The 115,343-nt window shown below is 46.8% G+C and carries 86 protein-coding genes (1 of these 86 running past the window's edge); 55 read left to right on the top strand and 31 right to left on the bottom strand.

Annotated features, from left to right (window positions below; genetic code table 11):
- Positions 1-136: 136 nt before the first annotated feature.
- Both SSED_RS14940 and dusC read right to left on the bottom strand, forming a co-directional pair.
- Complete coding sequence (locus tag SSED_RS14940) at positions 137-493, bottom strand: TraR/DksA family transcriptional regulator (RefSeq protein ID WP_012143197.1); 357 nt, start codon at positions 491-493, stop codon at positions 137-139.
- A 217-nt stretch (positions 494-710) separates the two neighbouring features.
- Positions 711-1,637 (bottom strand): tRNA dihydrouridine(16) synthase DusC, encoded by a 927-nt coding sequence (dusC, locus tag SSED_RS14935; RefSeq protein ID WP_012143196.1) that lies wholly within the window; start codon positions 1,635-1,637, stop codon positions 711-713.
- Positions 1,638-2,208: 571 nt separating this feature from the next.
- Here dusC and SSED_RS14930 point away from each other — a divergent pair.
- The 13 genes from SSED_RS14930 to SSED_RS14870 all read left to right on the top strand — a co-directional run bounded on the left by SSED_RS14930 (position 2,209) and on the right by SSED_RS14870 (position 17,126).
- A complete protein-coding gene (locus SSED_RS14930) occupies positions 2,209-2,754 on the top strand; it encodes an HvfA family oxazolone/thioamide-modified RiPP metallophore (protein ID WP_012143195.1) in 546 nt (181 codons plus the stop codon).
- Between the two features lie 173 nt (positions 2,755-2,927).
- Positions 2,928-3,764 (top strand): HvfB family MNIO-type RiPP peptide maturase, encoded by an 837-nt coding sequence (locus SSED_RS14925; RefSeq protein ID WP_012143194.1) that lies wholly within the window; start codon positions 2,928-2,930, stop codon positions 3,762-3,764.
- Positions 3,764-4,507: an HvfC family RiPP maturation protein gene (locus SSED_RS14920; RefSeq protein ID WP_012143193.1), complete on the top strand. Its 744-nt coding sequence runs from the start codon at positions 3,764-3,766 to the stop codon at positions 4,505-4,507. Before SSED_RS14925 ends, SSED_RS14920 begins: the two co-directional genes overlap by 1 nt.
- A gap of 885 nt (positions 4,508-5,392) precedes the next feature.
- Positions 5,393-5,761: a YbaN family protein gene (locus tag SSED_RS14915; protein ID WP_041421720.1), complete on the top strand. Its 369-nt coding sequence runs from the start codon at positions 5,393-5,395 to the stop codon at positions 5,759-5,761.
- 218 nt (positions 5,762-5,979) lie between these two features.
- On the top strand, positions 5,980-6,531 hold the full coding sequence (gene apt, locus SSED_RS14910; protein WP_086022469.1) for an adenine phosphoribosyltransferase: 552 nt from the start codon (positions 5,980-5,982) through the stop codon (positions 6,529-6,531).
- 109 nt (positions 6,532-6,640) lie between these two features.
- On the top strand, positions 6,641-9,508 hold the full coding sequence (gene dnaX, locus SSED_RS14905) for a DNA polymerase III subunit gamma/tau (protein WP_012143189.1): 2,868 nt from the start codon (positions 6,641-6,643) through the stop codon (positions 9,506-9,508).
- Between the two features lie 84 nt (positions 9,509-9,592).
- Complete coding sequence (locus SSED_RS14900) at positions 9,593-9,922, top strand: YbaB/EbfC family nucleoid-associated protein (RefSeq protein ID WP_012143188.1); 330 nt, start codon at positions 9,593-9,595, stop codon at positions 9,920-9,922.
- 12 nt (positions 9,923-9,934) lie between these two features.
- Positions 9,935-10,534, top strand: a complete 600-nt coding sequence (gene recR / locus SSED_RS14895; protein ID WP_012143187.1) for a recombination mediator RecR — start codon at positions 9,935-9,937, stop codon at positions 10,532-10,534.
- A 196-nt stretch (positions 10,535-10,730) separates the two neighbouring features.
- Positions 10,731-12,647: a molecular chaperone HtpG gene (gene htpG, locus SSED_RS14890; protein ID WP_012143186.1), complete on the top strand. Its 1,917-nt coding sequence runs from the start codon at positions 10,731-10,733 to the stop codon at positions 12,645-12,647.
- 123 nt (positions 12,648-12,770) lie between these two features.
- Complete coding sequence (locus tag SSED_RS14885; protein ID WP_012143185.1) at positions 12,771-13,616, top strand: co-chaperone YbbN; 846 nt, start codon at positions 12,771-12,773, stop codon at positions 13,614-13,616.
- Positions 13,617-13,814: 198 nt separating this feature from the next.
- A complete protein-coding gene (gene adk, locus SSED_RS14880) occupies positions 13,815-14,459 on the top strand; it encodes an adenylate kinase (protein ID WP_012143184.1) in 645 nt (214 codons plus the stop codon).
- Positions 14,460-14,649: 190 nt separating this feature from the next.
- Complete coding sequence (gene hemH / locus SSED_RS14875; RefSeq protein ID WP_150104432.1) at positions 14,650-15,645, top strand: ferrochelatase; 996 nt, start codon at positions 14,650-14,652, stop codon at positions 15,643-15,645.
- 176 nt (positions 15,646-15,821) lie between these two features.
- Complete coding sequence (locus tag SSED_RS14870) at positions 15,822-17,126, top strand: inosine/guanosine kinase (RefSeq protein WP_012143182.1); 1,305 nt, start codon at positions 15,822-15,824, stop codon at positions 17,124-17,126.
- A gap of 148 nt (positions 17,127-17,274) precedes the next feature.
- Here SSED_RS14870 and SSED_RS14865 read toward each other — a convergent pair whose 3' ends face one another.
- Complete coding sequence (locus SSED_RS14865) at positions 17,275-18,585, bottom strand: dicarboxylate/amino acid:cation symporter (protein WP_012143181.1); 1,311 nt, start codon at positions 18,583-18,585, stop codon at positions 17,275-17,277.
- Positions 18,586-18,801: 216 nt separating this feature from the next.
- On the opposite strand from SSED_RS14865, the gene SSED_RS14860 reads away from it, so the two are divergent.
- Positions 18,802-21,318 (top strand): hypothetical protein, encoded by a 2,517-nt coding sequence (locus SSED_RS14860; RefSeq protein WP_012143180.1) that lies wholly within the window; start codon positions 18,802-18,804, stop codon positions 21,316-21,318.
- A gap of 78 nt (positions 21,319-21,396) precedes the next feature.
- Here the strand turns inward: SSED_RS14860 and astB are convergent, their stop codons facing one another.
- Complete coding sequence (gene astB / locus SSED_RS14855; RefSeq protein ID WP_012143179.1) at positions 21,397-22,734, bottom strand: N-succinylarginine dihydrolase; 1,338 nt, start codon at positions 22,732-22,734, stop codon at positions 21,397-21,399.
- Positions 22,735-23,263: 529 nt separating this feature from the next.
- Between astB and topA the strand changes: the two genes are divergently transcribed.
- On the top strand, positions 23,264-25,933 hold the full coding sequence (gene topA / locus SSED_RS14845; RefSeq protein WP_012143178.1) for a type I DNA topoisomerase: 2,670 nt from the start codon (positions 23,264-23,266) through the stop codon (positions 25,931-25,933).
- A gap of 297 nt (positions 25,934-26,230) precedes the next feature.
- Here the strand turns inward: topA and SSED_RS14840 are convergent, their stop codons facing one another.
- Positions 26,231-27,004 carry a hypothetical protein gene (locus SSED_RS14840; protein WP_012143177.1) on the bottom strand — a complete coding sequence of 258 codons (774 nt, stop codon included), beginning with the start codon at positions 27,002-27,004 and terminating at the stop codon, positions 26,231-26,233.
- A gap of 223 nt (positions 27,005-27,227) precedes the next feature.
- Here SSED_RS14840 and cysB point away from each other — a divergent pair, with 223 nt between their 5' ends.
- Complete coding sequence (gene cysB, locus SSED_RS14835; protein ID WP_012143176.1) at positions 27,228-28,202, top strand: HTH-type transcriptional regulator CysB; 975 nt, start codon at positions 27,228-27,230, stop codon at positions 28,200-28,202.
- Positions 28,203-28,322: 120 nt separating this feature from the next.
- On the opposite strand, the gene SSED_RS14830 is transcribed toward cysB, so the two are convergent.
- Positions 28,323-29,699, bottom strand: coding sequence for an L-serine ammonia-lyase (locus SSED_RS14830; RefSeq protein ID WP_012143175.1), 1,377 nt, complete (start codon positions 29,697-29,699; stop codon positions 28,323-28,325).
- A gap of 320 nt (positions 29,700-30,019) precedes the next feature.
- Here SSED_RS14830 and nagZ point away from each other — a divergent pair, with 320 nt between their 5' ends.
- From nagZ to SSED_RS14815, 3 genes are all read left to right on the top strand, one after another.
- The gene (gene nagZ / locus SSED_RS14825; protein WP_041421718.1) at positions 30,020-31,033 is read left to right on the top strand and encodes a beta-N-acetylhexosaminidase; all 1,014 of its coding nucleotides are present in this window, start codon (positions 30,020-30,022) and stop codon (positions 31,031-31,033) included.
- Between the two features lie 92 nt (positions 31,034-31,125).
- A complete protein-coding gene (gene ycfP / locus SSED_RS14820) occupies positions 31,126-31,665 on the top strand; it encodes an alpha/beta hydrolase YcfP (RefSeq protein WP_012143173.1) in 540 nt (179 codons plus the stop codon).
- 518 nt (positions 31,666-32,183) lie between these two features.
- Positions 32,184-32,459 (top strand): acylphosphatase, encoded by a 276-nt coding sequence (locus tag SSED_RS14815; RefSeq protein ID WP_012143172.1) that lies wholly within the window; start codon positions 32,184-32,186, stop codon positions 32,457-32,459.
- A 130-nt stretch (positions 32,460-32,589) separates the two neighbouring features.
- On the opposite strand, the gene SSED_RS14810 is transcribed toward SSED_RS14815, so the two are convergent.
- The 3 genes from SSED_RS14810 to SSED_RS14800 form a co-directional block, all read right to left on the bottom strand.
- Positions 32,590-33,537: a peptidoglycan binding protein CsiV gene (locus tag SSED_RS14810; RefSeq protein WP_012143171.1), complete on the bottom strand. Its 948-nt coding sequence runs from the start codon at positions 33,535-33,537 to the stop codon at positions 32,590-32,592.
- 1 nt (position 33,538) lies between these two features.
- Positions 33,539-37,012 (bottom strand): transcription-repair coupling factor, encoded by a 3,474-nt coding sequence (mfd, locus tag SSED_RS14805; protein WP_012143170.1) that lies wholly within the window; start codon positions 37,010-37,012, stop codon positions 33,539-33,541.
- 136 nt (positions 37,013-37,148) lie between these two features.
- Positions 37,149-37,754: a hypothetical protein gene (locus SSED_RS14800; protein ID WP_012143169.1), complete on the bottom strand. Its 606-nt coding sequence runs from the start codon at positions 37,752-37,754 to the stop codon at positions 37,149-37,151.
- A gap of 97 nt (positions 37,755-37,851) precedes the next feature.
- On the opposite strand from SSED_RS14800, the gene SSED_RS14795 reads away from it, so the two are divergent.
- From SSED_RS14795 to lolE, 3 genes are all read left to right on the top strand, one after another.
- The gene (locus SSED_RS14795; RefSeq protein ID WP_041422204.1) at positions 37,852-39,084 is read left to right on the top strand and encodes a lipoprotein-releasing ABC transporter permease subunit; all 1,233 of its coding nucleotides are present in this window, start codon (positions 37,852-37,854) and stop codon (positions 39,082-39,084) included.
- 125 nt (positions 39,085-39,209) lie between these two features.
- On the top strand, positions 39,210-39,905 hold the full coding sequence (gene lolD, locus SSED_RS14790; RefSeq protein ID WP_012143167.1) for a lipoprotein-releasing ABC transporter ATP-binding protein LolD: 696 nt from the start codon (positions 39,210-39,212) through the stop codon (positions 39,903-39,905).
- The gene (gene lolE, locus SSED_RS14785; RefSeq protein WP_012143166.1) at positions 39,902-41,161 is read left to right on the top strand and encodes a lipoprotein-releasing ABC transporter permease subunit LolE; all 1,260 of its coding nucleotides are present in this window, start codon (positions 39,902-39,904) and stop codon (positions 41,159-41,161) included. Before lolD ends, lolE begins: the two co-directional genes overlap by 4 nt.
- A 164-nt stretch (positions 41,162-41,325) precedes the next feature.
- On the opposite strand, the gene SSED_RS14780 is transcribed toward lolE, so the two are convergent.
- On the bottom strand, positions 41,326-41,832 hold the full coding sequence (locus SSED_RS14780; protein ID WP_041421717.1) for a DUF2062 domain-containing protein: 507 nt from the start codon (positions 41,830-41,832) through the stop codon (positions 41,326-41,328).
- 31 nt (positions 41,833-41,863) lie between these two features.
- On the opposite strand from SSED_RS14780, the gene SSED_RS14775 reads away from it, so the two are divergent.
- The 4 genes from SSED_RS14775 to SSED_RS14760 are packed head-to-tail and all read left to right on the top strand — an operon-like array spanning position 41,864 to position 47,243.
- Positions 41,864-44,167, top strand: a complete 2,304-nt coding sequence (locus tag SSED_RS14775) for a DNA internalization-related competence protein ComEC/Rec2 (protein ID WP_012143164.1) — start codon at positions 41,864-41,866, stop codon at positions 44,165-44,167.
- 32 nt (positions 44,168-44,199) lie between these two features.
- Positions 44,200-46,014, top strand: a complete 1,815-nt coding sequence (msbA, locus tag SSED_RS14770) for a lipid A export permease/ATP-binding protein MsbA (protein WP_012143163.1) — start codon at positions 44,200-44,202, stop codon at positions 46,012-46,014.
- Entirely contained in the window at positions 46,015-47,028 is a 1,014-nt protein-coding gene (gene lpxK, locus SSED_RS14765; RefSeq protein WP_012143162.1) for a tetraacyldisaccharide 4'-kinase, read from the top strand. It begins immediately after the preceding gene.
- A gap of 32 nt (positions 47,029-47,060) precedes the next feature.
- Positions 47,061-47,243: a Trm112 family protein gene (locus SSED_RS14760; protein ID WP_012143161.1), complete on the top strand. Its 183-nt coding sequence runs from the start codon at positions 47,061-47,063 to the stop codon at positions 47,241-47,243.
- Positions 47,244-47,351: 108 nt separating this feature from the next.
- Here SSED_RS14760 and SSED_RS14755 read toward each other — a convergent pair whose 3' ends face one another.
- The 5 genes from SSED_RS14755 to SSED_RS14735 form a co-directional block, all read right to left on the bottom strand.
- A complete protein-coding gene (locus SSED_RS14755) occupies positions 47,352-48,215 on the bottom strand; it encodes an MBL fold metallo-hydrolase (protein ID WP_012143160.1) in 864 nt (287 codons plus the stop codon).
- Between the two features lie 138 nt (positions 48,216-48,353).
- Complete coding sequence (locus SSED_RS14750) at positions 48,354-51,437, bottom strand: efflux RND transporter permease subunit (protein ID WP_012143159.1); 3,084 nt, start codon at positions 51,435-51,437, stop codon at positions 48,354-48,356.
- A complete protein-coding gene (locus SSED_RS14745) occupies positions 51,434-54,697 on the bottom strand; it encodes an efflux RND transporter permease subunit (protein ID WP_012143158.1) in 3,264 nt (1,087 codons plus the stop codon). Before SSED_RS14745 ends, SSED_RS14750 begins: the two co-directional genes overlap by 4 nt.
- 13 nt (positions 54,698-54,710) lie before the next feature.
- The gene (locus SSED_RS14740) at positions 54,711-55,802 is read right to left on the bottom strand and encodes an efflux RND transporter periplasmic adaptor subunit (protein WP_012143157.1); all 1,092 of its coding nucleotides are present in this window, start codon (positions 55,800-55,802) and stop codon (positions 54,711-54,713) included.
- 565 nt (positions 55,803-56,367) lie between these two features.
- Positions 56,368-57,654: a citrate synthase gene (locus tag SSED_RS14735; RefSeq protein WP_012143156.1), complete on the bottom strand. Its 1,287-nt coding sequence runs from the start codon at positions 57,652-57,654 to the stop codon at positions 56,368-56,370.
- 408 nt (positions 57,655-58,062) lie between these two features.
- Between SSED_RS14735 and sdhC the strand changes: the two genes are divergently transcribed.
- The 8 genes from sdhC (at position 58,063) to sucD (ending at position 67,655) form a co-directional block, all read left to right on the top strand.
- Positions 58,063-58,458, top strand: coding sequence for a succinate dehydrogenase cytochrome b556 subunit (gene sdhC, locus SSED_RS14730; protein WP_086022450.1), 396 nt, complete (start codon positions 58,063-58,065; stop codon positions 58,456-58,458).
- Positions 58,452-58,799 carry a succinate dehydrogenase, hydrophobic membrane anchor protein gene (gene sdhD / locus SSED_RS14725; RefSeq protein WP_012143154.1) on the top strand — a complete coding sequence of 116 codons (348 nt, stop codon included), beginning with the start codon at positions 58,452-58,454 and terminating at the stop codon, positions 58,797-58,799. The genes sdhC and sdhD overlap by 7 nt, the downstream gene beginning before the upstream one ends.
- On the top strand, positions 58,800-60,566 hold the full coding sequence (gene sdhA, locus SSED_RS14720; RefSeq protein ID WP_012143153.1) for a succinate dehydrogenase flavoprotein subunit: 1,767 nt from the start codon (positions 58,800-58,802) through the stop codon (positions 60,564-60,566).
- Between the two features lie 10 nt (positions 60,567-60,576).
- Positions 60,577-61,284, top strand: coding sequence for a succinate dehydrogenase iron-sulfur subunit (locus tag SSED_RS14715; protein ID WP_012143152.1), 708 nt, complete (start codon positions 60,577-60,579; stop codon positions 61,282-61,284).
- 179 nt (positions 61,285-61,463) lie between these two features.
- On the top strand, positions 61,464-64,286 hold the full coding sequence (gene sucA / locus SSED_RS14710; protein WP_012143151.1) for a 2-oxoglutarate dehydrogenase E1 component: 2,823 nt from the start codon (positions 61,464-61,466) through the stop codon (positions 64,284-64,286).
- A 29-nt stretch (positions 64,287-64,315) separates the two neighbouring features.
- The gene (gene odhB, locus SSED_RS14705; RefSeq protein ID WP_012143150.1) at positions 64,316-65,503 is read left to right on the top strand and encodes a 2-oxoglutarate dehydrogenase complex dihydrolipoyllysine-residue succinyltransferase; all 1,188 of its coding nucleotides are present in this window, start codon (positions 64,316-64,318) and stop codon (positions 65,501-65,503) included.
- A gap of 113 nt (positions 65,504-65,616) precedes the next feature.
- On the top strand, positions 65,617-66,783 hold the full coding sequence (gene sucC, locus SSED_RS14700) for an ADP-forming succinate--CoA ligase subunit beta (RefSeq protein ID WP_012143149.1): 1,167 nt from the start codon (positions 65,617-65,619) through the stop codon (positions 66,781-66,783).
- Positions 66,783-67,655 carry a succinate--CoA ligase subunit alpha gene (gene sucD, locus SSED_RS14695; protein WP_012143148.1) on the top strand — a complete coding sequence of 291 codons (873 nt, stop codon included), beginning with the start codon at positions 66,783-66,785 and terminating at the stop codon, positions 67,653-67,655. The genes sucC and sucD overlap by 1 nt, the downstream gene beginning before the upstream one ends.
- Positions 67,656-67,809: 154 nt before the next feature.
- Here the strand turns inward: sucD and fur are convergent, their stop codons facing one another.
- Positions 67,810-68,241, bottom strand: coding sequence for a ferric iron uptake transcriptional regulator (gene fur / locus SSED_RS14690; RefSeq protein WP_012143147.1), 432 nt, complete (start codon positions 68,239-68,241; stop codon positions 67,810-67,812).
- A gap of 584 nt (positions 68,242-68,825) precedes the next feature.
- On the opposite strand from fur, the gene cobB reads away from it, so the two are divergent.
- Both cobB and SSED_RS14680 read left to right on the top strand, forming a co-directional pair.
- Entirely contained in the window at positions 68,826-69,602 is a 777-nt protein-coding gene (cobB, locus tag SSED_RS14685) for a Sir2 family NAD+-dependent deacetylase (RefSeq protein ID WP_012143146.1), read from the top strand.
- Complete coding sequence (locus SSED_RS14680; protein ID WP_012143145.1) at positions 69,602-70,093, top strand: ATP-binding protein; 492 nt, start codon at positions 69,602-69,604, stop codon at positions 70,091-70,093. The genes cobB and SSED_RS14680 overlap by 1 nt, the downstream gene beginning before the upstream one ends.
- Before the next feature lie 68 nt (positions 70,094-70,161).
- Here SSED_RS14680 and SSED_RS14675 read toward each other — a convergent pair whose 3' ends face one another.
- Both SSED_RS14675 and SSED_RS14670 read right to left on the bottom strand, forming a co-directional pair.
- Positions 70,162-70,404 carry a hypothetical protein gene (locus SSED_RS14675; RefSeq protein ID WP_041421716.1) on the bottom strand — a complete coding sequence of 81 codons (243 nt, stop codon included), beginning with the start codon at positions 70,402-70,404 and terminating at the stop codon, positions 70,162-70,164.
- A 90-nt stretch (positions 70,405-70,494) separates the two neighbouring features.
- The gene (locus SSED_RS14670; protein ID WP_012143143.1) at positions 70,495-70,986 is read right to left on the bottom strand and encodes a GNAT family N-acetyltransferase; all 492 of its coding nucleotides are present in this window, start codon (positions 70,984-70,986) and stop codon (positions 70,495-70,497) included.
- 382 nt (positions 70,987-71,368) lie between these two features.
- Between SSED_RS14670 and nrdG the strand changes: the two genes are divergently transcribed.
- The gene (gene nrdG, locus SSED_RS14665; RefSeq protein ID WP_012143142.1) at positions 71,369-71,821 is read left to right on the top strand and encodes an anaerobic ribonucleoside-triphosphate reductase activating protein; all 453 of its coding nucleotides are present in this window, start codon (positions 71,369-71,371) and stop codon (positions 71,819-71,821) included.
- Between the two features lie 12 nt (positions 71,822-71,833).
- Positions 71,834-73,654 carry an anaerobic ribonucleoside-triphosphate reductase gene (nrdD, locus tag SSED_RS14660; RefSeq protein ID WP_012143141.1) on the top strand — a complete coding sequence of 607 codons (1,821 nt, stop codon included), beginning with the start codon at positions 71,834-71,836 and terminating at the stop codon, positions 73,652-73,654.
- A 95-nt stretch (positions 73,655-73,749) separates the two neighbouring features.
- Here nrdD and SSED_RS14655 read toward each other — a convergent pair whose 3' ends face one another.
- The 4 genes from SSED_RS14655 to eco all read right to left on the bottom strand — a co-directional run bounded on the left by SSED_RS14655 (position 73,750) and on the right by eco (position 78,123).
- Complete coding sequence (locus SSED_RS14655) at positions 73,750-75,045, bottom strand: cytosine deaminase (protein WP_012143140.1); 1,296 nt, start codon at positions 75,043-75,045, stop codon at positions 73,750-73,752.
- A 10-nt stretch (positions 75,046-75,055) separates the two neighbouring features.
- Positions 75,056-76,321: a cytosine permease gene (gene codB, locus SSED_RS14650; protein ID WP_012143139.1), complete on the bottom strand. Its 1,266-nt coding sequence runs from the start codon at positions 76,319-76,321 to the stop codon at positions 75,056-75,058.
- 532 nt (positions 76,322-76,853) lie between these two features.
- Positions 76,854-77,276 carry a lipoprotein gene (locus SSED_RS14645; RefSeq protein ID WP_012143138.1) on the bottom strand — a complete coding sequence of 141 codons (423 nt, stop codon included), beginning with the start codon at positions 77,274-77,276 and terminating at the stop codon, positions 76,854-76,856.
- Between the two features lie 259 nt (positions 77,277-77,535).
- Positions 77,536-78,123, bottom strand: a complete 588-nt coding sequence (eco, locus tag SSED_RS14640) for a serine protease inhibitor ecotin (RefSeq protein ID WP_012143137.1) — start codon at positions 78,121-78,123, stop codon at positions 77,536-77,538.
- A 279-nt stretch (positions 78,124-78,402) separates the two neighbouring features.
- Between eco and SSED_RS14635 the strand changes: the two genes are divergently transcribed.
- The 3 genes from SSED_RS14635 (at position 78,403) to SSED_RS14625 (ending at position 83,309) form a co-directional block, all read left to right on the top strand.
- Complete coding sequence (locus SSED_RS14635) at positions 78,403-80,607, top strand: molybdopterin oxidoreductase family protein (RefSeq protein WP_012143136.1); 2,205 nt, start codon at positions 78,403-78,405, stop codon at positions 80,605-80,607.
- A gap of 35 nt (positions 80,608-80,642) precedes the next feature.
- Positions 80,643-82,703 carry a DmsC/YnfH family molybdoenzyme membrane anchor subunit gene (locus tag SSED_RS14630; protein ID WP_012143135.1) on the top strand — a complete coding sequence of 687 codons (2,061 nt, stop codon included), beginning with the start codon at positions 80,643-80,645 and terminating at the stop codon, positions 82,701-82,703.
- A 228-nt stretch (positions 82,704-82,931) separates the two neighbouring features.
- The gene (locus tag SSED_RS14625) at positions 82,932-83,309 is read left to right on the top strand and encodes a hypothetical protein (RefSeq protein ID WP_012143134.1); all 378 of its coding nucleotides are present in this window, start codon (positions 82,932-82,934) and stop codon (positions 83,307-83,309) included.
- Between the two features lie 229 nt (positions 83,310-83,538).
- On the opposite strand, the gene SSED_RS24135 is transcribed toward SSED_RS14625, so the two are convergent.
- Positions 83,539-83,859, bottom strand: a complete 321-nt coding sequence (locus tag SSED_RS24135; RefSeq protein WP_317623647.1) for a tyrosine-type recombinase/integrase — start codon at positions 83,857-83,859, stop codon at positions 83,539-83,541.
- 239 nt (positions 83,860-84,098) lie between these two features.
- Between SSED_RS24135 and SSED_RS14620 the strand changes: the two genes are divergently transcribed.
- On the top strand, positions 84,099-90,584 hold the full coding sequence (locus SSED_RS14620) for an Ig-like domain-containing protein (protein ID WP_190273159.1): 6,486 nt from the start codon (positions 84,099-84,101) through the stop codon (positions 90,582-90,584).
- Positions 90,585-91,039: 455 nt separating this feature from the next.
- Positions 91,040-91,576 carry a GNAT family N-acetyltransferase gene (locus tag SSED_RS14615; protein ID WP_012143132.1) on the top strand — a complete coding sequence of 179 codons (537 nt, stop codon included), beginning with the start codon at positions 91,040-91,042 and terminating at the stop codon, positions 91,574-91,576.
- 150 nt (positions 91,577-91,726) lie between these two features.
- Here the strand turns inward: SSED_RS14615 and SSED_RS14610 are convergent, their stop codons facing one another.
- The gene (locus tag SSED_RS14610) at positions 91,727-92,239 is read right to left on the bottom strand and encodes a MerR family transcriptional regulator (RefSeq protein ID WP_041422198.1); all 513 of its coding nucleotides are present in this window, start codon (positions 92,237-92,239) and stop codon (positions 91,727-91,729) included.
- 181 nt (positions 92,240-92,420) lie between these two features.
- Between SSED_RS14610 and catB the strand changes: the two genes are divergently transcribed.
- Positions 92,421-93,053 (top strand): type B chloramphenicol O-acetyltransferase, encoded by a 633-nt coding sequence (gene catB / locus SSED_RS14605; RefSeq protein WP_012143130.1) that lies wholly within the window; start codon positions 92,421-92,423, stop codon positions 93,051-93,053.
- 57 nt (positions 93,054-93,110) lie between these two features.
- Positions 93,111-93,662 carry a GNAT family N-acetyltransferase gene (locus SSED_RS14600; protein ID WP_041421714.1) on the top strand — a complete coding sequence of 184 codons (552 nt, stop codon included), beginning with the start codon at positions 93,111-93,113 and terminating at the stop codon, positions 93,660-93,662.
- Between the two features lie 2 nt (positions 93,663-93,664).
- Here SSED_RS14600 and SSED_RS14595 read toward each other — a convergent pair whose 3' ends face one another.
- Both SSED_RS14595 and SSED_RS14590 read right to left on the bottom strand, forming a co-directional pair.
- Positions 93,665-96,085 carry a spermidine synthase family protein gene (locus SSED_RS14595; RefSeq protein WP_012143128.1) on the bottom strand — a complete coding sequence of 807 codons (2,421 nt, stop codon included), beginning with the start codon at positions 96,083-96,085 and terminating at the stop codon, positions 93,665-93,667.
- Positions 96,085-96,819 (bottom strand): protein-L-isoaspartate(D-aspartate) O-methyltransferase, encoded by a 735-nt coding sequence (locus SSED_RS14590; RefSeq protein ID WP_012143127.1) that lies wholly within the window; start codon positions 96,817-96,819, stop codon positions 96,085-96,087. The genes SSED_RS14595 and SSED_RS14590 overlap by 1 nt, the downstream gene beginning before the upstream one ends.
- A 244-nt stretch (positions 96,820-97,063) precedes the next feature.
- Here SSED_RS14590 and SSED_RS14585 point away from each other — a divergent pair, with 244 nt between their 5' ends.
- The 6 genes from SSED_RS14585 (at position 97,064) to SSED_RS14560 (ending at position 102,607) form a co-directional block, all read left to right on the top strand.
- Positions 97,064-97,729, top strand: coding sequence for a DUF4386 family protein (locus SSED_RS14585; protein WP_012143126.1), 666 nt, complete (start codon positions 97,064-97,066; stop codon positions 97,727-97,729).
- A gap of 128 nt (positions 97,730-97,857) precedes the next feature.
- Positions 97,858-99,327 (top strand): DUF885 domain-containing protein, encoded by a 1,470-nt coding sequence (locus SSED_RS14580; protein ID WP_012143125.1) that lies wholly within the window; start codon positions 97,858-97,860, stop codon positions 99,325-99,327.
- A gap of 123 nt (positions 99,328-99,450) precedes the next feature.
- On the top strand, positions 99,451-99,834 hold the full coding sequence (locus tag SSED_RS14575; protein ID WP_012143124.1) for a VOC family protein: 384 nt from the start codon (positions 99,451-99,453) through the stop codon (positions 99,832-99,834).
- 58 nt (positions 99,835-99,892) lie between these two features.
- A complete protein-coding gene (locus tag SSED_RS14570; RefSeq protein ID WP_012143123.1) occupies positions 99,893-100,333 on the top strand; it encodes a GyrI-like domain-containing protein in 441 nt (146 codons plus the stop codon).
- A 153-nt stretch (positions 100,334-100,486) separates the two neighbouring features.
- Complete coding sequence (locus tag SSED_RS14565; RefSeq protein WP_012143122.1) at positions 100,487-101,176, top strand: helix-turn-helix transcriptional regulator; 690 nt, start codon at positions 100,487-100,489, stop codon at positions 101,174-101,176.
- A 120-nt stretch (positions 101,177-101,296) separates the two neighbouring features.
- Positions 101,297-102,607 (top strand): WD40 repeat domain-containing protein, encoded by a 1,311-nt coding sequence (locus SSED_RS14560; protein WP_012143121.1) that lies wholly within the window; start codon positions 101,297-101,299, stop codon positions 102,605-102,607.
- Positions 102,608-102,735: 128 nt separating this feature from the next.
- On the opposite strand, the gene SSED_RS14555 is transcribed toward SSED_RS14560, so the two are convergent.
- Entirely contained in the window at positions 102,736-104,808 is a 2,073-nt protein-coding gene (locus SSED_RS14555; RefSeq protein WP_012143120.1) for a methyl-accepting chemotaxis protein, read from the bottom strand.
- A 542-nt stretch (positions 104,809-105,350) separates the two neighbouring features.
- On the opposite strand from SSED_RS14555, the gene SSED_RS23680 reads away from it, so the two are divergent.
- Positions 105,351-105,725: an EF-hand domain-containing protein gene (locus tag SSED_RS23680; RefSeq protein ID WP_012143118.1), complete on the top strand. Its 375-nt coding sequence runs from the start codon at positions 105,351-105,353 to the stop codon at positions 105,723-105,725.
- A 149-nt stretch (positions 105,726-105,874) separates the two neighbouring features.
- Here the strand turns inward: SSED_RS23680 and panP are convergent, their stop codons facing one another.
- From panP to bioA, 4 genes are all read right to left on the bottom strand, one after another.
- On the bottom strand, positions 105,875-107,527 hold the full coding sequence (gene panP / locus SSED_RS14545) for a pyridoxal-dependent aspartate 1-decarboxylase PanP (protein ID WP_012143117.1): 1,653 nt from the start codon (positions 107,525-107,527) through the stop codon (positions 105,875-105,877).
- Between the two features lie 196 nt (positions 107,528-107,723).
- Positions 107,724-108,908, bottom strand: coding sequence for a glycerate kinase (locus SSED_RS14540; RefSeq protein WP_012143116.1), 1,185 nt, complete (start codon positions 108,906-108,908; stop codon positions 107,724-107,726).
- 117 nt (positions 108,909-109,025) lie between these two features.
- The gene (locus SSED_RS14535; RefSeq protein ID WP_012143115.1) at positions 109,026-110,384 is read right to left on the bottom strand and encodes a GntP family permease; all 1,359 of its coding nucleotides are present in this window, start codon (positions 110,382-110,384) and stop codon (positions 109,026-109,028) included.
- Between the two features lie 352 nt (positions 110,385-110,736).
- Positions 110,737-112,104 (bottom strand): adenosylmethionine--8-amino-7-oxononanoate transaminase, encoded by a 1,368-nt coding sequence (gene bioA / locus SSED_RS14530; RefSeq protein ID WP_012143114.1) that lies wholly within the window; start codon positions 112,102-112,104, stop codon positions 110,737-110,739.
- 110 nt (positions 112,105-112,214) lie between these two features.
- Here bioA and bioB point away from each other — a divergent pair, with 110 nt between their 5' ends.
- The 3 genes in view from bioB to SSED_RS14515 are tightly spaced (at most 60 nt apart) and all read left to right on the top strand, a layout consistent with a single transcriptional unit that may run on beyond the window.
- Positions 112,215-113,279, top strand: a complete 1,065-nt coding sequence (bioB, locus tag SSED_RS14525; RefSeq protein WP_012143113.1) for a biotin synthase BioB — start codon at positions 112,215-112,217, stop codon at positions 113,277-113,279.
- A 28-nt stretch (positions 113,280-113,307) separates the two neighbouring features.
- Positions 113,308-114,498 (top strand): 8-amino-7-oxononanoate synthase, encoded by a 1,191-nt coding sequence (locus tag SSED_RS14520; protein WP_012143112.1) that lies wholly within the window; start codon positions 113,308-113,310, stop codon positions 114,496-114,498.
- Positions 114,499-114,558: 60 nt separating this feature from the next.
- Positions 114,559-115,343 carry the 5' portion of a methyltransferase domain-containing protein gene (locus SSED_RS14515; protein WP_012143111.1) on the top strand. 16 nt of this gene lie beyond the right edge of the window, so 785 of the gene's 801 nt are visible here — the first part of the coding sequence; the start codon lies at positions 114,559-114,561; its stop codon lies beyond the right edge, outside the window.

Below are 115,343 nucleotides of genomic sequence, written 5' to 3'. Positions count from 1 at the left end.
ATAAAAAGTCGGCTTAAACGCCGACTTTTTTGTGCAGCAATTATAAAGGAAGGTAACTTGCTATAACGATTAATTGTTTGCACACGTAAGGGCAACGATAGTTCAAAGGCAAAAAGAAAGTTCTTACTCGATGTGATTAATGTGTCAGCCTAAGCTCTTGTCTATGCTCGTGCTCATATTGTTCGGCGCAATTAGCACACCTTTGCTCTATTGGATCCAGAGTTAAACGTTCAGACTCGATCTCACTTTCGCAATCAGAGCATAAACCATATACACCAATATCGAGTTGGCAGATGGCTGCATCCAGTTTCGTCAATTTTGAAAATAGCGGATGATCACATAGGCCGGCTTTGGTCAGTACCTCAATAATTTCGCAAAGAGAGGATGTTTCAGCTTCCAGAGATACTTGATTGATTTCTGCAAGCGCACCGATCTCTTTCCTGAGATGTGTTTCGAGCTGCGACAATTCATGTCTGATATGGGATATGCTCACGAAAATATGCCTAGTTATTGACTTACGGACATTAAGTCTAAACAGGTGAGGCTGTTTGACTATGACTAAGATCAAGACTCAGTCATATTTTCTCCATGAAAATCCCATATCAGCACAGATCTGACCTCTCAGGTTGGGATAATTTGTCCTATATCAAAGAATAAGCGAACAAAATTCCCACACCAGCTGACAAGATAGAATCGAATGATTTCTATACTTAGGCTTTTAATGCCACTAAAATGTCGGCCGTTTGTTTCATGACTCTAACCTGTCTGAACAGGAGGTCGGCTTCTTCATACTGGAGGACAATAAACCTAAGCCACTGTTTGATTCGTGCCGGGTAGTATTTCTCTTTAGCACTGACGATCTCATATTCAGAATATTGAAGCAGCAGTTGCTTAACTTCATCCCATGGCATGGCATCTTGTGTTCCTTTTAAGACATGAGCAAGGTTGGGAACGGCTAATGCTCCGCGACCCACCATGACATCATTGCAGCCACTGACAACTTGACACCTTTGGTAATCCTCTCGGTTCCAGACTTCGCCGTTGGCAATAACAGGGATAGAGATAGCCTCTTTGATCTGATTTATATATTCCCAGTGAGCGGGGGGTCTATAGCCTTCCTCTTTAGTGCGGGCATGTACCGTCAGTTCAGTGGCTCCGGCGGCTTCAATTGCCTGTGCAATTTCGACACATCGACTCTTATCATCCCAGCCTAATCTTATTTTGGCTGATACGGGGTGATTACTGGGGACAGCCTCTCTCACTGAATGAGTTACACGGTAGATAGTATCAGGCTCTTTTAGCAGCGCTGCACCACCATTACTGCGATTGACCATTGGGGCCGGGCAGCCAAAATTTAGATCGACACCACGAGAGCCCAGCTCTACTGCCCTAAGGGCATTTTCGGCCATCCAGCTGGGGTGTTGCCCTAATAGTTGCAGTCGTACAGGGGTTCCCGCTTGGGTTTGACTGTTATTGGCTAGTTCGGCGCATAATCGATAAAAAACCTTTTCAGGCAGTAGCTGATCTACGACGCGAATAAATTCACTGATGACCATATCGTATCCACCAACACTAGTGAGTAGCGAACGCATCGGTGCATCGGCAACCCCTTCCATCGGAGCAAGTATTACGCGCATTGTATGACTCTTTCTATGATTAACAACTTTATAAAGGGGGCCGATTCTCTTACGGATAGTACACAACAGGTTGCAGTCGACAGCTTCTGTAGACCTTTTCCTACTGACACCTGGAGTCTGAGTGCCTTCCGGCTATTCGAAAGCCGGCTATTTAAGCTCAGAAACATAACGCCCCAACAAACGGGCGAGCATTCTACCCTAAGCGTGCTGGCGATACAAAACTCACCTTCAGGAGTATTTTACCTTCCTACTTCTGCGTTGACTGACTTTCAAAGGGGTCAGCACTCCTCATCAATTCACCTTGAATTAGTTTGCCCAAAAAATACTGAGCAACTCACTTTCTTATATCGATTTGTATTAAGAGATAAATCTCAGGGGATGTTTTCGTAAAACGATGCTTTGTTAGGCAAAGCCCAAAAGTTGCGCTTATGCTAATAATGCGTCATAAATGTGATCCCGGTAAAACTTTTGAAATAAATTTGCGGTGTGTCGGGTCTATTAATGCGAGCCAGCTAACAACATTTTGGTTGGTAACCCAAATCTAATATTTTTAATTTGAAAGGAAGACATTATGAATTTAGTTAAAAAGACCGCTGTTGCTGCTGCCTTAGGCACTGTTGTTATCGGTTCAGCTTTTGCTGCTGAGGTCCAGGCTAACCCATTCGGTTATAGTCAAATGGAAGCGGGTTACCAGCTTGTAGATGGCGAAGGCAAGTGTGGTGGCGATATGAAGAAAGGGAAAGAGGGTAAGTGCGGTGAAGGCAAATGCGGCGAAGGCATGAAGAAAGGTAAGGAAGGTAAGTGTGGCGAAGGTATGGCCAAGGGAAAAGAGGGCAAGTGTGGTGAAGGTAAATGCGGCGAAGGCATGAAGAAAGGCAAGGAAGGTAAGTGCGGCGAAGGCATGGCCAAGGGAAAAGAGGGCAAGTGTGGTGAAGGTAAATGCGGCGAAGGGATGAAGAAAGGTAAGGAAGGCAAGTGCGGTGAAGGCATGGCCAAGGGGAAAGAGGGCAAGTGTGGTGAAGGTAAATGTGGCGAAGGGATGAAGAAAGGAAAAGAGGGTAAGTGCGGCGAAGGGATGAAGAAAGGTAAAGAGGGCAAGTGCGGCGGAGATATGTAGCCTTATCTGAATATCATTTATTAAGCACTCTCGTGTCATATTCGATTGATGGTGAGTTCTGTTGAGATAATTAAGGCTGGTTTTAACCGGCCTTAATTATCTTTAAACGGGTATATGTGTTTATCTTTTTTAATTTGAGTCATGAGTTAAATGTTCATAAATTGGGAGAAGCTATGAGTGAGCAAGCCAAAGTCGGCCTTGGTCTTAGACGTGAAATGTTAGATGAGTTTTGCGACTCGACTCCTGATGCTATCGATTTTTTTGAGGTGGCTCCCGAAAACTGGATGACTCTGGGTGGAAAATTTGGACGCCAATTTAAGCAACTGACCGAGAGAAAGCCTTTTTTTTGTCATGGCTTATCATTGTCTATCGGAGGACCGTCCCCTCTCGATATCCAGTTTGTTAAAGATATAAAAGCTTTTATGGATCTGCATAATATCTCAACTTATTCAGAGCACTTAAGTTATTGTTCTGGCACTGGCCATATGTATGATCTCATGCCCATCCCCTTCACGCAGGAGGCGGTCATGCATGTTGTAAAGAGGGTCAAGCAGGTTGAAGATATTCTTGAACGGCCATTGATTCTCGAAAATGTCTCTTTTTATGCGGCTCCGGGAGCCGAGATGACAGAGTTTGAATTTGTTAACGCTGTGCTAAGTGAAGCAGATTGTAGGCTCTTACTCGATGTGAACAATATCTATGTTAATTCGGTTAACCATCATTATGATGCCAGTCAGTTTTTAGGATCTATGCCGACCGAGCGTATTGCTTATCTGCATATTGCCGGCCATTACGAAGAAGCTGAAGATCTTATCGTCGATACCCACGGAGCCGATATCATCTCGCCCGTGTGGCAATTACTCCGGGAGTGCTATGAAATCCATGGGGTGCATCCGACCCTCTTGGAGAGAGACTTCAATATCCCCCCAACCTCTGAATTACTAAATGAAATCGATCAGATCCATGAATATCAGCATGCCGTTCCGAGCCTGCTCTCGAGGAGCGCATAATGAGTTTTACCAAGGTTCAGCAATCATTTATCGATTATATCAAAGAGCCTTCACGCCAGCTTCCCATTGGCACTGAATCAAGAAGGATGAAGATATATAGAGATCTGTTTTTCAATAATATCGATAGTTTTATTTCCAGTGGTTTTCCCGTACTGAAGAGCTTATATTCTCAGGATGCCTGGCAGGCTTTGGTACAGGATTTCTTTGTTACTCATGATTGCCAATCACCCATCTTCATCGATATTGCTAAAGAATTCGTTATTTTTCTTCAGTCGGAATATGAGTTAAAAGCACATGATCCCGGTTTTTTGCTCGAACTCGCCCATTATGAATACATGGAGTTGGTTATCTCTGTTGCTAAAGATAATCCATCCCAAGGGCAAATTACGGGAAATGTCGCTGCTGAGTGTCTTTGTCTGTCCGACACCGCTAAAGTTCTGCAGTACTCCTATGATGTTGAACATATATCTGAGCACTACCAACCCCAATCGCCGACTCCGACACCACAGTATTTCTGTTTATATCGTGACAGTGAAGATGAGGTCGTATTTTTAAGACTTAACCCGCTGGCAGCTCAGGTATTAGGGTACTTATCTCAATCTGAAAATGTCACCTTCGATACGCTGGTGGCTTGGTTATTTTCAACATACCCGGATATGGAAGAAAATATACTCATTAAGGGATGCCGGGAGATGATAGAGGGCTTGGCGCATAAGGGGGCGATTAAAGAGGATAAGCGATAACTCTTGGCATAGGAAACATTAGCACTGGTAATAATAGTATTGGCAATAATAGCTGGGGAAATAGTTGAAATAGCCTTTCTATCCGACTGACATCACTCTATAATGGCGCGAAAAATTGATCTAGATCAATAAAGTCGTCCCTGAATTTGAGTGAGGAAGTATGAGCCAGCCTTTTAAAGATCCATTTAACATCGTTTATTTTATTGGTTTTATTCTAGTTTTATTATTACCGACCTTGCCTGCGACCCTATCCTGGTTAAAGTTGACCGACATACTCTAATCTTGTGTTATATCCGGTTTATCCGAATCGCAGTGTCAAGGATGACAAAGCGTTCTTGTCTTGTACCTCTGAACTTAGATTTATCTTGTGGTGACTTGTGTGGTGACTTGCCTTAGTTAGAAAAATTGACACGATTTAAGCTGTTACTCCCATCAATCATATCAAGCCTATAATACCAGTTGCATTAAATAATTAACCAATTCAGAGCCCCTCAGGATTTTCAATTCAAGGCGCATTGATGAGGAAATGGTTATTCCCTTTTAAGTCAATGTAAAGCAGAAGTGGGAAGCCTGAGAGACTCACGTAGTGCGAGCTTCAAAGCCCTTTATGCTGCACTGGATGCTTTCGATATAGAATAACTATTAGCTTCAATCATCCTACTTGCCTACAGAGCTTTGAAATCTCGCTGAATGGTCAGGTACTTAATGCAATTGGTATAAATTATCTACTCGTCATCTATTCCCTTATACTATGTTGGAATGCTATGAAGGTAAGAAATGCTTATCTCAGCCGTAGACAGTAATTTTTAGATCGCCTTTTTCGGGTATTCACCCATGAAGCATTCGGGTATTATGGCTGTTCATTATCGTTTTCAGAGGAATAAAATGGCGTTAAAGCGTGGGGTATATTTAATCTGTGGATTGTGCAGTTTAGCCTTGGGTCTACTTGGGATCCCTCTGCCTATCTTGCCAACCGTCCCCTTTATTCTCCTGGCCGCTTTCTGCTTCGCTCGTTCGAGTGATAGCTTATATCAATGGTTAATGGAGCATCCCTGGTTTTCTGATGCACTCAAACATTGGGAAAGTGAACGTGCGATCCGCAAAGGTCTTAAAAGAAAAGCTTACATTGTCAGTGGGCTCAGTTTTGCGTTGAGCATTGCAATTGTCCCTCTTGTTTGGGTTAAATTTATGCTGGTTTTCTTTGCCATTGCTCTTGGGGTATATCTTAGAAATATCCCGGAGTTAGAGGATTAACACTGTGTCTAAAACCGTCTATATGCGCTTTTTGTTAGCCTAATTATCTCCATGGAACTTGCCGAAATTTACCTATAAAAATTGTCAAAGTGTGACTTTATCCCTCCATTCTTGTTGGTATTAGCTACAGAGTTTGTTGCAACTCATGGTAAAGCGGCTTAAGCTTTACCCCGATTTTTTTACAAGTCAGCTCATAGAGCGGGCGAAACCAAAAGATGATATCGATGAATAACGACACCTTAGCAGTGATAAAACAGAGCATAAAAACCATTCCAGATTATCCAAAACCTGGGATCCTTTTTCGAGATGTGACAAGTTTGCTGGAAGATCATACCGCTTATAAGGCGACAATGGATATCTTGGTTGAGAAGTATAAGGACCAAGGTTTCACTAAGGTTGTCGGTACTGAAGCGCGTGGTTTTCTATTTGGTGCGCCTTTAGCCCTCGAACTCGGTCTGGGTTTTGTTCCTGTTCGTAAACCAGGTAAATTGCCTCGCGAAACGATTTCAGAAAGCTATGAGCTTGAATATGGGCACGATGTATTAGAGATCCATGTCGATGCTATCAATGAAAATGATAAAGTGCTTGTTATCGATGATCTGCTTGCGACAGGTGGTACAATCGAAGCCACTGTTAAATTGATCAGAAACTTAGGTGGTAAGGTAAACCACGCCGCATTCGTTATCTCTTTGCCCGATCTCGGCGGTGAGAAACGCCTTCAAGCGATGGATCTTGAGCTCGTTAAACTGTGTGAGTTTGACGGCGAATAATCATCCGTAAAAATGTTCCTCGGTAGCGAGTTTTTGCATGGCATGTTATTGTGCCGTTATCCGAGGAGCATGCTCCCGAAATTGATAAAGTGACACTTTGGGGAGTTCCATGTCATATCAGGTGTTGGCCAGAAAATGGCGCCCTGCTACATTCGAGCAAATGGTTGGCCAGTCGCATGTTTTGCATGCTTTAACCAATGCTCTTTCTCAGCAAAGATTACATCATGCCTATCTCTTCTCCGGTACCCGTGGTGTAGGCAAAACAAGTTTAGCCCGTCTGTTTGCGAAAGGACTGAATTGTGAGAAGGGAGTTACCGCTTCTCCATGTGGTCAATGTTCCAGTTGTATCGAGATCTCTGAGGGGCGTTTTGTCGACCTCATTGAGGTTGATGCGGCCTCGAGAACCAAAGTCGATGATACACGTGAACTATTAGATAACGTTCAGTACCGACCCAGTCGAGGACGTTACAAGGTTTATCTTATCGATGAAGTTCACATGCTCTCCAGAAGCAGTTTTAATGCCCTGTTAAAGACGCTTGAAGAACCTCCCGAGCATGTTAAGTTCCTGCTGGCTACCACTGATCCACAACGACTTCCGGTCACCGTGTTGTCTCGCTGTCTGCAATTTAACTTAAAGAGCTTAACGCTGGAAGAGATAGAACAGCAGTTAACTCATGTGCTTTCTCAAGAGCAATTGAGCTTTGAACCACAAGCACTGAAATTATTAGCAAAATCTGCCAATGGCAGTATGCGTGATGCACTTAGCCTGACCGATCAGGCGATTGCCTTTGGTGCGGGCCAAGTCATGCTTACTCAAGTACAAACCATGTTGGGTAGCATCGATGAGCATCACGTTATTACCTTGCTTAATGCTTTGATTCAAGGTGATATTGAAAATCTGATGCAGGTAACTGCTAAGGTTCTCTCCTTTGGGGCTGATCCACAGGAAGTGCTTCGAAGTTTACTTGAGCTGTTACACCAAATTACGCTAAGCCAGTTTGCGCCGGCCGCGGCTCAACTGTCAATTTACAGTGAACAGATCACCGCATTTGCCGAGCAGATAAGTCCCGAGCAGATCCAACTCTATTATCAACTGTTACTGACCGGGCGCAAAGATCTTCCCCATGCGCCAGATCCAAAATCCGGACTCGAGATGGCCTTGCTAAGAGCCGTGACCTTTGTACCGGAAGTGCCGGTCAAGCGATGGTCGGTAGCAGAACCGGCGACCATCACTGTACCTGAAGTGAAGTCTGTATCTCAGCTGGAACGGGATAATGTTAATTCGAACGCTCACCCTCCAAAAGAGCAGTCTTCAGTAGCTGGCTCTTCAGCAGATCAGTCTTTGGTAGATAGCTCATCAAACAGTGGCTCTTCAGAAGATAGTCCGGCAGCATCGCAGGAGTCTAGCGATGATGATTCAGACTTACTCAACAGCTTAAACAGTGAGCAAGCCCTGATATTGAGCCAGGCTTCTAGTCAGGGAATGGAGCAGGGCGCAGCGGTAGAGTCACCGGTCGAAGCCGTTGCAGTGCAAGGTGTAGCGTCAGAAGTGCCTAAGATTGTTGAAACACAATTTGTTAAGGCTGAGCCTGTTGAGACAGAAGCTGCTGTAAACGATGCTCCTGCGGTCGAGACTCTTGTGGTTGATCCTGGCGCAAATATAGAGCGCAAAGACGAAGAGCCGCAGTCTCAGCAGCTTAAGCCCTCAGTTACAGACAAGCAATCAGATGATACCAGGCAAACAGAGGCTCAGGTGACACCGGAAAGTGTGACAGAGCAAAGCATACCAGAGTTAAGTGTATCGTCGCCGAACTCTATGCCCGACGAATATTACGCCGCGCAAGATGCTCAATTTGATGCACAAACTGACGCCTATGATGATCATCCACAGCAGATGGATGAATATCTTCCTTTCGACTCTTTAGCACAGGGAAACCCCGGAGCAAGCGACAGTGAGCTAAATCAGGGGAATAGCGCTGCCGTTACATCACCCGCACCGGACGTTGCTGAAGATGATATTTTAGATGCCGTCCTGGCCGCCCGGGACTCATTGTTAACAGAATTGGTTGAGAGTGAACCTAAGGAGAGTGGTGGAAAAAAGCCTGAAGCGGAACGCCAGAGCTTTGTGCCACCGTCTCGAAAACCAGCTCTTAGTGAGTCCGAGTCCAATGCTGTCGATGAGGGCGTACATGAACTGGGTGACCAAGTGGAAACTCAGGAGCATGAGGGAGCCGATAGTCAGATTGAAGACAGGCCTCCATGGGAGGAGCAAGAATCGTCAGTTTCATTGAGTGGTGAGTCATCAAAGGCTGCCGAGGAGATGCTTGATACATCGGTTCATGATGCCGTTAAGGGTGAGGAGAGTCACGTAGAGCAAGTCGCGGGGGCTCACAGCCAAACTCAAGCTCAGGCTCAAAGTCATGCATCGACGGCGGTCTTAAATCACAGTGAGTCATCAGTTAGTGCCGAGCAGATCCCCGCTAAAGTGGTTGTATCAGGTAGTGGTGAAATCACCGGCCACGATATCGACCTTAAATGGTATCGTTTGATGTCGGCACTGGATGTGGGCGGAAGGGTCAGGCAACTCGCGGTCAATTCCGTTTGCCATGAGTTTATTGCTCCCATGTCATTGCTATTGAAGCCCAATCAAAAGCATTTAGCTGCTGATGTCGCCATAGTTCAGTTAGAAGAAGCCTTAAGCCGTGCACTCGGAAACGAAACCAAGGTGGCGATTGAAGTGGGTGTCGATGATGTGCGTGAGACACCATTAGAGATACGTCAGCGTTTTCACAGAGAGCTGCTTGCCGAGGCCCAACAAGGCTTGATGAGTGATAGCAATATCCAATGGCTGATGAGTCAGATGGAGGCTGAATTTGAAAATGATAGTTTAAGTTACAACCCCGAATTGTTGAGTTTAAAAGGAAATACCATTGAGCTTATCGATAAGTCGAACTTTAAGACGCTAACTCAGTCATAACTTTGTACGACTTTAATTGATTCTCAGTATTATTTTAGTAAGATGAGCCAACTTTAATCGACCCTTAATTGAAGAGAAATAGATATGTTTGGAAAAGGCGGTATGGGTAACCTGATGAAACAGGCCCAGCAGATGCAAGATAAAATGGCCAAGGTGCAGGAAGAGATCGCACGTATGGAAGTTACCGGTGAAGCCGGTGCTGGTCTTGTTAAAGTGACAATGACAGGTTCTCACAGTGTACGTAAAGTGGATATCGATCCAAGCCTGTTAGAAGACGATAAAGAGATGTTAGAAGATTTGATCGCAGCAGCTTGTAATGACGCTGCTCGTCGTGTCGAGGAGAATCAGAAAGAGAGAATGGCTGAAGTGACTGGAGGCATGCAGTTGCCACCAGGCATGAAGATGCCGTTTTAATCCGGATAAAAAATGAAATTTAGCCCCCTTGTCGATGAACTGATCCAGTCATTGAAATGTCTTCCCGGAGTGGGTCCCAAGTCAGCACAGCGCATGGCGTTTCAGTTATTGGAACGTGATCGTAAGGCCGGACAGACTCTGGCACAGGCTTTAGCTTCAGCGATGAGCGATGTAGGGCATTGTCGCTCTTGTCGTACTTTTACCGAAGAGAGCCATTGCCCGATTTGTGCCAGTAATAAACGGGGACAGTCTGAGCAGATCTGTGTCGTGGAGACGCCTGCAGACGTGTTAGCAATCGAAGCGGGCGGTCATTTCAGTGGTCGATATTTTGTCCTGTTGGGCCATCTGTCGCCACTCGATGGTGTCGGGCCTGAAGAGTTAGGGTTATCCCTGCTCGAAGAGCACCTTTGTTCCGGTGGGGTTTCAGAGCTTATCTTAGCGACGAATCCAACGGTTGAGGGGGATGCCACGGCTCACTTTATCGCAGATATGGCTAAAGTTCACAATGTCTCTGTGAGCCGAATCGCACATGGTGTGCCCGTTGGGGGCGAGCTTGAGTACGTGGATAGTACGACACTGGCACTCTCTTTTAATGGACGTCTGCCAATTTAACGTGCAACGCATGCCAGTGCCTGACGGCGCTGAAACCGAATCGAATACCAGTGTTTGTTATGCAGACGCTGGTTTTTTTGTTTTGTCGGTGGAGATTATTGAAATTCCCGATAGATTTCCCTTGAAAAGCAAAATTCCAGCCCCATCTCTACTTGCATAAAGAAAAACGCTTTGTGAAATACAGAAGGAATAATCCATGTCACAACAAGAAACTCACGGCTTTCAAACTGAAGTCAAGCAACTCCTGAACTTGATGATCCACTCTTTGTACTCAAATAAAGAGATTTTCTTGCGTGAATTGGTATCTAACGCAGCCGATGCGTCAGACAAGCTGCGTTATGAGGCACTGACTAACGATGCTCTCTATGAAGGTGATGGTGAGCTGCGCGTTCGCATCAGTACCAATAAAGAGAAAGGCACAGTAACGATTGAAGATAATGGTATCGGTATGACCCGCGATACTGTTATTGAGCACTTAGGTACCATTGCAAAGTCAGGCACGGCAGATTTCTTTAAAAACTTATCAGGCGATGAGTCAAAAGATTCACAACTTATCGGTCAATTTGGTGTTGGTTTCTACTCTTCATTTATTGTGGCCGATAAGGTTACGGTTCGTACCCGTGCCGCCGGACATGGCAGTGATGAAGGGGTGCAGTGGGAATCGGCTGGTGAAGGCGACTTTACCGTCGACACCATAGTTAAAGAGACTCGTGGTACAGAGATCGTACTGCACCTTCGTGAAGAAGAGAAAGAGTTTGCCGACGATTATCGTCTTCGTTCAATCATTACTAAGTATTCAGATCATATCTCTGTTCCCGTTGAAATGTGGGAAGAGGGCACACCTGCCATTGAGGCGACTGAAGAGCAAGAAGCGGTTGCAGCGACGGATGGCCAATGGCAATCGATGAACAAGGCAACTGCACTTTGGACACGTAACAAGAGTGATGTGTCTAAAGAGGAGTATGAAGAGTTCTATAAACATATCTCACATGACTTTACCGATCCGCTACTGTGGAGCCACAACCGTGTAGAAGGTAAGCAAGAGTACACCAGCTTGCTTTATATCCCTTCGAAGGCTCCGTGGGATATGTGGAACCGTGATCGTAAGCATGGTTTGAAGTTATTTGTTCAGCGCGTGTTTGTAATGGATGATGCCGAGCAGTTTATGCCTAGCTATCTTCGATTCGTTCAGGGTCTTATCGACTCTAACGATCTGCCGTTAAACGTATCGCGTGAGATTTTACAGGACAACAAGGTCACGACGGCACTTCGCACGGCAGTGACTAAGCGTGTGCTTGGCATGTTAGAGAAACTGGCAAAGAATGATGCTGAGAAATATCAGACGTTCTGGGCTGAATTTGGTCAGGTACTAAAAGAGGGACCTGCCGAAGATATGGTGAACAAGGAGCGTATTGCTGGCTTGTTGCGTTTCGCATCGACCCACACTGAAGATGCTGCTCCTACGGTATCGCTTGCCGATTACGTGAGCCGTATGCAGGAAGGTCAGAGCAAGATCTATTATATCGTTGCCGACAGTCATGAGGCTGCTGCAAACAGCCCGCACTTAGAACTTCTTCGCAAGAAAGGCATCGAAGTTGTATTGATGTCAGAGCGTATCGATGAGTGGTTGATCAATCACCTGACAGATTTTGATGGTAAACAGCTTCACTCTGTGACACGTGGCGATCTTGAGCTTGGCGATCTCGAGGACGCTGGCGAGAAAGAGGCGCAAGAGAAGCTTGAAACTGAATCTGAAGGTTTAGTTAAGCGAATTAAAGATTCTCTGGGTGAGAAAGTGTCGGCTGTTAAAGTGACCACTCGTCTGACCGATACGCCTGCCTGTGTCGTTGCCGGTGAAGGTGAGATGTCTACTCAGATGATTAAGTTGATGGAGGCTGCGGGTCAAGCTGTTCCTGAAAGCAAACCAACATTTGAAATTAATCCAGAGCATCCACTGGTTGCTCGTCTTAACGACGAGCAAGATGAAGCGTTATTTGCTCAGTGGAGTGATTTGCTACTTCAGCAAGCACAGCTCTCTGAAAAAGGCAGCTTAGCTGACCCTTCGGCCTTCATTAAGCTGATGAATGAGATGCTGTTAGCTAAACTTAAATAGTACAAATTAGCAGCAATGTGAGGCAGGACGTCTGATACCTGAGTGTACATGGACAAGGTTCTGCCTCTTTTTTATACCTGAAGTGAACATCGTGGTTTATTAAGGCTCATCTCAAGGATCGTTATGGAAACCGTTTTGGAACTGACTAAAGAGAATATTCAGCAGATAGTAGATGTTTCAATGAAGCAGCTGGTTGTCTTATCTTTTTGGTCTCAACAGAGCCCTGAAAGTGTCGCCCTGTGTCAGACATTGACATCGATGGCACAGAAGCAATCCGGGCGTTTTGTTTTGGCGAAGGTCGATTGCGATAAAGAGATGGAGATCGCTAACTATTTTCAAATTCAAAATGTCCCAACCACGCTTGTTCTGAGCGAAGGAAAGCCTATCGATGGATTTGCAGGAAGCCAGGATGAGGGGCAAATATCGGCTATGCTCGACAAGCACCTGCCTGCCCAGTGGGAGTTGCAACTAAATCAGGCGAAGAACCATCTTGCTTTGCACGAGTTTGAACCTGCGCTGGTATTGTTAAAACAGGCGTTTGCTGAGTCACCCAATGCTGAAGTGGCTCTGGTTTATGCCGATGCGCAACTGATGGCCGGAGATCTTGTTACAGCGACCCAGCTCTTGGATAGTGTCGGGCTTGCCGATCAGGACAGTTATTATCAAAGTTTAAAAGCTAAACTTGCGCTTGCATTGGATGCGGCCGATACACCAGAGATAAGACAGTTACAGCAAGCTTTCGACAGCGAACCATCAAATATCGCAGTCTTGATGGAGCTGGTAAAAGCACTGCATCAGGCCAAACGAAACGAAGAAGCGTTGGGGCTGTTATTTACGCCGTTATCGAAAGATATCACAATTGAAAATGGTGATGCCAAAAAGCTGTTTTTGGAGATATTGACTGCGTTAGGCCAGGGGAATGCACTAGCCAACCAATATAGACGAAAATTGTACAGTTTACTTTATTAGGTCATGTTTGCTGTTTTAGTACAAAAGATCGACATAATTGCCGGTTAGTCATTTTATCGGTAAAAAATTCTTGTCTATCAGGCTAAAGTCTAACTAAATCCAGCCTAAAACTCATTCAAAACCCTTCAAAAGGGCGGCCAATTGTGCGAAGATCGCCGCCCAATGATAAAAACTATGTGAAATAAGAGGACTCTCGAGATGCGCATCATGTTATTAGGTGCCCCAGGTGCCGGTAAAGGTACCCAGGCCCAGTTCATCATGGAAAAGTACGGTATCCCGCAAATTTCAACAGGTGATATGTTACGTGCAGCGGTTAAAGCTGGCACACCTCTTGGTTTAGAAGCTAAGAAAGTGATGGATGCAGGCCAGTTGGTCTCAGATGAGCTGATCATTGGGTTAGTAAAAGAGCGTGTAGCTCAAGATGATTGTGCGAAAGGTTTCCTGCTTGACGGTTTTCCGCGTACGATCCCACAGGCCGATGCGATGGCTTCGAGTGGGATCAGTATCGACCATGTCGTTGAGATCGACGTACCCGATGAAGAGATCGTTAAACGCATGGGTGGCCGCCGTGTTCACCCAGGTTCTGGTCGTGTTTATCATATCGTTTTCAATCAACCAAAAGTTGAAGGAAAGGATGATGTGACAGGCGAAGAGTTGGCTATTCGTCCTGATGACGAAGAGAGCACAGTTCGTAAGCGTCTGGCTATTTACCACGAGCAGACTAAGCCACTCGTTGAATATTATGGCAAGGTTGCGGCAGCGGGTCACTCTACATACAGCAAGTTTGACGGCACTCAGAGTGTTGCTGCTGTGAGTGAGCAGATTGTTACAGCGTTAAGCTAACTTCAATCCAATCGCTTGAGTCAAAGCCATGACTAAATGAGCTAGTTCTCATATTTTAAAAAGCTCACTTAAGTGGGCTTTTTTTATGGGGTTTTGGATGCTAGCCTAGATTTTTTCGCTGCTACTGGTCGTTCCAGCCGGTAGAAGAATTAACTATTAAGTACAATTGGTATTTTAAATGAATTCAATGATGAGCGAGACACCCCCGGCATTTGGTGTACTTTTGGTGAATTTGGGGACCCCCGATTCTCCAAGTGCGAGTGACGTTAAGCGTTTTCTTAAGCAGTTTCTAAGCGATCCCCGTGTTGTTGATCTGAATCCATTGATTTGGAAACCGATCTTAAATGGCATCATTTTAAATACTCGTCCCGCTAAAGTCGCAAAATTATATCAAGCTATCTGGTCCGATGAAGGCTCTCCGTTAATGGTGGTCAGCCAACGACAACGAGAGAAGGTCGCCAGCTTATTGCAAGAGCAGCTTGGGCAAGCGATCCCTGTGGAGCTGGGGATGAGTTATGGTAATCCATCTTTGGCTTCCGGTTTAGAAAAACTGAAGCAACAAGGTGTCAAACGGATTGTCGTACTGCCACTTTATCCGCAATATTCATGTTCGACCGTCGCACCGGTTTTTGACGCCATTGCGGCCGAGTTCAAAGGTTGGAGGGATATTCCCGAGACCCGGTTTAATAAAGAGTACTATCAAGATCCCACTTATATTGAGGCGTTGGCTTCCTCTGTGAAGTCTCACTGGAATGAACATGGTCAGGCCGATGTTCTATTGATGTCCTTTCATGGCGTGCCGGTAAGATATGTTAATGAAGGGGACCCTTATCAAGCGCAGTGCCAGGCTACGGCGCTCTTGCTTGCTCAGGCCTTAGGATTGAAGGATGAACAGTGGAAGCTCTGTTTTCAGTCACAGTTTGGAAAGGAGGAGTGGTTAACGCCCTATACTGATAAGTTATTGGAGTCACTCCCTGAGAAAGGCGTGAAATCAGTCGATATTATGTGTCCTGCATTCGCAGCCGATTGTTTAGAAACCCTCGAAGAGATCTCCATCGGTGGTAAAGAGAGCTTTATCGAATCGGGTGGTGAAAGCTATCGTTTTATTCCCTGCCTTAATGACAATGAGCCTCACATTGAATTGTTGGCTAAGCTGGTCACTGAGCAAGCAGCTCAATGGGTTTGAGCTTAATTTAAAAAACTTGACCTGCTTACTGGTGAAATTCACTGTGTATGTTAGGATCTGCCGCCATTTATATTGGCCTTCAGCACGCCGAGGGTCAATATAGTGGTTGTGTTGCCTTTTAGGCCTAGGCTCACATTAAGCCAATATCCCTTGTTGCCAAATAGCGAGATCATAAAATGAAGTTTCCAGGTCAGCGAAAGTCCAAGCACTATTTCCCCGTAAAAAATCGTGACCCATTATTGGCGCAAATGACGCAGCAGCCTCAACGCTTTCCAACATACATAACCGGTATCGATCAGACTTTGGTGGATATCGAAGCTAAAGTCGGTGATGAACTTCTTGAGCGGTATGCGTTGCCTAAAGGTAACTCTACACTTATCGATGATGAAAAAGCCCATGCACTCTATTCAGAGCTGAAAACCAATAAACTGGTCAGCGATGAGTTTGCCGGCGGTACCATAGGCAATACGGTCCATAATTACTCGATTCTTGCCGATGACAGATCTGTGCTATTTGGTGTTATGAGCAATAATATTGAGGTAGGCAGTTATGCCTACCGCTATCTGTGTAATACCTCTTCAAAAGTCGATCTTAACTATCTCCAGCCTGTTAATGGGCCTATAGGACGTTGTTTCACCCTTATCTCAGAATGTGGTGAGCGTACCTTTGCTATCAGTAAAGGGTCTATGGATAAGCTGACACCTGAATATATCGATAAAGATATCGTTCAGGGGGCATCGGCCTTGATATTAACGGCATACTTAATGAGAGCCAGTGATGGCGATCAGATAACTGATGCGGCGCTTAAGGCCATCGAATATGCAAAAGAGGCGGGTGTACCGGTTGTATTAACCTTAGGGACACGATTCCTGATCGAAGAAGACCCTAGCTGGTGGAAGTCGTTTATCAAAGATAATGTCACCATCTTAGCGATGAATGAAGATGAAGGGGAAGCCTTGACCGGTTTCAAAGATCCGTTACAGGCCAGTGAAGCGGCGCTTGAGTTGTGTGATCTGGTGTTAACTACGGCTGGCCCTCTCGGACTTTATATGGCGGGCTATACGGAGGACTCGGAGAAGAGAGAGACCAGTCATACACTTTTGCCGGGTATGATCCCTGAGTTTAACCGTTACGAGTTCTCTCGTCCCAAGTTAAAATCTGCCTGTGATACACCGATTAAAGTCTATGCTCATATCTCTCCTTACATGGGAGGGCCTGAGAAGATCCGTAATACCAATGGTGCCGGTGATGGCGCACTCGCGGCTTTACTGCATGACTTGGCGTCTAATACGTTCCATAAAGCCAATGTCCCGGGTTCAAGCAAGCATATGCGTGATGGCCTGTGTTACTCCTCGTTTTCTCAAGTTTGTAAATATGCTAACCGTGTGGCGTACGAAGTGCTGGCTCAACATAGCCCTCGTCTGTCCCGCGGCCTGCCCGAGCGTGAAGATAGCTTAGAAGAAGCTTACTGGGAGAGATAAGGCCGGAGTCACTGACTCAACTTAAATATATTTTGCAGTAAAATTCGTATGTAGTAAAAAACAAAAAAATGGCGTCCAATTGGACGCCATTTTTTATGCCTAGCTGATGCTATCTCGTATCAGCTATCGAATTTTTTGATCATACCCATTATTTAGCATTAAGCTGATCGTTGAAGCTGCTGGCGGCCTTACCCGCTTGAGTGTCATTGAACGTCACCTCATTGAACTCCTTTTCAGATTTGGCAATAACCACGGTAGCCACGGTATCGCCGGTGACATTGACGGCCGTTCGCACCATATCCAGTAATCTATCGACACCGATGATCAATGCAATGCCTTCGACGGGTAACCCAACCTGATTCAGTACCATGGCTAACATGATAAGGCCTACACCCGGAACCCCCGCCGTGCCGATTGATGCCAGAGTCGCTGTAACAACCACCATGGTGTAATCGGTGATAGTAAGGTCTATGCCATAGACCTGTGCGATAAAGACAGTAGCAACGCCCTGCATAATCGCCGTGCCGTCCATGTTGATGGTTGCGCCCAACGGCAGAGTGAATGAAGCCACCTTGTTATCGACGCCTAACCTGTGCTCGGCAGTTTCAATCGTGACGGGTAGTGTCGCGTTAGAACTCGCGGTACTGAAGGCGAACAGCTGAACATCTCTCATCTTTCGGATAAAGGTGAATGGGTTGAGTCCGGCAATGATCTTCAAAAGGGATGGATAGACTACGAAGGCATGCAGCAATAACACGCCTAATACCACGAAGAAGTATTGAACCACACTACCAAACGTCTCTAAGCCTAATGTCAGGGCGAGTTTTGCCATCAATGCAAAGACACCATAAGGGGCGAGTTGCATAATAAGGGTCACTACGCGCATGATCACTTCGTTAAGGTCATTGAACAGCGCTGCAACACGTTTTCCCCGTTCGCCGATATGAGAGATAGCAAAACCGAAGATCACCGCAAAGAGGATGATCTGCAGCATATTGCCTTCACTCATGGCTTGCAGAGGGTTGGTCGGAACTATGTTGATCAGAACCTGAGACAGGCTGGGGGCTTCTTTTGCGTTAAACACTAAGCCATCGCTGACCAGAGAAGCGTTGCCCGGATGAACAAGAATGGCAACTGAGATAGCCATAGAGAGGGCGATTGCCGTGGTGAAAAGATAGAAGGCGATAGTCTTACCACCTAAGCGTCCCAACTTGGACGGATCGCTCAATGAGCAGGTTCCGCAGACAAGGGAGATAAATACCAAAGGCACGACGATCATCTTCAGGCCTGAAACGAAAATCGTCCCGATAACGTTTAAGAAACCCTCGGTGACATAGTTTTCGATGAATGTGCTTTCAGGAAATAGGTTTCTAAGAAGTAGTCCGAAAAGTATACCGGCTCCCATACCGATAAGGATTTTGCTCGTCAATCCGAGCTTTCTTGCTTGAGTTAAAGCCATAGTGCTTCCTGTATAATTATTATGCTTTTCAATTTGCACAGTAAGCCTAACAAGAAAGGTCTGGCGATGAAATGGCCAAATAGTTAAAGTTTTTCGCTATTTTAACGAAATAAAATAAGATAGTTATGGAAAAGTAGCGGGAAAATTATGTAATGTTGAGCTATAAGTAATAAGCGCTTTGCTTAAAATTACATTCTGAGTAACAGGGAGTCTGGCATGAAGTCAGCTTATCAAGTTTTGGTCGCATTTATCTGTTCGTTTTTTATCGTTGCTTGTAGTGGAGGAGGAGACATCGTAGATGATGGTGGTGGAGGGACTACTCCCCCCGCAACCATTACAGTTGAGTTAGCAGTTAATAACACTCAAGTGTCGGTTGCAGAACCCGCAACGATTACGGCAACGGTGAAAAGTTCGACTGGAGCTGCAGTTAGCACGTTAGTTTCTTTCACTCTAAACAATGACACTTATGGAACATTTGCCCCCGGTACCGGAGAAGTAGCTACCAATGCCGATGGCGTTGCAACTATTCAATTGAATACCGCTGAGATCAACACCGGAGCGACAATAACGGCAACCATTTCATCCGGTGAGTCAGCCTCTTTGAATGTCACTATGGTAGGTGATGGTGGTGAAGCTGGTGGCGGTGCTCAAGTATCTTTGGTGCTAACAGATACTTCCGGTAATCCAATACAAACAATTAGCACTCTATCGCCAGGTAGGTTAACGGCGACAGTGACAGGAATTAATAAATCTGTAATTGTAACTTTCGATAGCCCTATCGGTGATCTACCGATTAAAAGTGCTGTAACCGATGCCGATGGTAAGGCTACCGTCGATATCTATGCCGGTAGCTCTTTGGGCGCTGGCGAGGTAACGGCAAGTTTGTCGACTAATGAGGTCGGTAAAACGATTGTTGTCGTTGGCGCAACGAATGTTGTGATGGGAAGTGGTACCCCCTTCGAAGAAGGCGTCGCGGAAGTAAGTACAGTTAATTTGTCTGCTGGTGGTACTGCAACTATTTCTGTACTCATTCAAGACGACCAGGGAACCGCGTTTACCCAGCCTGTTGATGTGAATTTCTCGTCAACTTGCGCGACAAAAAATCCAGCACAGGCTCAAATAAGCTCTCCTGTATCATCGAGTAATGGTGTTGCGACGTCGACCTATTTAGCCCAAGGCTGTGTGGGAGAAGATCAAATTCATGTTACCGCTGACGCTGGCGGCATCAGCCTATCTGCTGTTGGTATCATAAACGTGCTTCAAGCCGATGTGGGGAGTATTATTTTTGTCTCGGCCGAACCGGAAAATATCGGTATTTTAGGTACGGGAGGAACCGAGTCCTCAACGGTTAAGTTTCAGGTTCTCGATAAAAACAGTAATCCTGTTAGCAATCAGAATGTGATTTTTGAACTGAATACAAACGTAGGTGGAGTCGATATCAGTCCTGCTGTTGCAACCACAAACAATGAAGGTATCGTTCAAACTGTTGTGACCACAGGTACTGTGGCGACTTCGGTCAGGGTGACCGCGACAGTGGATGATAACTCTAATCCGGTTATCTCCAGTCAGTCTAAACAACTTATTATCTCAACAGGTATCCCGGATCAGGATAGCTTCTCGCTATCTGCCGAAGTGCTAAATGCCGAGGGGTGGGATCGTGATGGTACAGAAGTGAAAGTCACCGCACGTATGGCCGATGCCTTCAACAACCCGGTTCCCGATGGAACAACGGTCTCATTTACAACGGAAGGTGGTGCGATTGAAGATGCTTGTCAGACAGTAAATGGTGCTTGTTCGGTTACATGGACGAGTCAACTGGCTAGGCCCGAAGGGCAATCACTGTTCGATGAGAAAGGCGACCAAATTCGTAATCCTAAAGCAGAATTAGCGTGTTATGTGCTTAAAGTTAATGAAGGTGACTCATCTATCTGTGATATTGCTAATGATGCTCAGACTCGCGTCTATGGTAACATCTATGGCCAGCAATATGGTGGTCGGGCAACGATAACGGCGACGGCAATCGGCGAGGAGACCTTCCCGGATCTCAATGGTAATGGCCGTTTTGATGCCAGTGAAATGAGTGAATTTTTAACCGGCAAGGATGTCACCGGCGAGGGATTCGATCTCAACGATGCATTTAACGATTACAACGAAGACACAATCTTTAACCCTCAACCCAGTGGTCAATTAATAGGTCACGCAGGTGGCGCTTTAGAAGAGTTAGTCGACTTTAACTCAAATGGCGTATTTGATTTAAAAGACGGCTTATACAATGGTGTGCTCTGTTCTTTACCGGCTCACGTTGGCTGTGCCGACGGCATTGCCGATTCTAAATCTTTATATGTACGCCGAAGCTTAACTATGGTGATGTCGGGTAGCAGTGCTGTGGCGACTAAACATGCAGATATTATTATCGAAGATAAGGATGGTGTGCATAATCCAGGAAGGATTACCATTGTAGGGAAAGGCTCCGCTTCAGTATACTTCACTATCTCAGATCTTCATAACCAGCAGATGCCAGCGGGAAGTAAGGTGATTTTCACCGCTACGGCAGGATCTGTGGTGAGTGGTAGTGAATATATATGGCCAAGCAGTAACCATAATGGTGGTCGAGACGTTAAAGTAACAGTCAAGGGGGAGGATGAACCTAACTCGGGAGTATTATTGGTTCAAGTTGAGACTCCTAATGGGGTGGTGACAGAAGTTGTCGCGGTCGGTATTACCATTGAGTAAGAGTTAGTTGCAATAAAAAACCCAAGGTAGCACCTTGGGTTTTTTATTGGCCGTGTAAAAATTTGTTGTAGTTAATTCTTACTTCTGGAACTGGTATACGCTACCCAGTTTCATTATCTGCGTCAGCTCATCCAGCGCGGTGCGTGACTCGATGAGTACCTGAGGGTCCGCTAAGTCATCGACGCTGAGACGGTCACGGTAATGCTTATCTACCCAGGCGTTAAGACGTGTAAATAGGGCATCATTCATCAAGGTGTGCTGATTAACCGCGGCCAGCTCCATGTCGTTCATCGCCACACGCAATCTCAGACATGCCGGGCCGCCACCATTTTGCATGCTCTGCTTCACATCAAAATAGTTAACCTGCTTAATCGGCGACCCTAAGGTGACCACCTCGTTAAGGTAGGCGTGAACGGCTTCATTCTCCTGGCAGTTAGTTGGCGCTATGATGGCCATCTCACCCGATGGCAGTGTGATGATCTGAGTATTGAACAGATAACTCTTCACCGCATCTTGTATGGCAACTCTACTGGTCGGGACTTCGATAAAGTGAAGTTCGCTATCGCCGAATTTACGTTTTATCTCATCGAGTTTGCGTTTGGTATCGAGAAAGGCCTGCTCGTGGTAGAAGAGGACATTCTGGTTACCGACGGCAATGACGTCATTGTGGAAAACGCCCTGATCGATGACATCCGGGTTTTGAGAGATAAACACCGTGTTCTCATCATCGAGCTGATGAAGGCGTGCTATGGCCTGTGAGGCTTCCAGGGTTTGTCTGGCAGGAAATTTTGATGGCTTAGGGGCGGCTGGGTTCGTCGCTTCCTGGCCATAGACAAATAGTTCAACACCGGCATTGCCATAATCTTTGCAAAGGCGGGTGTGGTTGGCAGCCCCTTCGTCACCGAAGCTGCTGTGTTCCGGCAGATGTTGGTGATGGGCAAAGTGACGCGAATTATTGAATGTCGCGGCGAGGATATTGCCGGTGGTCTCTGGCTCTATGCTACGGTGCAACTTATCAACCAGGTTTGCAGGCGTGAAGTGTAGCTTGCCATCATGGGTATCGGCGCTTGGCGATACGGTGGCCGCGTTGGCTGTCCACATGCTTGATGCGCTACAACATGCTCTTAGCAACGCAGGAGCCTCTTTAGCGGCTTTATTTAAAATTTCTGCATCAGTGCCTGAAAAACCAATTCTACGCAGTGTGTGAAGATCTGGGCGCTCCTGAGGGGCTAACATGCCTTGGACCATACCCATATCTGCAAGTGCTTTGGCTTTTTTCAAGCCTTGTTTAGCCGCCGCTCTTGGGTTTGAGGTGGCCGCCGCATTATTGAGGGAGGCGACATTGCCAAAAGAGAGCCCTGCGTAGTTGTGAGTCGGTCCAACCAGTCCATCAAAATTCGCTTCAAAGTGCTTCATTATTCTTCCTTTTAGGGTCGCGATACTTTTTATCCATTGAAATAAAGGTGGGCACATTATTTTCATTTTTTTTATCGACAAGGGTGAGTGTAAATTGCCGATTGAGTCCCATATTTACCCAATATATTATTTTTCTTTGCTCAAAATGTATTAAAGCAGGCTCAGCACAGGTGCAGAGCAAGGCATAAGTGGCTATCATTGCGTAAATTCGATCGAATTATTACATGTTTTTACGCTATTTCGCGCTCAGTATACTTGAGGTATTTGGGTTAACAAGGTAGGTGAAAACAGCAATTTTGTGATTTTTGCATCGAAATGCACAACAATTACTTGCTAGATGACTAATAATGAAATATTAGTTTTTAATTACGCATTTATTTTTTCACACTTATTTTAGAAATAGTCCAAAACGGTTAATTATTGGCTCAACGATACAAATAAAAGAGGGATTTGCTTGAAAGTATCGAGACAACCCTCTATATATGGAGCCAATTGACAAATTTTGAGACTTTTTGGCGCAGATCATTCTATGGGTAAATCGCTAGTTATTGTCGAATCACCGGCCAAAGCCAAGACTATTAATAAATATCTCGGCAAAGATTACATCGTGAAATCGAGTGTGGGTCATATTCGTGACCTGCCAACATCATCCAGTACTGAAGCTAAAGTGGCGACGAAAACGCCGGCTGAAGTGCGAAAAATGGCTCCTGAAGAGAAAGCCATCTACAAGAGTATAAAAGCCAAGCAAGCACTCGTTTCTCGTATGGGAATCGATCCTGATAAAGGCTGGAAAGCTAATTATCAAACACTTCCCGGCAAAGAGAAAGTCGTTAAAGAGCTGCAAAAATTAGCCGAGTCCGCTGACCAAATCTTTCTCGCAACCGATTTGGATAGAGAGGGGGAGGCAATTGCATGGCATCTTCAAGAGGTCATTGGTGGTGATGCGTCACGTTATCAACGCGTCGTCTTTAATGAGATCACTAAATCTGCGATTCAGGATGCGTTTAGTAAGCCTTCGACCTTAGACACGAATATGGTTAACGCTCAACAGGCGCGTCGTTTCCTCGACCGCGTTGTTGGTTTTATGGTCTCTCCGTTACTTTGGAAAAAAGTGGCGCGGGGACTCTCTGCCGGACGCGTACAATCGGTAGCGACCAGACTCGTTGTCGAAAAAGAGAGCGAAATTAAAGCCTTCGTCCCTGAAGAGTTCTGGGATATTCATGCTCAACTGGAAACCCTCAACAATGCCGCATTAAAGATGCAGGTTGTTAAGTTTCAGGATAAGGCATTTAATCCGGTTACAGAGTCACAGGCCCAAACGGCAACCTCGGCCCTGTCTCAGTCAAGTTTTGTTGTCGCGGCTCGTGATGACAGAGCGACATCGAGTAAACCTTCGGCGCCCTATATCACTTCTACTTTGCAGCAAGCTGCGAGTACGCGTTTAGGTTTTGGTGTTAAGAAAACCATGATGATGGCGCAACGTCTCTACGAGGCGGGTCATATCACTTATATGCGTACCGATTCGACCAACTTGAGCCAAGAGGCTCTCGATGGTGTGCGGGAGATGATTGCTAAAGAGTTTGGGGATAAATATCTGCCTGAAGCGCCAATTCGCTATGGTAGTAAAGGTGGTGCTCAAGAAGCTCACGAGGCGATACGTCCCTCTGATGTAAGCGTACAGGCAGCATCCATGAAAGACATGGAGAGAGATGCTCAGCGCTTGTATGAGTTGATCTGGCGCCAGTTTGTCTCTTGTCAGATGACACCAGCTAAATATGATGCGACACGATTGACCGTTAAAGCGGGTGAGTACGAGCTAAAGGCGACGGGGCGTACATTACGCTTCGACGGTTGGACTCGTGTTCAGACAGTTGTGAAGAAGAAAAACGAAGAAGATAACACGCTTCCTGTTGTTGCACAGGGCGACAAGCTTAATTTGCAAGAGCTGATGCCTAAGCAACACTTTACCAAGCCGCCTGCGAGATACGGTGAAGCGTCACTGGTTAAAGAGCTTGAAAAACGTGGTATTGGCCGTCCTTCGACCTATGCAACCATTATCTCGACTATTCAAGACCGTGGCTATGTGAAAGTTGAAAACCGCCGTTTCTATGCCGAGAAGATGGGTGAGATCGTCAGCGAAAGCCTGGTTGGTAGTTTTAAAGAGTTAATGAGTTATGACTTCACCGCCAGCATGGAGCAAACCCTCGATGATGTGGCGCAAGGCGAACTTAAGTGGAAAAAGGTCTTAGATGGTTTCTACAAAGATCTGACGAAACAGATTGAGCAAGCCGAGTTGGCACCAGAAGAAGGCGGTATGCGTCCTAACGAGATGGTGTTAACGGACAACATTAAGTGTCCAACTTGTGATAGACCTATGGGTATTCGAACGGGAACAACGGGTGTATTCCTGGGCTGTTCCGGTTATGCCTTACCCCCCAAAGAGCGTTGTAAGACCACGATGAACCTCACTCCCGGCGAAGAAGCTGTGAGCGAAAACAGTGAAGATGCAGAGACTGACGCATTGAGAGCTAAACATCGTTGTGACGTGTGTGGGACTGCGATGGATAGTTACCTCATCGATGAGAAGCGTAAGCTTCATGTCTGTGGTAACAACCCTATTTGTGGCGGCTACGAAGTCGAGCAGGGGCAGTTTAAAATTAAGGGCTATGAAGGTCCTATTATCGAATGCGACCGTTGTGGCAACGATATGGAGCTCAAAAATGGCCGCTTCGGTAAGTACTTTGGTTGTACTAACGATGACTGTAAGAATACTCGTAAGTTACTTAAGAGCGGAGAAGCTGCGCCGCCAAAAGAAGATCCTATTCACCTTCCTGAGCTGAAATGTACTAAGTCAGATGGCTACTTTGTGCTTAGAGATGGTGCCGCGGGGATCTTTATGGCTGCCAGTACTTTTCCTAAGTCACGTGAGACTCGCGCGCCGTTAGTGGAAGAGCTGGTTAAATATCGTGAGCTTCTGTGGCCTAAGTACGCTTATCTGGCCGACGCTCCCGTTACCGATGATGATGGCAATAAGGCAACGGTTCGATTTAGTCGTAAGACGAAAGAGCAATATGTTGCTACCGATGTCGATGGTAAAGCGTCTGGATGGGCATCTAAATTCATTGACGGTAAATGGGTTTCTGAGTCTAAGAAGAAAGCTAAGCCGAAGGCAAAAGCTAAGCCAAAAGAGAAAAAGTAATCAGCTAATAGATTAGCGTTTACTCTTGATCACATGAAAGCCTCGATCTGTATCGGGGCTTTTTTTATGTAGGAGCGGCTTCAGTCGTGAAGCTGTTGAGACGCAATTATGTATTGAAGTAGGTTTCACCCTATGTAGGAGCGGCTTTAGCCGCGAAGCTGTTGAGACGCAATTATGTATTGAAGTAGGATTTAACCCAATGTAGGAGTGGCTTTAGCCGCGAAGCTGCTGAGGTTCAATTATTTCAGACACAAAAAAACCAGCATAAATGCTGGTTTTAAATGAAGGGGGAGAGTGCTACCACTTCTTCTTCGGTTGAAACAGGACATCAATATCCTCTTCATCCTTCTCCTGCTTGATTACCGGGCTCGCTTCTTTCTGGGCACCCATAATTTCATCTAACATGGCTTTCGCTTCATCGACCTTACGGGCAATGAAAGGATCGTTTGGTGTTTGAGCCTTGATTGCATGTAGCGTCGAAAGCGCTTTGGTTACCATCTGTTTTGCTGAGCCGTACTGCTTCATAAAGCAAGCTGCTCTGCTTCTGGATAGCATAGAGTCGACATTGATCCTTAATTGCAGGCTATCGATGCGCCCCTCCTCTTCAGAAAAAACTGCGGGTTCAACTTTTCCCTTATTATGCTCGGCTCTCAGTATCGCTTTTAGCTTTTTGAGTACCTGTACCAGAGTCAGGATCTGCTTATCGTTATCGGGTAGGCGAAAACCTTCGATAGCCGGTGACGTTTTGGGGCTGGATTGAAGGGTATCAATTTGGGTTTTGATATCGACGCCCCGACGTTGGTAATCTCCGGCCTGACTGGCGGCATTTTGAACCGCTAAAGCTAATGCATCCTGGACACGCTTATATAACACCAGAACAATTTGAGAAGAGCAGGGGAACATGCCGGTGTGAGACAATACCTCTTCCGTTTCGTCAATTATTGCTCGCTGCCGTGCCAGCTCGGTTCTACGCTCAGCTTCAGCACGTTCTTTCTGCTGCTGTATGACATTAATTCCGATAACGAGTAATAATAGCGCACCGATAAGGATCAGAACCAAAGTAAATATCATAGGTCTACCGTTAATTTTGCAATTCTGTTAATGCTACTATAAATCAACACACTAGCATAGCTATCTTAGTCTATGAATTGACTAATGTCGTGTGATTGACTTTAACAGTATGTTATATTCCATATTGATTTAATTTTTACGTTGTACTATAACTATTTATTATACTTAATCCCCATTCCAGACCCGAGAAAGTGTCGTCAGAGGTCGAATCGAAGGAACAAAGATGAAGCTGCAGCAACTCAGATATATTGCAGAGGTGGTTAATCATAACCTTAACGTGTCAGCAACCGCGGAAAACCTTTACACCTCTCAACCTGGGATCAGTAAACAGGTACGTATGCTGGAAGATGAGTTAGGTATTCAAATCTTCGGTCGTAGTGGTAAACACTTAACCCATGTTACTCCTGCCGGTGAGCAGGTAATAAGTATAGCAAATAATATTTTAGGCAAAGTTGAAAGCATTAAAAAAGTTGCCGAAGAGTACACTAAGCCGGATCAAGGCGAGTTAAATATTGCGACTACCGATACGCAGGCCAGGTATGCCTTGCCTAATATCATTCGTGGCTTTATCGACCGGTACCCGAAAGTAAACCTGCATATGCATCAGGGTACGCCATCTCAGATCAGTGAACTGGCGGCAAGAGGCGATGCCGATTTTGCTATTGCAACCGAGGGAATGCACCTCTATTCAGATCTGATTATGTTGCCTTGTTATCATTGGAATCGCTCTATCGTCGTTACCCGCGATCACCCTTTAGCGTCTCGCAGTAATATCAGTATCGAAGATCTGGGCCGTTTCCCGTTGGTGACATATGTATTCGGTTTCGATCGCGAATCGGAAATTGAAAAATCATTTAATCGGGCCGGACTGGAACCCAGAGTCGTTTTCAGTGCCACGAGTGCGGATGTATTGAAAACCTATGTCAGGCTGGGACTCGGTGTCGGTGTCATTGCCTCTATGGCCATCGATCCTAATATGGACAGAGATCTGGTGGCTATCGATGCCAGTCATCTGTTTGCTCACAGTACGACTAAGATAGGCTTTAGGAAAGGTAACTTCTTAAGGACTTATATGTATGAATTCATCGAACACTTTGCCCCTCATCTAACAAAAGAGGTGGTTGAGAAAGCGGTGGGTCTCAGAGATCCCCAATCGATAGAAAATATGTTTGCCGATATCGAATTGCCGGTTAGATAGACAGGTTTGAATCTGTATTTGTAAAAACAGAAAACTCGCCAATTGGCGAGTTTTTTTGTTTTTAGCTGTGACTATTCACTTTAACGGTAGCGGTGAATTTACTTAGCTAAAGTTGTCGAATTAACATTCAACGATATTTACTGCTAACCCACCCTTTGCCGTTTCCTTGTACTTGCTTCTCATGTCTTTACCTGTGTCCATCATAGTTTTTATGACTTTATCCAGTGAGACTTTATGATTTCCGTCACCGCGTAGCGCCATTCTGGAGGCATTGATGGCCTTCACCGCGCCCATGGCATTTCGTTCTATACAAGGGACTTGCACCAAGCCACCGACGGGATCACAAGTTAAGCCTAAGTTATGCTCCATACCTATCTCTGCGGCATTTTCGACATGCTCGATAGTGCCGCCCATGATCTCGGTCAGAGCACCGGCGGCCATCGAGCAGGCTACGCCAACTTCGCCCTGACAGCCAACTTCGGCACCGGAAATTGAGGCGTTTTTCTTATAGAGAATACCGATTGCAGCAGCAGTTAACAGGTAGCGACTGCAGACGTCAATATCGACCTCCTCGACAAAGGTATCGTAATAACACAGTACCGCAGGAATAATACCGGCCGCGCCGTTTGTTGGAGCCGTTACGACTCGATCGCCCGCCGCATTTTGCTCATTTACCGATAGCGCGAATAGATCCACCCAATCCAAAGCAGTTAAGGGATCGATATTATTCTTACCTTCAGCCTTTAACCTGCGGTACATTGCGGGAGCACGGCGTCTTAATTTCAAGCCTCCGGGTAAAATTCCCTCTTTCTGGTAACCACGCTCGACACAATTTTTCATTGTCTGCCAAATGTGCCAAAGCTGTTCTCTTATCTGATTCTCGGGGGCGACACTGAGCTCATTCGCCATCATGAGTGAAGAGATACTCAAACCATTGTCTGTGCATGCCGCCAGAAGCTCACTGGCGCTGTTAAAATCAAAGGGAGCAGATTGAATTGGCGCGGCAGGAGAGGCGTCTTGGGCTTTGATTTCATCTTCGTCCAGAATAAAGCCACCACCTACCGAATAATAGGTTCTCTCATAGATGCACTTACCCTTTGAGAAAGCATATAGCGTCATGGCATTGGCGTGGGCGGGTAAGCTTTTACGTCTATGGTAGATGACTCCGGCGTCACGGCTGAAAATGACGTTTGTTCCATTTGCCATCTGTAACTGTTCTGATTCGCTGACCTCTTTGAGTACCTTGTCTATGATATCGGTATCGACTGTATCCGGTGCTTCACCCATGAGACCAAGGATCACCGCTTTGCCGGTGCCATGGCCTTTTCCTGTTTGCCCTAAGGAGCCAAACAGTTCAGATCTTAACTCATCGGTAGATTCAAGAAGTCCTTTTCTATCAAGATCATTAATAAAGATATTGCCAGCCTTCATCGGACCCACAGTATGAGAACTCGAAGGCCCTATGCCAATCTTGAACATGTCGAAAACACTTATCATGATGAAACCCTGTTTGTTATTGTTCTACCCACACACTTCATATTAGATTAAATTTCCCTTTGGTATTAAAAATAGGTTTAAAATTCAGGGGAAATGGCTGCGGTATGATAATCTAATCTGCCTTGTGGCTGTTATATCTGAAAGTATCCCATACTTTTCTTCATGGCTTAGCATGAGATTTTTTAATTAGCGCTTTCAGATTAGTTAAGCTAGGGCTAGGGGGCGGGCTATACAAAAAGATTTAGCCACCCTTTGTTTTTTCTGCAAAAAAAATCATCAATTTTGGTTGATTCTGTTTTATCTATTTTTAGGGAGTCTGTGTGAGTTATTTAATGCTTGATCTATTATCGACCCAAGCGTCAGAGGAGGAACTGTCACAGCTTCAGCACCCTATGGTCGGTGGCGTGATTTTATTTAGTCGAAACTACTCCAATCGAACCCAGCTTATCGCCTTAATTAAGCAAGTGCGATCCGTACGGCCTGATATTCTCATCGCCGTCGATCATGAAGGTGGCAGGGTACAGAGATTCAGAGACGGTTTTACCGCTATTCCAGCGATGGGGGATATATTGCCCATCGCCGGAAAAGACATGGTGTTGGCAAAATCCTGGGCAGTAGAGCTTGGCTATTTGATGGCTATTGAACTCCTTGCCTGTGATATCGACTTAAGTTTTGCGCCAGTATTAGATTTGAATGGCATCAGCAAGGTCATTGGGAAAAGAGCATTTGGTAGTGAGCCGGATGTGGTTATCGAGTTGGCCGGTAGTTTTATCGACGGCATGGAGCAGGCCGGCATGGCGGCAGTCGGTAAACATTTTCCTGGCCACGGCAGCGTTGAAGCTGACTCTCATTTCGACCAAGCGGTGGATAACCGAACCAGGCAGCAGATTGTCGAATCAGATATGCGGCCTTTTAAACAACTCATCGACCAGGAAAAATTGCATGGAGTGATGCCTGCTCACGTTATCTATCCTAATATAGATCCTAATCCTGCAGGTTTTTCCGGATATTGGTTGAAGCAGGTGTTGAGAAATGAGCTTGCATTTAAAGGCGTCATCTTTTCTGATGATCTTGGTATGGAAGGGGCTGGTGTCGTAGGGGGCTATAAAGCGCGTGCTCAGGCGGCGCTTGATGCAGGCTGTAATATGATTTTACTCTGTAATGATGCAGCCGGTGCGACTGAGGTGTTAAACGAGTTAGTGTGGCCTGAAACGCTTCCTGAGCGGCCTGCCAGTTTATTAAAACCCAGGTTAGATGTCGTTACCAAGGCGTTAGAGGATGATGCTAGATGGACAAGAGCAAAAGAGATTGCCGGAAAGTTTCCAATTAATTAAAATTTACAAGCAATAAAATATTGATGTTGCTCAACATTCAACTTCAATAAATTAGATAACTTAATGTTCTGATATTTTTTATAGGTGGCCAAATGATTCTCTATTTACATGGTTTTGATGCAACGAGTCCCGGTAACCATGAAAAAATGCGTCAATTGCAGTTTATTGACAAAGATGTACGTTTAGTCAGTTACAGTACCTTACATCCTAAACACGACATGCAACACCTGCTTAATGAAGTGAGCAGGCAGTTACAGCAGTCTGATGATTCAGACCCTATCATCATAGGTGTTGGTCTGGGGGCTTATTGGGCTGAACGTATCGGTTTTTTAAATGGTATACGTTCGGTGCTCATTAATCCGAATTTGAACCCTCAAGAAAATATGGTCGGCAGAATCGACAGACCAGAAGAGTACGCCGATATTGCCGGGAAATGTGTCTCTGAATTCAGGGGGAAAAATCAAGGGAAAGCTCTGGTGATCCTTTCTCGTAAGGATCAAGTTAATGACAACCAAAGTGTGAGCGAACAGCTCGGCGGGTTTTACCAAATTTGTTGGGATGAAGAGCAGCCTCATAAATTCCCGGTATTAGCGAGCCATCTTCCGCAGATAAACTTATTTAAACAAGCCTGATCACCTTCTTCAAGCAAGTTTAATTACCCCCGGTACTACACTGCAATGACATCGGTGTAGTACGGTTAAGGCTGTATCGTATCGGGCTATGCCGATTTTATCCGATCTTAAAACCCCACTTTTTATGATAAGTCCCCATAATTCTCTATCTTTACTTTATTCTCTTCCTGCGAGTAATCTCAACTCTCACTAATCGCTTCATGATACCTAACTGGTACTACAGTGTAAGATACTGTTTTTATCTGTAAATTTGCCATTAAAAAGATAAATATTGTTAGTTTTCAGCTTAAATAACTGTTCGCTGCTTGCATCTTGATATTGGCAGTGTAAAGTGGCTTTCAAAGTTTTGAGCGATACAAGTTGATACATTGTGAGTTTGTTTTCTCTCAGACCTAACCAGTTCGCGTATGTCGCCCGATGCAGCTAACAAACTCTTAGTTAGCTGTTTTTTTTGCGTATTTTTTGCCCATTGCTCAGCTTTGCGTTATCTTCAAAAGAGTGGATATGAGGATACCAAGATGAAAAGAGTACTGATCAATGTAAATGGCAAGGTACAAGGGGTATGTTTCAGACGGTTTGCGTTATCTAAAGCTCAAGAGTTGGGTTTGACTGGCTATGTATCTAATATCGAGGACGGTTCGGTTAATATCCTCGCTCAAGGGGCATTTCCGTCCGTAGACTCTCTAATCGATTGGTGTCACATCGGCTCTCCACAAGCTCAGGTCACCAGAGTGCTTGTCGAAGAGGATGAGGCCGATGAGATCTACCTCGACTTTTCGATTGTACAATCTTAACTTTTAATTCCGGTAAGTTTACTATTTTTACTAGACCTACCCGCCTTTAGCGTTTGCTAAAGGCGAGAATATTGACGATTTTATCGGGTATATAGCTAATCGAATCGCCTTTCTCTATGTGAAGACCCGTTTAATTAACGTCTACTGATACGGCTTCGGTGACTCTATCTATAGGCTGTTCCATTTTTCTTATCTGCAAGATCATCCCCATGTCAGGGTGATCAAAATAATGTATCTCATCACTTCTCACTCTACGATTTTGTGTCATAGGAATCGCAAAAAGAAATGGAGTGGTGACTGACTCAAGGGTTTCATTGAGATGAGTATTATCCATCATTATTCCCACAGTCTTAATGCCCTCTTTTCTTAGATTAAGTGCCGTCTCCACGTACAGATAATGGTTCAGGTAGATATTTAACGTACCATCAAGTTCCCATACGGGTTTAGGCGTATCATCGGACAGTGTTTCACCAAAAAAATCAAATTGCGGAATGACGGATTCTGTTTGATGCGTCTGGACCGTTTGACCACTGAGCTCGTATCGTGATGCGTAATCCTGCCCTGAAAATAACCGGACGGCCTTAGCTTTATGTCTTGGCAGCATAGATTGTTGCCATGTCATATGAAGTAGGCTTCTGTTGCCGCGCTCTCTGGAGAGTTTATTGATAATTTCCTGAAATTGATTCTGGCTGTCAGAGAGTAATACCGCAGGCCCACCGGGAACACCATATTGGGGTTCGACCGCAAAGATATTGCTTGGAATTTGCGAAAGGTGATTCACCTGTGTCGATTTAAGTTGTTGATTACATTCGTCTGCATTTGTTGCCCAATCGCGTGACGAGCATCCTTCAAGACCAATACTTGCTCCTGTAATATTGGTGCTGAACAGGGGAGAGATCAGATCGATAGCCTTGTTGGTTTTAGTCAACTGAACCTGTTGCGGCGCTTGCTCTTGTGGATCTGCATTGCTTCGTTCAAACAGGTAAACCTCTACCTCAAACCAACGCTCATCTTGGGCATAGGCTAGCTCAGTGAAAGAAAGAAAGCCCAATAGGATTAAAAGAGTTTGTCTTAACACATTATTCTCCAAGACGGTGTTGTGATAATTGCCCTAGTAACAACTTGACCAGGGCTAGCCTGTCAGAGTATGACTCTGCAGGGATGATGAATTTTAACTTACTCGGGCCATCCATTCGATAGTTTTGTGGTTGGCTCTGGAGTAATCCGATGATAAAACCAGGATCGACCTTATGATCATCGTTGAACTCCAGACTTCCGCCCTTAGCATGCATCTCGAGCTTTTTAATGCCTAAAGCCGTAGCTTGATGTTTATAAAGGGTTAATTCCATCAAATTCTTAGTGGCATCCGGGAGTAAACCAAAGCGGTCGATCAATTCCACCCTGAGTTCATCCAGCGCCTGCTCTGTTTCACAGTTTGCTATCCTCTTGTAGAGCGATAGCCTGATGTTGACATCGTGAACAAAATCATCGGGAAGCAGGGCGGGAATACGAAGTTCGATTTCACATTGGTGCCTTAGCATCTGATCGAGTGAGGGCTCTTTTCCCTCTTTGAGTGACTTCACTGCGTCCTCGAGCATCTCCATATAGAGAGTGAAGCCAATTTTAGATATATGACCGCTTTGTTCATCACCCAGCAGTTCGCCTGCACCTCGGATCTCCAGATCTTGAGTGGCCAATAAAAATCCGGCGCCCAGATCTTCTAAGGCGCCAATCGCCTCAAGCCGCTTGACGGAATCTTTTGTCATGCGCTTAGGATGGGGGGTCATCAGGTAGGCATACGCCTGGTGATGTGAGCGACCAACACGGCCTCTGAGTTGATGCAGTTGTGCCAGACCAAACTTATCGGCACGCTCGATGATAATGGTGTTAGCAGAGGGGACATCGATGCCCGTTTCGATAATGGTAGTACAGACTAAAACATTAAATTTTTGATGGTAGAAGTCGGACATCACTTTTTCAAGTTCACGCTCACGCATCTGACCATGAGCCGTGACAACACGCGCCTCAGGAAGCAACTCACTTAACTCACTGGCACGCTTTTCGATTGACTCGACATTGTTATGCAAGAAGTAAACTTGTCCACCACGTAAGATCTCACGTTGCAGAGCCTCTATCACGGTCGTATCGTCATACTCCCTTATAAAGGTTTTTACCGATAATCGCTTCGCCGGAGGGGTTGCGATAATTGACAGATCCCGCATCCCGGACATCGCCATATTGAGTGTTCTTGGGATCGGAGTCGCTGTCAGGGTTAAGATATCAACATTGGCTCTTAAGGCTTTGATCTTTTCCTTCTGTCTTACGCCGAATCGATGTTCCTCATCGATCACCAACAATCCCAGGTTTTCGAATTTAGCATCGGATTGAAGTAACTTATGGGTGCCAATAACAATGTCGACTTTCCCATTGGCTAACTCCTCCATGACATGCTTTTGCTCTTTAGCCGTTTTGAAACGCGACATGACCTCTATCTTCACCGGCCAATCGGCAAATCTGTCTTTGAAATTTTCGTAGTGTTGTTGAGCCAGCAGCGTCGTCGGCACTAATATAGCGACCTGTTTGCCGTCATTGACCGCGACAAAAGCCGCGCGCATTGCCACCTCGGTCTTACCGAAACCCACATCACCACATACGAGTCTATCCATGGCTATCGGGGAGCACATATCGGTCATGACAGCGTTAATTGACGTTTCCTGATCGACGGTTTCCTCGAAGGGGAAACTATTGGCAAATTGCGCATACTCCTCCTCGATCACCTTGCATGCATCTCCGGGTCTTGCCTGTCGTCTGGCATAGACATCGAGTAACTCTGCGGCGACATCACGGATCTTCTCGACCGCTTTTCTCTTCGCCTTTGCCCAGGTCTCGTTGCCGAGTTTATTGAGGTTCGCCTCTTCATCGGGCCCTACGCTATAGCGGCTGATAAGGTGAAGAGATGAGACCGGGACATAGAGCTTATCACCACCGGAATACTCTAACATCAGGTATTCGGCGATCAAGCCACCGGTATCTAAGGTTTCGAGTCCCATATATCTGGCGACACCGTGATCCAGATGAACGATGGGTTGACCCACTTTTAATTCGGCCAGGTTTTTGACCAGCGCGTCACTACTGATCTGCCTTTGCTTGTCTCGGCGTCGCTTTTGCGAAATCTTGTGCCCGAAGAGCTCAGTTTCACAGATGATACTGAATTTCGCCCCACGTGATTTTTCGACAATACATCCCTTAGAGAGAGGAGATACGATCAAGCCAAGCTTAGCGTTTGAAAGGACAAAGTCATCGAAATGGGCGAATAGTTTGGGCTTAATGTCGATTTTACTCAGCAGCTCAAACAAGGCTTCACGTCTGCCCTCTGATTCGGCGCTGAAGAGTATATTGCCAGCACCTTCGCTAAACTCTTGCAGTAAACTCAGTGGCTGCTTGAGTTTGTGGTTAGCAGTCACATCAGGTAAAACCTCAAGCTTTGCCTGATGACCAGACTCCTGAGCATCACCGACTTTAAGCAGTGTTCTGGGGTGTTGCTTAAATTCCGAGAAAATCTGTTCAGTGAGTAGATAGAGTTCTTTTGGAGATAATAATGGCCGCAGTGGATCGACTCGCCTATTCTCATAGCGGATCTCGATCTCCGCCAAATGCGTTTTTACAGCCTGCTCCAGATCGCCAATGTTCACCAGTTGAGCATCATCGGGAAGGTAATCAAATAAGCTGGCTGTATCGTCGAAGAAAAGGGGCAGGTAGTTTTCTATTCCTGCGGGGAGCAGTTTTCTACTGACCATCTGGTAGACAGATTCAGGCTCTTTAACCAGAACCTCAAATCGACGGCGGTATCTTTGTCTGAACCCCTCTATCGCTGCATCGTTGGTAGGAAACTCCTTGGCAGGTAGCAAGCGTACGGAATCTATGGTTCCGCTGGAGCGTTGAGTTTCCGGGTCAAAATAGCGAATTGACTCTACCTCGTCGTCAAACAGCTCTATGCGGTAGGGCTGAGTCGATCCCATAGGGAAGAGGTCGATGATAGACCCCCTGACGGCAAACTCGCCATGCTCATAGACTTGCTCCACCATATGGTAACCGGTATCGACCAGTTGCTGTTTTACATCCTGCAGGCAGTAGTTATCGCCTTTAGTTAACAGCAGCACATTACCGGCCAGAAATGATTTTGGTGGCAAACGCATCATCAAGGTTGTAATGGGGACGATGACCAGACTCTGTTTTGCATTGGGGATCCGTGACAGGGTCTCCAGTCGCTGTGACACCAGGTCTTGATGCGGCGAGAAGTTGTCATAGGGCAAGGTTTCCCGATCTGGAAATATCCACACCGGAATATCTTTTTCCTTCAACAAATAGGTTAATTCAGTTTCCAGTAAAAGAGCCGTGGGAGTGTCGTTAGTCACAGCCAAGGTCAAGCCATCATGCTTTTGGACTATATTGGCTAACGTGATGGCTTGAGACGCGCCACCTAAGGTAAATAGTGTTTGCGCTCTGGTTGCGCTTTTTACTGCTGGCGGAGTCAATACTGAAAAAGGTTTCATTAATAACAGGCAAAAATTAACGACAAAGATGCCTGTTATTGTAGAGGCTTACACTCATCAGTGCTAGGGGCTGTTGACCTTTCATACTTGTTTTTGCTGCTGTCTTATCCTGAAATTTACAGACCCTGTATGAAACTTAAGGCGCTTTCTGTGCTAATTTTCGATATTTCAGGTGCTTCTGCTGTACGCTGAGGCTAGCTTTGACCAGCTGTTCGACATCAGAATCGAGTATCTGAGTAAACTCTAATTCTGTTATATACCGGGCACTTTCAGCTGCATTACTCGCATCATCACTGGCGTCGACAACTTGATTTGAGCTGACTTTTACAAAACACAGTAGTGCGATCAACTCCTCTTTGATATGCAAGGTGATCTTGTACTGGTTTCCGACTTCGAGCTCTGCATTACCAATAATTTTGATGCCGCTTCCACCAAATGATACCCCATGATGTTGTTCTCCCTCGTGCTGTTCCTGCTCGATGACATGTTGCAGAACAAGGTCAATCTTTCTCGATTGAAGCTTAAGGTAGTCGACAATTGATTTAGCTTCATCGTCGAAGTGTCTGAGTTGTATTAAACAGTCGGCTTCAAGTGCTTTAACATCACTAATCAGCAGCAGGCCTGTCGGCAACATAAACTTCAGCTCACTCTCAGATGGCAGCGGGGAGTCCTCTGGCCATAGGGTCAGATAGACAGTAAAGTCATGCATAACACTAAAATAGGGCGTTGAATCAGTGAACAAGGGATTTCCTCTTGTTTTTTTGTAGCTATTACCCCTATTATCATGCGCATCTTAATGATTTAGCAAGGCTCTATAGTTAATGAGTCTGTGGGCAACTATGAATTTTGCGTTATCTGCACATATTGGGTTCCGTTATTGGCGAGCCAGAAAGGCCAATACGTTTGCCTCCTTCATCACATTTTTTGCCGTTTCGGGGATTTTACTCGGCGTGGCCGCACTCATTATTGTCAGCTCTGTGATGAATGGACTCGAGGGGCAATTGAAGCAAAGAATATTGGGTGCCGTTCCTCAGTTAACTGTGCATGCAAGTCAACCTCTAACCGATTGGGAAAAGCAGGTTCAAGGATTAAAAAACTTACCCGGAGTGTTGGGGGCGACCCCGAGTATTTCGACCCAGGCCATGGTTCAGTCGCAAACGAATATCAGTGCCGTTCAGGTATACGGTATCTATCCTGCTTATGAGCAAGAATTATTAAGAACAATGAAACGAAGTTTCAATGGCAGCTTCGATAAGTTAGAACCCAGACAATATCGCGTCATCCTTGGCGCAGAATTAGCCAGACGATTAGATGTTGTAGCCGGCGATACGGTGAGGCTCCTTAGCGGTGAAGGTGTGGTGTATTCGCCGTTAGGCCCCGTGCCGAGTCAGAGAAAGTTCATTGTAGCCGGCGTATTTGAGATGGGCTCACAAGTCGACGCCAATCTTGCCTATGTTCATTATGAAGATGCGCAGCGGCTGATGCGACAAAAATCCGGTGAGATAAAACATCTCAGGCTCTATCTTGTCGATCCCTTCAATGCCGTCAGTTTAACCTCTAAAGTTGTCGAGCAGTTCGAAAATCAAGGTATTGAGGTTACAACATCCGATTGGCGAGAGTCCTACGGCCACCTATTCAGTGCAGTTAAGATGGAAAAAAATATGATGTCACTGATGCTGAGCCTTATTATTGCCGTTGCGGCTTTCAATATCGTCTCGGCGTTAGTCATGATGGTTGTCGATAAAACAACCGATGTGGCCGTATTAAAAACCCAGGGGTTGTCGACATTGACCGTGATGGGGATATTTATGATCCAAGGGTCATTGAATGCCATTCTGGGACTGATATCCGGTTTGTTGGTTGGTATCGGTTTATCGCTTAATCTCAATAGCATACTGAACACGCTTGGGATCTCAGTATTAGGTGCGGGCCAGTCATTGCCAGTGCAGATTGAGTGGACACAATTGGGCTGGATTGTTGTCGGAACCTTGATCATTACCTTTTTAGCCACCGTTTACCCGGCGCTGAGAGCCGCTGGGGTACAACCTGCCAGCGCATTAAGATACGAATAGGTAATGCTTTTCAGGTAAATAGTTTTTAAGTAAATAGTTTTAATCAAGAGTTAACAATCACATTCAGTGCTGGCAATAAAACCATATTGGCAGTGCGTTAGATACGATTAGATGAGTAATAAAATATGCAAGAGCTACTGTTAGAAGTCAAAGGGGTGAGTAAAAGGTATCACGAAGGGAGTGTCGATACTCAAGTGCTCAACTCTGTAGACCTGCAAGTGTTCAAGGGAGAACAGCTCGCTATCGTAGGCACGTCAGGTTCGGGTAAGAGTACTTTACTGCATATCATGGGGACGTTAGACAGCCCAACGAGTGGCAGCGTGAACATGTTAGGCGAGGATCTATATGCTCTTACGGCTCGCCGTCAGTCAGCTATCCGTAATCAGGATTTAGGCTTTATCTATCAGTTTCATCACCTGCTCCCTGAATTTACCGCCCTGGAAAATGTCTCTATGCCAGCCCTGATACAGGGAAGAAACAAGAAAGAGGTCGAGTCTGAAGCTAAGGCCTTGCTTGAGAGGGTGGGGCTGGGGCATCGATTAGCACATACCCCATCAGAGATGTCCGGTGGTGAGCGGCAGCGTACGGCTATTGCCAGAGCATTGATTAACAAGCCTAAGTTGGTACTCGCTGACGAGCCGACCGGTAATCTGGATGCCAGTAGCGGCGAAGCCGTTTATGAACTGATTCAAGAGCTCGCCACCCAATTAGGTACGGCTTTTGTGGTGGTGACTCATGATACCAAGCTTGCAGCGCGGATGGACAGGCAGGTCCAGATGAAGGATGGTGTTTTGCTCAACGGTGAAGGAATATCTTCATGAGTCAGCTGCTCTCTTTCTGGGTTGGCTGGCGCTTTTATCTGGCTCGCCAGTCTAATCGATTCATCAGTTTTATCTCCTTTGCTTCGACAGCGGGTATCGCCTTAGGCGTTGCGGTGTTGATTATCGTGCTCTCTGCGATGAACGGTTTTGAGAGTGAACTCGAAACAAGGTTACTCGGTGTAGTTGCACACGCCGAGTTGAGCGGCGTCAATGAGCCGATACATAGTTGGCAAGCTATCGCTGATGATGCTAATAAGATCCCCGGCATTGTGGCGGCGGCCCCCTTTATACGACTTCAAGGCTTGGTTCAGAAGCCGGGAGGGTTTCAAGGATTAAGCATTCTGGGAATCGATACCATCGAAGAGGCGAAGGTATCAAAAATTTCTGAATTTATGTCGACATCGACATGGTCCAAATTGGCTCAACATGATGCGAATAATATTGTATTAGGCAAGAGTCTGGCCGAATCTTTAGGGTTAGATGTCGGCGACGCCCTAAGTTTATATATGCCTGATATCAGTGGTAAAAACAGAAGCGGCTCTCGAATTGGTGCAGCAAAAAGTTATCGATTTACCGTTGCAGGCGTGTTTGAACTCGGTGGGTCATTGGATCTCACCACCGCCTATATTCCTATGCAATATGCCGCTTCAATACTGAAAATGGGCGACGATGTATCAGGTGTCAGAATCAAAACACAGCAGGTATTCGATGCGCCAAGATTGATCAGAGAACTGGGTTACAGCCAGGAGCAATACCTCTACCTCAATGATTGGACCCGTACTCAGGGAAATCTGTATCAGGATATTCAGCTGGTGCGCGGCGTTATGTATCTGGTACTGGCGCTCGTAATCGCGGTTGCCTGTTTTAATATCGTATCGACCTTAGTGATGGCCGTGCGTGATAAGCAGTCTGAAATTGCCATCTTGCTCACTATGGGGATGAAGCGTATTTCAATCATGAATATCTTTATCGTGCAGGGAGCGCTGAATGGTCTTTTAGGCTGTGTTATCGGTGGAGGGCTTGGTGCCATTATTGCTGAAAATCTCAGCGTTATCGCCAAGGCAATCGAAGATGTTTTGGGCATTCAGTTGCTATCTGCAGATGTCTATTTTATCGATTTTCTGCCTTCACAGCTGCATCTGTCAGATGTGACTTTAGTGATATTACTGGCCTTCATCATGAGTCTCATCGCGACACTCTATCCTGCCTGGAAAGCCAGTCAAACCGCTCCAGCACGCGCATTAGCGGGCAGATAGATCACGGCATAGAAGATTGATAATTCGGGGCGTCACATCTGTGTGATGCTCCCGCATTCCTCTCCCCCGCAATATCCTTTCTTGCTTCTTGCATCTTTATCGAGGTTAAGGCTGAAAGAGTCTGAATCAAACTGTCAATTAGTCTTGGCGTGGCTCTGTTGAGCTTAATTTTTGCGCTTGATCCATTTAAACAATATGGAATATTTCCACAGCGTTTTTATTAAGAAGAAGCCTACGATAGCGAAAATCGTCCCCAGAACCAGACAGCCTAAAAGAAATGGAGGGCCGATAGTCGAGATTGACGCTTCTACCCATTGCCAGTTGGCTTCGAAAGCAAAATCTTGCGTGGGGTGGTTAAGAAGCTTGGCACCTAGTAGGTAAGCGGCGTAGAACATAAATGGCATAGTGAACGGATTAGTGATCCAAACCAAGGCTACGGCAATAGGAATATTGCAGTTAAAGATGATCGCTAATGCTGCAGCGAGCACCATCTGAAATGGCATAGGTATCCATGCTACAAACAAACCTACCGCAAATGCCGCCGGCGCAGAACGTCTGTTTAGCGCCCATAAGTTAGGCTTGTGGAGCCACTTTCCAAACATCTGCAAATGCTTGTGATTCTGCAGAGTTTCGGGTTTTGGCATAAACTTTTTGATGATTTTTTTTGGCATAAATTGTTATTGCTGTCTTAACTTATTCAGTATGAACCGATTTATGTTTGGCTTCAGTGCCATAATTCTCAGTGCGATGCTATGGCCGTCACTGCCACCTCTACTCTTGCTTCCCGCATTTGTGTTGAGCGGAACTATCTTGCTTAGGCGTCTGCCTATTATTGCAGGAGCGTTGCTGGCTGTCGCTTGGATATCAATCTATGCCCAGCAATTACTGACATGGGAACCGCTAAATACAGAGCAGAATCTCGTCGTGAGGGGCGAAATCATATCACTAGTTAGTCAAAACAGCGACTGGCTTAGTATGGATATTCGGTTGTTGAGATCAAGTTCGAGTGAATTATTGTCAAAAAACTTACGAATAAGTTGGAAGAAAGCACCCAAAATACAACTCGGAGAGATCTGGGAGTTTGAGATTAAAGCCAAGCCTATTACCAGTGTACTGAACCAAGGGGGATATAATCAGCAAAAAGCGCTTCTTAGTCGCCATATAGTGGGGAAGGGGAGTGTGCAAGGCGGGAGACGGTTGAGTGTCAGTCACTCGGTCAGAGCTAAAATCATCACAGAGCTTATGCCGCATCTTAGATTATTAGAGAGTGGCGATCTGATTTTAGCCCTATTACTCGGTGATAAGAGTCTTATCGCGAGTGACCGCTGGCATTCTCTGAGGGTTACGGGCTCCGGTCATTTAGTTGCTATCTCGGGCCTGCACCTTTCCGTTGTTGCCGCATGGGCTTTTATGGGGACATTTTCCCTGCTCAGTTATTGCTCGCCTCAGTTCGGTCGGCGTAACTTACTGCTTGCGGCTATGTTATCTGCAATCATTTGTACTATGTATGCCTACCTTGCCGGTTTTGCCTTGCCAACCCAGCGAGCGCTGGTGATGCTGCTGTTGTTACTGATACTAAGCACGATAAAACGATTTTCCTCGCCCTGGGAGCGGCTGTTAGCAGCGATGTTTCTGCTGTTACTCTTCGACCCTTTCTGCTGTTTGAGTGCCGGTTTTTGGCTCTCATTTTTAGCCTTATCGATTATTTTACTCACGATAAGTCGCACACAAGTATCAATTTCAAATATTAATACCGAGCACTCAAGGTGGCAGGGCTTTAGGCAAAAATTCACTCTTTTCTGGTCAATTCAATGGCGACTAAGCTTAGGTTTAGGGCTGTTACAAGCCCTGTTCTTTGGGGGCATGTCGCCTTATGGTTTATTGTTTAATTTTCTGTTTGTTCCCTGGTTCAGCATAGTGGTGATCCCTCTATCTATCCTGAGCCTTGTTATGTGGGGCGCAGCTATGGCTATAGGATTTGAGCTAAGTGGTATCTTCGCTATTGTCGATATCAGCCTGGCTCCAATGCTTTATGCTTTCACCATCTTCAAGCAGTTACCGTCGGCCTGGTTTCCTATCTCTGACAAGATGATTATGGCGTTTGCATTGGGCCTTATGGGCTTGTGGCTAATCACACATTCGATAAAAGTAAAGTGGAAGCTCGTCTCTTCAGTTTTTCTCTTGCCCGCGTTGTTAACCCTATGGAGTCGACTCGTACCTATGACTCATCATGAATGGCGAGTTCATCTGCTCGATGTCGGTCAGGGGCTCTGTGTTGTGATAGAAAAAACGGGTCGGGCATGGGTATACGATACCGGGGCGGCCTATGGTGACAATTTTAGCTATGCTGAACGGGTCATTCTTCCCTTCCTCTATTCCAGAGGGATAAGCGATGTAGATTATCTTGTGCTTAGCCACGGTGATAATGACCATGCCGGTGGTGCCAATAAACTCATTGAAGCATATCCAAGTGTCAAAGTGATCACCGATCTTGTTGAGTTTTCGGATATAAATTGTCGTCCAAAAGGGTTCAGCTGGTATGGACTAGAGATTAAAGTTTTAGGTCCGAAACAGGCCCAGGGAGGCAACGATGGTTCATGTGTATTGAGTGTGAGCGATGGCTATCACCGGTTGCTTCTGCCCGGAGATATTGAGGTGCGAGGCGAGTGGGCGATGCTAAATGAAGGTTTGTCATTACAAAGTGAAGTGCTTATCGCACCTCACCATGGAAGCAGAACCTCCTCTACTCAAGCATTTATCAAGAGTGTCTCTCCTGAGCTGGTATTATTCCCATCAGGGTTTAATAATCGCTATGGTTTTCCCAAGCAGGATGTCGTTAATCGATATAAACTGAGTGGAAGTGAGATGCTGATCTCGGGAAGAGAGGGACAAATCAGTGTGCTTTTTAACCACGAACCGCGGCAAATTAAATCATATCGAACAGATCTTGCGCCATTTTGGTACAACGGATTGTTTAGGTTTGGCGAGTTGGCCGATCCAGAGTAGAATGCTCGTTTTCCACTTCTATAGAAGCATCAATGACAGAATCAACTAAAAGTGAAGTTTGGACCGTTTTTAGACGGCTACTCGGTTACCTTAAGCCATTAAAGGCTGTTTTTGTTTTTGCCGTGCTTGGACTGGCAACATACGCACTTGTTGATGCGACATTCATTGCGGTCATAAAACCTTTTATCGATGAGGGCTTCGGTGGCCAGGCGGGTCAAGCAACTTCAAACATCAATACTTTAGATCTAGGTACGAGTGGCGGCTTTAATGCCGACAATGAAGTTCTCTTTTATGCCCCTTTTGTCGTGATAGGGCTCTTTACTCTGCGCGGTTTAGCTAACTTTGTCTCGACCTACAGTATCTCGTATATGAGTGCCAGACTCATTATGGACATGCGTCAGCAGGTATTCGAACATTATCTTACGTTACCGGTAAGCTATATGGACAGTGAGAATACAGGTAACCTCATCTCAAGAGTGACCTACGATACAGAGCAGATAGCCCGCGCGACAGGCAGTGCGATGATCACCATTATTCGTGACAGTATCACAGTGATTGGAATGTTGGGGATCATGTTTTATTACTCCTGGAAACTCTCGCTTTGTATCTTAGTCATTGGACCGATAATCGGTTATGTGATCGCTACGGTCAGCAAACGCTTCAGAAAAGTGTCTAAGAATATTCAGGCGGCAATGGGAAATGTCACCGCCGCCACAGAACAGATGCTCAAAGGGCATAAAAATGTGCTTTCATTCGGTGGGCAAGAAACCGAAGCTGCGCGTTTTTTGAAGGTCAACGATCAAAATCGTTATCAGACAATGAAGTTAGCGATGGCACAATCTGTAAGCCAGCCATTGGTGATGATCATTGGGTCATTTGCTTTAGCATTTGTCCTGTACGCAGCCAGCATAGATAGCCTCAAAGCTGAGCTAACCGCCGGAACATTCGCGACCATTCTCGGCGCCATGTTAGCCATGCTTCAACCGATTAAAAACTTAACGCGAGTCAATGCCGAATTCCAGCGCGGTATTGCGGCATGTACGACGGTTTTTGAGTTATTGGATACCTCTCCTGAGGTCGATAACGGGACCTACCAAGTTGAGAGAGTCCAAGGCGATCTCAGCTTTAATCAGGTTAACTTCAGCTATCCGGGGCAAGAAAAGGCTGCGTTGAAGGATATTAACTTTACCGTCGAACAGGGCAAAACTATTGCTCTGGTTGGGCGCTCCGGTTCCGGTAAATCGACCATCGCAAACTTAGTCACCCGTTTTTACACCGGGCTGAGTGAAGGCAAGATCACATTGGATGGCGTTAATATCGATGATTACACGCTCACCTGTTTGCGGGACCAGGTGGCATTGGTATCCCAGCAGGTGACGCTGTTTAACGACTCCATTGCGAATAACATTGCCTACGCTTATTCCGGCGAAGCGACGAAAGAGCAGATCATTGAGGCGGCGACATTAGCGCATGCGATGGAGTTTATCGAACAGTTGCCTGAAGGATTAGATACCCAAATTGGTGAAGACGGTGTGATGCTGTCCGGGGGACAGAGGCAACGTATCGCTATCGCGAGAGCCATCTTACGTAATTCACCGGTACTCATTTTAGATGAGGCAACATCGGCCCTCGATACCGAATCTGAGAAAGCGATTCAATTGGGACTGGATAATTTAAGACATAATCGCACCTCGATTGTGATTGCTCATCGCCTCTCTACCATTGAAAGTGCCGATCAAATCCTGGTTGTGGATCAGGGGCAGATTATTGAGCGTGGAGACCACCAATCACTGCTCGAGCAAGACGGCATGTACGCTAAGCTTTATCAGATGCAGTTCGGCAGCTAAATGCAGGCATTTGTAAATCGTTTATGGTATCCGAAAGGCTTTTTAGACACTCAGTCTAAAGGCCTTTTTTTGCTGTTAAAAATAATTCAGCTGCTGCTTTTGCCACTCTCTCTCCTGTTTGCAGCGATAACCGCTCTGCGTCGTAGCTTATTTAAGATAGGAATAAAAAAACAATCCAGATTACCTGTGCCTGTCATCGTTGTCGGCAATATTACGGTGGGGGGAAGTGGTAAGACCCCCACGGTTATCTATTTGGTTGAGCTATTAAGGCGACATGGGTACCAACCTGGGGTTATTAGTCGCGGATATGGGGTTAACTTTGAAGGGGTAAGAAGCGTATTACCTTCGATGGCGGCTCGGGATGTGGGTGATGAACCCGCCATGATCGTTGGCCGAACCGGAGTACCTATGGTGATAGGTCGCAATCGAATCGATGCGGGAGAGCACTTACTTACCCATTTCAATGTCGACGTCATCATCAGTGATGATGGGCTTCAACATTACGCTTTAGGGCGAGATATCGAGTTATTGATTTTAGATGGAGATCGACGCTTCGGAAACGGCTCACTATTGCCCGCAGGACCCCTTAGAGAGGGGCTGTGGCGCGTTAAAAAAGTGGATGCAGTCGTGGTCAATGGCGGTCAGAGTATTGAGGGGGAGCACGCTATGAGTCTGGTACCGAGTGCGTTAAAGCCTGTCACCCACTCTAATGAACAGCCTCCGGCTCTCAATGATGCTGTGGTTGCCATTGCCGGTATCGGTAATCCACAACGTTTTTTTACCTCACTGATTAACGCGGGTTTTAATTTAAATGGTGTTAAGGCATTTGAAGATCATCAAGCCTATTGCGAAGAGGAACTCACAGAACTCTGCGGTGATCTCCCCATCATAATGACTGAGAAAGATGCGGTTAAATGTCGCGATTTTGCAAAACAAAACTGGTGGTATCTTCCCGTTGATGCGAAGCTATCCTCAAATTTCGATCGGCTGATATTAGATAAACTAAAACGTTAGCAGTCGTCATATTTATACCAAAAGGAATAACAATGTCGTTTGATAAAAAACTGTTAGAGATCGTGGCTTGTCCTGTGTGTAAAGGTAAGCTTGATTATGAGAAGTCATCACAGCGACTGATTTGTAAGGCAGATCATCTGGCTTATCCGATCAATGATGGGATCCCAGTCTTACTGGAAAATAAAGCCGAACGCTGGCAAGAAGCCGAAGCTTAATTTATTTTATCGCGGCTTCGACATTTAGGTTATAAGAAAATAGGTCATAAGAAAAACGCCACTTTGATGGCGTTTTTGTATTTATAAGCTTAGTCGGTGCTCTCACCGTTAGCGCTTCAGTCCTTCGTACAAGGTGGCTATCCATTTATCTTCTGAAATAAACGACCAGCCCCAGTGTTTCCATTGCTCTGGTAGCCCCTTCTCTTGTACCTGCCGGAGTGTTGCTCCATCAGATAACTGACTCTCCATCCAATTAATCGATCCATCGATCATCTGCTTGAAGCGAATAAGATCGTCTTTAGTCGCAAGTCCACCATGTCCCGGGATCACCTTAGTCTGTGAGCCAATTTTGTCGATAACGATAGCCACATTGTCCCGGTATCCCATTACCGAGCCACCCGCTTTAAGGTCAATATAGGGGTACTTGTCTTTAAAGAACAGATCGCCCATATGGACCACACTGTTATCCGCCCAGAGCACAATACTATCGCCGTCGGTATGACCCGGCCCCATATGAAGCAGTTGTAAGCTGTCCCCATTGAAATGGATTGTGGTGCCCTCATGGTAAGTGATGCTGGGTAGGGCACTTGGCTGGTAGCTTGTGTTTGATGATAGGCGTTTAAGGACATTGTGATGAGCAAGAATTATCCCGCTTATACCGAAGAGGTTGTTACCTCCGGTATGGTCTCCATGATAGTGAGTATTAACCACGTACTTAGGTGTTCCGGGTTGTATACTCGACAGGGCAGCGGTGATCTTATCTGCCAGCGGGGCAAATTGATTATCAATAATGAGGATGCCGTCTTTACCGGCCGAGACGCCAATATTGCCACCTGAGCCGGTAAACATGTAACTCGTTTGCGTGAGCTTTTGTGGTGTGATGACAACATCCTTGAATCTGTCGTCATCGGCAAGGGTCGGGGAGGAGAGTAAACAGCTTATCGATAGCAATGTTAGTATTTTTGTTTTCATTGTCTCTGCCTTGAGCGATCTCTTTTCAGTCAGCTTACCATCAAATTAGGTTGTGCATACATTAAGTTAACAAATGTACGGCAATAAAAAAGGCTACTCTCGCAGCCTTTTATCCTCTTCATGGCATTCTTTTCAAGCCTATTGTGTCCATGGCAGCAGACGTCTGGATACGCGATCTGCCTGGCCCAGTTTAATCGCCGCACGGAATCGCATTCTGTATAGCGCCTGATAGCAAAGTGGAACCAGATATAAGCTGGTCACGGTTGAGAACGTCAATCCACCTATGATAGCAATGGCCATAGGTGAATATGATGGACCACCGCCACCGAGTTGAGTGTCTCCCATAGCCAGAGGTACGAGTCCGAGCACTGTCGTACCAACGGTCATTAATACAGGCCGCAGCCGCGAGTGACACACTTCACTGATGGTATCAGATAGCTTGTCTAAATCGGGTGAGAGCTGATTGATTTGGTCAACTAAAACGATGCCGTTGTTCACGACAATACCCATCAAGATTAAGATACCGATCATGGCCATAATAGACATAGGGGTTCCGGTAAACAGCAGTGCCCAAAAGACACCGGTTATTGAAAACAGAATAGAGGTGATAATTGCAGTTGGTAGCAGTAAAGATTCAAACAGGGCCGCCATAACGATGTAGATCATGGCAATCGCAAGCAGCATATTCGTCGCCATTACCGCCTCATCTTCATCTTGTTTCTGAAAACCGCCCCTGAGGGAGTAGCCGTATCCAGCCGGAAAGTTTATCGTCTCCAACGCCTGAGTTATCTTCTCCTGGGCTTCCTCTGTGGTTAGGTCATCCAGGTTGGCTCCGATCGATAGCGCCGTTTGTCTGTCGTAGTGTCTGATGGTGTCAAATCGAGGCAATATCTCAATTTTAGCCAAACTGTCCAGAGTGTAGACACGGTTATCAATTCTGATCACCGGCAGTTGTTTGAGCTTCTCAAGCGACAGGCGCCATTGTTGCTCGAACGACATCTCGATACGCAGTTCTCCATTGGGATCGTGACGGAAAGAGCGTAGCTGCGTCCCACGAAGCGCCATAGAGATACTCGAGGCGACTTCATTGAGCTTAAGGTCTAGCCTGGCAGCCATCTCACGATCGACACGGATAACCACCTCCTGCTGTGCACCGCTGAGCTCAGATCTAACATCGGTTAACCCCTCTATCGAAGAAAGTAACGGGATCACCTGTTCACTTAACTTAATCAGATCGCTGGTGGAGCGGCCCGTTAGCGATACCCTGAGTCCATTGTTGTCACTGCCCCAGCCAAATTGAGGTTTGGCAATCGAAAACTTCGGAAAGCCTTCTCGTATGCTTTTCTTCAGGGCTTTCATGTCGATCTCAACATCTTCATTGAGGATCAGGGTAGATTGGCCACGGTCGGCCGAGAAGTAGCTGTAAACAGAATCTATCTGAAATTTATCTTGATTGGCATAAAGGTAATCTTCCATCTTGGTGATCATGGCTTCGGTGACATCCAGACTATGACGCCCTTCGACCTGATAATTGATGTAGAGTTTGTTGTTTCCCTCACCGTCAGATTGATCTTGCTTAACCATGTTGAGTGGCAATGCCGTCGATGCGAGCATGCACAGGGCTATGACGCCTGATATGCGCGGGTGGGATAAAATCCATTTCAGGCTGCGATGATAATAGCTTCGCAACTTACTCTCTCTCTTCTGAGTATCTATTTCGAAATGCATACGACTCAGCATGAGTGGCAGCAGGGTTTTAGCCACTAACAGAGAGGCGGCGAGAGAGATACAGATAGCGATTGCCACATGCTCGAGAAAGATAGTCAGTTCGACCTTCACACCGAAGATATTGGGCAGGAACACGATAGCGGTCGTGAGTGTACCGGCGAGCACCGCAAGGGCGACTTTATCGACCCCGGTGAGCACTGCATCATCGTCTTGCTCGTCACAAGAGTCGGTACTTTGTCCCAGAGATTGTCCCTTGGCTTGTGCCTGTTTCTCCTGCAATACACTCTCAGTCACCACCACGGCGTTATCGATAAGCATGCCCACGGCCAGGAGCAAACCCATCATAGAGAGAATATTCAGGCTGTAGCCAAGCAGATACATGGCCGCAAGTGTCATACATATAGAGATTGGCACAGAGGTCACGACAACCAAGGTCATTTTCAGATTGCGTAGAAACAGATAGAGCACGGCAAATGACAACAGGGCACCGATTAGGCCAGCTGTGAGCAGGTCTTCCAGTGAAGAGGTGACGCCATAGGCCTGATCTTCCATTACATACAGTTTGATGCCTTGAAACTGTTGATCTTTCTTCGCATTCTCGATGACTTTCATCACGCGTTTTGAGACTTCGACCAGGTTGGCACCGGACTCCTTAAACACATCGAGACCGACGGCGTAGTTTTGATCTAAGTGACGACCATCCAGTCGCTCCGGCAGGGAGAAGCTGACCGTGGCGATATCGCCTAAGGTCACGCCCGGAGTAAGGACTAAGTTGCTAATCTCATCGAGGTTTCTGAACTCTCCTTTAGGCGAGACCTGATAGACGCGGGAATCGGTTCTCAATATTCCGGCGCTGATGACAAAGTTTTCCTGTTGCAGCCTGCGTGTCAGGGCTTGGATCGAGATGTTACTCGCAGATAATTTATCGGCATTAACTCGTATCTCTATCTGCTTCTGCTCGACGCCATAGAGCGTTACTTGAGACACGCCCTCGACACGCTCAAGCGGACGCTTGAGCTGCTTGTCGAGGAGATCGAATGCCCCGGAAAGCTCGCGGTCACTGGATATTCTTAAGTTAAGCACCGGCATATCGGCGGTAGAGAACTGTCTGATAAAGACGCGTTCAACGTCTTTAGGTAGCAGATGTCTTACTGCATCGATTTTCTCTCTCGCTTCCAGGCTTTTAGTGGCGACGTTCTGACCCCACTTCATTCTTAGCTCAATCTCTGCGCCATTTTGTGAAGAGCTGGATCTCAGCTCTTCGATCCCACCCATGGTCGCTAAAGACTCCTCCAGCACGCTGGTAATGTCTCGTTCAACTTCGGCAGGGGTCGACCCCTTGTAAGGCACCTCAATATTCACCTGAGGCATGTCGATACCGGGAAACATCTCGAGTGGTAATAACCGGCTGGAAGCGAGACCGAACAGTAAGATGGCCACGAAAAACATGCTGGTGGTCACGGGCCTCTTAATGGCTAAACGGGTTAAGTTCATGCCTGACCTCCCACAGTTGCAACCTCTGGGTTAGTGTCGCTCTTCTTCACCTTGAACTCTTTGCGGTCGAAAAGCGCATACAGTACAGGGATAACCACTAAGGTGAGCAGGGTTGACAGCGTCAGGCCAAAGATCACGGTAATGGCCATTGGTGCGCGAACCTCAGACCCATCTCCAAGACCGAGAGCCATAGGCGATAAACCCAGTGCCGTCGTTAATGTCGTCATGATAATCGGGCGAAGGCGTGATTTTGCCGCTTCTGAAATGGCATTCATCTTATCGCGCCCCTCCTGCCTGAGTTGGTTAATCCTGTCGACCAGAACGATGGCATTATTCACCACAATACCCGCGAGCATGATAAGACCGATAAACACTACGACACTTAAGTGAGTCTGAGTGATATAGAGTCCGAACACACTACCTCCAACCGCCATAGGTACCGCAATAAGAATAAGCAGTGGGTGCAATAATGATTCAAACTGACTCGCCATGACGAGATAAACTAAGAACACGGCCAACACGAGTGCGATTTGCAGCGATTGGAAAGAGTGCTCCATCTCCTCGTTCTGGCCACCGAAGCGGGCCTGAATCGAAGTCGGTAATGTCTGCTGAGCCAGAATATCTCTGGCTTCCAAAACGGCTTCGTTAAGATCGCCATAGGCCAGGTTAGCGGAGACTATCGCCACTCTTTGCTGGCTGATACGGTTGATCGCCGATGGACCTAACTTCAATGAGACATCGGCCACGGCGCTCAGAGCAATAGGATGACTGCTATCAGGGTTAACAATCATTGAGTCGATGTCGCTTATCTGATCGCGCTCTTCGATTGCACTTCTGACCAAGATGTCGATCTTACGATCTCTCACCGTATATTGGCTGGCGATGGTGCCACCGATGCGTTGTGCGATTCGGTTTGCAACCGTGGGTGCATCCATTCCCAGCGCGGCTAACCGTTCATGGTCAAAACGAATGCTAAGCTCAGGTTGACCGTCACGCAGACTGGTATTGATATCGGCAAATCGGTCAGAGTCGGAGAGGGCATCGACCAGATTATCGGCGGTATTTTTAAGCTGAGCCAGATCATAGCCGATCAACTCTATCTCTAACGGCGTCTTAAAGCTAAATAGCTCAGGATGTTGAATTTGAGCCTCCAGCTCCGGGATACGCATCGCGGTTGTACGCAATACCGTAGCCACGGCATCAAAGGCGCTATGATCGGCGAGTACGACCTGTAGGCGTCCCCAATTTTCACCACCACGAGAAGTGTCTGACGTCATTAAGCCGCCGCTACCCGCTTGGCTATAAGCGTGTTTAACATCTTCCCTGTCTTTAATCGATAGGGCTAGTTTGCGCAATACCCTGTCTGTTTCAGAGACTTCAGTTCCTGGCGGTAATAAAACTTCGACATAGAATTCACCCTGATTCATCGGTGGGATCAGTTCCATTCCCAATTTAGGCAGCAGTGAGGCTGCACCGAGGGTGACCAGAATTGCGATACTCATTGTCAGCACTTTAAATTTAAGCGCCTGAGCAAGAAGAACATGATAGACAGACTCTAATTTATGGTAGAGCCAGTTGAAACCGAAGCTAAGCGGGCGCATAACCAGACCAGTTACCCAGGAGACGAAGCGACCGATAAGCAGGGCCAATGTCAGTAATAGACTTGGCAGATAGCTAAACAGCAGAACAAACGGGAAAGAGAACACGGTTGCACTGTAGTGCTTGATCTTGGCGACCCGGGTTTCCGGCTTAGGTTTGACTGTTTTTTCGACCAATGGTGGCAGTGCCTTAAATCCTTCGCGGGATGCCAGCATAGGAATGGTGGTTAATGCCACGAGCAGAGAGGCTAACAGTGCGAAGGTGACGGTCAATGCCTGATCCGAAAACAGTGCCCCGGCCACGCCGTCGACGAAGACCAGTGGAACAAACACGGCCAATGTTGTCAGCGTCGAAGCGAAGATGGCCCCGGCGACCTCTTTGGTTCCTGTTACTGCCGCATCGAGTTTATTCATGCCAAGGGAGCGGCATCTATCGATATTCTCGAGGACCACAATGGCATTGTCGACCAATAAACCAACCGCAAGCGCTATGCCTCCCAGGGACATGATATTTAAACTGATGTCAGCGAAATACATCATGTTGAAGGTAGCAATAACCGAAAAGGGTATCGAGATTGAAATGATCAATGTTGGAATGATATCTCTCAAAAATAGATAGATAATTAACATCGATAGCAAGCTACCGATCAAGGCCGCAGAGGTGACTTCACTGACGGCACTTTCGATAAATTCTGATTGATCGTAAATAACCTTGAGTTCAGACTTGCTGCCCTCTTCATTTAACTTTTCAAGTGCAGCGGTGACTTTACGGGCAACGGCCACGGTGTTTGAGTCACCCTCTTTGTAGATAGCGAGTTCAATCGATTCCTGATCACCGATGCGGGTAATGTCGTTACGCTCTTTGTGTGCGTCGACAATTTCGGCGACTTCGAACAGTCGAACTAATGTCTGCGCGTCACGATACACGACGATTTGGCCTAACTCTTCGAGGGAGTTGAACTGATTTAGCGTTCTGACCAGATATTCTTTATCCCCCTGGATCACTTTACCTGCCGAGAGGTTAATATTTTCTTCGGCGATACGGTTGCGGATAAGTGCCGCATTTAAATTAAGTTGAGTCAGTTTTTCCTGATTAAGTTGAATGTGAACTTCTTGCTGTAACCCACCGGATAACCTGACAGCAGCCACACCAGTTAATGACTCTAACTGACGTTTAAGCTCCTCTTCAGCGTAGGTACGCATCTGTTTAAGCTCGGTATCGCTTGCATCGGGTACCGAAAGGGCCAGACGAACGATAGGATCCAGATTTGGGTTAAAGCGTAGTAGTAGCGGCTTCTTAACGTCCAGAGGTAACTCAATCGTATCGATTTTTTCCCTCACATCCAGACTGGCCATATCCATGTCGGTGCCCCACTCGAACTCGAGTACGACATCTGACATGCCGGAGCGGGAGATGGAACTGATCTTACGCAGCCCCTTTACGATACCGGCCGACTCTTCGATAGGTTTTGAAACCAGCTGTTCGACTTCAACAGGAGCCGCGCCGATATACTGGGTTCGGATTGTAATGGTGGGGTAGCTCAGATCCGGCAGCAGCTTTACCGCCAAGCGAGAGAAACCAACCATACCGAACAAGATAACGGCAAACATGAACATCCATACGGTGACAGGTCGGTTTACTGATGTTTTTATAATAGACATAGACCTTGCTCCGTTATTTAGTTGCAGATGCTAAGTCTAATGAACCAATCACTTCGACAAGGGATTGATCTTTCAGGTTCTGGTGGCCTCGAATGACGATCTGCTCACCGGGTTCGATACCTGCGACTATCTCTACGGTATCGGCCTCACGATAACCTAACGACACTGCGCGACGATTCGCGTTATCACCATCAATCACATACAGGGCAAACTCATTATCCTGATTGACCACGGCGTTATATGGCACGGTGATCACATTATTGTGTGTGTCATACCTAAGCTCAACACGTGTGAACATGCCGGCTTTTAGGGTGGCATTTTGGTTTGGTACCGACAGGGTCACTTTGAACGTGCCACTTTGAGCATCGACGACCGGACTGATACGAAGCACTTTGGCATGCACCGTTTTAGCTGTGTGCTCGTTGGCAAAACTATTTGCAAAGAGTTGGGCGTCTTGTCCTAAGCGAAGACTCTGTAGTTGTTGCTCGGGTAGGTGAACGATGCCATAGAGTTCATCCTGATTCACAACATAAAACAGTTCATCAAACTCTTTGGCCATATTGCCGGCTTTTACAAATCGCGTCGCTATCACACCATCGATAGGGGAGCGAACCATACTTTCCTGAACCTGAAGTGCGGCTAAATCTCGTTTGGCGATAGCGGCTTGCAGGTTGTACTCGAGCTTGGCCATAGAGTCCGCGCTGAAAAATTCCTTGTTGCTCATCTTTTTAAGCCGGTTTAGCTCTTGCTCGATAATTTCAACTTCGGCTTGTGAACGGGCAAGTTCAAATCTCTGTCTCTTAGCATCGATAACAGCAAGGAGCTGCCCCTTGGTGACCCGGTCGCCCTCTTCAACGTTAATACTCTCGATTAAACCGGAAATACGTGTGACAACGTTAGCTTCTTGTGGTGCTTCTAAGGTCGCAGTCGTACTGTAAAATGAGGAGACATCACCCTGGATGACGGTTGTCGTTTCAACCGGTACCGCATATTTTTCCTCTTCCTTAACTTCCTCTTCTGCACCACAGGCACTTAATACGGCAGCTAATAGCAGTGGAAGGGCGATTTTGAAACAGTTATTAGCGCGTTTGTTTAGAGAGTCCATGTAAGTTTACCTATGTTTTTTGATCCAATTAACATCAATATTGCACAAGTTGTGCCAAGGTTTATAATCTTTATTATTCAGTAGGTTAAGTTCTGAGGTTGAGCGTGGGTTAACTCGATTACAAACTTTGTAGCGAAAATGTTTAAAAAATGATGTTTTTGACTATAGAGAGATCTACGCGTAAATGGATGACTGAAATAATTCTAATTGCAACAAAATGTAGCTGAGTAGGATGGGTGGGCAGAAAACGAGAGAGAAAGGGGAGATGGATCCGTTTCATTGAGAGGCATTAATTACCAACGAGCATGGCTTCACGGTCACTCATCCGGAGATGAAGGGGGTTGGTGGTTAAGGCATTACTGAGTTCAGCTGGAAAGGTTCGCTATTTAAGATGCTGTCATATGGGATGTCGAATTGGATGCTAAGGCGTAATATGATTTTGACCGCAAAGGAATCGAGCGCTTAGGTGACAATGTCGCTCGCATCGAGCATACACCAGATACAAAAAAGGCACTCGATGAGTGCCTTTTTTCAGTTTCTAGGTTCTAGCTCCTAGAAACTTCCATTAACGATTCTCTTTTGAAATAAAATCACGCTCTGCTGCACCGGTGTAAAGCTGACGAGGTCGGCTGATCTTATGACCAGGCTGATCCAGCATCTCTTTCCAGTGAGCAATCCAACCGACAGTACGCGCAAGTGCGAATAGTACGGTGAACATGCTGGTTGGAATACCGATAGCCTTCATGATGATGCCTGAATAGAAATCAACATTTGGATACAGCTTCTTAGAGACGAAATATTCATCTTCAAGGGCAATACGCTCGAGTTCCATAGCTACATCAAGTAGTGGATCGTTAACTTTCAACTCACCTAAGACTTCATGACAGGTCTCACGCATCACTTTAGCTCGCGGATCGAAGTTCTTGTAAACGCGATGTCCGAAGCCCATCAGACGGAAAGGATCTTCTTTATCCTTGGCTCGTGCAATAAACTCAGGAATACGGTCAACACTGCCGATCTCTTCCAACATCTTCAGACATGCTTCGTTTGCGCCGCCGTGAGCGGGTCCCCATAGTGATGCGATACCCGCTGCAATACATGCAAATGGGTTGGCACCTGAAGAACCGGCCAGACGAACGGTAGAGGTCGATGCATTTTGCTCGTGATCGGCATGCAGAATAAAGATGCGATCCATAGCGCGTTCGACGATTGGATTAACTTTGTACTCTTCGCAAGGTACAGCAAACATCATGCTGAGGAAATTACCTGCGTAGCTCAAATCATTACGTGGATAAACGAATGGTTGGCCGATTGAGTACTTGTAGCACATGGCTGCGATTGTCGGCATTTTTGAGACAAGACGGAATGCAGCGATTTCGCGGTGACGCTCATCGTTGACATCCAAAGAGTCTTGATAAAATGCAGATAACGCTCCGGTGACACCACAAAGCATTGCCATGGGGTGAGCATCACGTCTGAAGCCTCGGAAGAAGGCTGCAAGCTGTTCGTTCACCATAGTATGGTTTTTTACAGTATGACAAAACTTTTCATACTGAGTTTTAGATGGTAACTCTCCGTAGAGAAGCAAATAACACAGATCTAAATAATCTGAATCAACGGCTAGTTCACCGATAGGGTAACCGCGATGAAGCAGTATCCCCTGGTCGCCATCGATGTAGGTAATTGCTGATTCACAGGAAGCTGTTGCGAGAAATCCTGGATCAAAGGTAAAGTGACCTTTACTACCTAGCTTACTGATGTCAATAACATCAAATCCCGCCGTGCCCTTTTTGACTGGCAGATCGATTGATTCATTCCCTGGTAGTTCCAATTTGGCTATATTATCAGCCATACCCGTTCTCCTTACTTCATTCTTATGTGAGTGCGGCTTATCAACGACAATACTTTACAGTGAATCTAGATCACATTTCAATTTAAATAAGTGTTTAAATTCGTTAGACCATGGTCTTATTTTGCTCAAACCCCATGCTAGAACAGCAGCTTGGCAGATTTTTTTACCAAAAAAACAAAATTTGCATAATGTGATGTTTGTATTTGACATTTGCCCCTTGTATACTTGCTTCGGCTCTACAGAGCTGCATTCATTACTATTTAGTTAATACTTTTTTACATGCTTAATTAGTGAGATCTAAATTGTTAATCGTTTGTTTAAACTTTTCTTTTGCGCAGACCTCGATCGTGACCTGTGTCACAGTTGAAAATTGAACGAAAGCGTTTCGTATAACAAAAATATAGCTCAATAGAGCAGAGTGAGCAGAACGTGAAAAAGCAAAGACCTGTCCATTTAGATCTGCAGACCATTCGCTTCCCTGCAACAGCGATTGCGTCCATTCTTCACCGTGTATCCGGTGTCATCATGCTGTTTGCTGTCGGTATTCTAATCTGGTTGTTAAATGAATCTTTAGCATCCCCAGAGAGTTTCGCAGCGACACAATCTCTTTTTGATAATTTGTTGGTTAAGTTTGTCATATGGGGAATTCTTACCGCTCTTGGTTATCACCTTATCGTTGGCGTTCGCCATCTGATAATGGATACCGGACGCTGGGAAGAGTTGGCCTCTGGCATCGCTTCAGCAAAAGCCGCGTTTGCACTGTCAATCGTGTTTTCAATCATAGTGGGGATTTGGGTATGGTAACTAACGCAGCAAGTCTTGGTCGCAGCGGTGTCCATGACTTTATTCTTATACGTGCAAGTGCAATTATCCTAACCTGTTACACCATCTTCCTGGTTGGATTCGTTGCGTGTAGCTCTCCACTGACTTACGACGCATGGCATGGTTTATTCAGCACATTGTCGATGAAAGTCTTTACCTTGCTAGCCCTGGTCTCAGTGTTAATTCACTCGTGGATTGGCATCTGGCAGGTACTGACCGACTATGTCAAGCCACTGGCTCTACGTGGTGTACTTCAGTTTGTTTTTGTCGTAGCGGCCTTCTCTTATTTGGCGGCAGGCATTTTGATAGTGTGGGGTGTTTAAGTGAGTATTCCAGTTCGCGAATTTGATGCAATTGTTATCGGCGCCGGTGGCGCGGGTATGCGAGCCGCATTACAGATTTCTAAAGAAGGTAAGAGCTGTGCGCTGTTATCTAAAGTATTCCCGACACGTTCTCATACGGTATCTGCGCAGGGCGGTATCACCGTTGCGTTAGGTAACGCCCATGAAGATCATTGGGAACAACATATGTACGATACGGTTAAAGGTTCCGATTTTATCGGTGATCAAGAAGCCATTGAGTTTATGTGTAAAACCGGCCCGGAAGCGGTTATCGAACTCGAACAGATGGGGCTACCTTTCTCTCGATTCGAAAATGGTAAAATTTACCAACGACCTTTCGGCGGTCAATCTAAAAACTTTGGTGGTGAACAGGCTGCACGTACCGCAGCAGCGGCTGACCGTACGGGTCATGCGCTTCTACACTGTCTTTACCAGCAAAATGTTAAGCACAAAACTGAAGTCTATTCAGAGTGGTACGCACTGGACTTAGTGAAAAACGAAGATGGCGCAATCGTCGGTTGTACTGCAATCGATATCGAAAGCGGTGAAATTGTTTACTTTAAAGCTAAGGCGACGGTACTTGCTACCGGTGGTGCAGGGCGTATCTTCGCGTCTACTACCAATGCTCATATTAATACCGGTGATGGTGTTGGCATGGCGATGCGCGCTGGCGTGCAGATGCAAGACATGGAGATGTGGCAGTTCCACCCAACCGGTATTGCCGGCTCGGGTGTACTTGTGACTGAAGGTTGTCGTGGTGAAGGCGGATACCTGCTGAACAAAGACGGCGAGCGTTTCATGGAGCGTTATGCACCTAATGCGAAAGATTTAGCATCTCGTGACGTGGTTGCACGTTCGATGATGACTGAGATCCGCGAAGGTCGTGGTCTCGATGGCCCATTAGGCCCACACTGTCTGCTTAAACTCGATCATCTGGGTAAAGAAACGCTCGAAGCGCGTCTTCCGGGTGTGTGTGAACTTTCTCGTACCTTCGCCCATATCGATCCTGCCGATGGTCCAATTCCAGTACTTCCGACTTGTCACTATATGATGGGTGGCCTACCGGCTAAAGTTAGCGGTCAGGTGATACGTAAGAATACAGATGGCAGCGAGAGTGACGTTACTGGTCTATTCGCCGTCGGTGAGATTGCCTGTGTATCTGTACACGGCGCTAACCGATTAGGTGGTAACTCACTGCTTGATTTAGTGGTCTTTGGACGCGCTGCGGGTCAACACTTAGGTAAAGCCCTGGATGAGACTGCAACACCGATTGATGCGACAGAGGCTGATATTGCTAAATCCCTTGAGCGTCTCAATCGTTGGGAAGGCAATAAAGACGGCGAAGATCCTGTTCAAATCCGTAAAGACCTGCAGCTTTGTATGCAGCTTAACTTCTCAGTATTCCGTCGGGGCGACGCGATGGCTGAAGGCTTGAAAGAGCTTAAAGCAATCCGTAAGCGTTTGGACAATGCGAAGCTGTCTGATAACTCAACCGAGTTCAATACTCAGCGTATTGAGTGTTTAGAGTTAGACAACCTGATGTCAACGGCGATAGCGACGGCCTATGCGGCAAACTATCGTACCGAGAGTCGTGGTGCGCACTCACGTGAAGATTATCTGGACCGTGATGATGAGAACTGGTTGTGTCATAGCCTGTTTGACCCTGCAACCGAAGAGATGGATCGACGACCTGTAAACATGGAGCCTAAGCTTCGTGATGCATTCCCGCCGATTAAGCGTACTTACTAAGGAAATTGAGATGAATTTGAATATCGCAGTTTATCGCTATAATCCTGATGTAGACGCTAAGCCTTACATGAAGGATTACACATTAGAAGTGGCTGAAGGTACCGATATGATGGTCCTCGATGCCTTGATTCTTCTAAAAGAGCAAGATCCAACGTTAGCTTTTCGCCGTTCATGCCGTGAAGGTGTGTGTGGGTCAGATGGCTTGAACATGAATGGTAAAAATGGTCTGGCGTGTATCACGCCAATCTCTACTTTTAAAGGTAAAAAACTAGAGATCAGACCACTACCGGGAATGCCCGTTGTTCGTGATGTTATTGTAGACTTATCACAGTTCTACAAGCAGTATGAGAAGATCAAGCCATACTTGATTAACGATGAAAAAACGCCGGCGCGTGAACATCTGCAATCTCCTGAACAGCGTGAACATTTAGATGGTTTATATGAATGTATCATGTGTGCTTGTTGTTCGACCGCTTGCCCATCTTTCTGGTGGAATCCTGATAAATTTATCGGTCCAAGCGGCTTATTGCACGCCTATCGCTTCCTGATCGATAGTCGTGATACAGCAACTGAAGAGCGTTTATCTGAACTCGATGATGCATACAGCGTATTCCGTTGTCACGGCATCATGAATTGTATTGATGTCTGCCCTAAAGGCCTTAATCCAACGAAAGCAATCGGACATATCAAGTCTATGTTGCTGAAGAGAGCGGTGTAAATGCAGGACATAGAGCTAACAGCAATAATAATATAGCTCGGATTGAGTCACTTCTCATTTGGGAAGTGGCTCTTTTATGTAAAGGAATTACCGTATGATTGTGTACCTCTTTGATTAAGTCAAAGAGTGCACATTTAAGACTTTGGCTAAACAGTGTATAAAGTTTGAAAGGAATAGAAATGCACCAAGGCATCATGAAAGCCTGGCTCGAATCATCACACCTAAGTGGTGCTAATTCGACCTATGTAGAAGAGATGTATGAAGCCTATCAAGAAGACCCTCAGTCTGTTTCCCAAGACTGGCAAGTGGTGTTTGATAACCTCCCTTACGCGAATGGCACGTCGAAAGATGTGCCCGAAGCAGCTCACTCTAAAGTACGTGATTATTTTCGTAGTTTAGCGCTCGAAGGTCGTCAGACGGGCTCTGCCCGAGTGACAGATCCGGAAGTTGATGCTAAGCAAGTTAAAGTCCTACAGATGATCAACGCTCATCGATTCCGTGGTCACCAGAATGCTAATTTAGATCCTCTGGAGCTTTGGAAGCGTGATCAGGTATCTGAACTGGATCCAGCCTTCCATGGTTTAACTGGCGAAGATATGCTGCGTGAATTCAATACGGGTTCATTTGCTCATGGTGGTGATACCATGCAGCTTGGCGAACTTGTTAAAGCCCTTAAAGCGACATATTGTGGCTCTATCGGTGCTGAATACATGCACATTACCGATACCGATGAGAAACGCTGGATACAGCAAAGGTTAGAACCTTCTTTAGGTAGAGCTCATTACGACAAATCCATCAAAACACGTATCTTAGCCGGCTTAAATGCCGCCGAAGGTATGGAGAAATATCTGGGGGCTAAGTTCCCCGGTGCAAAACGTTTTTCACTGGAAGGTGGCGATGCGTTAGTACCTATGATGCGTGAGATTATCTATCGCGCAGGTGAAGCCGGAACTAAAGAAGTGGTTGTGGGTATGGCTCACCGAGGCCGACTGAACCTACTTATCAACGTGTTAGGTAAAAAGCCTTCAGAATTGTTTGATGAATTCGCGGGAAAACACAGTGATGAACTTAATGGTTCAGGCGATGTTAAATACCACCAAGGTTTCTCATCAGACTTTGAAACGCCGGGCGGAAACGTTCACCTTGCATTGGCGTTTAACCCGTCGCATCTGGAGATCGTCAACCCGGTTGTTATGGGCTCAGTTCGCGCTCGACTCGATCGCCACGGCTGTGAAGAAGGCCTTAAAGTATTACCAATCACTATTCATGGTGATTCTGCCATTACCGGTCAAGGCATAGTACAAGAGACATTTAACATGTCTCAAACTCGTGGCTTCAAAGTGGGCGGAAGCATTCGAATCGTAATTAATAACCAAGTTGGTTTTACGACTAACCTAACCGAAGATGTGCGTTCGACAGAATACTGTACCGATATCGCTAAGATGGTGCAGGCACCTATCTTCCACGTTAATGCCGACGATCCCGAAGCGGTTGCCTTCATCTCTCAGCTTGCCGTCGATTATCGAAACGAATTTAAGCGTGATGTGGTTATCGATCTGGTTTGTTACCGCCGCCATGGTCATAACGAAGCGGATGAGCCCAGTGCGACTCAACCATTGATGTACGCTAAAATTAAGAAGCATCCTACGCCTCGTAAAATTTATGCCGATCGATTGATTGCCGAGCAGACCTTAGGTGCCGATGACGTCACCTCTATGGTCAACGATTACCGAGATGCGCTGGATCACGGTGATTGTGTCGTGTCTGAATGGCGTCCGATGACATTGCATTCGGTTGACTGGTCTCCTTATATCAACAGAGAGTGGGATGAAGATTATCCGGCTCAGATGTCGATGGAGAGAATCAAGAATTTAGCCGAGAAGATCAGCTATGTTCCTGAAGGTCATAAGCTTCAGTCCCGTGTAGCCAAGATCTACAAAGATCGAGCCTTGATGGCTAGTGGTGAAAAACTCCTCGATTGGGGTTTTGCCGAGACTCTGGCTTACGCGTCGATTGTTGAAGATAAGAAACGTATTCGTATTACCGGTCAGGATTCCGGTCGTGGTACCTTCTTCCATCGTCATGCGGTTCTGCATAATCAAAATGATGCGACGGCATATTTGCCACTTCGCAACATTGCCGATGAGCAGGGTCCCATCGATATTACTGACTCAGTCCTGTCTGAAGCCTCTGTATTGGCGTTCGAATATGGTTACGCTACCGCAGAGCCAGGTGGATTAACACTTTGGGAAGCGCAATTTGGTGACTTTGCCAACTGTGCTCAAGTGGTTATCGATCAGTTCCTGTCATCGGGTGAGCAGAAGTGGGGCCGTTTATGTGGTCTGACTATGTTACTGCCTCATGGCTACGAAGGTCAGGGACCGGAGCACTCGAGTGCCCGACTGGAGCGATTCCTACAGCTTTGTGCTAATCACAACATGCAAGTCTGTGTGCCTTCTACTCCGGCGCAGGTTTACCATATGTTGCGTCGTCAGGTTGTCAGGCCTATGCGACGTCCGCTCGTTGTGATGTCTCCTAAGTCACTGCTACGTCATCCATTGGCGGTATCTAGCATGGAAGAGCTTGCCGAAGGCAGCTTCCAGAACATCATCCCTGAGATGGAAAGCTTAGATAATACAAACGTTGACCGTGTGGTTTTCTGTAGTGGTAAAGTTTACTTCGAACTATTAGAAAAGCGTCGCAAAGAGAATGTGACTAATGTCGCCCTTGTTCGTGTGGAGCAGTTATATCCGTTCCCTCATGAAGATATGGAGACGATTTTAGCCGATTATCAGCACGTCAAAGATTTTGTCTGGTGCCAGGAAGAGCCTCAAAACCAAGGCGCCTGGTACTGCAGTCAGCATCATTTCTGGAGCTCAATTCCAGCAGGTGCCCAGCTAACTTATGCCGGACGTGAAGCATCTGCTGCACCGGCCTGTGGTTACCCGGCATTGCATGCTCAGCAACAAGAGTCTTTGATTAATAGCGCATTAAAACTGTAGTAATAGATAATTTAAAAGGATAGCTCCCCATGAGTATCGAAATTAAGGTACCCGTATTGCCAGAATCAGTTGCCGATGCAACTATTGCTACTTGGCACGTTCAAGCTGGTGAACAAGTTTCTCGTGATCAAAACTTGGTTGATATCGAAACCGATAAAGTTGTACTCGAAGTTGTGGCCCCTGAAGATGGTCAAATAGCGGAATTCTTAGCCGAAGAGGGGGATACCGTCCTCGGTGAAGCCGTTATCGCTAAATTTGTTGCCGGCGCCGTAGCGGGGCAGGAAGTGACTAAAGCCGAAGCCGAAGCCGCGACTCCGGAGGTTTCTGAAGACTCTAATGACGCACTAAGCCCATCTGTTCGTCGCCTGATTGCCGAGCATAATCTTGATGCCGGTAAGCTAAAAGGTACGGGTGTTGGTGGTCGTATCACCAAAGAAGATGTCGAAGCTTTCGTTAAAAACGCAAAAGCAACGCCAGCTCCAGCCAGCGCACCAGCGGCTATTGCACCTTTAGCAGAGCGTAGCGAGAAGCGTGTTCCGATGACGCGTCTTCGTAAGACGATTGCTAACCGTCTTCTTGAAGCTAAAAACTCAACGGCTATGCTGACGACGTTTAACGAAGTTAACATGAAGCCAATCATGGATATCCGTAAGCAGTATCAGGAGATCTTTGAGAAGCGTCATGGTATTCGTTTAGGCTTTATGTCTTTCTACGTAAAAGCTGTGACAGAAGCACTAAAACGTTTCCCTGAAGTTAACGCCTCTATCGATGGCGATGACTTGGTGTATCACAACTACTTCGACGTTAGCATCGCGGTATCTACGCCACGTGGCCTTGTAACCCCGGTGCTTCGTGATACAGATACGATGAGCCTGGCCGATATCGAACGTAATGTTCGTGAATTAGCCATCAAAGGCCGTGACGGTAAGCTAACTGTAGCCGACATGACCGGCGGCAACTTCACCATCACTAACGGTGGTGTATTTGGCTCACTCATGTCGACACCTATTTTGAACCTGCCACAAAGCGCAATCTTAGGCATGCATGCCATTAAAGATCGCCCAATGGCAGTCAATGGGCAGGTTGAAATACTGCCTATGATGTACCTGGCACTATCTTATGACCACCGTATTGTCGATGGTCGTGAGTCTGTTGGATTCTTGGTTGCCATTAAGGACTTCCTCGAAGACCCAACTCGTTTACTGCTTGATTTATAATAATAGCGCAGTGACACCCTACTCATTATCTCAATGAGATAATGAGTAATACCCTCGTTACTGGCCCCAAAAGAGCCAGTTGGATTTGATAAGAAGTATACGGATAGATCATCATGAATTTGCATGAGTATCAGGCAAAAGCCCTATTTGCCGAATATGGTTTACCAGTGTCAGAAGGTTTTGCTTGTGACACACCTCAAGAAGCTGTTGAAGCGGCAGGCCGTATTGGCGGAGATATGTGGGTTGTTAAGTGTCAAGTACACGCAGGCGGCCGTGGTAAAGCAGGTGGCGTTAAAGTTACAGGCTCTAAAGATGAGATCAGAGCATTTGCTGAACATTGGTTAGGTAAGAACTTAGTTACTTACCAGACTGATGAGAAAGGCCAGCCAGTCGCTAAGATTTTAGTCGAAAGCTGTACTGACATTGCGAATGAATTGTACCTGGGTGCAGTTGTAGACCGTTCAACACGTCGCGTCGTGTTTATGGCGTCTACCGAAGGTGGTGTTGAAATTGAGACTGTGGCTGAAGAAACGCCAGAGCTTATTCACAAAGCCATCATCGATCCACTAACCGGTCCTCAGCCTTACCAGGCGCGCGATCTTGGATTCAAGCTAGGTCTAAACCCGACTCAAATGAAGCAATTCACTAAAGTCTTTATGGGTTTAGCGAAAATGTTTGAAGATCATGATTTTGCACTGCTTGAAATCAACCCATTAGTTATTACCGACGAAGGCAATATTCACTGTCTAGATGGTAAGATCGGTATCGATGGTAATGCATTGTTCCGTCAAGAGAAGATTCGTGACATGCACGATCCATCGCAAGATGATGCTCGTGAAGCGCATGCGGCTAAGTTTGAACTTAACTATGTTGCACTAGACGGAAACGTGGGTTGCATGGTTAACGGCGCAGGCCTGGCTATGGGTACGATGGATATCGTAAACTTGCATGGTGGCAAGCCTGCTAATTTCTTAGATGTAGGTGGCGGGGCGACTAAAGAGCGTGTAGCTGAAGCATTTAAGATCATTCTGTCAGATGACAATGTTAAAGCCGTACTGGTTAACATTTTCGGTGGAATCGTTCGTTGTGACATGATCGCTGAAGGTATTATTGGCGCAGTGAAAGAGGTTGGTGTAACTGTACCTGTTGTCGTTCGTCTTGAAGGTACTAACGCCGATCTTGGTCGTGATGTACTGGCAAGTTCTGATCTCGATATCATCGCAGCTACAAGTCTAACTGACGCAGCTGAGCAAGTTGTTAAAGCTGCGGAGGGCAAATAATGTCTATCTTAATCAATAAAGATACTAAAGTTATCTGTCAGGGTTTCACTGGCGGTCAAGGTACTTTCCACTCTGAGCAAGCTATCGATTATGGTACGCAGATGGTCGGTGGTGTATCACCAGGGAAAGGCGGTCAGGTTCACTTAGGTCTTCCGGTATTTAATACTGTTAAAGATGCCGTAGCTGAAACAGGTGCAACAGCAACTGTTATCTATGTACCTGCACCATTTTGTAAAGATGCGATTCTTGAAGCGATTGACGGTGGCATTGAGCTAATCGTTTGTATCACTGAAGGGATCCCAACGTTAGATATGCTTCAGGTTAAAGTTAAGCTTGAAGAGACTGGCGTTCGCATGATCGGTCCTAACTGTCCGGGTGTTATCACACCGGGTGAGTGTAAGATTGGTATCATGCCTGGTCACATCCATAAGCCTGGTAAAGTCGGTATTGTTTCTCGCTCAGGTACGCTTACGTATGAAGCGGTTAAGCAGACTACTGATGAAGGTTTCGGTCAGTCTACTTGTGTAGGTATCGGTGGTGACCCAATTCCCGGTACTAACTTCATCGACGTTTTGGAGATGTTCCAAAATGATCCGCTAACCGAAGCTATCGTAATGATTGGTGAAATTGGTGGTACTGCTGAAGAAGAAGCAGCTGAATATATCCAGGCTAACGTGACTAAGCCTGTTGTTTCATACATTGCCGGTGTTACAGCACCTGAAGGTAAGCGTATGGGCCACGCTGGCGCGATTATCGCCGGCGGTAAGGGTACGGCTGAAGACAAGTTTGCCGCTCTTGAAGCCGCAGGTGTGACTACGGTTCGTTCACTTGCTGAAATCGGTAAAGCGTTACGTACTAAGACGGGTTGGTAATTTTAATTACTCGTTTAAAGAAGGCGCCTTTGGCGCCTTTTTTGTTAGCTATCAGACACAAAAAAACCAGCAATAAGCTGGTTTTTAACTTTCAAGTATCTGTCGAGGCCTGGTTCATTTGTTCAATGCTTCAGGCCCAAACTTAGACCTAGTATCAGGCGTCGCCGTGATCGCACTCATCATTAGTGCAAACACCATAGAGATATAAGCTATGGTTGGTCAGCTTAATGTTGTGTTTCATGGCAATTTCGTCTTGGCGAGATTCGATGACATCATCTGAAAACTCGATAACTTTACCACAAGACAGACAAACCAAATGATCATGGTGATGCTGCGTAGCCAGTTCAAATACGGCCTTACCACTCTCGAAATGGTGACGTGTCACGATACCTGCATCATCAAACTGGTTCAGCACGCGGTATACGGTTGCAAGACCGATCTCTTCACCTATATCGAGTAAGGTCTTATACAGATCTTCTGCGCTGATGTGCTGATTTTCCGGTCCTTGCATCAGTTCTAGGATCTTGACTCGTGGTAAGGTAACTTTCAAACCCGCCTTCTTTAGCGCTAGATTTCCATCTGTCATTACTAATCTCTTGATTGCAGAACCATTAGCCAAGCCAATATCGGTTCATTTGTGAATACTGGAATCTATTATATGTGTACAAATTGAAAACATAAACCTTTGATCTTGCTTTCTGGCTGCTTAAATAAATAAATTGTATAAAACTCCCTCATAATGTCGATAAAACCTGTTTTTTAAGCTTACATTTTGTATTGTTATTCTTAGTGTTATACCCAAACCACTTCAAAATGCAGAATTCAGCATGTCGAGAAGTGACAGAGTTCAAGACATGAAATAGTAGGACTAGTTATTCTAATTCAATATTTCATAACGTAGAAAAATGTTGCTTCTCGCCTTGCCCTGCGGGAGCTCTGAAACGAGCATCTTGAGGTAGCTTGGGTATATACTAATGACCAATATCCAGGAGAGAGAATTTTAGGCAAAATTGTTCCTATCTACTCAAGCTATTTCGTCATATCGGGTTAAGAGTTCTGTGGGATTGTTCAACAATTGCGCTTAACGGGTCTAATCTGTTTTTGACCTGAGTGTTGGTAGGCTTAATGAGAGTGAGCCGTTTGACGTGACAATAATTAGAAGGACTGAAGATGTATCGGCAGATAGTGGTATTAACCGGGGCTGGAATTTCAGCTGAATCGGGCTTGAGAACATTCAGGGATCAAGATGGGCTATGGGAAGAGCATAAAATTGAAGATGTCGCTACGCCGGAAGGCTATGCCGCAGATCCTGAGTTGGTCGAAGGTTTTTACAATAATCGCTGGAAGCAACTCCACGGGGGTGATGTTGAGCCCAATAAAGCTCACACAGCGCTTGCCCGTCTCGAGCAAGAATTTGATGGCGACCTGTTAGTTGTAACCCAGAATATCGATGATCTCCATGAGCGGGCTGGTTCCCGCCGCTTGCTGCATATGCATGGTGAACTCTCTAAGGGCCGTTGTCCGCGCTCCAGACAGACATTTCTGCTGCGAGACCCTTTCGGCCCGGAGCATACCTGTACCTGTTGTATTCCGGCCCAGAGGCTGCGTCCACATGTCGTGTGGTTTGGAGAGATGCCGATAGGGTTAGATAGAATCCAGCATGCTTTAGACACCTGCGATCTCTTTATCGCTATCGGTACCTCTGGTTCGGTCTATCCGGCGGCAGGTTTTGTAGACACGGCCAACCATCATGGCGCACAAACCGTTGAGGTAAACTTAGTGGAAGCGGATCGTCATAGTCAGTTTCAATATCACCTTCAGGGTAAGGCCAGCGCCATTTTGCCTGAATTAGTCGAAAAAATATTGTCGGGTAACATTATTAGTAACAAGGAAATGAGTAACCAGGAAGATAAGCCTACTCCTGCTTTCTTAAGTAATGCCAACTAATGGAACCCTCTTTCAGTCATGTACAAGCAATAGAGCCGAGTGAGCCATTAAAGCTCGCCATCATCATGCGCGGGCTTCCCGGAAGCGGTAAGTCCCACTGGGTTGATAAGTTTATCTCCGGCCAAACACTCGAGGTCGCCGACAAGGTTCGGCGCTCGGGGCTTTTTTCAACCGATAGCCAGTTTTACCGGGATGGAAAGTACCGGTTTGACAGCAAGCGGCTCTCTGAGTATCACCAGCGTAATCTGACCGGGTTTATTCAAGCGCTATCGGCCTGCGTGCCGATAGTTATCTGTGACAATACCAACTTAACCCGCTGGGAGTCGATGGCGTATGAAGCGGCGGCGAAGGCGCTGGGCTATCGGGTTCGCTATATGTTAATTGGTGATCCTCAAGATGAGGCGCACCAGGCCGTGTGTGCTGAGCGTAACGGCCATGGTGTGCCGTTAGAACAGATAAAGCGGATGGCGAAGCAGTTCGAAGCGTTTTAATTTGCGGCAGGCTCAGGAGCCAGGCTGCTAGTTAACCGCCATGGGTGAGGACTATAGTCCCGCTTAAATCAGCGGGGCTTTACTTGCTTCGATTGCAGATGAAGCACTATCTCATCTCTCAGCTCATCGATAAGCTCTTTATTGCTCTGTTGCTTCAAGGCGACCCAACCATCTGTTCCCATCACATCTATTGCGTGAATATTGAGCTCATTGCACATGTCGCCGTTACAGCAGCCGCTTAAGGTCCACTCACCGGATAACCTGTAAATGCCTTTGGTTGTATGTAGCCTGCTAATCGTAAATGCCGTCATCACTCTTCCTTTCCTTCTGACAGCTTGTGCCGTTTACAGCTGACGTTTCATATAACGTTTCATACGTTTAGGTGGTTTTCGTGTCGGTGTTTAGCTGGAGACTCTTGCCATCAGATAGGCGTCGACATACTGTCCATCGCGAAATGCATAGTTTTTTGCCGTCCCCTCCTTCACAAAGCCGGACTTCTCATACAGGGCGATAGCGGCCTCATTATCCGTGTATACCTCGAGTTCAATTCGCGTCACTGAAAGCCAGTTGTTAGCAAGATCGACCATAGCCGCCAACAGTTTAGCGCCAATGCCTTGGTTTTGTTGGTTGCTGCAGACAGCCATTCCGATATTACCCACATGTCTGCGGCGGGGAGAGCTCATGAGCTGCATGCCAATCTGGCCGACTATGATCCCGTTAGCCTCAGCGACCAGGCTGTAACTGTCTTTATTTGGCTCAGCGAGTCGCTGCTCCCACAATTGTTGAGAAGGATAGGGGAGTTGCAGCGTGCCCGAATAGGCTCCTGGTTGAGCATAAAGGGCCTGTATACCGACAAAATCATTAGGCTCTGTGTGTCTGATTGTCACTTCCATCTTCAGCTTCCTGCTAATTAATATGCTTGATCTTTATGCCTGCTCCCCGATACAGAACTGCACCGGTAGAGGCGATGAAATAGCTTGTTAAACAGACTCTCATAATCAATGCCTGAAATGAAGAGAACCAGATGATTTAACCTTTATCACGGAGCTGGATTCAAGCGCTTTAAAAGCACTTTAACGTTATCTGAACGGAGCGTGTTTTGCCTTCCCTAGTTGCTTTTTGGGATGACCGCAAGTCGATCACATCATCAATTTTATCAAACTTAAAATACTTGCCTGAAGTTTGACCAGTATCAAGAGTTCTCCATATTGCATGTTCACAGATTACTATATCTTGTGTATGTTTTTGGTTTAAGCACTATATATAGGTGTGAGTATGTTTAACTCTTTACCTGCTCAAGTTGTCATGCAAGAGGTTCCCGGTGAGATTTCGTTGCTGTTTAGCATTACCGGTTGTGATGTTGGCTGTAAAGGGTGCCACTCGACAGAGCTTTGGAATGAGGAGTATGGCGAGCCGTTGAGTGAGGAATGTTACAGAGCCTATCTCAACCAATATCGCGGCTATGTCAGCTGTATTTTGTTCTTCGGTGGAGAGTGGCAGCCGAAGCAGTTAAGTGAGTATCTGGCACTCGCAAAAAAGATGGGGTTTAAAACCTGTCTATACACAGGGCGAGAACGGGTCGAGCAGGAGATCCGCGCTCAACTGGATTTTCTCAAAACCGGTGAGTTCGACCATCAAGTTGGCGGACTCGATAGTCCCGGTACAAACCAGAAGTTTTACGATTTAGCTCAAAATAAAATAATTAATTATAAATTCATTAACGATTAAGGATATCAAATAATGGAACACATACCCTCGGCGCTCATCGAAGAGAAAGTACAATTTATACAAGATTACATCGATGCCAGTAATGCCGCAGATGGGTCTAAGTATGATGCCAACGCCAATGTCAGCAGTAAAAATCTGGCGACACTCGAGACCGAGCTGAATAAGGATATCAATATTGCGGTAAACCGGCGTCTGATGAAGAGCCAGATCGCAAACCTGTTCGATTCATCTCTGGCCGAGGAGTATGAGGGTAGCATCAATGAACATCTGATCTATGCCCACGATGAAAGCTCACTAAAGCCCTATTGTGTGAGTCTCTCTCTCTATCCCATGTTGCTCGATGGGCTGACTAAGTTGGGAGGTGAGTCTTTAGCTCCCCTTCACTTAGAATCTTTTTGCGGTTGCTTTGTTAACTTAGTATTTGCCGTCAGCGCACAATTTGCCGGTGCGGTGGCGACGGTTGAGTTTTTAACCTACTTCGACCATTTTGCCCGTAAAGACTATGGCGATGATTATACCGTCATCGCCAAAGATAAGATTGAGGCGCACCTGCAACACGTGGTCTATAGCCTGAACCAGCCAGCTGCAGCGCGGGGTTATCAATCCGTATTCTGGAATATCTCTCTGTTCTCGGAGGACTTTCTCAATGCCATGTTTGAGAACTTCGTGTTCCCGGATGGTGATGCGCCCAACTGGCAATCGATCAACAAACTGCAGCACTTCTTCATGGACTGGTTTGGCAGAGAGCGAGAGATAGCCTTGCTGACGTACCCTGTTGTTACGGCCGCTATGTTGACCAACCAAGGTCAGGTAGCGGATGTGGAGTTTGCTGAGTTTTGCAGCGATCAGATGTCGAAAGGGAATAGCTTCTTCGTCTATATGTCTGAAAACGCAGATTCATTAGCGTCCTGTTGTCGTCTGCGTAATGAAATCGCCGATAACAGCTTCTCCTATACCTTAGGCGCAGGTGGGGTTGCGACGGGCTCTATCAATGTAATTACGCTGAATTTAAGCCGGGTTATCCAGCAGGGTAAAGATCTTCGCAGTGAGATTGAAAAGATTCAAAAGTATCAGGTGGCTTACAGAAAGCTGATGGAGCACTACCAGGCGTGTGGCATGCTCCCTGTGTATGATGCTGGCTTTATTCATCTCGATAAGCAGTTTTTAACCATAGGCATTAACGGTATGGTCGAGGCTGCGGAGTCTCAAGGCATAGTTGCGGGCAATAATGGTGACTATAAGGCATTCGTAGAGCGCCAGCTTAAGATCATCTACCAGGCCAATAAAGATGCGACTAAACGCTGGGGATACAAATTTAATACCGAATTTGTACCGGCGGAAAACTTAGGCGTCAAGAACGCTAAATGGGACAGAAAAGCCGGGCTTAAGGTCAACCGAGACTGCTACAACTCCTACTTCTATCCGGTAGAGGATGAATCAATAAACCTGGTGGATAAGTTTGTGCTCCATGGTAAAGAGCTGACACAGTTTCTCGACGGAGGGTCGGCGCTGCACCTGAATCTGGACGAAAACCCGGATCCCGAGCAGTACTTCAAGATATATCAGATAGCGGCAAGGACAGGGTGTAACTACTGGACGACGAATGTGAAGGTGACCATCTGTAACAGCTGCAATCATATCGATAAACGAACCTTACACGCCTGTAGTGTCTGTAACAGTCAAGATATCGATTGGGCGACGCGGGTGATAGGCTACCTCAAGAAGGTCACGAGTTTCAGCGAGCCAAGACAGAAGGAGCACGCGTTGAGACATTATCATCGTGAAGAGACTAAGTATCATAGTGAAGAATCTAAGTTGCAGAAAGTGAGCTAGCCTCACTCGTTATGGTTGTTTGATGAAAAAGGACAAAGGCTGAGGAAAATGCGCCTTGTCCTTTTTTATGGCTTTGCCATCGAACTTATTACCGATTAACGACGAAAGGTAACCTCTTCGGTTTCTGTCAGATGTATCTGAGTGGTCGCGATTTGTGTCTGAGCTAAGACTCTGCCGTGACGTATCGAGAAGCGCACCGGGACTTGGCGACGAACGGCATCGAAACCATTATCTGCGGGGAGAATAAGCAGGCTACCGGGTCTTCCTGATTCGATGCCATATTGGTCCTGAATATTGAGCGTGCGCGCCGACTTGCTGCTGATAAGGGCCAAGGAGTCATTTATCTGCTCGTATCCCATTATCTGACACACATGCAGGCCCATATGTAGTACCTGTAGCATGTTAGCCGTACCAAGCGGATACCAGGGATCGAAGATATCATCATGGCCGAAGCAGACATTAATATCTGCGGCTAACATCTCTTTCACCCTGGTGATGCCGCGGCGTTTAGGATAATCGTCGAAACGTCCCTGAAGATGTATGTTAACCAGTGGGTTGGCCACAAAATTTATCCCTGACATCTTAAGCAGACGGAACAGGCGAGACGCATAGGCACCGTTGTAGGAGTGCATGGCCGTAGTATGGCTCGCCGTTACACGCTCACCCATATCAAATTTATGGGCCAGGGCGGCGACGGTTTCGACGAAACGTGACTGCTCATCATCTATCTCGTCACAGTGGACATCGATGAGTCTGTCATATTTACGGGCCAGTTCGAATACGTAGTGCAGGGACTCGACACCATATTCGCGGGTAAACTCGAAATGGGGGATGGCGCCAATGGCATCGGCCCCGAGCTTTACCGCCTCTTCGAGCAGCTCCTTACCATTGGGATAAGATAAGATCCCCTCCTGAGGGAAGGCGACAATCTGAATATCGACCCACTCCTTCATCTCCTCCTTCACCTCTAACATGGCCTTCAGGGCTATGAGGGTCGGGTCGGAGACATCGACATGGGTTCTGACATGCTGAATACCATTGGCTATCTGCCATTTAAGCGTCTGCTTCGCGCGGGATTTCACATCTTCGATAGAGAGCTGTGATTTTCGTTCGCTCCAACGCTCAATGCCTTCAAATAGGGTGCCTGAAATGTTCCAGCTTGGCTCACCTGCGGTCTGGGTGGTATCTAAGTGAACATGAGGTTCACAGAAAGGGGCGATAGCTAAGCCGCCTTCACCATCTAACATCTCTGTGGTGGCTGGTTCGCTGAGAGTTATGGTTTCAGACATCACAGCTATTCGTTGGAATATTCCCTCTTCAATCAAGATCTGATGCAGACCATCCTTGTCTTGAAGCCTAATGTTTTTGATCAGCATATTCGAAGCTGGCATCGTATTTTCCTTATGCATTTGGCGCAGTGTTATCAGTTGATTTTATTGATCTGTTGTTTGTCATATGTTTAAGCACTGAATCTAAAAACAGGTAGCTTACCGCGCCTGCGACGACGGCATTGATAGGGACGATGCCGGGTAACAGATGGCCGGCCATAACGCCGATTGCGACACCCGAAATGGCGGCCCAATTAACCGTTTCGAATTGAGCGTTGGCAAAGTCTTTATACTTATCGCGGTTTCTCAGGAAATCCGCAATGATAATGCCACCGATTGGCGGTATGGCGGCGGACAGGAAGGTGAGCCAACCGACGAAGTTATTATATAGCCAAAGTGCGCAAAGGGTGCCAATTATGCCGTTAGCGACAGAGAGGTATCTGCTTGGTAATCCGGTGATGTTGGAAAACCCTAAACCCGATGCATACAGGGCATTGTCATTGGTGGTCCAGATATTTAACCCCAGTATGATGATGGCGGGGATCAATAACCCCTGGGCTATCATCACCTCGGATATATCGGACTGTCCTGTTGCCGCCGCACCCGCCGCGCCAAAGATAAACATCAGTGAGTTACCGATGAAAAAGGCGAACATGGTGACAAACACCGCATTCATAGGCTTCTTGCCGAAGCGCACAAAATCGGCGGTCAATGTGCCAGCGGAGATAAACGAGCCAACCACTAACACCAACGCAGTTGAAAACTCCATGGGCTTATCGGGGGTGAATGCCATGAGACCATCTACTCCTCCCATAGTGTCAACGGCTTGCAGTACCGAGAAACCGCCGAACAGGGCGATAGCGGGGACGGCAATGGCGGATAGGATCATGATGGCAGCAATGCCGAAGTAAACGGTGGCGGTCATAAGCAGACCCGAGATAATGATGAGGAGGTTAGTGTCTATGCCTGTTGCCTTATGCACCGGGATGGCAAACATGGCGACCCCAACACCGAACCAACCCACTTGTGTGCCGCCAAGAATAAGAGAGGGAAGCCAGGAGCCTTTTAAACCGAAGGAGTAACGAGCGAGGAGGTGGGTTGAGAGGCCGGATTGAGCACCGATGTAACCAAGAAATGAAGTATAAATGCCGAGAATTAAATTACCGATGAGAACCGCGAGAATAAAATCATTGAAGGAGAGTCCGGTTCCCAGTGTCCCTCCCGTCCACATACTTGCTGAAAAGAAGGTCAATCCCAGCATCACCATGGTGAGAGAGAGGATACCTTTACGTGCCGATTGTGGAACCGGCCCTAAACTATAATTGTTGTCGCCTGCCATCTGTTACCCTCAGTGGTTTGTTGGATAAATATTGCGGCTTACCTGAAAGCTTCTCGTTTATAAATAAATCATAAGGATCTTGTTTTATAGCGTCTCAGACAAACGGCGCGTATTCTAGAGATAAACAAAACTTTGTCAATGATATTTTTGAGGTGGATTTGGAATGGTCTTTTTTGTTATTTGAGATTATCTTTTAATTTAGATGTTAATAGTATTTGTTGTTAGGTAAGTTATGTTTAATTACTTTTATACGGAGTATTTTGTTACGTGTTGCCGCTTAAATGTTGAGGGTGGTGCTTGTAACTGTTAATTGCTTTGGTTGGGATAAGTTCCCGATATCTAACCTTGAATGACAAAGTGGGCGAGAGTCTACAGGAGGGACCAGCAGGGGGGATAACTGGAGTGCTAACGACGAGTAATCGGGCGATACTCATCGTTAGTCAGTGAGCAGCAGTTGTCATTAATCGTTAAACAATTGCTGGCCAGCAAGTATTACGCCCGAATCCAATGCCTTGTAGGCATCATCTTTCCATCATGACTTGCTTAAGTGACACTCTACCTTCAACTCATTGCAGATCCTGAATATGCCTTGTTTCATCGATGCTATGTGGCTGTCTGTATCAATGCGGGCATCGGATGCAAGGATTAGCTGAGAATGCCCGGCGTCCAGTTTTGATATTTTAATGCTGACAGCATATGAGTCTTTAGTTGTCTCCTTAACTAGCTCAATCACTCTTTCTCGCTCATTTTTCGATGTGATCTCAAGTTCAGTGTTGTTCTCGATCGTATCTACCGCAACGCGATAAACATTATCGGCTTTCGCCTTTATATTGACCGTGGCGACCTTATGTTGTGAGCTCGTATAATAGACGATAGAGCCAAGGGCTAAAGCGCCTAAGCCAGCGCAGCCAGAAAGTTGTGATGCGAACAGGATAATTAAAAGTAGACGTTTCATGATAATAAAATAAAATGCTGGTAAGTTTGTGGAAAATACATCGTCATCAAGCGAGTGGCCAGGGAAATATTTTATAGAGGTTGTTTGTAACGCTGGATAAATGCTATTTGTTACACTTGTTAGTGTTGCGTGTATTTTTGTTTTGTTAGGTTTAAATATTTACCATGATGTTCAAAGCCAAGATGTTATCTTGGCTTTGATTATTTAATCGCGTTAATGAATGATTAAAACCAGCGGACTAAATCTTACTTGTTGACCGTTAACTATTTTCAGCTACAGCTGATTTTGAATAGTTGAATTGGCTCTCTACTTTCCATACACGGTATCTCAGCTCGCTCCCCTTTGGCAGATAGAAAACCTTAGCCAGACGGCTATCGTAGTTAAGCTTTAGCTCGTCTCTTATCTGCACAAACGCCTCTTTGTGCTCCTCTTTACGTATGCAGGCCATACGTGTGCTCGGTCCCTCACTGATGCTATCTACCTGATAATAGGTGTAGCCCCAACCTTTAACCGAGTGCTGCTTAAGCTCACCCGTTAGCATCTGCTGGTTACAGTCGACCATCTTGGTTTGTCCGATCTGTATCTCAACCATGTAGTTTGATTCGTCACTCAGCTCCGGCAGGGTCAAGATGTGCTGCTCCATGTTTTCATCCGGCGTTGGGAACATTTTTGTCGTTTCCTGACGTTGATAATCTGTCGATGAGAAGGCTTGGGTGGTGATCATATTCTGATTATGTCCGCTTGGGTGTACCGGGCTGGTTGCCAATGCATTAAATGAAAGAAGAGAGAGTGCTAAGGCGGTTGTTGAGAATGCGTGCTTAGCGGCTTTTAATGTCAATGAGTTCATGAATGCTCCAAAAAATAGATAGATGTGCTTGTTTAGATAACCTTATAAACGGCACAAAAAAGAAAAGGGGTTAATTATTTCGAAAATTTTTTTATTAGCAAGATTTAAAATCAGTTTGCTCAATAGGGGCTTGCACCAGTTTAAGGCGAAGGCACTGGTTTTGAGCAGGTTTTTAAGTGTGACACTTTTTATCTGGTTGATTTTAAATGGATAAATCCTGTGGCATGAGTGCTGCATTTGGTTCGGGAGAGTTAAGTTATTGGAACCGGGGCAGAAATTATGTTGTTTGGTCGCAAGAAGAGAAAGCCGATTGCAATACCCGCCAAGAAGGTGGCAGAGTGGAAATACACCACCTGTAATTATTGCTCTACGGGCTGTTCCATCGAGATAGGTTTAGATGAGCAGCAAAAGATAGTGACGACACGAGGTCATGCCGGCGCCGATGTTAACCGTGGCAAATTATGCATTAAAGGCATTCTTGAGCATGAGCTGTTCGATAGCCCGGGCCGAGGCACTGAGCCGCTTATTCGTGATAAACATTTTAACCCTTTTAAGCCCACCTCCTGGGACCATGCGCTGGATACCACGGCGCAGCAGATAAAACATATTCAGCAAAAATATGGCCGTGATGCCTTCGCTATCGTCTCGTCGGGTCAGTTGTTGACTGAAGAGTTTTATACCTTAGGCAAGTTAGCCCGTGGCGTTATCGGCACCAATAGCTATGACGGTAACACCACCTTATGTATGGCATCGGCGGTGAGCGGTTATAAACGCTCATTCGGCGCAGATGGACCGCCGGGTTGCTATGATGATTTTGAGCATACCCACTGTTTAATCGCATTTGGCTCCAACCTTCCCGAGCAACACCCCATCATCTATTGGCGTCTCAAGGAGGCACTGGAGAAGCGTCACTTCCCCTTAATTGTGGTCGACCCCCGCGTGACCATGTTGGCGCAATTTGCCGATATTCATCTGCCCATCACACCGGGCACGGATTGCGTGCTGATCAACGCCATGATGCATGTGATCATTAACGAAGGCCTGCAAGATCAGAACTATATCGATGCCCACACTCAGGGTTTCGATGAGGTTAAGGCGCTGGTTCAGGACTACAACCCTAAGCAGGCACAAGATGTGTGCGGTATCGATGAAGATACCATACGTAGTGTTGCCCGTATCTATGCTAAGGCGCCGACGGCCATGAGTATCTGGACCATGGGCATTAACCAATCGACCCATGGCTCAGATGGCGTTGCCAACATTAATAACCTGAATATGGTGACCGGTAATATTGGTAAGCCGGGGGGCACCAGTTTGTCGATCACGGGTCAGTGCAATGCCATGGGCACCCGTGAATGGTCATCCTGCTCCGGGCTGCCCGGTTATCGCTACCTTGAAAATGAAGCCGACAGGAATGAGATAGCCGAGTTCTGGGGCATAGATCCTGAGTTCTTTCCCAAGAAGCGTGGTCTCTCACAAACCGATATCTTTGCGGCCATCGAAACCGGCGAGATAAAGGGCTTATGGATCGTCGCGACCAACCCCATGACCTCAATGCCCAATACCGCGCGCATTAGAAAGGCACTGGAGAAGCTGGATTTTTTGGTGATCCAGGATGTCTATCAAGATGTGGAAACCAACCAATATTCCCACGTCTATCTTCCCGCATCGGTCTGGGCTGAAAAGGAGGGGGTACACACCAATACCGAACGCCGGGTTAACCTTATTAACAATGTGATGCCCCCCTTTAAAAATGCCAAGCCGGATTTTTGGATCTTCAATCAAATGGCCAAGCGGTTCGATAACGGTCAGATGATCCATTTTCCCGAGGCGCCCGAAGGGGCGTTCGAAGAGATGAAATACCTATCAAAGGGCAGGCTGGCCAATGGTCAGCCGAGGCAGTTAGATATCTCAGGCATGAGCTACGCCAAATTGGAGGCGGCCAAAGGGATCCAGTGGCCATACCGGGAGTATGAGGTCGGTCTTAAGGGGATCGCGAGACTCTACAGCGATGGTATTTTTCCGACGCCCAATGGTAAAGCCAACCTGCTGCCAATCAGCTTTTATAACAACAACGAGCAACCCTGTCAGGCATATCCGTTTTGGCTCAACAGTGGGCGTGTGGTGGAGCATTTTCATACCCGCACCCGCACCGGAAAAATCGGCAACTGCAATAAGTTCAGTCCAACCGCTTACATGGAGATGAACCCGGATGCGGCGCAGGCCTTGGGTGTCGAGCACCAAAGTTATGTTCGTCTCACCAGCCGCCGCGGGGACGCCGTCGTACTGGTGCAACTGACCCAAAGAGTGCCGCGCAACATGGTGTTTATCCCGTTTCATTTTCACGACTGCGTGAACCGCTTAACTCTGGGGCTGCTCGACCCACACTCGAGGCAGCCGGCATTTAAACAGTGTGCAACCCGTATCGAACCTATCGAACAGGCCGAGGCCGCACGCATCAATGCAGAGCGCCGCGCGTTTTAACGTGATAAAAACCGGGTGAATTTAAGGAGCGATTTATGAGCAGATCTACCATTGAAGGCGCAACAGATAAGGTATCTCCAAAGTGTGGGGATGTGGGTGTATATATGCCCGGGAAAACGATAAAAGCGGCATCTAATCGACCCGAAGTCGGACAGGAGCAGTTGGGGCGCTCCAACCATTGGGAGGTGCGCCCCCAAGAGCAGGCCTATGCCTATCTGCCCGATCCCGGGAATAAGAGTGAAATTGAAAACCGTTACGGCAAACGTATCGATCTGGTGGAGTTGACCGACAACCCGGTGGGGCGATCCTTGTTTATTAACGGTAATCCTGAGGTCGGGACGAATCCGGATCGTAATAAGCAACACGGTTTCTTCTTCACCGCCGATAACTGTATCGGCTGTCATGCCTGTGAGTCGGCCTGCTCGGAGAAAAATGATAATCCCGCTCATCTGGCATTTCGCTCTGTGGGTTACGTCGAAGGAGGCACCTATCCGGATCACAAGCGAATGAACATCTCCATGGCCTGTAACCACTGTGACGACCCGGTCTGTCTGAAAGGGTGTCCGACCCGGGCCTACACTAAACACGCCGAGTATGGCGCCGTCTTGCAAGACCCTGAAACCTGTTTCGGTTGCGGTTATTGTACCTGGGTGTGTCCTTACAATGCCCCGCAGCTGGATCCGGTTGAGGGACGGGTCTCTAAGTGCAACATGTGTGTCGACCGCCTCGAGGTGGGGTTAAAGCCCGCCTGTGTGTCGGCCTGTCTGGGTAATGCGCTGGATTTCGGTGTGATAGAAAATACCCCCGAAAATCGTGAGCAGTGCAAAACCACCATTCCGGGCTTTCCATCGCCCGAGATCACTCAGCCTAATATCCGTTTTCAACAAACCAAATCGCTGCCCGAGGAGATGACGCGCACCGATGATATGCCGGTTAAATACTGTAAAGGCAGCGATGGTCAATATCGTCCAAAGGTAGATCAAAAAGTCGGTAAGAAGATCTATTGGAATCTGCCTAAGCTTAACAGCCGTGAAAATCCGCTGGTCCTGTTTACTCTGCTGGTTCAGGCGGCGCTGGGCACCTTTATCATTCCTTTTTCAGGGGCTTTATTCGGCGTAGAAACCTTTAAGCTGTTTATGGCATCGAACCTCTTTCTGCCTCTGGTGCTCTTGTCGTTAGGGATGACATCATTAGGCCTGTTTATGAGCGTGACACATCTGGGTAGGCCCTTTCGTTTCTATCGTGGCTTCAATAATCTGCGTTACTCGCCCATGAGTCGTGAAGGATTCGGATTAGCGCTGTTTTCGGCCTTTTTGGGACTGACTGCGCTGCTTCTTGCACCATCCAATCTCTGGGTAAATACAATGCTGACCAGTTTAGGGCTAGACCTAACCTTGCTGACATCAACTCTGCCGCTTGAGAATGGCGTCGTAATCACCGGGCTATTGGCTAGCGCTTCGGGATTAGCGGGCTTGTATTACATGAATCAGTGTTACCAGATTAAGGCGAGGCCGTTCTGGAACCATTGGCAAACGGCGACCAGCTTTGTGGGCAACAGTTTGTCTCTGGGAGCCATGGTGAGCTGCATGGTTATGCTGCTTTCAACCGCAGTCGAGCCTTTGCCTTTGATGCGCGCAGTACAAGCATTTGGTTTCATATTTACTGCGGGACTGGTTATCGAGGCCGTAGGTCTTATCGGTCATAACCGGACATTTAATCGAAGTGAAGATGAAGGCGGCGCCGCACATTACATCCAGTGCACCAGCTTCGGTAAAACTTACCTGCTACGCAACGTGTTACTGGCCGTTAATATTCTCGCCGCGAGCGGCTTGTTATTAGCGGGCTTCTTAGAAGTGAGTGAGTCTCCGGCGAGTCAATCGATAGCAAATGAGCCGCTTTACCTCATTGCCTGGGCAAGCGTAAGTCTGATTAACCTGATCACGGCGATGATCGGCAGGGCGCTGTTTTATAACTTAGTGATCCCAACGACCATGCCTGGCGCCTTCTTCTGGAAAAACAAAGGTTTTGAGCAACACGCCAGAGACATAGGTTTAGCCGATAACCCCGCCACCGGGGTTGCACCACTTGCTCATTGACCTCAGTGGTGCTCTGAATAACAGGATGGCTTATTTAAGGTTGAAGTGTACACCGGCTCGTAGCAGGTGAAGCATATGGATAATAAAATTCATATAATACGACCTACGCAAAGCAATGTAACTGCTTGAACAAATGTGAAAATAAGTGTTCTGTTTTTTTATTGCCTGGAGGGGGGAAACGCGCATTATACTTATCTATGTATAGGGTTATCTGGCTTCGGAGCGAATATGGAACCTCATGGAGAATATAAAATTGAACTTATGAATAATATTGTTCATGTTTTCCCTTCAGGAGGGTTCAATGAACAAGGAATTATTGAATTACATAAGAAAATAGCTTCGATCGCTCCTCATGATAAACCTTGGGCTTTACTAGAGCACCCTAAAAATATTGCCGGTTTAACTCCTGAAGCAGTTGAGCAGTTAATTAACTCTTATCAAAACCTGGGTAAGCTCAATTGTGTCGCGGCTGGCTTAGAAATTTCTTCGACCTGGCGAAGGGTGTTTGAGACATTAATAGTGGATAAAGTGGACATTCCGGTATACCTAAATAGCGATTCTGACAAACTCGAACAGTTAATTAAACAGGAACTGGATTGTGCATAAACACATATGAACTACCGCAAGTCAACAGGCGAGTCTTACTATTTGTCTATTTTTGCTACCAAATTCAAATCAATATACAAACTTATCTATTTCGTCGGTTATTTCGCAAACTGGATAATTATGGCAGCACGCTAAATGACGGATCTATGGGAGTGAGTAATTAACCTAAAGGCGGTCGTGGGTATTTACCCCCATACCCCGTAGGTAAATGAGTCTCACCTAAATCAATTTAATCATTGATAATCAAAAAAACGTCAAGAAGGAATTGTTGGACTAACTGTCCCCGCATAATGTTAGTCAAGTCCATGGGTGTATATCTGAGTCGCTTTGACATCGTTAATAAGATGGTACGCCCCAATAACTCTTGTACCGTTCGAATATCATTGTCTTGTTCTAGCAAGTGAGTTTCAAAGAAGTGCCGAAATGTATGGCAATTAACCTTTTTTCTTATTTCAGTCTTAACAGCCGCTTTTTGTAATGACCTACTAATTACACTGGCATGTATAGGGTGTCGACAAAGCTCTTTTGTTAACGGGGGCAAGCCCCTCACTTCCTGAATGCTTTCTATTTCTATTTATTATTTATCAATGGATTGTCCCAAGTTTTATGGACGGATGAATAATACGCATAAAATAATGTTGATAGCTGTAACAATGTTCATAAAAAACACCTGCAATTGTAACAATTGTTCTAATATTTAGATCAAACACAAGAACTCGCAGGCATCTCAATATGTTATTCAGCTCATTCCCTCAGAAAACCAGAGTTTTCGCTTGGTTATTTAAGATATTGCTAATTATTTCTTCTTTGGCAGTGAATGGAGTTGCATTAGCTGATGCCGATGGTGATTTAGCGGCCAGCGCCGGAGTCACCGAGCCGATCGCTTTACCCACAACAGTCACCACCACAGGTGCGGCGGTTGATATCTTTGATTTTACTTTATCCGATGGCGGCGGCGGTGACGGATTGGCGATGGATATCAGCCAAATAGTGGTCAATGTCACCGGTACCGGTGATGAAAACAAAGTCGTGTTTCGCTTAAACGGCCCGGATGCAACCAATGTCGTCGGCACCGTTGGCGTTGATACCATCACCTTCAGTGGCCTGACAATTTCGGTCGCCGATGGTCTTTCTGAAGTCTATACGGTTAATGCTTATTACGGTGACAACACCGGCTTAACGGAAGGGCAAACGTATATTCTGTCGGTGGATGGTGACACCGATGTCACCAGTGCCGGCGGCACTACGATGGGTGCCACCACGGCCGTGAACAACGGCAGTGGTACAACGGTCGATGTCACCGCGACACAGTTGGTGTTCACTGCTCAGCCCAGTGCTTCAGTGGTAACCAGTGTCAATATGGGACCCGTTACCCTGCAGGCTCAGGATACGGCGGGCAATGTCGATACCAACTTTATTGAGACCGTTACGTTAACTGATGAAAACCAGGGCGCTGAAACGGATGCAACGGGTACACTATCGACGACGTCGAATGGTAACAGCCTGGCTGTTGCCGCCACTGCCGGTCAGGTGTCCTGGGCTGATTTGACCTATAACGTCATTGCTGCAATCAATATCGATGCAAATTCAACCAGCTTTAATGTGGAAAGCAGTAACGTCTCGGTCACGGGAAATACCGATGGCGATTTAACCGCCAGCGCCGGAGTTACTGAGCCGATCGCCTTACCGACTACTGTCACCACTACAGGAGCGGCGGTTGATATCTTTGATTTTACTTTAACCGATGGCGGCGGCGGTGACGGATTGGCGATGGATATCAGCCAAATAGTGGTCAATGTCACCGGTACCGGTGATGAAAACAAAGTCGTGTTTCGCTTAAACGGCCCGGATGTAACCAATGTCGTCGGCACCGTTGGCGCTGATACTATCACTTTCAGTGGCCTGTCGATTTCAGTCGCCGATGGACTTTCCGAAGTCTATACGGTTAATGCTTATTACGGTGACAACACCGGCTTAACGGAAGGGCAAACGTATATTCTGTCGGTGGATGGTGACACCGATGTCACCAGTGCCGGCGGCACCACGATGGGCGCCACCACGGCGGTGAACAACGGCGGTGGTACAACGGTCGATGTCACCGCGACACAGCTGGTGTTCAGTGTTCAGCCCAGTGCTACAGTAGCGACCAGTGTCAATATGGGACCCGTTACCCTGCAGGCTCAGGATGCGGCGGGCAATGTCGATACCGACTTTACTGAAACCATTACGTTAACCGATGAAAACCAGGGCGCTGAAACCAATGCGTTGGGGACACTATCGACGACGTCGAACGGTAACAGCCTGGCTGTTGCCGCCACTGCCGGTCAGGTGTCCTGGGCTGATTTGACCTATAACGTCATTGCCGCAATCAATATCGATGCAAATTCAACCAGCTTTAATGTGGAAAGCAGTAACGTCTCGGTCACGGGAAATATCGATGGCGATTTAACCGCCAGCGCCGGAGTTACTGAGCCGATCGCCTTACCGACTACTGTCACCACTACAGGAGCGGCGGTTGATATCTTTGATTTTACTTTAACCGATGGTGGCAGCAGTGATGGGTTGACCATGGATATCAGCCAAATCGTGGTCAATGTTACCGGTACCGGTGATGAAAACAAAGTCGTGTTTCGTTTAAACGGCCCGGATGTAACCAATGTCGTCGGCACCGTTGGCGCTGATACTATCACTTTCAGTGGCCTGTCGATTTCAGTCGCCGATGGACTTTCCGAAGTCTATACGGTTAATGCTTATTACGGTGACAACACCGGCTTAACGGAAGGGCAAACGTATATTCTGTCGGTGGATGGTGACACCGATGTCACCAGTGCCGGCGGCACCACGATGGGCGCCACCACGGCGGTGAACAACGGCGGTGGTACAACGGTCGATGTCACCGCGACACAGCTGGTGTTCAGTGTTCAGCCCAGTGCTACAGTAGCGACCAGTGTCAATATGGGACCCGTTACCCTGCAGGCTCAGGATGCGGCGGGCAATGTCGATACCGACTTTACTGAAACCATTACGTTAACCGATGAAAACCAGGGCGCTGAAACCAATGCGTTGGGGACACTATCGACGACGTCGAACGGTAACAGCCTGGCTGTTGCCGCCACTGCCGGTCAGGTGTCCTGGGCTGATTTGACCTATAACGTCATTGCCGCAATCAATATCGATGCAAATTCAACCAGCTTTAATGTGGAAAGCAGTAACGTCTCGGTCACGGGAAATATCGATGGCGATTTAACCGCCAGCGCCGGAGTTACTGAGCCGATCGCCTTACCGACTACTGTCACCACTACAGGAGCGGCGGTTGATATCTTTGATTTTACTTTAACCGATGGTGGCAGCAGTGATGGGTTGACCATGGATATCAGCCAAATCGTGGTCAATGTTACCGGTACCGGTGATGAAAACAAAGTCGTGTTTCGTTTAAACGGCCCGGATGTAACCAATGTCGTCGGCACCGTTGGCGCTGATACTATCACTTTCAGTGGCCTGTCGATTTCAGTCGCCGATGGACTTTCCGAAGTCTATACGGTTAATGCTTATTACGGTGACAACACCGGCTTAACGGAAGGGCAAACGTATATTCTGTCGGTGGATGGTGATACCAATGTCACCAGCGCCGGTGGCACCACCATGGGCGCCACCACTGCGGTGAACAATGGCAGTGGTACAACGGTCGATGTCACCGCGACACAGCTGGTGTTTACAGCTCAACCAGTATCTGCCGTGATTCAAGGTGCCAATATGGGACCCGTTACCCTGCAGGCTCAGGACGCGGCGGGCAATGTCGATACCGACTTTACTGAAACCATTACGTTAACCGATGAAAACCAGGGCGCAGAAACCAATGCGTTGGGGACACTATCGACGACGTCGAACGGTAACAGCCTGGCTGTTGCTGCCACTGCCGGTCAAGTGTCCTGGGCTAACTTGACCTATAACGCCATTGCTGCGATCAATATTGATGCAAACTCAACCAGCTTTAATGTGGAAAGTGGCTTTGTTACGGTTTCTACGAATAATACCGCACCTGTAATAACTCAAGGCACTTCAACAGCCGTAACTATGGATGAAGACGGAAGCCCTACAAGTTTTTCTCTTACTTTGAATGCAACGGATGCTCAGGGGAATACCCTAATATGGAGTATTCAAACGCCAGCTATTAATGGTACTGCAAGTGTTTCAGGTACTGGCACATCTAAAGTAATTGGCTATACTCCAAACCAAGATTTTAACGGCAGCGATAGTTTTGCTGTTAAAGTTGATGATGGCAATGGACTGAGTGATAGCATCACTGTCAACCTTGCTATCGCCCCTATAAATGACGTCACGGTTATTACCGATCAAGCTGTAAGCACTGGCGAAGAGGTTGCACTGGCGATTACTTTATCTGGTACCGATGCTGACGGTGATGCTTTAACTTATTCTGTCGTTAGTCAACCATCACATGGCGTACTCAGCGGAGAAGCCCCCAGCTTAACTTATACGCCTAATGTTGATTTTGTCGGTTTAGATAGTTTCACATTTAAAGCCAACGATGGCTTTGTTGATTCCGATATTGCTACAGTTAGCATTACTGTCAGTAATGATAATGATGCTCCGGTTATTACCAACCAAGTTGTAAGTACTGATGAAGAAGTCACATTGGCAATTACATTAACGGGAACTGATGCTGACGGAGACACATTAACTTATTCTGTCATTAGTCAACCATCACATGGTGTACTCAGCGGTGAAGCTCCCAGCTTAACTTATACGCCTGATGATGATTTTGCTGGCGAAGATAGCTTCACCTATAAGGCCAATGATGGCAAGTTGGATTCCAATAACGGAACAATTAGTATTACTGTCAGTAATGATAATGATGACCCGGTGGCGGTTGATGATGAGGTCACCTTACTGTCTGGTGAATCGATAGAAATCTTGGTATTGGGCAATGATACTGACGCTGACGGAGACACGTTAACAGTTGTAGCATCTTCTGCTGATCTAGGTGCTACCACTGTCCAAAATAATAGTACCGTTTTATACCAATCATTGGCCGGCTTTGTAGGTGATACAGTCGTTCAATATGGTATTACCGATGGAAATGATGGCAACGCGACCGCAGAAATATTGATCCACGTATTAGCTATGGATGATGAAAGCCTTCCCGTTATTACTCTGCCCGAAAATATTGATATTAATGCCAGCGGATTCCTAACTCAGGTTGATTTGGGAGTTGCTGTTGCTGTAGATAGCAGCGGCAACCCCGTTCCAGTTACTTTATTAGATGACACTAACTATTTCACACCAGGTAGGCATTTTGTGTATTGGCAAGCCGTTGACGCCAAGGGGAATAGTGTGACAGCCGCACAAATGGTTAAAGTAAACCCGGTGATTTATTTGTCTCAGGAGCAAACGGTTGCAGAAGGCCAAAATGTAACAGTTGATATTCTTCTTAACGGGGCTTCTCCTGATTATCCTTTAGAGATCAATTACAGCTTATTGGGCAGTGCTGATGTCAGTGACCATGATTTAACCGATACAGTTTTGGTTATTGAATCTGGTATTGAGGGGCATATTGAATTCAGAACCTATGATGATGAGATTTCAGAAGGGGACGAATTATTACAATTGACTTTAGATCCGTTACTGAATTCAAATTCAATAACTCATAATATAATTATTACTGAAAATAATATTGCTCCTATTGTGTCACTTGATGTTCAGCAAGATGGAATTTCAAGCATACTATTATCTCAACGCGGAGGAGATGTAGTTGTTATCTCGACACTGTTTGATGGTAACAAAGACGACAATCATATATACGATTGGAGCGCTAGTTCGGAAGAGTTAATAGATTTAGATATTGATGAACTTCGCTTTACTTTTTCCCCTCTTGAATTAAACAGTGGTACCTATGAAGTCAAACTGTTAGTCAGTGATGATGGAGTACAACCACTAAGCCATGAAGTCAGTCTGTTTATTGAAATCATAGACAACTTGCCAGTATTGACCAATGATGACTCTGACGGTGATGGCATTCCGGATATTCGCGAAGGCTTTGGGGATGATGATGCTGATGGTGTTCCTGATTACCTGGATAATATTGCTGCCTGTAATATCTTGGTAGAGCAAGTTGATCAAAACTCAAACTTTTTAATAGAAGGGGATAACAGTGGTTGTTTATCTTTGGGAGCGGCAGTTATGGGAGGAGAAAGCGGTGGAGCCATTCTTTCTGATGGCAGCGTACAAAGTAATTCGATTCCCGAAGACAGTGAGACAATAAATATTGGTGGCATTTTTGATTTTATTATCTCTCAAATTATCAAAGGACAGGTGTACCCTATTACTTTGCCACAACTACAACCAATTCCCACGGATGCTGTTTACAGAAAGTATCTTCCTGGTATTGGCTGGACTAATTTTGTCGAAGATGCCAATAATCAGATAGCTAGTGCTCAAGGTGAAGCGGGTTATTGCCCTTCACCTGACAGTGAAGACTACCAACTTGGGTTAACTGAGGGGTATTGGTGTGTTCGGTTAATGATAGAAGATGGTGGACCAAATGATGCTGATGGTGTAGCAAATGGGATGATTTTCGACCCTGGTGGGGTTGTGATTTTTGCTTCTGCTAACACTTTCCCTGTTGCTAATGATGATGCAGTCGAAATTGGCAAGAATGAAACGGTTACTATAGAAGTACTTGAAAACGATAGTGACACTGATGGTGATATATTGAGCATATTGAGTGCGACAGCTCAGCATGGCAATGTGGAAATTAGTAACGATACATTAATCTATTCAGCTCCTGAAGGTTATTTAGGCGATGATGAAATTAGCTATGTTATTTCAGATAATAATGGTGGTAACGATAATGCCAGAGTCGCCATTCAAATTCGAAATAGATCGCCAATAGTTAACAATGACTTAGCTTATACAAACTCAGGGGTTACTATAATAATTGATGTTCTGGGCAATGATACTGATGCAGATAATGATCAGCTCACAATAGTGTCTGCAACAGCTGAGTTTGGTTTTGTCAGTATTAATGAAGAGCAAACATTAAAATATACGTCATCAGCATCTTTTATCGGAACTGATACAATTGAGTATCTGGTTAGTGATGGTGTTGGGGGGACTGGCCAAGGAACGGTTGAAGTTATTGTTTTTGCCACTCCCTCTACCTCTACCAAATCTAGTGGTGGGGGAGCTCTCAACTTTTATTGGATATTATTAATTCTTATCTATTTATATGGAGTACGGAGTAAGGTGAACTCATAATCGTTAGTGTTATTTTGTAGTGGTCAAGTCATATTGACCACTGCAAATATGCTGGTGTTAGGAATACTCAATAGGAAGATGAGGTTGTGAATCGTATCGGAATTAAAATGGTAATGAACATCAATAATGAAAACTCCCACAAATTTACTCTTCAGCTTCCTCTGCCAGGCTTATTTCACGCCTGTTAAAGCGCACTGAACTACTCGGCCACTCATGACTATTGGGATGAGTTAAGTTTCCTAAAATCTCACAACCTTCCAATTTCGACCCAAAAGATAATAAAGTGTAGTGGCACACTAAATTTATCTATCGAAGAAGCACGTGAATAGATCATCAAAGAGCTCTGTGAAGCAACGAACTGTAAAATGTGTGCGAAGCCGTCAAGCAGAGGAGATGGTAATCACAGGACCAGTCAAGCTGCTAGCAAGGCGTTTAAGGAACATAAAGGTCAATAAATGAAGCTTTTAACATATAGCCCAAGTCATATTGCAGAAATTAAGCAGCTATTCACTCAGGTATTTTCAGACTCAGAAGGAGAGTCTGAAGGCATGCTGATAGGAAACTTAGCCTATCAGTTATTGACGGAAACCGATCCTCAGGACCTTTATGGCTTCATTGCTATCGAAGATGAGCAGATCGTAGGTAGTATCGTCTTTACCAGATTGGTATTTGAAAGTGGGATCAATGCTTTTCTTCTCTCTCCGGTAGCCATACAGACCAGCTATCAAGGGAAGGGGGTTGGCCAGCAACTGATTCGATTTGGCATTAATCAGCTAAAAGAACGTGGTGTTGGACTCGTCTTTACCTATGGAGATCCTAACTTCTACTCCAAAGTCGGTTTTAATCCCATTAGTGAGAAATTAGCTAAGGCCCCCTTAAAGATGACTTACCCAGAAGGATGGCTGGGTCAATCATTGGTGGGCGAAGCGTTTGAGCCCATTATCGGCAACTCCTATTGCGTAGAGGCATTGAATAACCCTGAATATTGGTAAGCGCTCGAAAACAAAATGGGTAATCAATGTCTTGCCGTCGCGTCAGATGGAGCAGCACACTGTTTGACGGCGCGAGTAAATACAATTTTGAAGCTGGTTGTGTGTAGCGGGTAAAAGGAGTGAGTATGCCTCGTCCTTGAGGCTGTTAGTTTACGGCTTTCTTATCGCGGCTATCTCTTCATCATCAATTCCCAGTGATTCCAGGAATTTTTGGTGTTCTTCAGGCTCCATTTTCTCAAAGTTTTGATGCCAGGTGCGCATCGCCTGTTCATCAAATCCGGATGCTTTCATTATCTCTACCCAACGCTCTTTTGTTACCATGTTTTCCTCCAACAATTTTGGCTCCTGCAGTAAAGCAAGAATGGCTTTCTGCTGATCTTTTAAAAGGGCTATCTCTTTTTCCAACTCATTGAAGTGATCTTTCAATATTTGAGTTTGAGACTGGCCTCCATTACGATCCAGCAAGGTGCCGATATTGGCTACAGCTATCCCAAAGGAGCGATATGAGACGATGGCCTTTAACCGCTCAATCTCACGTTCGCCATACCACCTATATCCGTTATCCGAGCGAAATGCCGGTGTCAGCAGGTTTTCTCTCTCGTAATAGAGGATGCTTGCCCTGGAGATACCACACTTCCTGACAAGCTGAGTTACTGTAAGCATAAAGTCACCAATTGCCTGTCGAAGGGCTATCATCAACCCTGAACCTATAGACGGGTCAAATGAAAATCAATATAGTTCTTAAATTTTATCAGCGGCATATTATCCCCGGGTTTTGTAATAACCGGCTATAACCAGCCCTGGCTGTCGCGTTCGGTTCGACAAGCCAAAAAGAGGATGTACATTGAACAACTATTTCGACAGCCCCTTCGAGGGCAAATCATTGAAAGAGCAGGTGACGAATCCAAATATCATCGTGGGTGAACACAGCTACTACTCAGGCTATTACCATAATCACAGCTTCGATGACTGTGCCCGTTATTTAATGGCCGACAGAACGGATGTCGATAAGTTAATTATCGGCAGCTACTGCTCAATTGGTTCCGGGGCCGTGTTTATGATGGCGGGAAACCAGGGGCATCAAAACTCTTGGGTCAGTACTTTTCCGTTTTTCTATCGGGATAATGAAAACTTTGCAGGTGCAAAAGATGGCTTCGAGCGCTCGGGCGATACCATTATCGGAAATGATGTCTGGATCGGCAGCGAAGCCATGATTATGAGTGGTGTCACCGTGGGAGATGGGGCCATTATTGCCAGTCGTGCGGTTGTGACAAAAGATGTCGCTCCCTATTCGGTTGTGGGCTCTAATCCGGCCAGGCACATTCTTTATCGTTTCGGTGAAAGTGAGATAGGCCTGCTGCTTGAGATGAAGTGGTGGTTATGGAGTGATGAGCAGATTAAGGGGGCGATGAGCTTGATCTGTTCGTCGGATATCGAGGGGCTCTATGACTACTGGAAAAGGTTAGGTCACTCATAACCTATGCCATTAAGGCCAGGGCGGCCTTTTATTGATACAGGCTCACAAGGAGAGGGGATGGAAGCGGAAACAGAAGAATCAAAAATTGAAACAGAAACCGAGCGATTGGTGCTCAGACGGTTCTCTTTAGCCGATGTTGCCGGTTTTTACGGGCTTAACCTTGACCCTCATGTGCTTAAATATACGGGCGATAAGCCGTTCAGCAGCCCTGATGAAGTCTCTAAGTTTATTCGGAACTATGAACAGTATAAAAAGTATGGCTTTGGCCGCTGGTCCCTATATCTGAAAAGCTCCAATGAATATATAGGCTTTTGTGGGTTGAGGCGGTCAGCAGAAACCGGTGAGGTGGATATCGGTTTTAGACTGATGCAAAGATTCTGGCATCGGGGCTATGCGTTCGAGTCAGCCAAAGTTGTATTGGAATTAGCATTTACTCGTTATGGCGTCGACAGGGTCATCGCCAGAGCCATGAAGGATAACCAGGCGTCCCATCTGTTGATTCAAAAGCTGGGCATGCAACTTGATTCGAGTTTTACTGAGTCGGGTGAGGAGTGGCTGAAATATGAACTTCATAAAGATGTTTGGTTGCGATATTACAGTCTCAAGTGATTCTAACTGCTTGATTCTGCTCGCTTCTCGGTTCTGGCATTTTTAGAACAAAGAGCCGCTAACAGGTAAAATGCCGCTGCGCAGAGCATAATGGAGGGGATGCCGGAATGCAGGGCGAGTCCGGCCGCAGCAATGGAGGTGAGGACCGAGGCGCATCCGTTCATCGCCCAGGCATAGGCTCGTTGTAAAGGTGTTGTAAGGAGACTGCGCATCCCCAGGGCGAACGGCACTCCCATTAAGATGCCCGGCACTAGCAGTAAAAGCAGGGCAGATAGGTAGCGAAGGATTTCGGGTAAGCCCAGAAGGTAATCGAGAATCAGATCCATAAAGATAACAATCCCAAGGAGCACCGGGCAGAGGCTCGTAAGAGAGTAGATAACGGCATCTCTCCCCATTTTCTGAGACCACCACCCGCCGATCCCGGAAGAGAGCAGAATACCGGCCAGAACAAGGGTAAAGCTTATCACTGGGTTGGAAAATAGCAGGATATAGGCCTTGATAAAATAGATCTCCACGAACATAAAGCCCGCCCCGATGGAGAAAAAATAGATCTTCTGCGCTACAGGAACCTTCTCTTTTCTCCCTCTGGTCAGGAGTCTGGGGAGAAGTAATAACAGGGCTGCGACGGCCAGCGCCTCGAAAAAGACCACGGCAACGACAACCTCGCCTGAAAGAAGCATAGAATAGGGTCGGCTTCCCATGCTCCGGTATAGATCCCCCAGCCTGTCCCACTTGATATAGCGGCCGGGAAACGGCCGGTCGTCATCCTGCGGTGCCGTATCCAGCAGGTAATCCTCGAAAAATTGTTTTTCTCTTTTTTCACTGTAATGCCGGATCAGCTGCTCGACGGCAAGGTAATGATGGGGGAGTTCGGAAATATTGAAGCGATTGGCAAGAGAAGCCTGCATATCCCGGATATAGACGATATCGAAATTTAGCTTTTCAGCAAACTCCATTGGAATATCCCTGTTTTGAATAGGATTTTTGCTGATGATCAGCGTGAAGATCCCCCAATTTCTTAATAGAACAAGGTGGTGCTGTGGATTTTTTTTGCCGCGATCCCGCAGAACTTGCATTGCCGTGGAAAAAAGCCGGATCGAATCGGAAGGAGGAAGAAGGAGTTTGCGCGAAATGATGATGAGACCTTTTTCAGAGAGGTGGTTCAGATACTCATCGAAGGCCTGTGTGGTGAAAAGGTACTCCTGGCTGAGCGCCGCCGAGCCGGGAAGTGATGTCCCCCAATTTTCCAGATGGATGATGTCGTATTTTCTTTGCGACTGTTTGAGAAATATTCGTGGATTCTCGGTTGTTGTGGGCAGGTTGTAATGATCCCCTATAGCTCGGGCAATATTCGGGTTCTCATGAACAATAGTCAGCTGTGGCACTTTAGCTGCAAGCGCTGCAGGTATACTGGTCCCTCCGCCCTTTAGGATAAGAAGTGCGCTTTGGGGTTTAGTTACAAGGTCGTAGCCTACCGCCGGCAGGGTGAAATCCGCAAAATCGAACGCCTCTGGCTTGCCCTCTTCTCCATAGAGAACCAGCTGCTCGTCTCCGTCCCGGAAAATGGATTTCTGCACGGGCAGGCCACCGCTGTATTTGAGACTGAGTCCCGGTGCGTAACGGATATAGGGGCTGGTTGCGGTTTCTATTCTACCGGTTATGCTGCTCACCGACGACCTTACAGTCGAGTGGGGAAACTGCAGGAGTTGGCTCAGTGATTTATAGGGTGAAGGGGTGACAGCCACCAGTGCGCCGCCCCATGGGGTGAGAAGCAGAGCCGCAGCCAGTCCAATAGCACAGGCACTTATCAGGGGGAAAATCAGACTCCGGACTCGAGAACGGGCTCTGACATTTTTTTTACTCTTTATTAAAGCGGCAGCAGCTAGATAACACAAAGGGAGTAGCGCAAGGGTTATAACGAGTTTTCCCTCTCCGATAAAAGGCAGTAACAGGGAGGGGATAACTGCTCCCAGAGCCGAGCCAGCCATACTGGCAAAGTAGATCACGCCTGTTTTTTCCGGCTGCTGCAGATAAGCTGCCAGCACAATAAAACCTGCGAAAAAAAATGGGATAGCCAGCAGCGTATAGCTGATAAAAAGGTAAAAGGCCTGAATCGACTCCAGTGAAAGCCTGAAATAATCGAGGGGAAGCCTGTTAAGAATAATAAAGGAGATAAGTGTAGAGCAGCTGTAGAGAAGCACTAAAGTCGATGTCGATTCCTCTGCGGCAAAGTGATTTATCCACTCCTTCTTCCTTGAATCGAGAATGCTCAACAATGTACCGCTGGCGGCAAAGCCGAAAAGCGCTATGCTGATCACCATAAAAGAGAGGTGATTCCACTGGCTGATCGAGAAGATCCTTGCCAGAAGTACCTCGAAGGCGAGAGAGGAGAGGGATACAAGGAAGACGGCCGCGAGAACCATTACTTTTCCCCGGAGTCCTTCAATGCATGTCCGGTCATGGGAACAAAGAGAACACCGGAGATCTGCCAAACCCTATAGTCATCCCCCTTTCTGGTGACCAGCACCAGGTTCTGATAGCTGAAGGGATTTCCCAGGGGAAGCACCAGCCGTCCTCCGTCTTTGAGCTGCGCCAGAAGGGGCGGAGGGACGTGATCCACGGCGGCGGTGATCATAATCGCATCGAAGGGCGCCTCCTTGTTCCAGCCGAAGTAGCCGTCACCGCAGCGGGCCTGAATATTGGTATAACCCAGAGAGTCCAGAAGTTTGCCGGCCTTAGTGCAGAGTTTCTCCTTGATCTCAATGGTGAACACCTCTTTTGCGACCTGGGAAAGCACCGCCGCCTGGTATCCTGAGCCGGTTCCAATCTCTAGCACTCTTTCACTGCCGGTGAGTTCGAGTAGCTCCGTCATCAGGGCAACAATATAGGGTTGTGAAATGGTCTGTCCTTCACCTATCGGCAGGGGAGAGTCGGTATAGGCTTTGAAAACCAGTAGGTCCGGGACAAAGAGATGTCTGGGAACCTCTCTCATTGCCGTCAGTACTCTCTTGTCTTTTATGTCGCGTGTGCTGAGCTGATTTTGCACCATACTCTCTCTGGCGCGGAGATATTTTTCGGAATCACCCGTGGGTAATGCCGCAAGGCTCTGCTGTTCGAATAGGATAAGGGTAATAAACAGAAACAGTAATTTACCCATAGCGCACTCCTCGCAGGGTTTTGAGATAACCCAATCACTATTGAGTATAGGAAGAATAAACGTTTAATAGAAAGGTTCGCTGCTTGTTACTCTGTTAACGGTTCTAAGCAGTATTTTTATCCGTCGATATTGGGCTAGAGTTACTGGGGATTTGAGGCGTTAGGTTTTGTTACATATACATAAACGGGTACAGCATATTTCCGTGTTAGCTTAGATAGGTTTTCAAATCATAAGGAATTGAGTGATGAAGAGCCTACAGAAGATGGGGGGAGTCGCAGCTCTTTTCGAGGCTGTAATCTATATATCGGCTTTTGTGTTTTTTGGTGCAGTATGGGAATTTCCCGCGGATGCTAATGCTGTACAACAATTTACTTTTCTGTCTGATAACCAACTAACCCTATCTCTGGTTAACTTGGGGATGTACATCCTATTTGGGATTTTTCTGGCTGTGCTGGTCTTGGCACTTTATCAACGTGTTAAAGACAAGGCTCCGGATCTTTCAGCGCTAGCTTCGATATTTGGCATAGTTTGGGTTGGTTTAGTCATTGCGAGCGGAATGATCTCAAATATCGGCTTAGGAGTGGTGATTGAGCTCTCTGCTGATGATCCAAAGCAAGCTATGACTATCTGGTTGGTCATTAACACGCTAGTCGACGCTCTGGGCGGCGGAAATGAAATTGTTGGCGGGCTCTGGGTACTCCTGTTGAGTCTTGCTGCACTCAGAGCCAATGAGTTTCCTAAACTACTTAACTACCTTGGCGTGTTTGTTGGTCTGGCCGGTACTCTCACTATCTATCCAGCCGACATACTGACAGAGGTTTTTGGCTTAGGCCAGATCCTGTGGTTCGCTTGGTTGGGAGTGGTTATGTTAGTCAAGTCCCCCGGAACTCGCTGGGGCCAGTGTCGTTGAGCCAGTCCGATAAATGCTTGGCTAAAGTGGATGTTGGTCTTTAACTACAATTTAAATCGTCTGCCAGCATTTGGCCCAGTTTTCAGTTATCAGTTATTAGCAGGCCGTTAGTGAATAAAAGAGGATGTATGCAAGTGAAAGGATTTTTAACCTGTTTAATGGCTGTACTTATCATGTTTTGTACAAGTGTACAGGGTAAGCAACTTGTAGCGGATAGTGGTTTTTCCGCGCAGGCACTTAAAAGCTGCAATACAGATTTGCGTTACCTTAATCAGGTTATCGGTTGGCAAGTTAAGTGGCCCAGACAGTGGCAAAGCACCATAACAACCGGACCCGATGTCGCCAGTGAGGCAATCACTACCTGGTCTGAAACCCCCGAAGCATTAACGCAGGCTATAGAGAGGTTACGCGTAGGCATCACCGCTGAAGAGACTGCGCCGCGTGCGGTAGTTGTTCGGGTTCAGCAACAAGTTCGCGATCTTTTGTCTGCTCTCACCAGTGAGAACTCAAAATACACCTTCAAGAATGTCAAACATAAAAACGCACAACAATGGAATGCGTTGATCACAGAAAATATTGTGCCAGCAGTTTCAGCATTTGAGAGGTTTCTTCATAACGAATATCTTCCTGTAACTGTTATGGCTCCAGGACTTTCCAGGCTAAAAGGGGGGGACAAATGCTTTTTAGATGCAGTGACCTGGTGGACTAGCCTAAGTCTATCTCAGGATCAAATTGAAGTGATCGGTAGGCGATTACTCAATGAGTCACGCACTCAATTGCTGGCGACTGGGAAAAAAGGCGATACGGTAGCAAGCATACTTACAGAGCTTCGTAATCAAACATTGGCTAATCAAACTACCGCTAAAGAGTTGATTTCCATCTCAGAAATAGCGCTGGCTCGAGCGCAAGATAAAAGCTTGTTGTCATTTTCGAAACGAACGGAAAAAGAATTTATTGTCAGTGAAATGCCGAAATACATGCAAGCTTCCGCTCCAGCTGGTTATTACGGTAGGGCACAAGGCAACGCCCCAGCCCGCTATATCATCAATCCATCGCGACCTCATGAGCGGCGGCTTATGGCTGAGGTGATCGCTTTTCATGAAGGTATACCCGGGCACCACTTATGGTTGACATACCCCCGGGATAATCCATCCACGGGTTATAATGCCGGTATTCTTGAAGGCTGGGCTCTCTATTCTGAATATCTGGCCGATGAAATGAACCTCTACTCCTCAACGTACGACAGACAAGGCATGATCACAAAACACCTTTGGACCGCGAGTCGTCTCATTGTTGAGCCTGGCCTTCACTTGCGAGCTTGGTCGCGTGAGGATGCTATTCGTTTCATGTTGGAAAATACGGTGATGTCTCGTACCGAGGTTGAAATTGAAGTCGACCGTTATATTGCCATGCCAGGCCAATCGCTTAGCTATATGCTTGGTGCTGATATGATTTTGTCCGAACGCAAGCGAGCGAGTGATATTATGGGCGATGCATTTGATATTGCTGCATTTCATGATGTAATTCTGGAACCGGGCGTGCGCCCACTGCCTGAAGTTCGTGAAAATATTAGAGCCTGGGTCCAGTTGGGTAAGTAAAATTGTTTTTATTTGGCTTAGGTGCTAACCACTTTTATTATTCGAAAACCCTACTGACACTACGCTGTCAGTAGGGTGGGCGTATTCTTGTTGGTGAGTTATTCATTCAACAAGGAGAGTATTATGTTACAACAAGCACCTTTGGTCTGGGGCGAGATAGCCGTCGACAATATGGACCGAGCCGTCAATTTCTACGAGACCCATTTTAATGTGAGTTTTTCCCGCAAGACCATGGATGGCATGGAGATGGCCATATTGGAAACCGAAGAGAGGGAAGCGGCCAGTATTGGCTTGGTTAAGCATGAGATGATGAAGCCCGGCACCGACGGTAGCCTCCTTTATCTGCATCTCAGCGATAAGCTGACCCCACTGGTTGAGAAGCTGCATACGGCTGAGGTTAATGTGCTACTGCCCGTAACCCCGATTAAAGGGGGGGAGTGTGGATTTATGAGTGTCTTTATCGACAGCGAAGGCAATAAAGTGGGATTGTGGTCTAAGCTTGGCTAACGCTGACTTACATGAGTATGTAAGTGTCTAAGTCACAACAAACAGGGAAACATAATCGATGGAACGTATTCACAAAAGCGCCCAGGGGCTATCAGGGCTCATCACCCGGACCAATAATGCCGCAGAAACAGAAGCTGAAACCGCCAGAATTGGCCCGTTATGGCAGCAGTACTTTGCCGAGAATGACGGCCATTTAACACAAGGTAAACCTATGTATGGCGTCTACCATGATTATCAGTCAGATATGAATGGAGATTATTCTGTGCTGGTTGGAACCCAGGCGGAATCGGATGATATATGTGATATCCGCTTAGCCGAAGGGGATTATCTGAAGTTCAGCGGCAGTGGGAAAATGCCGGATTGTGTGGTTGAGCAATGGACAGAGATCTGGCGATACTTCAGCTCACCCGAGTGTCGGCATCAACGTAATTATCTGACCGATTATGAAGTTTACCCGGATACCAATGGAGTGGATATTTACATCGGTATTAACCGCTAGCCAAGAGTGGTTCTCGCACCAATATTGTGTGGAGAGCCTTAAGCTATTCATTGTCTCTGCAAATGACAGACGTTGCGAGCCGGGTTTAATCTCAGATTGAACTTGGCTCTCTTGTTTGGGAAGATGAGAACGTATAGATGCTAAAGGATGACAATGCGCCGCGCCGATAGATTATTTCAAATTGTACAAATATTAAGACATCGAAGGCTCACGACCGCCAAGGAGTTGGCAGAGCGATTAGAGGTATCGACACGGACCATTTACCGTGACGTACAAGACTTGTGTCTGAGCGGTATTCCCATCGAAGGAGAGGTGGGTGTGGGATATCTGTTGCGCCAAGAGGTGAGTGTTCCTCCTCTGATGTTTAATGAGGTCGAGCTCGAAGCGATACAAGTCGGGATGCGTATGGTGCAGGCGCGGGGCGGAAAAGAGTTAGCCAGCGCAGCCAGACAGGCGATGATTAAAGTGGAGGCCGTGTTGCCGACGCGGTTGCAGGAATATCAATCTTTGATGTTTGCCCCCGACTTCTATATCGACAGTGATGAATTTGAATTCTTGGATCTGCTTCGCAAAACCTCCAGAGAGCGGGAGTACCTGCAGATGGATTATAAAGATGCTAAGGAAGCGGTGACCCGGCGGGAGTTACGTCCTCTGGCCATCTATTTCTGGAAAGGATTATGGACCCTGCTTGCCTGGTGTGAACTGCGAAACGATTTTCGAAACTTCAGGGTAGACCGGATAGCCGACTTGACTCCACTGGGGCGTCATTTCGGCCTGACGCCCGGTCAGGAGATGCATGACTATATCGAGTTGATGGAAGCCGAGTATGGCAGTCGAAACTGAGGTGTATGCTCCCTTCGTCGGAGTTACGTCATTGATTTATCGGGTAACAGAGCCTTTCGGACGGTATTGACTAATATTGAATAGAATCGATTGTGATATCACCAGAAAGGAGATGTGGTTATGCCATTGATAAAGTTAATACAGCGCCTCTTGCCCTTGCTGGTGTGCGCCTCACTTTTCGGTTGCTCCCTCACTTCTCATAGTACAAGTTCAGATAGCAAGCTCACTGCGACAATTCCTACGACAATGGTGCAGGTATTGATTGATAACGAAGCGTGCATCGATGGCTTAGATAACCCCAGAGCGGTAAAAATCTCCCCCGATGGCACTCACGCTGTCGTTGCCAGCGGTGACGATAATTCACTGGCTATCTTCGATATAGATGATGATTTCACCTTGAGTTTTAATCGGGTATTTAGAAACAATAGCTATGGCGTTACCGGTCTGGAGGGCGCTTCGCAGGTGGCTTTTCTTCCCAGTGGTAATAAGATGTTTACCGTGAGCTTTTATGACAGTGCGCTGGTGGTCTTCGAGCGCGGTGAAGAACATCAATATAGGTTCAAGCGCAGGCTGAGTGACGGGCTGAGTATTGAACGCATCTTTAAGGACCCGGAGCCCTTTGGGGCTATAGATACACTAGGTTTACTAGGGGCTTGGGATGTCGTTGTTTCCGGCGATGGCCAACAGCTATTTATTGCCAGTTATAAGAGTAATGCGCTCTCGGTATTTGACGTATCAGGTGACAAGGTGGTTCCTAATCGAGTCGAGGGAGGGGAGTCGGGGTTAGGTGGCGCCGTAGCGCTCGCCCTGTCAGCCGATAATACTCTACTGGCTATTACAGGCTTTGATGAACATATGCTGACACTATATAACCGCACAATGGATGGTGAGTTAGAGTTAAGTCAGACCTTGAGAGGAGGGGATGTGGGGATCCCTCAGCTGGTTAACCCACAAGCCGTTAGATTTTCGCCCGATGGTCATTTTATCTATGTCGCCTGTTCGGGAAGTGACGCTATTGTGGTACTTAATCGAATTGAAGAAGTGTCCGGTTCTGGGACCGGGAAAGGGGAAGATGCGGCAAAGTATGCCCTGTTCCAAATCCTGACCAACGATCAACTCGGCGGTGGCTTGAAAGGTGCCGGCAGTTTAGCTGTTTCACCGGATGGACAGAGCGTTTTCGCTGCCGGTGAGGCTGATAGCGGTGTACTCGTGTTGAGAAAAGAAAATGACGGTCGGTTAAGCCTTGAATCAAAACTCTTTGATACTGAGTTGGTAAATAAAGGCTTACCCGCCGGTGACAACAAAGACATTAATCTCCTGGTAGGAGTCTCGTCACTTCAGCTCTCAAAAGATGGTCAATACTTGCTGGTGACGGCGGCAAAGCAAGATTCACTTTATGTACTTAAGCTAAAGGCTAGCGTATCAAAATAGCGGATATTTAAAGAAGAGAGGAGGTAATAAAAAAGGAAGAAGCTTAAACCTCTTCCTTTGTCTTTGTTTTAGAATTTATTATCAACGAGCGAACCTCTGATGGCTGTGCAACAGGGGCTTTAGCAACCTTACGACAGTTTAAACTTACTCACCAGCGCGGTGAGTTGCTCGTTAGCCGCAGCCAGGTTATGAGTGCTCTCGGCGGCTTCTACGCCGTTTTGAGTGAGCTCCTGTACCGTTGCCTGAATGGTACACATGTTGCGGTTGATCTCTTCGGTGACCGAGCTTTGCTCTTCGGATGCCGTCGCTATCTGCGAACTGAGATCGTTAATCAGAACTACAGAGTCAGACATGATATCTAAGCTTTCGGTGACCCTGGAGGTTTTTTCTGCCGCTTGTTGGCAACTCTTTTTCGTTGCATCCATCACTTCGACGGCACCGGCCGCATCTTGAGTTAAACGGGATAATATCACGTCAATCTCTGCGGTGCTGTCCTGAGTTCGCGCCGCCAAAGTACGCACTTCATCGGCGACCACAGCGAAGCCGCGTCCCTGTTCTCCGGCTCGGGCAGCCTCGATTGCTGCATTGAGTGCCAGCAAGTTGGTTTGATCGGCAATGCCACCAATCACACCAAGCACTGATACGATCTGTTGAGTATTGGTATTCATGGTATGGATGCGAGTCGATGCTTCATCGACCTCATTGACTAGTGCCATTACACTGCTGGAAGCATCGGAGACGATCTCTTTCGCTGCCATAGCCTCTTCGTTGGCGCTTTGTGTATTCGACGCCGTTTGAACCGCGCTCTGTGCTACGGTGTCGGCAGTTGAACTCATTTCTGTGATGGCGGTAACAGCCAGCTCAGTCTCAGAGGAGTGGGTGTTCAGTGCGACATTATTGCGCTCAGATTGTGCGTTAAGCTGCAAAATATCTTCGGTGATCTGAACCGTGGCCTGAGAGATCTCCAACATCATAGACTGCAGGTAACCGATGAAGTTATTGACCGATTGGCTGATGTCGCCCACCTCATCATTGGAGTGAATATCCAGGCGGGAGGTCAGGTCGGCTTCACCTGTTGAGAGTGTATCGATCCTATCTTTGAGTATCACCAGCTCTTTGATGATATGGCTGACGACCCATACAGATGCCAATAACGCAAAGATAAAGAGTACAGCAGCAAAGATGATGCTTTGTGTGACCTTCTCGGTAAAAATCTCTTCGGTAGCATTGGTCAAGCTTTCCTGGATCACCGTCACATCATTCAGGTAAGCCCCTGTACCTATAATCCAGCCCCATTCGGGCAGGATACGGCGCACATAACCTATCTTCTGCTCCGTCTGTCCGGTTTGCGGGTTTTCAAACTCCATGCGTACAAAGGCATCATCCTTCCCCCTGAGGCTGGCTACGGATTGTTTGGTGCTCTTTAGCGTTTTACCGACGACCTCCTGCTTAGGATGGGCAAGGATTTTCCCTTGATTGTCCTGGATCCAGAAGTAACCATTCTTACCGTATTTCGAGGCGGTAATATTTTTAAGTACTTCGTCAATCATGTCCTGCTTCAAGGTGCTGACATATTCACCGGTGGCGATGACCAGATTCATCGGCCTGAAATAGAAGGAGGCTGAGATCTTCTCCTCAACCTTGCCCGATGTCTCGTTGAGGAAGTAGTAGCTGGTAAAACCAACCTCCTGTCGTTTCGCCGCGTTTACAATATCACGACCGTAGTAATTGCCTTTCTTGTCGGTCGCATCCTTCTCATTTTTGCCTATGTAGCTTTTATGAGCACCATTGGCCACATTTACTATTGAGTCGGCGTCATAGGCGAAGATATAACGTCCATTATCCCAACGATATCCGTTGATGAAGGCATAAACAGCTATTTCGGCTTCTTCATGTGAGGCGCTAGTGTTGTAGATGCTTTTGATGGTGTCGGTGAACGTTGTCAGCTCGGCTTGTAAAGCCGATTTGATGTTCGTGACTTTAGATTGCTCATACAGCCCGGATATCGACAGGGTGATACTGTCTACCTGGCCCTTCAACTTATCGTTAATGAGCAGCTCGACCTTATCTGTGACGTTTTTTTCCTGCTCTTCGAGTACCGCAACTTCGGTACTTATCATGTTGGTGATAAAAAAAGCACTGATGGCGAGTAATGCAACACAAACCGTTGCAATGAGTTTTACCTTTATGGTCATTTTCATTGTGTTTCCGTCCCACAGTTATGACTGGCGAAAATAAAAAAAGCAGTGGATTCTATCGATCTGTATCGGGTTGCACAATTAGTGATATCTGTATCTGTGATGTGTGAACTTGTTATTTGTATGCTGGTTGGTTGTAATTCGAAATTTAATCATTTAAAGCTAATATTATCTGTATGTTAGCCGGTGATTTTTTAGTGATACATTCAGTTTTTAACCATCAAACATGTCATTTGTTTGCTTGTTTTGTGGTGCTGGGAGTGAAAATAGAGAATATTGATTCAAGCGCCTATATTCGTAATGGCGTAAATATCGTCACTTTTGGAACCGAGGGTTCTACTGCAAATTTATTGTATTTAAGTGTTTGCTGTAACACTCGTTTTTGCTCTATTCGAGATGTTTGTCACTACCATGTCGATTTTAAGGTGATATATTTTTCCTGGTTAAAAAAACAACATGGCGGGAGTGCTTGTTAATATCATAAGCCCTGTTTTCAATACGGTTACAAACACTGCCGATGGTGAACATTCATTTGGAGATAAATCATGGAAATAATCAAGGGTTCAATACCTCTTGGTTTGATTGCTGCTTTTGCCGGTGCAGTCATACCTGTCTACGTTCTGGCAACAGGTTTACAGACCGATTTACAGACAGAGTTTCACAAAGAGCTACCTGCGCGTGGGCCAATTCCTTTCGCCGTTTTTGACCATGATGCTAATGGCTTCATTACCGCCGAGGAGTTCGAGGCCACCCGTAATGCACGAATGGCGATGAAAGCAAGTGAGAATCGCCCCATGCACGGAAAGACAAACATGTGCTCATTTACGGGTATAGATAAAGATGGCGATGATGAGATAAGTCGGAATGAGTTTGCGAGCCACCAGTCTGAGCGGCGTCATAATATGATGTCAAAACAGTAATTTTAATATGTATAGGGCTGAAAGACATCCTTCATTTCGGCACTAAATTCAGTCGTTTATCCAGTTGTTCAACTAGATGTTTAACTAAATTTAGTGCCCATGTTTCTCTTACGTGATCCAGCGCGTGCCAGACTTATTTACGACGCGTATCAATGAGCGGCCAGTTCCAGCAACTGGGGCAAGAATTTTTTATCTGTCGAGGCGATCTGCGTCTGTTCGACGAGTACCTGTTGTAGAATTTCATTGGTCGTCAATGGATTTGCCAGCACGACGCGAAATACCACGGATTTCAGATCGACATCTATGTCATGGCAGTGTTCAGGATTAATACGGGTACGGGAGACGAAGGAGGTGCCTTGCTCACGTTGACGTTTCTGCACAAACTTAGTTAATCCATCGAGCAGGCGATTAAACTGCAATAATCGCTCAATATCGCCATCGGTTCTTGCTTGTTGCATAGCCTTTTGCACCGACTCAGGAACATATCGATAGGTCAGCAGACACAACTCAGGTTCTGACACCAGTTCAAAATTATCTGTCGTCTTGATGAGTTCGGCAAAATAACGGGCTTTTTCCAGGCTGTTATTGATCAGGATCTCATAGCCGTCTCTCCCGATTATCTGCAAACAGGCGTGGACTAACATCGCCATACCCGGACGAGATCCCTCCAGAGTCTGACTACCGAGATCTTTTGAGCCTTTACGCAGAATGTACTCGGCGTGATGCTTGATAGCATTGGCGAAGGTGGGGTCTTTGAAGATCACCATGCCGGCGCCCATGGGCACATACATCTGTTTGTGGGCATCTATGGTCACCGAGTCGGCGCGCTCTATCCCTTTAAGCAGGTGACGGTATTTCTTGGATAGCAAGGATGCACCGCCCCAAGCCGCATCGACATGGAAGTGACAGTCCAGCTCTTCTGCCAATGTGGCCAGCTTATCTAAGGGGTCGATATTACCTGTCTCTGTGGTGCCGGCTACGCCCACTATCGCCATGACCTTAATATTGTCACGCTCAAGCGCCTTAGCCGTGACACGCATCTTATCCACATCCACCCGGTTGTCATTGGATGTGGGTATTTGAATGATGTTTTCCCGGCCAATACCGAGTAGATCGGCGGTTTTACCCAAAGAGTAGTGGCCACGCTCGGAGACGAGAATGGCTAAATCGTTGTAACCATAATGGCGTAACCCCTTCATCAGCCCCTGAGCCGCGATGCCTTTAAAGTCGCCATCGGCTTTTAATAGCTGGTTACGGGCAGTCCACAAGGCCGTGATGTTAGCTACGGTTCCGCCGGAGCAAAATGCGCCGAGGGAGACGTTTGCGCTGTGCATCCAGCTATTGTAAAACGTTTCATTCTCATCGTAGATGAGGTGATGCATCATGCCCAAAACCTGACGTTCGAGTGGCGTAAAGGCCTTCGAGGTTTCAATTTTAACCAGGTTTTGATTGAGTCCCACCATCATCTTGGACAGAGGCAATACAAAATAGGGCAGCGCCGAGGTCATATGGCCGATGAAGCTGGGGGCCGAGGTGTGCACCGAGTGCGCCACTAAGGTTTTCATCATCTCATCGGCATAATCTGAGACAAACTTAGGGGCAGCGGGGATTTGATGTTCCTGAAAGTCGCGTTCTATTTCGGTTAACGGCTTTTCGACCGCAACCACGCTCTCTTGCAAGAATCCCATTAAGTTTTGCGAGATATTTTGTTCAATGACGCTCAGGGTTGAACCTGGGGCTTCGGGGATAGTGAAAATACGTAGTAACGCCTCTTCGGAAGCTTTTGCTTGTCTTGCTGTCATCGCGGGTGTCGTCTCTTACCTGGCGAGCCTTTTCTATAGACGTATCTATCGAATGCCGAATACCAAAATGGGAAGTCACTTTACTTTATGATTTATAGCGCATCAAGGGGAAAAGTGAAATCCATTTCATCTTCTGCTAGGGGAGGTTATATAGGTAGTGTTTTCCACTTATTCGTGGAGTTGGCTTTATCCGGGGTTAATCTGACAAGTTCATGGCATACAGGGCCGCTATATTTTGAGAACTTGTGTACAGATTATGCTTGGCATTGGCCAATACATCTTCTAGTGGCATCGCCCTTGGTGTGATAGAGAAAATGGCCTTCATTCCATGTTGCAGAAGTACGTTGGCATCATCACTGACACAGCCTGCTATGGCGATGACAGGGATATTTTGTGCATTGGCGAGACGCGTGACTCCCATAGGAGTTTTACCGTGTAGGGTTTGGCTGTCGAGTCGTCCCTCACCTGTGATCACTAAGTCGGCGCCTTTGAGCTTCTCGGCCAGGTTGACGGTTTGCATGACAATGTCGATGCCGGGTCTGAGTGACGCATTAAGAAAGGCCATTACACCGAGCCCCATGCCGCCTGCAGCGCCTGCTCCCGGGCTATGTCGTCTGTCGGTTATGCCGGACTGTACAATCACATCGGCATATTGTGATAGCGCGTTATCCAGGGTGACGACCATCTCTGGCGTGGCGCCTTTTTGTGGCCCGAAAACGCTCGAGGCTCCCGTGTCTCCACACAGCGGATTATTGACGTCGCAAGCGACCTCAAACTCGCACTGTTCAATCAAGGGGTGGCGGTCGGTGAGATCTATGCTGTGTAGTCTGCTTAGCGCTGCACCGCCCACACTTAACACTTTATTATTAACGTCCAGAAGATGGATGCCGAGGGCCTGAGCCATACCGGCACCCCCATCGTTAGTGGCGCTGCCACCTAAACCGATTAAAATTCGTTGAATGCCACGGTTGAGGGCATCACAGATAAGCTCTCCCGTTCCATAGCTGGTGGTTATCTCAGGATCTCTGTGCTGGGCGCCGACATGGTGCAGACCCGAGGCGGAGGCCATCTCGATAATGGCAGTCCTCTTACGAGAGTGAGAGGTGTTATCTGAAATGTCATCTACAGGAATGCCAACTCCTAAGATGCCATAGTGAGCGCGGACCCGGTTACCCAAGGGGCCGGTAACCTCAAGTTCAATGATCTCTCCCTGTGTCGCGTCCACCATAGATTGCACCGTGCCCTCTCCGCCATCGGCAACGGGCACCTTGATGAATTCGGCGTCAGGCATGACCGACTTGAAGCCGCCTTCAATTTCATTGGCCACTTCCATCGCACTCAGGCTCTCTTTAAATGAATCGGGGGCGATAACTATTTTCATTGATGTTCCTATCACGAGCTTCTTTATTGATATCGAAAAAGTGGGGGAGTCATGTAAGCCGTTTCTGAATACCCATAACGGGTATCCAGAAACTCGGCGTTATGTCTAATAAACGAGTTAGAGGAGTACCAAGCTTAGAATATACACTAATGTCATGGCCGTCAGGCCCTGAATGAGTGTCGCCATAGTTTGTGCCTTGTACGCCTGTTTAACGCTCATGCGGCTGAACTGAGTCACGACCCAGAAGAAGCTGTCATTGGCGTGTGATACTGTCATCGCACCGGCGCCGATAGCCATTACCGTCAGGACGCGTCCCATATCACTGGCAAGGCCGATATCGCCTAACATAGGTGCGACCAGTGCGGAGGTCGCGACAAGCGCAACGGTTGACGAGCCTTGAGCCGATTTAAGCGCCGCAGCCACGATAAACGGCATAAAGATACCGATACCCAGTGCCGACAGTGAAGTTCCCAGGAAGGTACCAATATCCGTTGCCTTAAGGACTGCACCGAAGGCACCGCCGGCTCCTGTGATCAACAAGATTGGCGCGGCAACGACAAGTCCCTGGCTGATACGCTCACTGAACTCTTTGATCTTATCATTGCTCTTAAGCAATGAAAGCGACAGGAACAGACCAATCATCAAGGCATTAACGGGTTGGCCTAAGAAAGCCAGGACATCGAACAAGATGCCATCACCCAAAGGAGAGGTTGGGAAGTTGGCGATCGATCCTAGGCAGATGAGAAGAATTGGCACGAAAATCGGTGCAAAGGCGCGCTTAGCACTCGGTAGTACACCGTATGTCTCCTTCAATTTTTCGAAATCTTCGACGTTACTCTTAAGTTCCTCTGCGCCTTCACCATCGGGTTCGGTATTGGCGAAACGGTTTGCCCACAATGTTCCTGCTAAGGCAGCAATAGCCGCAACAAAGACACCGACGAAGATGACCAAGCCTAAGTTTGACTCAAGGCCTAAGTTACCCGCCGCAGCAATAGGACCGGGTGTTGGAGGCACAAATGTATGGGTCGCGTATAAACCAGTAGCCAGTGCGACACTCATAGAGACGCTGGATACTTGCATGCGGTTTGCCATCGACTGTTTAAGTGAGTTCAGGATCACAAATCCCGAGTCACAAAATACCGGGATAGAGACCAGGTAACCGATGATAGACATGGTGAGTGTCGGGAAACGTTTTCCCAGCACCTTAATCACCACATCAGCCATGGTGATGGCGGCGCCGCTTTTCTCTAAAATCGTACCGATAATCGTACCTAGCACAATGACCAGACCGATATAGCCCAGAATGCCGCCAAAACCTGAGGTAATGGTTTTGGCGATACTCGCGCTGGGCAGACCGTAGGCAAAGGCGGTCATAAATGACGCCAGGATTAAGGTTAGAAATGGATGTAGTTTGAATTTTGATGTAGCGATGACAATGAAAAGAATCACTGCCAACAAAATGATAATTTGGCTCATAGGGTGTCCCTGTATTGGGTATTATTAGTTATTGGCCATGAGGTAGGGACAAGAGTGGAACATTGAATCAAGTTCAACACACACGCTTTTCCCTAAGGTATTTCAGGCTTGGGCTATTATCCTGAGATATGCACAATCTGGCTTCGTGTCTGGTCACGGAATTACCGATTTTATCTGGCCTGTTTTTGTGCGTATGCACAAAAAAACCTTTAACACCCAATTTATTGTGATCTTGGTTGGGCTTTTTTACAGATGGCCTAATTTTATCAATGGGGTATGAGGTTCTATCTCGATGGGGACTGTTCTTTTAAAAAGCCAGGTAACGACAGTCACCCGGCTCTGCTGTTATCCATCAGCCATGGCTGATGAAGCCGGCCTCTTTGCTGCTCGCCGTTATCCCTTTGGCAACATGTTTCATCGCCGATGTCAGCTTAGTGAGCTCTGCCGAGGTGATAACGAAAGGGGGCATGATATAGATGAGGTTGGAAAAAGGCCTGATCCATACGCCCAGGTCGACAAACTCCTGCTGAAGCTCGGCGGTGTTCACCGTCGAGTTCATCTCGATAACACCGATGGCGCCCAACACCCGCACATCTTTGACCTCCGGGTAATCGATGGCGCCTTTGAGCTCTATCTTCATCTGGCGTTCGATCTGTTTGATTTGATCTTGCCAATCATCTTGGGCGAGAAGATCCAGACTCGCACAGGCGGCGGCGCAGGCCAGAGGATTGCCCATAAACGTAGGTCCATGCATGAATACGCCGGCCGGTGAATCGCTTATCCCTTGCGCCACCTCATCACTGCACATAGTCACGGCGAGTGAGATATAGCCCCCCGTCAGGGCCTTACCCAGACAGAGAATATCCGCTTCTACGCACTGTCCATCAATAGCGGCATGCTCGTAGGCAAACAGTTTTCCGGTGCGGCCAAAGCCGGTCGCTATCTCATCGAGAATAAGTAACACATTGAATTCATCACAGAGTTTACGCAGCCCGATAAGGTACTCAGGACTGTAGAAGCGCATGCCACCGGCGCCCTGAAGAATTGGTTCTATGATCACGGCGGCGATTTCACTGTGCTGTGAAATGAGCTTAGCGCGCATCTCATCGAGATCGTGGCTTAACAGAGGCTCGTCAAATCTGCTTTGGGGCGCCGAGACAAATTCATGTTGGGTGACGCTGTCGCCAAACATAGTGTGCATGCCGCCTTCGGGGTCGCACACACTCATGGCGGCGAAGGTATCACCATGGTAGCCACACTTGACGGTGAGGATGCGCTGCTTCTGACTCTGGCTTCGGCCTTGCCAATATTGCAGTGCCATCTTAAGTGCCACCTCAACGGCGATGGAGCCCGAGTCGGCCAGGAAGACTTTTGTCAGCTTGGGGCTAGTTATCCCGACGAGCTTCTTCGATAACTCGATGGCTGGCTGGTGGGTGATCCCACCGAACATCACATGACTTAAGGTGCCGAGTTGCTGCTGCATGGTATCGAGAATGGCCGGATGACTGTAACCATGTACGCAGGCCCACCATGAGCTGGTGCCATCGACTAAGACCTTGCCGTCGTCGAGTGTGAGCTCGCAGCCCTGAGCCGAGACGACGCCGAAAGCCGGCAGTGCCTGGGTCATCGAGGTATAGGGGTGCCAGATATGTTGTTTATCAAATTCAAAGTCGATAGATGAGGTTTGAGCATGATTTTTTGGTAAATTAGTCTTGTTCATATTTTAACCGTTAGTAAACCTGTTTATCTGGTTGGCGTTGACAGATTACGACCTACAGGTATCCTAGGCAACATAAAAAAGAGATATCTTGAGTAAGAAGGGTAAGTTAAATGTCTGATATACAGCTGCGTCACGATTGGAAACATGATGAAATCGAAGCACTCTTTGCTTTACCTATGAATGATCTCCTGTTTAAGGCGCATTCATTGCATCGTCAGGTTTTTGATCCTAACGAAGTGCAGATCAGCCGACTGCTATCGATTAAAACCGGTGCTTGCCCGGAAGATTGTAAATATTGTCCTCAAAGTGCCCGATACGATACAGGCCTCGAGAAAGAGCGCCTGATCGAGATTGAAAAGGTGCTCACCGAAGCCCGCAGTGCCAAAGCTGCCGGTGCCTCGCGTTTCTGTATGGGCGCAGCATGGCGTAACCCCCACGCTCGCGATATGCCCTATCTGAAAGATATGGTAAGTGAAGTGAAGGCGATGGGCATGGAAACCTGTATGACACTGGGTATGTTGTCCGGCACTCAAGCTGAAGAGTTGGCCGAGGCCGGACTCGATTACTACAACCATAATTTAGATACCTCCCCCGAGTATTACGGTGAGATCATCACGACCCGCACCTATCAGGACAGGTTGGATACCCTTTCCAATGTTCGCTCCGCAGGCATGAAGGTCTGCTCCGGCGGGATCGTCGGCATGGGTGAGCAGGCGAGTGACCGTGCGGGTCTGTTACAGCAACTGGCTAATATGGAGCAGCATCCGGATTCTGTTCCGATCAATATGTTAGTTAAAGTGGCGGGGACGCCATTTGAGAATTTAGACGATCTCGACCCTCTCGAGTTTGTTCGCACCATCGCCGTGGCTCGAATTATTATGCCTCACTCCCGGGTACGTCTGTCGGCGGGTCGCGAGAAGATGACCGACGAGATGCAAGCCATGTGTTTCTTTGCCGGTGCCAACTCAATTTTCTATGGCTGTAAGCTACTCACGACCAATAACCCGGAAGAGAATGAAGATATGACCCTGTTTAAGCGTCTGGGTCTGCATCCTGAGCAGGGCAAGTATGCCACCGTCGAAGATGATAAAGAGGTGATGGCTAAGGCGAGTGCTAAGGCCAATGCCATTAAAGATAAGCAAAGCGGTGCATTTTATGATGCAGGCGCACTCTAGTTACTATTGTTGAACGAGAAGGGCTGAAGTGATTGTGTCTGATGTTAGCGCCGGGTCTAAGGCTAAAAAACACTCTTTATCCGATAAGATTAGGAGCAAACAGGCTCAGCTTAACGATGCCGGCCTGTTGAGGCGCAGACAAGCCTTAACGCCAATTGAGGGAGAGACGGTAGACTTTTCCTTGAATGGCAGGCACTACCTTAATTTCAGTAGCAATGATTATCTTGGACTCTCTCAGGCGTCAGGGCTGCTCGATTCACTCAATACCGGTGCCAAGAGATATGGCGTCGGCAGTGGCTCCTCTCCTTTAGTCACGGGCTACAGTGAGGCGCACGTACGCCTGGAGCAAACGCTCTGCCAAATTACCGGACACGAAGCGGGGCTGCTATTCTGCTCAGGTTTCAGTGCAAATTCTGCATTGATGAAAACCTTGTTCGGTAGCGGTGATACCGTGATTGCCGATAAGTTGGTTCATGCCTCGATTATCGACGGGTTAACCGACAGCGAGGCGACATTTAAACGTTTTTTGCATAACGATATTCAAAGTGCCGATCGATTAATCGCTAAATACTCCCCCCAAGCCGTTATCACCGAGAGCATATTCAGTATGGATGGTGATATGGCGCCCCTCGAGGCGCTATCAACATCTTGCAAACGAAATAACAGCTGGTTGATTGTCGATGACGCCCATGGTTTCGGCATTCAGGCCGCCCTGGGTAATTATGTTCCCGCCAGCGCCGAGCTTGCCGATGTACAGGTAGTCACCTTCGGCAAGGCCCTGGGTTGTCAGGGCGCTGCGATTCTGGGCAGTCAGGCATTAATCGACTTCTTAGTGTCTAACGCCAGAGATTATATCTACTCGACGGCGCTTTCTCCGGCGAATGCCTGTGTCGCGTTGGCGGCGGTGGAGCTGACACAAGAATCCGATGAGCGGGCATTAACCTTGGCCGATAACATCCATTACTTTAAACGGGCTTGCTCGTTAGCTAACATAGGCCTGACAGAATCGATAACACCCATTCAACCGCTGATCATCGGTGATGTCGATAAAACGGTGTGGGTTGCTCAGCAGTTAAATGAGTCCGGGATCTGGGTCGGTGCGATACGTCCCCCAACCGTGCCTAAGGGGAGCGCCCGATTAAGGATAACTATCACTGCGATCCACACACATGATGAGTTAGACAGGCTCGTCAGCGCCTTAACCCAGGCGCTTGGTTAAGACTGAGAAAGTACAACAGTAAAATCAATCATTGTTGAATGAGAGTGAGCATATAGTTTGATGAAACCCGAAGTAGTGAGTCATGGGGTAAAACCGACAATCGATGAGAGCGTGGTAGCCGAGCGGTTTTCTGCTGCAGCCAAAACCTACCATAGGCATAACTGTTTGCAGAAACTCTCCTGTGAGGCCTTATTCAGCGGTATGCGTCCTAACGGAGCCTTGCTCGATATCGGGGCGGGACCGGGTACAGATTTCAGTCAGTTTACAGAACTCTCATCCGTGATAGCGTTAGACATCGCCGCAGGTATGCTTGAGCAGCTTAATAAAAATTTCCCTGACTATGAGACGGTATGCGCCGACGCTAAAACGATTCCACTGCCAAAAAGCAGTATCGACAGCGTTTATTCTAACTTAGCCCTACAGTGGTGTGATGATTTGGCACAGTCTTTTCACAGTACAGCTAATGTACTCAGACCAGCCGGAGAGTATCATTTAGCCGTGGTGGCACAGGGAAGCTTAGCTGAGTTGACTCAGTTAGGTTTCAGGGCTAATGCGTTCCGCGCCTTGTCTGAGATAAGCTCACAGTTCGATACACAAGAGTGGCAAATAAAATCGTCAAGGCTCGAGTCGATGACGGTCTATTTCGATGATCTTAAGGAGCTACTCTATTCCATCAAAGGGGTCGGGGCTTCAATCCATGCCGATGCCAAGGTGAGCAGTCAGTCTAAATCTATGGTCAATCATGGTATACGCGGACGGGGTGACTGGATGAAACTCCTCGAGAAAGCGGAGAAGTTAAGAACGCCACAAGGCATTCCCTTGACCTATCAGATAGCAATCATTCG

Source organism: Shewanella sediminis HAW-EB3, from assembly GCF_000018025.1.
GTDB lineage: Bacteria > Pseudomonadota > Gammaproteobacteria > Enterobacterales > Shewanellaceae > Shewanella > Shewanella sediminis.
Note: the sequence above shows the minus strand (reverse complement) of the source record. Positions and strands in the feature narration are given on the sequence as shown.

Bases quoted from the DNA above. Each gene is read 5' to 3' on its own strand.
- dusC (WP_012143196.1), bottom strand. From the start codon at position 1,637: ATGCGCGTAATACTTGCTCCGATGGAAGGGGTTGCCGATGCACCGATG.
- SSED_RS14930 (WP_012143195.1), top strand. From the start codon at position 2,209: ATGAATTTAGTTAAAAAGACCGCTGTTGCTGCTGCCTTAGGCACTGTT.
- SSED_RS14925 (WP_012143194.1), top strand. From the start codon at position 2,928: ATGAGTGAGCAAGCCAAAGTCGGCCTTGGTCTTAGACGTGAAATGTTA.
- SSED_RS14920 (WP_012143193.1), top strand. From the start codon at position 3,764: ATGAGTTTTACCAAGGTTCAGCAATCATTTATCGATTATATCAAAGAG.
- SSED_RS14915 (WP_041421720.1), top strand. From the start codon at position 5,393: ATGGCGTTAAAGCGTGGGGTATATTTAATCTGTGGATTGTGCAGTTTA.
- dnaX (WP_012143189.1), top strand. From the start codon at position 6,641: ATGTCATATCAGGTGTTGGCCAGAAAATGGCGCCCTGCTACATTCGAG.
- SSED_RS14900 (WP_012143188.1), top strand. From the start codon at position 9,593: ATGTTTGGAAAAGGCGGTATGGGTAACCTGATGAAACAGGCCCAGCAG.
- recR (WP_012143187.1), top strand. From the start codon at position 9,935: ATGAAATTTAGCCCCCTTGTCGATGAACTGATCCAGTCATTGAAATGT.
- htpG (WP_012143186.1), top strand. From the start codon at position 10,731: ATGTCACAACAAGAAACTCACGGCTTTCAAACTGAAGTCAAGCAACTC.
- SSED_RS14885 (WP_012143185.1), top strand. From the start codon at position 12,771: ATGGAAACCGTTTTGGAACTGACTAAAGAGAATATTCAGCAGATAGTA.
- adk (WP_012143184.1), top strand. From the start codon at position 13,815: ATGCGCATCATGTTATTAGGTGCCCCAGGTGCCGGTAAAGGTACCCAG.
- hemH (WP_150104432.1), top strand. From the start codon at position 14,650: ATGAGCGAGACACCCCCGGCATTTGGTGTACTTTTGGTGAATTTGGGG.
- SSED_RS14870 (WP_012143182.1), top strand. From the start codon at position 15,822: ATGAAGTTTCCAGGTCAGCGAAAGTCCAAGCACTATTTCCCCGTAAAA.
- SSED_RS14865 (WP_012143181.1), bottom strand. From the start codon at position 18,585: ATGGCTTTAACTCAAGCAAGAAAGCTCGGATTGACGAGCAAAATCCTT.
- SSED_RS14860 (WP_012143180.1), top strand. From the start codon at position 18,802: ATGAAGTCAGCTTATCAAGTTTTGGTCGCATTTATCTGTTCGTTTTTT.
- astB (WP_012143179.1), bottom strand. From the start codon at position 22,734: ATGAAGCACTTTGAAGCGAATTTTGATGGACTGGTTGGACCGACTCAC.
- topA (WP_012143178.1), top strand. From the start codon at position 23,264: ATGGGTAAATCGCTAGTTATTGTCGAATCACCGGCCAAAGCCAAGACT.
- SSED_RS14840 (WP_012143177.1), bottom strand. From the start codon at position 27,004: ATGATATTTACTTTGGTTCTGATCCTTATCGGTGCGCTATTATTACTC.
- cysB (WP_012143176.1), top strand. From the start codon at position 27,228: ATGAAGCTGCAGCAACTCAGATATATTGCAGAGGTGGTTAATCATAAC.
- SSED_RS14830 (WP_012143175.1), bottom strand. From the start codon at position 29,699: ATGATAAGTGTTTTCGACATGTTCAAGATTGGCATAGGGCCTTCGAGT.
- ycfP (WP_012143173.1), top strand. From the start codon at position 31,126: ATGATTCTCTATTTACATGGTTTTGATGCAACGAGTCCCGGTAACCAT.
- SSED_RS14815 (WP_012143172.1), top strand. From the start codon at position 32,184: ATGAAAAGAGTACTGATCAATGTAAATGGCAAGGTACAAGGGGTATGT.
- mfd (WP_012143170.1), bottom strand. From the start codon at position 37,012: ATGAAACCTTTTTCAGTATTGACTCCGCCAGCAGTAAAAAGCGCAACC.
- SSED_RS14795 (WP_041422204.1), top strand. From the start codon at position 37,852: ATGAATTTTGCGTTATCTGCACATATTGGGTTCCGTTATTGGCGAGCC.
- lolD (WP_012143167.1), top strand. From the start codon at position 39,210: ATGCAAGAGCTACTGTTAGAAGTCAAAGGGGTGAGTAAAAGGTATCAC.
- lolE (WP_012143166.1), top strand. From the start codon at position 39,902: ATGAGTCAGCTGCTCTCTTTCTGGGTTGGCTGGCGCTTTTATCTGGCT.
- SSED_RS14780 (WP_041421717.1), bottom strand. From the start codon at position 41,832: ATGCCAAAAAAAATCATCAAAAAGTTTATGCCAAAACCCGAAACTCTG.
- SSED_RS14775 (WP_012143164.1), top strand. From the start codon at position 41,864: ATGAACCGATTTATGTTTGGCTTCAGTGCCATAATTCTCAGTGCGATG.
- msbA (WP_012143163.1), top strand. From the start codon at position 44,200: ATGACAGAATCAACTAAAAGTGAAGTTTGGACCGTTTTTAGACGGCTA.
- lpxK (WP_012143162.1), top strand. From the start codon at position 46,015: ATGCAGGCATTTGTAAATCGTTTATGGTATCCGAAAGGCTTTTTAGAC.
- SSED_RS14760 (WP_012143161.1), top strand. From the start codon at position 47,061: ATGTCGTTTGATAAAAAACTGTTAGAGATCGTGGCTTGTCCTGTGTGT.
- SSED_RS14755 (WP_012143160.1), bottom strand. From the start codon at position 48,215: ATGAAAACAAAAATACTAACATTGCTATCGATAAGCTGTTTACTCTCC.
- SSED_RS14750 (WP_012143159.1), bottom strand. From the start codon at position 51,437: ATGAACTTAACCCGTTTAGCCATTAAGAGGCCCGTGACCACCAGCATG.
- SSED_RS14745 (WP_012143158.1), bottom strand. From the start codon at position 54,697: ATGTCTATTATAAAAACATCAGTAAACCGACCTGTCACCGTATGGATG.
- SSED_RS14740 (WP_012143157.1), bottom strand. From the start codon at position 55,802: ATGGACTCTCTAAACAAACGCGCTAATAACTGTTTCAAAATCGCCCTT.
- SSED_RS14735 (WP_012143156.1), bottom strand. From the start codon at position 57,654: ATGGCTGATAATATAGCCAAATTGGAACTACCAGGGAATGAATCAATC.
- sdhD (WP_012143154.1), top strand. From the start codon at position 58,452: ATGGTAACTAACGCAGCAAGTCTTGGTCGCAGCGGTGTCCATGACTTT.
- SSED_RS14715 (WP_012143152.1), top strand. From the start codon at position 60,577: ATGAATTTGAATATCGCAGTTTATCGCTATAATCCTGATGTAGACGCT.
- sucA (WP_012143151.1), top strand. From the start codon at position 61,464: ATGCACCAAGGCATCATGAAAGCCTGGCTCGAATCATCACACCTAAGT.
- odhB (WP_012143150.1), top strand. From the start codon at position 64,316: ATGAGTATCGAAATTAAGGTACCCGTATTGCCAGAATCAGTTGCCGAT.
- sucC (WP_012143149.1), top strand. From the start codon at position 65,617: ATGAATTTGCATGAGTATCAGGCAAAAGCCCTATTTGCCGAATATGGT.
- sucD (WP_012143148.1), top strand. From the start codon at position 66,783: ATGTCTATCTTAATCAATAAAGATACTAAAGTTATCTGTCAGGGTTTC.
- fur (WP_012143147.1), bottom strand. From the start codon at position 68,241: ATGACAGATGGAAATCTAGCGCTAAAGAAGGCGGGTTTGAAAGTTACC.
- cobB (WP_012143146.1), top strand. From the start codon at position 68,826: ATGTATCGGCAGATAGTGGTATTAACCGGGGCTGGAATTTCAGCTGAA.
- SSED_RS14680 (WP_012143145.1), top strand. From the start codon at position 69,602: ATGGAACCCTCTTTCAGTCATGTACAAGCAATAGAGCCGAGTGAGCCA.
- SSED_RS14675 (WP_041421716.1), bottom strand. From the start codon at position 70,404: ATGACGGCATTTACGATTAGCAGGCTACATACAACCAAAGGCATTTAC.
- SSED_RS14670 (WP_012143143.1), bottom strand. From the start codon at position 70,986: ATGGAAGTGACAATCAGACACACAGAGCCTAATGATTTTGTCGGTATA.
- nrdG (WP_012143142.1), top strand. From the start codon at position 71,369: ATGTTTAACTCTTTACCTGCTCAAGTTGTCATGCAAGAGGTTCCCGGT.
- nrdD (WP_012143141.1), top strand. From the start codon at position 71,834: ATGGAACACATACCCTCGGCGCTCATCGAAGAGAAAGTACAATTTATA.
- SSED_RS14655 (WP_012143140.1), bottom strand. From the start codon at position 75,045: ATGCCAGCTTCGAATATGCTGATCAAAAACATTAGGCTTCAAGACAAG.
- codB (WP_012143139.1), bottom strand. From the start codon at position 76,321: ATGGCAGGCGACAACAATTATAGTTTAGGGCCGGTTCCACAATCGGCA.
- SSED_RS14645 (WP_012143138.1), bottom strand. From the start codon at position 77,276: ATGAAACGTCTACTTTTAATTATCCTGTTCGCATCACAACTTTCTGGC.
- eco (WP_012143137.1), bottom strand. From the start codon at position 78,123: ATGAACTCATTGACATTAAAAGCCGCTAAGCACGCATTCTCAACAACC.
- SSED_RS14635 (WP_012143136.1), top strand. From the start codon at position 78,403: ATGTTGTTTGGTCGCAAGAAGAGAAAGCCGATTGCAATACCCGCCAAG.
- SSED_RS14630 (WP_012143135.1), top strand. From the start codon at position 80,643: ATGAGCAGATCTACCATTGAAGGCGCAACAGATAAGGTATCTCCAAAG.
- SSED_RS14625 (WP_012143134.1), top strand. From the start codon at position 82,932: ATGGAACCTCATGGAGAATATAAAATTGAACTTATGAATAATATTGTT.
- SSED_RS14615 (WP_012143132.1), top strand. From the start codon at position 91,040: ATGAAGCTTTTAACATATAGCCCAAGTCATATTGCAGAAATTAAGCAG.
- SSED_RS14610 (WP_041422198.1), bottom strand. From the start codon at position 92,239: ATGCTTACAGTAACTCAGCTTGTCAGGAAGTGTGGTATCTCCAGGGCA.
- SSED_RS14600 (WP_041421714.1), top strand. From the start codon at position 93,111: ATGGAAGCGGAAACAGAAGAATCAAAAATTGAAACAGAAACCGAGCGA.
- SSED_RS14595 (WP_012143128.1), bottom strand. From the start codon at position 96,085: ATGGTTCTCGCGGCCGTCTTCCTTGTATCCCTCTCCTCTCTCGCCTTC.
- SSED_RS14590 (WP_012143127.1), bottom strand. From the start codon at position 96,819: ATGGGTAAATTACTGTTTCTGTTTATTACCCTTATCCTATTCGAACAG.
- SSED_RS14585 (WP_012143126.1), top strand. From the start codon at position 97,064: ATGAAGAGCCTACAGAAGATGGGGGGAGTCGCAGCTCTTTTCGAGGCT.
- SSED_RS14580 (WP_012143125.1), top strand. From the start codon at position 97,858: ATGCAAGTGAAAGGATTTTTAACCTGTTTAATGGCTGTACTTATCATG.
- SSED_RS14575 (WP_012143124.1), top strand. From the start codon at position 99,451: ATGTTACAACAAGCACCTTTGGTCTGGGGCGAGATAGCCGTCGACAAT.
- SSED_RS14570 (WP_012143123.1), top strand. From the start codon at position 99,893: ATGGAACGTATTCACAAAAGCGCCCAGGGGCTATCAGGGCTCATCACC.
- SSED_RS14565 (WP_012143122.1), top strand. From the start codon at position 100,487: ATGCGCCGCGCCGATAGATTATTTCAAATTGTACAAATATTAAGACAT.
- SSED_RS14560 (WP_012143121.1), top strand. From the start codon at position 101,297: ATGCCATTGATAAAGTTAATACAGCGCCTCTTGCCCTTGCTGGTGTGC.
- SSED_RS14555 (WP_012143120.1), bottom strand. From the start codon at position 104,808: ATGAAAATGACCATAAAGGTAAAACTCATTGCAACGGTTTGTGTTGCA.
- SSED_RS23680 (WP_012143118.1), top strand. From the start codon at position 105,351: ATGGAAATAATCAAGGGTTCAATACCTCTTGGTTTGATTGCTGCTTTT.
- panP (WP_012143117.1), bottom strand. From the start codon at position 107,527: ATGACAGCAAGACAAGCAAAAGCTTCCGAAGAGGCGTTACTACGTATT.
- SSED_RS14540 (WP_012143116.1), bottom strand. From the start codon at position 108,908: ATGAAAATAGTTATCGCCCCCGATTCATTTAAAGAGAGCCTGAGTGCG.
- SSED_RS14535 (WP_012143115.1), bottom strand. From the start codon at position 110,384: ATGAGCCAAATTATCATTTTGTTGGCAGTGATTCTTTTCATTGTCATC.
- bioA (WP_012143114.1), bottom strand. From the start codon at position 112,104: ATGAACAAGACTAATTTACCAAAAAATCATGCTCAAACCTCATCTATC.
- bioB (WP_012143113.1), top strand. From the start codon at position 112,215: ATGTCTGATATACAGCTGCGTCACGATTGGAAACATGATGAAATCGAA.